This window comes from Desertivirga xinjiangensis (assembly GCF_024436435.1).
Lineage (GTDB): Bacteria > Bacteroidota > Bacteroidia > Sphingobacteriales > Sphingobacteriaceae > Desertivirga > Desertivirga xinjiangensis.
Genome location: NZ_JAFMZP010000006.1, coordinates 1 through 115,343, shown reverse-complemented (window position 1 = coordinate 115,343; position 115,343 = coordinate 1). Strand labels below are relative to the sequence as shown.

General features: G+C 43.0%; 88 protein-coding genes, 2 tRNA genes and 1 pseudogene (1 of these 91 running past the window's edge). 56 read left to right on the top strand and 35 right to left on the bottom strand.

The genetic code is table 11. The annotated features are described in order from the left end of the window. From J3P37_RS15835 to J3P37_RS15730, 22 genes are all read left to right on the top strand, one after another. Positions 1 to 1,395: the 3' end of a DUF6298 domain-containing protein gene (locus tag J3P37_RS15835; RefSeq protein ID WP_256012326.1), read on the top strand. The gene continues 1,758 nt to the left of window position 1, outside the view; only the last 1,395 of its 3,153 coding nucleotides appear in the window; its start codon lies off the left edge, out of view; the stop codon is at positions 1,393 to 1,395. A 25-nt stretch (positions 1,396 to 1,420) separates the two neighbouring features. After that, positions 1,421 to 2,821 carry a glycoside hydrolase family 140 protein gene (locus tag J3P37_RS15830; protein WP_256012325.1) on the top strand — a complete coding sequence of 467 codons (1,401 nt, stop codon included), beginning with the start codon at positions 1,421 to 1,423 and terminating at the stop codon, positions 2,819 to 2,821. Positions 2,822 to 2,897: 76 nt separating this feature from the next. Further along, a complete protein-coding gene (locus tag J3P37_RS15825) occupies positions 2,898 to 3,830 on the top strand; it encodes a glycoside hydrolase family 43 protein (RefSeq protein WP_256012324.1) in 933 nt (310 codons plus the stop codon). Then, on the top strand, positions 3,823 to 5,673 hold the full coding sequence (locus J3P37_RS15820) for a sialidase/neuraminidase family protein (RefSeq protein WP_256012323.1): 1,851 nt from the start codon (positions 3,823 to 3,825) through the stop codon (positions 5,671 to 5,673). The genes J3P37_RS15825 and J3P37_RS15820 overlap by 8 nt, the downstream gene beginning before the upstream one ends. Before the next feature lies 1 nt (position 5,674). Further along, positions 5,675 to 7,141: a sialate O-acetylesterase gene (locus tag J3P37_RS15815; protein WP_256012322.1), complete on the top strand. Its 1,467-nt coding sequence runs from the start codon at positions 5,675 to 5,677 to the stop codon at positions 7,139 to 7,141. A gap of 3 nt (positions 7,142 to 7,144) precedes the next feature. Then, positions 7,145 to 9,958, top strand: a complete 2,814-nt coding sequence (locus J3P37_RS15810) for a glycoside hydrolase family 2 protein (RefSeq protein ID WP_256012321.1) — start codon at positions 7,145 to 7,147, stop codon at positions 9,956 to 9,958. 1 nt (position 9,959) lies between these two features. Next, the gene (locus J3P37_RS15805) at positions 9,960 to 12,701 is read left to right on the top strand and encodes a glycoside hydrolase family 78 protein (RefSeq protein ID WP_256012320.1); all 2,742 of its coding nucleotides are present in this window, start codon (positions 9,960 to 9,962) and stop codon (positions 12,699 to 12,701) included. A gap of 10 nt (positions 12,702 to 12,711) precedes the next feature. Continuing rightward, on the top strand, positions 12,712 to 13,431 hold the full coding sequence (locus J3P37_RS15800) for a DUF3826 domain-containing protein (protein ID WP_256012319.1): 720 nt from the start codon (positions 12,712 to 12,714) through the stop codon (positions 13,429 to 13,431). Between the two features lie 11 nt (positions 13,432 to 13,442). Beyond that, positions 13,443 to 14,588, top strand: a complete 1,146-nt coding sequence (locus J3P37_RS15795) for a sialidase family protein (protein ID WP_256012318.1) — start codon at positions 13,443 to 13,445, stop codon at positions 14,586 to 14,588. Positions 14,589 to 14,590: 2 nt separating this feature from the next. Then, positions 14,591 to 15,739: an iron-containing alcohol dehydrogenase gene (locus J3P37_RS15790; RefSeq protein WP_256012317.1), complete on the top strand. Its 1,149-nt coding sequence runs from the start codon at positions 14,591 to 14,593 to the stop codon at positions 15,737 to 15,739. A gap of 1 nt (position 15,740) precedes the next feature. After that, positions 15,741 to 16,682, top strand: a complete 942-nt coding sequence (locus J3P37_RS15785) for a dihydrodipicolinate synthase family protein (protein ID WP_256012316.1) — start codon at positions 15,741 to 15,743, stop codon at positions 16,680 to 16,682. Further along, positions 16,675 to 17,706 (top strand): 4-hydroxythreonine-4-phosphate dehydrogenase PdxA, encoded by a 1,032-nt coding sequence (gene pdxA, locus J3P37_RS15780; RefSeq protein ID WP_256012315.1) that lies wholly within the window; start codon positions 16,675 to 16,677, stop codon positions 17,704 to 17,706. The genes J3P37_RS15785 and pdxA overlap by 8 nt, the downstream gene beginning before the upstream one ends. A 198-nt stretch (positions 17,707 to 17,904) precedes the next feature. After that, positions 17,905 to 19,077, top strand: a complete 1,173-nt coding sequence (locus J3P37_RS15775) for a four-carbon acid sugar kinase family protein (RefSeq protein ID WP_256012314.1) — start codon at positions 17,905 to 17,907, stop codon at positions 19,075 to 19,077. A 9-nt stretch (positions 19,078 to 19,086) separates the two neighbouring features. Further along, positions 19,087 to 20,676: a sodium:solute symporter family protein gene (locus J3P37_RS15770; protein ID WP_256012313.1), complete on the top strand. Its 1,590-nt coding sequence runs from the start codon at positions 19,087 to 19,089 to the stop codon at positions 20,674 to 20,676. A gap of 14 nt (positions 20,677 to 20,690) precedes the next feature. Continuing rightward, entirely contained in the window at positions 20,691 to 22,079 is a 1,389-nt protein-coding gene (locus J3P37_RS15765) for a DUF4974 domain-containing protein (protein WP_256012312.1), read from the top strand. 95 nt (positions 22,080 to 22,174) lie between these two features. Further along, positions 22,175 to 23,068 carry a sugar phosphate isomerase/epimerase family protein gene (locus tag J3P37_RS15760; RefSeq protein ID WP_256012311.1) on the top strand — a complete coding sequence of 298 codons (894 nt, stop codon included), beginning with the start codon at positions 22,175 to 22,177 and terminating at the stop codon, positions 23,066 to 23,068. A 489-nt stretch (positions 23,069 to 23,557) separates the two neighbouring features. Beyond that, positions 23,558 to 26,335: a family 78 glycoside hydrolase catalytic domain gene (locus J3P37_RS15755; protein WP_256012310.1), complete on the top strand. Its 2,778-nt coding sequence runs from the start codon at positions 23,558 to 23,560 to the stop codon at positions 26,333 to 26,335. Positions 26,336 to 26,381: 46 nt separating this feature from the next. Next, complete coding sequence (locus J3P37_RS15750) at positions 26,382 to 27,491, top strand: glycosylase (protein WP_256012309.1); 1,110 nt, start codon at positions 26,382 to 26,384, stop codon at positions 27,489 to 27,491. Between the two features lie 12 nt (positions 27,492 to 27,503). Continuing rightward, the gene (locus tag J3P37_RS15745; protein ID WP_256012308.1) at positions 27,504 to 30,029 is read left to right on the top strand and encodes an L-rhamnose mutarotase; all 2,526 of its coding nucleotides are present in this window, start codon (positions 27,504 to 27,506) and stop codon (positions 30,027 to 30,029) included. Between the two features lie 49 nt (positions 30,030 to 30,078). After that, positions 30,079 to 31,161: a Gfo/Idh/MocA family protein gene (locus J3P37_RS15740; RefSeq protein WP_256012307.1), complete on the top strand. Its 1,083-nt coding sequence runs from the start codon at positions 30,079 to 30,081 to the stop codon at positions 31,159 to 31,161. A 2-nt stretch (positions 31,162 to 31,163) separates the two neighbouring features. Further along, positions 31,164 to 32,747 carry a sodium:solute symporter family transporter gene (locus J3P37_RS15735; protein WP_256012306.1) on the top strand — a complete coding sequence of 528 codons (1,584 nt, stop codon included), beginning with the start codon at positions 31,164 to 31,166 and terminating at the stop codon, positions 32,745 to 32,747. A 35-nt stretch (positions 32,748 to 32,782) separates the two neighbouring features. Beyond that, entirely contained in the window at positions 32,783 to 34,972 is a 2,190-nt protein-coding gene (locus J3P37_RS15730; RefSeq protein ID WP_256012305.1) for an alpha-L-rhamnosidase-related protein, read from the top strand. A 295-nt stretch (positions 34,973 to 35,267) separates the two neighbouring features. Here J3P37_RS15730 and J3P37_RS15725 read toward each other — a convergent pair whose 3' ends face one another. Further along, positions 35,268 to 36,047: an IclR family transcriptional regulator gene (locus J3P37_RS15725; RefSeq protein WP_256012304.1), complete on the bottom strand. Its 780-nt coding sequence runs from the start codon at positions 36,045 to 36,047 to the stop codon at positions 35,268 to 35,270. Positions 36,048 to 36,422: 375 nt separating this feature from the next. Between J3P37_RS15725 and J3P37_RS15720 the strand changes: the two genes are divergently transcribed. The 19 genes from J3P37_RS15720 (at position 36,423) to J3P37_RS15630 (ending at position 68,781) form a co-directional block, all read left to right on the top strand. Next, entirely contained in the window at positions 36,423 to 39,569 is a 3,147-nt protein-coding gene (locus J3P37_RS15720; protein ID WP_256012303.1) for a SusC/RagA family TonB-linked outer membrane protein, read from the top strand. Between the two features lie 10 nt (positions 39,570 to 39,579). Further along, complete coding sequence (locus J3P37_RS15715) at positions 39,580 to 41,142, top strand: RagB/SusD family nutrient uptake outer membrane protein (RefSeq protein ID WP_256012302.1); 1,563 nt, start codon at positions 39,580 to 39,582, stop codon at positions 41,140 to 41,142. Positions 41,143 to 41,376: 234 nt separating this feature from the next. Beyond that, positions 41,377 to 44,667, top strand: a complete 3,291-nt coding sequence (locus tag J3P37_RS15710; RefSeq protein ID WP_256012301.1) for a glycoside hydrolase family 2 TIM barrel-domain containing protein — start codon at positions 41,377 to 41,379, stop codon at positions 44,665 to 44,667. Positions 44,668 to 44,995: 328 nt separating this feature from the next. Continuing rightward, complete coding sequence (locus J3P37_RS15705) at positions 44,996 to 46,156, top strand: ABC transporter substrate-binding protein (protein WP_256012300.1); 1,161 nt, start codon at positions 44,996 to 44,998, stop codon at positions 46,154 to 46,156. Next, complete coding sequence (locus J3P37_RS15700; RefSeq protein WP_256012299.1) at positions 46,153 to 47,301, top strand: CaiB/BaiF CoA transferase family protein; 1,149 nt, start codon at positions 46,153 to 46,155, stop codon at positions 47,299 to 47,301. Before J3P37_RS15705 ends, J3P37_RS15700 begins: the two co-directional genes overlap by 4 nt. A 24-nt stretch (positions 47,302 to 47,325) precedes the next feature. Continuing rightward, positions 47,326 to 48,501 (top strand): CaiB/BaiF CoA transferase family protein, encoded by a 1,176-nt coding sequence (locus J3P37_RS15695; RefSeq protein WP_256012298.1) that lies wholly within the window; start codon positions 47,326 to 47,328, stop codon positions 48,499 to 48,501. Positions 48,502 to 48,504: 3 nt separating this feature from the next. After that, positions 48,505 to 49,743, top strand: coding sequence for an extracellular solute-binding protein (locus tag J3P37_RS15690; RefSeq protein WP_256012297.1), 1,239 nt, complete (start codon positions 48,505 to 48,507; stop codon positions 49,741 to 49,743). Positions 49,744 to 49,746: 3 nt separating this feature from the next. After that, complete coding sequence (locus J3P37_RS15685) at positions 49,747 to 50,865, top strand: Gfo/Idh/MocA family protein (protein WP_256012296.1); 1,119 nt, start codon at positions 49,747 to 49,749, stop codon at positions 50,863 to 50,865. An 11-nt stretch (positions 50,866 to 50,876) separates the two neighbouring features. Then, the gene (locus tag J3P37_RS15680) at positions 50,877 to 51,320 is read left to right on the top strand and encodes a MaoC family dehydratase (protein ID WP_256012295.1); all 444 of its coding nucleotides are present in this window, start codon (positions 50,877 to 50,879) and stop codon (positions 51,318 to 51,320) included. 57 nt (positions 51,321 to 51,377) lie between these two features. Continuing rightward, a complete protein-coding gene (fucP, locus tag J3P37_RS15675) occupies positions 51,378 to 52,691 on the top strand; it encodes an L-fucose:H+ symporter permease (RefSeq protein WP_256012294.1) in 1,314 nt (437 codons plus the stop codon). Between the two features lies 1 nt (position 52,692). Continuing rightward, complete coding sequence (locus J3P37_RS15670) at positions 52,693 to 56,088, top strand: glycosyl hydrolase (RefSeq protein WP_256012293.1); 3,396 nt, start codon at positions 52,693 to 52,695, stop codon at positions 56,086 to 56,088. A 289-nt stretch (positions 56,089 to 56,377) separates the two neighbouring features. Continuing rightward, positions 56,378 to 58,414: an aceric acid hydrolase gene (locus tag J3P37_RS15665; RefSeq protein WP_256012292.1), complete on the top strand. Its 2,037-nt coding sequence runs from the start codon at positions 56,378 to 56,380 to the stop codon at positions 58,412 to 58,414. Between the two features lie 5 nt (positions 58,415 to 58,419). Then, a complete protein-coding gene (locus J3P37_RS15660) occupies positions 58,420 to 59,664 on the top strand; it encodes a ribulose-bisphosphate carboxylase large subunit family protein (protein WP_256012291.1) in 1,245 nt (414 codons plus the stop codon). 22 nt (positions 59,665 to 59,686) lie between these two features. Next, complete coding sequence (locus J3P37_RS15655) at positions 59,687 to 61,048, top strand: four-carbon acid sugar kinase family protein (RefSeq protein WP_256012290.1); 1,362 nt, start codon at positions 59,687 to 59,689, stop codon at positions 61,046 to 61,048. 596 nt (positions 61,049 to 61,644) lie between these two features. Beyond that, on the top strand, positions 61,645 to 62,310 hold the full coding sequence (locus J3P37_RS15650; RefSeq protein WP_256012289.1) for an aspartate/glutamate racemase family protein: 666 nt from the start codon (positions 61,645 to 61,647) through the stop codon (positions 62,308 to 62,310). A gap of 5 nt (positions 62,311 to 62,315) precedes the next feature. Beyond that, the gene (locus J3P37_RS15645; RefSeq protein ID WP_256012288.1) at positions 62,316 to 63,656 is read left to right on the top strand and encodes a bile acid:sodium symporter family protein; all 1,341 of its coding nucleotides are present in this window, start codon (positions 62,316 to 62,318) and stop codon (positions 63,654 to 63,656) included. 5 nt (positions 63,657 to 63,661) lie between these two features. Beyond that, a complete protein-coding gene (locus tag J3P37_RS15640) occupies positions 63,662 to 65,095 on the top strand; it encodes a sialate O-acetylesterase (protein ID WP_256012287.1) in 1,434 nt (477 codons plus the stop codon). A 188-nt stretch (positions 65,096 to 65,283) separates the two neighbouring features. Next, positions 65,284 to 67,605 (top strand): DUF5703 domain-containing protein, encoded by a 2,322-nt coding sequence (locus J3P37_RS15635; protein ID WP_256012286.1) that lies wholly within the window; start codon positions 65,284 to 65,286, stop codon positions 67,603 to 67,605. Between the two features lie 108 nt (positions 67,606 to 67,713). Further along, a complete protein-coding gene (locus J3P37_RS15630) occupies positions 67,714 to 68,781 on the top strand; it encodes a fatty acid desaturase family protein (RefSeq protein ID WP_256012285.1) in 1,068 nt (355 codons plus the stop codon). A gap of 3 nt (positions 68,782 to 68,784) precedes the next feature. On the opposite strand, the gene J3P37_RS15625 is transcribed toward J3P37_RS15630, so the two are convergent. Both J3P37_RS15625 and J3P37_RS15620 read right to left on the bottom strand, forming a co-directional pair. Next, positions 68,785 to 69,072 carry a hypothetical protein gene (locus tag J3P37_RS15625; protein ID WP_256012284.1) on the bottom strand — a complete coding sequence of 96 codons (288 nt, stop codon included), beginning with the start codon at positions 69,070 to 69,072 and terminating at the stop codon, positions 68,785 to 68,787. Next, positions 69,073 to 69,288, bottom strand: a complete 216-nt coding sequence (locus J3P37_RS15620; protein WP_256012283.1) for a hypothetical protein — start codon at positions 69,286 to 69,288, stop codon at positions 69,073 to 69,075. Positions 69,289 to 69,456: 168 nt separating this feature from the next. Here J3P37_RS15620 and J3P37_RS15615 point away from each other — a divergent pair, with 168 nt between their 5' ends. Next, positions 69,457 to 69,969, top strand: coding sequence for a DinB family protein (locus tag J3P37_RS15615; protein WP_256012282.1), 513 nt, complete (start codon positions 69,457 to 69,459; stop codon positions 69,967 to 69,969). A gap of 34 nt (positions 69,970 to 70,003) precedes the next feature. On the opposite strand, the gene J3P37_RS15610 is transcribed toward J3P37_RS15615, so the two are convergent. The 5 genes from J3P37_RS15610 to J3P37_RS15590 all read right to left on the bottom strand — a co-directional run bounded on the left by J3P37_RS15610 (position 70,004) and on the right by J3P37_RS15590 (position 74,945). Continuing rightward, complete coding sequence (locus tag J3P37_RS15610) at positions 70,004 to 70,387, bottom strand: DUF3037 domain-containing protein (protein WP_256012281.1); 384 nt, start codon at positions 70,385 to 70,387, stop codon at positions 70,004 to 70,006. Further along, entirely contained in the window at positions 70,365 to 71,180 is an 816-nt protein-coding gene (locus J3P37_RS15605; protein WP_256012280.1) for a HipA family kinase, read from the bottom strand. Before J3P37_RS15605 ends, J3P37_RS15610 begins: the two co-directional genes overlap by 23 nt. Positions 71,181 to 71,551: 371 nt before the next feature. Beyond that, complete coding sequence (locus tag J3P37_RS15600; protein ID WP_256012279.1) at positions 71,552 to 72,340, bottom strand: PhzF family phenazine biosynthesis protein; 789 nt, start codon at positions 72,338 to 72,340, stop codon at positions 71,552 to 71,554. A gap of 40 nt (positions 72,341 to 72,380) precedes the next feature. After that, the gene (locus J3P37_RS15595) at positions 72,381 to 74,300 is read right to left on the bottom strand and encodes an AAA domain-containing protein (protein WP_256012278.1); all 1,920 of its coding nucleotides are present in this window, start codon (positions 74,298 to 74,300) and stop codon (positions 72,381 to 72,383) included. A 51-nt stretch (positions 74,301 to 74,351) separates the two neighbouring features. After that, positions 74,352 to 74,945 carry a TetR/AcrR family transcriptional regulator gene (locus J3P37_RS15590; protein ID WP_256012277.1) on the bottom strand — a complete coding sequence of 198 codons (594 nt, stop codon included), beginning with the start codon at positions 74,943 to 74,945 and terminating at the stop codon, positions 74,352 to 74,354. 387 nt (positions 74,946 to 75,332) lie between these two features. On the opposite strand from J3P37_RS15590, the gene J3P37_RS15585 reads away from it, so the two are divergent. From J3P37_RS15585 to J3P37_RS15570, 4 genes are all read left to right on the top strand, one after another. Further along, positions 75,333 to 75,950, top strand: coding sequence for an outer membrane beta-barrel protein (locus J3P37_RS15585; RefSeq protein WP_256012276.1), 618 nt, complete (start codon positions 75,333 to 75,335; stop codon positions 75,948 to 75,950). A 173-nt stretch (positions 75,951 to 76,123) separates the two neighbouring features. Next, positions 76,124 to 76,915 (top strand): MlaE family ABC transporter permease, encoded by a 792-nt coding sequence (locus J3P37_RS15580; RefSeq protein ID WP_256012275.1) that lies wholly within the window; start codon positions 76,124 to 76,126, stop codon positions 76,913 to 76,915. After that, on the top strand, positions 76,915 to 77,682 hold the full coding sequence (locus J3P37_RS15575) for an ABC transporter ATP-binding protein (RefSeq protein ID WP_256012274.1): 768 nt from the start codon (positions 76,915 to 76,917) through the stop codon (positions 77,680 to 77,682). Before J3P37_RS15580 ends, J3P37_RS15575 begins: the two co-directional genes overlap by 1 nt. Before the next feature lie 2 nt (positions 77,683 to 77,684). After that, positions 77,685 to 78,656 carry an MlaD family protein gene (locus J3P37_RS15570; protein WP_256012273.1) on the top strand — a complete coding sequence of 324 codons (972 nt, stop codon included), beginning with the start codon at positions 77,685 to 77,687 and terminating at the stop codon, positions 78,654 to 78,656. 74 nt (positions 78,657 to 78,730) lie between these two features. On the opposite strand, the gene J3P37_RS15565 is transcribed toward J3P37_RS15570, so the two are convergent. Further along, a complete protein-coding gene (locus J3P37_RS15565) occupies positions 78,731 to 79,606 on the bottom strand; it encodes a glycoside hydrolase family 25 protein (RefSeq protein WP_256012272.1) in 876 nt (291 codons plus the stop codon). Positions 79,607 to 79,683: 77 nt separating this feature from the next. Here J3P37_RS15565 and J3P37_RS15560 point away from each other — a divergent pair, with 77 nt between their 5' ends. Further along, positions 79,684 to 80,673: a sugar phosphate isomerase/epimerase family protein gene (locus J3P37_RS15560; protein WP_256012271.1), complete on the top strand. Its 990-nt coding sequence runs from the start codon at positions 79,684 to 79,686 to the stop codon at positions 80,671 to 80,673. On the opposite strand, the gene J3P37_RS15555 is transcribed toward J3P37_RS15560, so the two are convergent. Together J3P37_RS15555 and J3P37_RS15550 are read right to left on the bottom strand one after the other, a co-directional pair. Further along, positions 80,674 to 80,877: a hypothetical protein gene (locus J3P37_RS15555; protein WP_256012270.1), complete on the bottom strand. Its 204-nt coding sequence runs from the start codon at positions 80,875 to 80,877 to the stop codon at positions 80,674 to 80,676. 34 nt (positions 80,878 to 80,911) lie between these two features. Then, entirely contained in the window at positions 80,912 to 81,187 is a 276-nt protein-coding gene (locus J3P37_RS15550) for a hypothetical protein (protein ID WP_256012269.1), read from the bottom strand. 306 nt (positions 81,188 to 81,493) lie between these two features. On the opposite strand from J3P37_RS15550, the gene J3P37_RS15545 reads away from it, so the two are divergent. After that, a complete protein-coding gene (locus J3P37_RS15545; RefSeq protein ID WP_256012268.1) occupies positions 81,494 to 83,890 on the top strand; it encodes a TonB-dependent receptor in 2,397 nt (798 codons plus the stop codon). Positions 83,891 to 84,010: 120 nt separating this feature from the next. Here J3P37_RS15545 and J3P37_RS15540 read toward each other — a convergent pair whose 3' ends face one another. After that, entirely contained in the window at positions 84,011 to 85,297 is a 1,287-nt protein-coding gene (locus J3P37_RS15540) for a hemolysin family protein (RefSeq protein WP_256012267.1), read from the bottom strand. Positions 85,298 to 85,591: 294 nt separating this feature from the next. On the opposite strand from J3P37_RS15540, the gene J3P37_RS15535 reads away from it, so the two are divergent. From J3P37_RS15535 to J3P37_RS15520, 4 genes are all read left to right on the top strand, one after another. Continuing rightward, positions 85,592 to 86,716, top strand: a complete 1,125-nt coding sequence (locus tag J3P37_RS15535; RefSeq protein ID WP_256012266.1) for a metallophosphoesterase family protein — start codon at positions 85,592 to 85,594, stop codon at positions 86,714 to 86,716. 435 nt (positions 86,717 to 87,151) lie between these two features. Continuing rightward, positions 87,152 to 87,862 (top strand): COG1470 family protein, encoded by a 711-nt coding sequence (locus J3P37_RS15530; RefSeq protein WP_256012265.1) that lies wholly within the window; start codon positions 87,152 to 87,154, stop codon positions 87,860 to 87,862. A 47-nt stretch (positions 87,863 to 87,909) separates the two neighbouring features. Continuing rightward, positions 87,910 to 88,929: an ABC transporter ATP-binding protein gene (locus tag J3P37_RS15525; RefSeq protein ID WP_256012264.1), complete on the top strand. Its 1,020-nt coding sequence runs from the start codon at positions 87,910 to 87,912 to the stop codon at positions 88,927 to 88,929. Further along, positions 88,871 to 89,899, top strand: coding sequence for an ABC transporter permease (locus J3P37_RS15520; RefSeq protein WP_256012263.1), 1,029 nt, complete (start codon positions 88,871 to 88,873; stop codon positions 89,897 to 89,899). The genes J3P37_RS15525 and J3P37_RS15520 overlap by 59 nt, the downstream gene beginning before the upstream one ends. Positions 89,900 to 89,963: 64 nt before the next feature. Here the strand turns inward: J3P37_RS15520 and J3P37_RS15515 are convergent, their stop codons facing one another. The 9 genes from J3P37_RS15515 to J3P37_RS15475 all read right to left on the bottom strand — a co-directional run bounded on the left by J3P37_RS15515 (position 89,964) and on the right by J3P37_RS15475 (position 101,266). Beyond that, a complete protein-coding gene (locus J3P37_RS15515) occupies positions 89,964 to 90,086 on the bottom strand; it encodes a hypothetical protein (RefSeq protein WP_256012262.1) in 123 nt (40 codons plus the stop codon). Between the two features lie 5 nt (positions 90,087 to 90,091). Next, a complete protein-coding gene (locus J3P37_RS15510; protein WP_256012261.1) occupies positions 90,092 to 91,300 on the bottom strand; it encodes an ATP-binding protein in 1,209 nt (402 codons plus the stop codon). Between the two features lie 296 nt (positions 91,301 to 91,596). Further along, complete coding sequence (locus J3P37_RS15505) at positions 91,597 to 92,856, bottom strand: T9SS type A sorting domain-containing protein (protein ID WP_256012260.1); 1,260 nt, start codon at positions 92,854 to 92,856, stop codon at positions 91,597 to 91,599. 42 nt (positions 92,857 to 92,898) lie between these two features. Then, positions 92,899 to 93,807 carry a glycerophosphodiester phosphodiesterase family protein gene (locus J3P37_RS15500; RefSeq protein WP_256012259.1) on the bottom strand — a complete coding sequence of 303 codons (909 nt, stop codon included), beginning with the start codon at positions 93,805 to 93,807 and terminating at the stop codon, positions 92,899 to 92,901. A 17-nt stretch (positions 93,808 to 93,824) separates the two neighbouring features. Next, a complete protein-coding gene (locus tag J3P37_RS15495) occupies positions 93,825 to 95,264 on the bottom strand; it encodes a RagB/SusD family nutrient uptake outer membrane protein (RefSeq protein WP_256012258.1) in 1,440 nt (479 codons plus the stop codon). Positions 95,265 to 95,268: 4 nt separating this feature from the next. Continuing rightward, a complete protein-coding gene (locus J3P37_RS15490) occupies positions 95,269 to 98,685 on the bottom strand; it encodes a SusC/RagA family TonB-linked outer membrane protein (protein ID WP_256012257.1) in 3,417 nt (1,138 codons plus the stop codon). Between the two features lie 157 nt (positions 98,686 to 98,842). Continuing rightward, positions 98,843 to 99,808 (bottom strand): FecR family protein, encoded by a 966-nt coding sequence (locus J3P37_RS15485; protein WP_256012256.1) that lies wholly within the window; start codon positions 99,806 to 99,808, stop codon positions 98,843 to 98,845. 87 nt (positions 99,809 to 99,895) lie between these two features. After that, positions 99,896 to 100,480 carry an RNA polymerase sigma factor gene (locus J3P37_RS15480; protein ID WP_256012255.1) on the bottom strand — a complete coding sequence of 195 codons (585 nt, stop codon included), beginning with the start codon at positions 100,478 to 100,480 and terminating at the stop codon, positions 99,896 to 99,898. A gap of 648 nt (positions 100,481 to 101,128) precedes the next feature. Continuing rightward, complete coding sequence (locus J3P37_RS15475; protein WP_256012254.1) at positions 101,129 to 101,266, bottom strand: hypothetical protein; 138 nt, start codon at positions 101,264 to 101,266, stop codon at positions 101,129 to 101,131. 75 nt (positions 101,267 to 101,341) lie between these two features. On the opposite strand from J3P37_RS15475, the gene J3P37_RS15470 reads away from it, so the two are divergent. Continuing rightward, the gene (locus tag J3P37_RS15470; RefSeq protein ID WP_256012253.1) at positions 101,342 to 102,871 is read left to right on the top strand and encodes a pectate lyase family protein; all 1,530 of its coding nucleotides are present in this window, start codon (positions 101,342 to 101,344) and stop codon (positions 102,869 to 102,871) included. 83 nt (positions 102,872 to 102,954) lie between these two features. Here J3P37_RS15470 and J3P37_RS15465 read toward each other — a convergent pair. Beyond that, positions 102,955 to 103,224: pseudogene (locus tag J3P37_RS15465) on the bottom strand (phosphodiester glycosidase family protein); the annotation flags it as partial. Positions 103,225 to 103,746: 522 nt separating this feature from the next. After that, positions 103,747 to 103,965, bottom strand: a complete 219-nt coding sequence (locus J3P37_RS15460; RefSeq protein WP_256012252.1) for a hypothetical protein — start codon at positions 103,963 to 103,965, stop codon at positions 103,747 to 103,749. 40 nt (positions 103,966 to 104,005) lie between these two features. Between J3P37_RS15460 and J3P37_RS15455 the strand changes: the two genes are divergently transcribed. After that, positions 104,006 to 105,952, top strand: a complete 1,947-nt coding sequence (locus J3P37_RS15455) for a T9SS type A sorting domain-containing protein (protein ID WP_256012251.1) — start codon at positions 104,006 to 104,008, stop codon at positions 105,950 to 105,952. Positions 105,953 to 106,073: 121 nt separating this feature from the next. Here J3P37_RS15455 and J3P37_RS15450 read toward each other — a convergent pair. From J3P37_RS15450 to J3P37_RS15400, 11 genes are all read right to left on the bottom strand, one after another. Continuing rightward, positions 106,074 to 106,148: transfer RNA gene (locus tag J3P37_RS15450), tRNA-Val, on the bottom strand. 304 nt (positions 106,149 to 106,452) lie between these two features. Then, a complete protein-coding gene (locus J3P37_RS15445) occupies positions 106,453 to 106,986 on the bottom strand; it encodes a hypothetical protein (protein ID WP_256012250.1) in 534 nt (177 codons plus the stop codon). Between the two features lie 98 nt (positions 106,987 to 107,084). Continuing rightward, positions 107,085 to 107,456, bottom strand: a complete 372-nt coding sequence (locus tag J3P37_RS15440; protein WP_256012249.1) for a VOC family protein — start codon at positions 107,454 to 107,456, stop codon at positions 107,085 to 107,087. Between the two features lie 914 nt (positions 107,457 to 108,370). Next, positions 108,371 to 108,445, bottom strand: a tRNA-Val gene (locus tag J3P37_RS15435). A gap of 291 nt (positions 108,446 to 108,736) precedes the next feature. Beyond that, complete coding sequence (locus J3P37_RS15430) at positions 108,737 to 109,198, bottom strand: JAB domain-containing protein (protein WP_256012248.1); 462 nt, start codon at positions 109,196 to 109,198, stop codon at positions 108,737 to 108,739. Between the two features lie 240 nt (positions 109,199 to 109,438). Further along, complete coding sequence (locus J3P37_RS15425; RefSeq protein WP_256012247.1) at positions 109,439 to 109,696, bottom strand: hypothetical protein; 258 nt, start codon at positions 109,694 to 109,696, stop codon at positions 109,439 to 109,441. Between the two features lie 216 nt (positions 109,697 to 109,912). Beyond that, a complete protein-coding gene (locus J3P37_RS15420; protein ID WP_256012246.1) occupies positions 109,913 to 110,560 on the bottom strand; it encodes a hypothetical protein in 648 nt (215 codons plus the stop codon). Between the two features lie 78 nt (positions 110,561 to 110,638). Beyond that, a complete protein-coding gene (locus J3P37_RS15415; protein ID WP_256012245.1) occupies positions 110,639 to 111,049 on the bottom strand; it encodes a DUF1493 family protein in 411 nt (136 codons plus the stop codon). Between the two features lie 245 nt (positions 111,050 to 111,294). After that, entirely contained in the window at positions 111,295 to 111,939 is a 645-nt protein-coding gene (locus J3P37_RS15410; RefSeq protein WP_256012244.1) for a DUF2711 family protein, read from the bottom strand. Beyond that, entirely contained in the window at positions 111,936 to 112,361 is a 426-nt protein-coding gene (locus J3P37_RS15405; RefSeq protein ID WP_256012243.1) for an energy transducer TonB, read from the bottom strand. Before J3P37_RS15405 ends, J3P37_RS15410 begins: the two co-directional genes overlap by 4 nt. An 89-nt stretch (positions 112,362 to 112,450) precedes the next feature. Next, positions 112,451 to 112,621: a hypothetical protein gene (locus tag J3P37_RS15400; protein ID WP_256012242.1), complete on the bottom strand. Its 171-nt coding sequence runs from the start codon at positions 112,619 to 112,621 to the stop codon at positions 112,451 to 112,453. Positions 112,622 to 113,427: 806 nt separating this feature from the next. Between J3P37_RS15400 and J3P37_RS15395 the strand changes: the two genes are divergently transcribed. Both J3P37_RS15395 and J3P37_RS15390 read left to right on the top strand, forming a co-directional pair. Beyond that, positions 113,428 to 113,892 carry a hypothetical protein gene (locus J3P37_RS15395; RefSeq protein WP_256012241.1) on the top strand — a complete coding sequence of 155 codons (465 nt, stop codon included), beginning with the start codon at positions 113,428 to 113,430 and terminating at the stop codon, positions 113,890 to 113,892. Next, entirely contained in the window at positions 113,861 to 114,088 is a 228-nt protein-coding gene (locus J3P37_RS15390; protein WP_256012240.1) for a helix-turn-helix transcriptional regulator, read from the top strand. The genes J3P37_RS15395 and J3P37_RS15390 overlap by 32 nt, the downstream gene beginning before the upstream one ends. A 522-nt stretch (positions 114,089 to 114,610) precedes the next feature. On the opposite strand, the gene J3P37_RS15385 is transcribed toward J3P37_RS15390, so the two are convergent. Then, entirely contained in the window at positions 114,611 to 115,120 is a 510-nt protein-coding gene (locus tag J3P37_RS15385; protein WP_256012239.1) for a hypothetical protein, read from the bottom strand. Positions 115,121 to 115,343: the final 223 nt, after the last annotated feature.

Genomic DNA, 115,343 nt, shown 5'->3' with positions numbered 1-115,343 from the left:
AATGGCGTTCTGCTTAGAGGGAATACTTTATTGAGCGGAAGGCGGGGTGATATACAATGGTGGAACGGAAGTTCACGCCCGTATGCACTGGCAAAAATGAAGCCTCATGTTACCAGGTATGTACCTGGTCAGACAGGAACTGGTTTAACCGATGATCTTGAAGCGGTAACAGATACCATGAAACTTAAAAATGTTGTAGCCCTTGATCATAATTATGGCTTATGGTATGAACGCCGCCGGGATGATCATGAACGTATCCGCCGTATGGACGGAGAAGTGTGGCCACCGTTTTATGAATTACCCTTTGCCCGCAGCGGTCAGGGAACTGCCTGGGACGGACTAAGTAAATACGATCTTACCAAATACAATAACTGGTACTGGAATCGCTTAAAACAATTTGCTACCCTTGCCGATCAGAAAGGCCTGGTGCTTATTCATGAAAATTACTTCCAGCATAATATCATTGAAGCCGGCGCACACTATGCTGATTTCCCATGGAGACCTGCTAATAACATCAATAACACAGGATTTCCAGAGCCGGTACCATATGCCGGCGACAAGCGGATCTTTATGGCCGATCAGTTTTATGATATCAACCACCCGGTTAGAAGGGAGCTGCATAAAGCTTATATCAGAAAATGCCTTGATAATTTTGTTTTGAATAACGGAGTCATTCAGATGATCAGTGCTGAATATACCGGACCCCTGCATTTTGTGCAATTCTGGCTGGATACTATTAAAGAATGGGAAAAAGAAACCGGTAAGAACGCCATTATTGGCCTCAGCACCACAAAAGACGTGCAGGATGCCATTCTCGCTGATGAGAAGCGTGCTTCGGTGGTTGATGTGATCGATATAAAGTACTGGCATTACCAAACAGATGGAACTGCTTATGAACCTAAAGGTGGTCAGAACCTCGCACCCCGTCAGCATGCCCGCTTGTTGAAACCAAAGGCGAGTTCTTTCGAGCAGATCTATCGCGCGGTGAGCGAATACCGCCTGAAATATCCCGGGAAAGCGGTGACTTATGCAGGGAGTAATTCTGAAGGGAATGGCTGGGCAGTTTTGATGGCAGGAGGTTCTTTACCTTCGATTCCTCTTGCCCCGTCAGAATTTTTAAGTGACGCTGCTTCCATGAGCATTAAAAGCTTGGCCGGGAAGCCGGAAAACCAGTGGGCGCTGGCTAAAGAAGGCAAGTCGTATATCGTTTACAATGCATCGTCAAATGCTGCTCAGCTGGATCTGAGCTCATCTAAAGGCAATTTTAAAGTTCAGCATATTAATCCAAAAGATGGATCACTTTTAAAGACCACCGAAGTGGTTAATGGGGGAAATATCATCAATTTGAAAAAAATATCTTCCGGTCCTGAAGTACTATGGATCACAAAAATTTAAACAGAAACACACGCACACACACATTATGAATAAATTTTTGATTTTAATAACATTCATCGCTGTCAGCTTTTTTGCTTGTAATACGCAAAAGGAAGGCAGCACTGGAATGCAGGCTTTGAAGGTTTCCGAAAACGGCAGGTACCTTGTTACAGCTGATGGTGAACCTTTTTTCTGGCTGGGAGATACCGGCTGGTTATTATTTAATAAATTAAAAAGGGAAGAGGCTGATACTTACCTGGAGGACAGAAAGAAAAAAGGTTTCAACGTTATCCAGGTAATGGTTTTGCATGATGTTCCAAACTCAGTGAACGTGTATGGCGATTCTGCCCTGGTGAATCTGGATGTTTCTAAACCTGATACCACAAAGGGAAGTTCCTATACTGATTCGGTTCAATATGATTTTTGGGACCATATTGATTACGTAATCGACAAAGCAGCTGAAAAAGGGATATATATGGCTTTAGTTCCTGTTTGGGGCACGAACGTAAAAAATGGTCATGTAACCCAGGCTCAGGGAAAAGCTTATTCTGAGTTTTTAGCGAACCGCTACAAAGACAGGGAGAATATTATCTGGTTAAATGGGGGCGATATACCTGGAAAGGACTCGATAGAGGTTTGGAAAACTATTGGCAGCACTATTAAAGAAATTGATTCTGTACACCTGATGACCTTCCACCCTCGCGGAAGAACAGCTTCTTCAGAATGGTTCCATAATGAAGCATGGCTTGATTTCAACATGGTGCAATCTGGACACCGAAGGTACGACCAGGATACTTCCGCCAAGGAAACTCGTCATTTCGGGGAAGACAACTGGAAGTTTATGGAGTATGACTATAAGCTAAGCCCGGTTAAACCTACGATTGACGGTGAACCATCCTACGAGGGAATTCCTCAGGGTTTGCATGATACCACTGAAATCCGCTGGACAGACAAGGATGTAAGAAGATATGGATACTGGTCGGTATTTGCTGGTGCCTTTGGATATACTTACGGGCAGAACTCTGTTATGCAAATGCATAGTGCTTATGATAAAGGCAGCGCATACGGTTCAAAAGAGTTATGGACATCGGCTATTAACGCTCCCGGAGCCAGCCAGATGGTTCATCTAAAGACTTTAATGCTTTCCCGTCCGTTTCTTGAAAGAGTACCTGATCAGTCGTTAATCGCAGATAACGGAGAAAAGTATGAGCGTTTGATAGCTACCCGCGGTAAAAATTATGCTTTTATCTACACCTATACCGGCAGAAACTTTACTGTAAACCTTGGAAAGATTGAAGGTGACAAAGTTAAAGCTTCATGGTTTAATCCCCGTGATGGAAAAACAACCGAAGCTGGTGAGTTTGATAATAAGGGGACTAAAGAGTTCAACCCTCCGGGAGAGAAGAAAGATGGGAATGACTGGGTGTTGATCTTAGATGGGAAGTAACTAATAATGAGTTATGAATGACGAATTGGCATCCTGCTATTCGTAAATCGTAATTCATAAATCGTAATTAAAAAAGATGCGGTTAATAACACTGATAGCGATAATACTTGGTTTGAGCTCCTGCTCAAAGGAAGTCTATATGTTCAGCTCTTTTCATGAGCCGGCAACGGACGGTCTGCGCTTTTTATATAGTAAAGACGGATACAAATGGAATGACCTCGATACTACCTTTCTTAAGCCTCAAGTAGGAACACAGAAGGTAATGCGTGATCCTTCGATAGTAAAAGGGCCGGATGGTACCTTCCACCTGGTATGGACAAGCAGCTGGAAGGGGGATAAGGGTTTTGGTTACGCCAGTTCGAAAGACCTGGTGCATTGGTCTGAACAAGAGTTTATTGATGTAATGAGTCATGAACCGACCACGGTTAATGTTTGGGCTCCCGAGCTCTACTATGATGAAGACAATGAGCAGTATATCATTATCTGGGCTTCAACAATTCCATTCCGTTTTAAAAAGGGTGTAGAGGATGAGGACAACAACCATAGGATGTACTATACCACGACTAAAGATTTCAAGACCTTTAGTCCGGCAAAGCTTTTTATCGATCCGGGCTTCAGTGTGATCGATGCGGTGATCGTTAAACGTAATCCGGGAGATTTTGTACTGGTACTTAAAGACAATACCCGTCCTAACCGGAACCTGAAAGTTGCGTTTGGCAAAACGGCTCTGGGCCCCTGGAGCGATGCTTCCGAGCCTTTTACCGGATCTTTTACTGAGGGACCTTCTGTTACTAAAGTAGGTGATGAATGGATCATCTACTTTGATTCCTACCGCGACAAACGCTATGGAAGCGTAAAGACATCAGATTTCAAAACTTTTAAAGACTCATTTTCCCTGACTGAGGTACCGCAAGGTCATAAGCATGGAACTATTTTTAAAGCGAAGAAATCCATTGTAAAAGGATTAAAGAAGGCGGCAAGTGATTCAACAAAGAAAAACAATGACTAAATTAAAAACATATACATCAGGATTAATAACACTGGCTTTACTGGGCAGCCTGTCTTTGCAGGCACAGGATACGGTGCATTACACCGGTACAACATTATCTAATGTAGATTACCACCATGGTCAGTTAAGTCCGGCTATTGGTGTTCATAATATCCAGGTTTTCAGGGCTAATCGTGAACACCCTGAACTGGCAGATGGTTTCAGCTGGACCTACAACCACGCACCAATGCTGGCTTACTGGAACAATACCTTTTTCCTTGAATATCTGAGTGATCCGGTGGGTGAACATATTCCACCTAGCCAGACGCTTTTACATACGTCGAAAGACGGGTACAACTGGTCCAAGCCGGTTATTCTTTTTCCTCAGTACAAAATTCCTGACGGTTGGAAAAAGGAGGGATATCCTGGTGTTGCGAAGGATCTGTATGCAACCATGCACCAGCGGGTAGGTTTTTATGTGTCTAAAAAGCAACGCTTATTAGCGCTAGCTTACTATGGTATCGCTATGGATGCTAAAGATGATCCGAATGATGGAAAAGGTATCGGACGAGTGGTTCGTGAAATCAAGAAAGATGGCAGTTTTGGTCAGATCTACTTTCTTCGTTATAATTCTACCTGGGATCCTAAAAAATCTCAATTCCCTTTTTACACCAAAAGTAAGGACAAGGGATTTGTACAGGCTTGCAATGAGATACTGGATAACCCGCTGATGATGCAGCAAATGGTTGAAGAAGCGGATCGGAATGATCCCTTGATCCCGTTTAAGCGTCCTGTTAAAGCGTTCAGTTATTATCATCTGCCCGACGGAAGGGTAGTGGGCTTGTGGAAACATGCACTTACCTCTGTAAGTGATAATGGCGGCAAAAGCTGGAAATACGATCCTTTACGGGCACCCGGTTTTGTTAACAGCAATGCCAAGATCTGGGGGCAGCGTATGTCCGACGGCCGTTATGCCACTGTTTACAATCCTTCTGAATTCCGCTGGCCGTTGGCCGTGTCAACCAGTGATAATGGTTTAGAGTATAAAGATCTTTTATTAGTTAATGGTGAGATTTCTCCGATGCGTTATGGGGGAAATTACAAATCCTATGGACCCCAATATATCCGAGGTATCCTGGAAGGTAACGGTACGCCGCCTGACAGAAATATGTGGCTTACATACAGTATGAATAAGGAGGATATCTGGGTAGCAAAAGTGCCGGTTCCCGTTATTTCAAAAGTAAGTGCTCCTGTTAACGAGGTCTTCAACCAGATGCCAGCAGGCAATGAGTTAAACTATTGGAATATATTCAGTCCGCTGTGGGCCTCTGCTAAAATAGAAAAAGCGCCTGATGGATCCAAGGCGCTGACCCTTCGCGATAAAGACAGATACGATTACGCGAAAGCTGAACGGGTAATTCCGGCAGCTAAGAAAGTAGCAGTAGAGTTTTCGATTATTCCAGCACAAAGCGATAAAGGTAGTCTTCAGATTGAGTTTGTTGACGCAAAGGGTATCCCTGCATCTCGTTTGATCTTTAATGCCGAAGGACAGTTTGAGGCTAAAGTTGGTTACCGGAATTCCGGCATTATGAAATATGAAGCTGGAAAACAATACAATATCAGGATAGAATTGGATCGTGATAAACGAATTTACAACGTTATTGTAAATGGCGAGACTAGAGGCGCTAAGCTACAGTTTGCTCCTGTTGCTGCTTTTGAAAGAGTAGTATTTAGGACAGGGGATGTTAGGCGTTTCCCTAATGCTGATACGCCGACCGATCAGAATTACGATTTGAAAGATCCCGGAACTCCGGTGTCAGAAGCGGTATACTACATTAAATCATTTAAAACATCTTCATACTAAAATGCTTAGGATATACTTCATATGCATTATTCTTTCCGTGTTTGTGTTAAATACACAGGCTGAGATTATTCTGCCCCGGATCCTGGGACATGGAATGGTTTTGCAGCGTAAGAAGCCTGTAACGATCTGGGGAACGGCGTCAGTTGGAGAACAGGTTAGCGTGACTTTTGGCAAACAAGTAAAGAAAACTGTTGCAGATGATTCAGGTAAGTGGGCCGTGATCCTGGACCCCTTGAAAGCATCTTCAGTGGGCGCTTCCCTGATCATTAAGGGATCCAATACTATTCAGTTAAATGATATCCTGGTTGGGGAAGTCTGGCTTTGCTCCGGACAGTCGAACATGGAGTTTACCATGCGCAAGAACAGCAAGATGAAAAGCAAAATCGCTGAAGATCAGGCTAAGATCAATGAGCTTGAACATGCAAAAAATCCGGAGATCCGCATCTTCCTGGTGAACAGAAAGGAGTTGATCAAACCCGATCCCCAGCATAACAAAGGTTGGAGTATCGCCCGTGATTCTGCTTTGCGCTCTTTTTCTGCACCAGGATATTTCTTCGCTAAAGAGCTGAATGAGAAGCTAAAGGTTCCTGTCGGGATGATATCATCTGCGATTCCAGGCAGTGCCATTGAGCCCTGGATTCCAGAGAATGGCTTTACGTCTGACTATTTCAAAGATAAGAAGATCAGCAGCGACCCCGGCAAGTTTTATAAGCCGATGATCGAACCTCTGTCTCCCTTTGCGCTGAAAGGATTTTTATGGTACCAGGGCGAAACGAATTGCTTTCAAAATGAGACTATAGAATATACTTATAAAATGGAAGCATTGATCAATAGCTGGCGAAAACTGTGGAACGATCGCTCGCTTCCTTTTTACTACACCCAGATAGCACCTTATTATTACTCAAAAAGCACAGATAAATATCCGCTGACGAAAGAAACTCTGCCAAAATTCTGGGAGGCTCAACAGGCGGCGTTGAAGATTCCTCATACAGGGATGATCGTCACTACCGACCTCATCGACAGTCCGGATGATCTGCATCCAGGCTATAAATGGGAGGTCGGGAGACGCCTCGCACAGTTACCACTGGCAAACGATTATGGGCTGAAGCTTACTCCGACCGGCCCATTGTTCAAAAAGATGAAGCTGTCGGGGAAGAAAGCAAAATTGAGTTTTTCTAATACGGGCGGAGGCTTAATGTGTAAGGATACGAAGGATGTTCGGGGTAGTAAAATTCTGACTCAGTTTGAAATAGCTGGTTCCGACGGTAAATATGTTCCCGCAATAGCGGAAATTAAAGGAAAAAAAATACTTGTTTCTTCAGCTGAAGTGCAGCGTCCCGAAAACGTGCGTTTTAGCTGGAACGAAGGAGGAAAGGCAAATTTATATAATAGGGCTGGTTTACCTGCAATGCCTTTCAGAACAGATAATCCATTGAAAAACCAGTTTCAACCAGAGAAGGCAAAATAATAAATGTATAATATTTTAAAATATATCGTAACTCCTGCGTTTTTGGGACAGCTTTCAGAGAAAGTAAATAGCTTGCTTTTGGCCTTTTGCTTTCTGCTCCTACCAGGCCTTTCTGCACAAGCTCAGAAAACGGAGAAGCTTTATCTTTCCGGAACCGGAAGCGACAATACCGTTCAATGGGATTTCATGGTTTCGGACGGTATGAATGCGGGTAAGTGGTCGAAAATAGCGGTTCCCTCAAATTGGGAACTTCAGGGTTTTGGCAAGTATGACTACGGTTTTACTAAAGACAGTATACGCGGAAAAGAAGTAGGCTATTATAAACATTCATTTAATGTTCCTGCTGGCTGGAAAGGTCGTAAAATAAATATTGTTTTTGAGGGCTCGATGACCGATACTGAAGTGAAAATCAACGGTAAATCGGCTGGAGCGATACATCAGGGAGCATTTTATGCTTTCAAATATGATATCAGTAAGTTGTTAAATTACGGCTCAGCTAACTCCTTAGAGGTAACCGTAGCCAAGCATTCTGCTAACCAAACGGTGAATGAAGCAGAGCGTAAAGCCGACTTCTGGATCTTCGGCGGGATATTCCGTCCGGTATTCCTGGAATCACTTCCCGAAACACATATTGAAAGAGTTGCCATCGATGCAAAGGCAAGCGGGGAATTTAACACCCAGGTCTTCACATCTGGTGCTGCTGATAAAATAAAAATACAGTTATACAACACGGATGGAAAAAAATTAGGCAAAGCGCTTAGCAGCGATATCAAGGCTGATACCACATTGGTTTCAGGAAGATTTTCTTCTCCTAAGCTATGGTCGCCTGAATTTCCGAACCTTTACAATGCAGTTTTTACCCTGTATAAGAATGGTAAACTGGTGCATTCGATCAGCAAGAAGTTCGGTTTTAGGACGGTGCAGGTAAAACAGCGGGATGGTGTTTATGTGAACGGTGTTAAGATAAAGTTCAAAGGTGTTAATCGCCATTCTTTTCATCCGGCATCCGGAAGAACAACCAGTAAGAAAATAAGCATCGCTGATGTCAATCTGATGAAGGATATGAACATGAATGCGGTTCGTATGTCGCATTATCCTCCCGATGATCACTTTCTGGATGTCTGCGATTCGCTGGGTTTGTTTGTAATGGACGAGCTGGCTGGCTGGCACGGACATTATGATACGGCTACCGGAACCAAACTGGTGAAGGAAATGCTTTCTCATGATGTCAATCATCCCTCTATTGTACTATGGGCCAATGGAAATGAAGGGGGACACAACCGTGAGCTTGACTTCTTGTTTGCTCAAGAGGATATTCAGAAGCGTCACCTGGTGCACCCATGGGAGGACTTTAATGGATTTGATACCCAGCACTACCGGGAATACAACTACGGCATCGGCAACTACAGACATGGACACAGTATCGTGATGCCTACTGAGTTTTTACACGGATTATTTGACGGTGGTCATGGCGCCAGCCTGGATGATTACTGGAATGATATGCTGCAAAACCCTCTGTCTGCAGGAGGATTTCTTTGGGACTTCCAGGATCAGGGCGTAGTCCGTACAGATAAAAATGGCAAAATAGATGCAGACGGAAACCGTGGTGCAGATGGAATTGTGGGACCATTTCATGAAAAAGAAGGAAGTTATTATACGATCAAAGAGGTCTGGTCACCGGTGTTTTTTGAACGCCGGGAAATAGCCTCCGACTTTAATGGGGTGTTTAATTTGGAGAACCGGTACTATTATACTAACCTGAATCAGTGCAAGTTTAGCTGGAAGCTTCTTAATCTGGATAGTAAGGCATCCATGGCAGGTACGGCTAAGGCTCCGGATATTAAACCTTTCGAAAAAGGAACACTGTCTGTCATTTTGCCTGGAGACTGGAGAACTTATGATGTGCTTTACATGACAGCTACGGATCCGCATGGCCGCGAGTTATTTACATGGAGCTTCCCCATAACACTTCCAGTGAAGCAGGCTGAAGAGCTGGTAATTAGAGAGGGTAATTCTGCCGTTTCTATCTCTGAAGCTGATTCTCTTTATAATGTGACGGTTAAAGATATCCAGCTTTCCTTCAGTAAGAAATCGGGTGTTTTAAGGAAAGTAAAAAATAAGAACGGCGAAGTCCCTTTTAATAACGGACCGGTGGTGCAGGAAGGAGCCAACAATTTCGCAGGGATAAAACACCGGAAAGAGGGTGACAAGCTGATCATCGAGTCTACATTCGACAGAAAATCTGCTTATAATACCTTGCAATGGGTTATTTACCCTTCAGGCTGGATAGAGCTCAATGTAAAATATTTCCCGGCCGAATACCTGACAAGCTTTGTCGGAGTCAATTTCTCCTTCCCTGAATCAAAGATCAAAGGGGTTGAATACATGGGGAATGGACCATACCGTGTCTGGAAGAACCGCTTAAAAGGAAACCAGTTCGGCGTCTGGAAAAAAGATTATAACAATACAGAAACTGGCGAGACCTGGGTCTATCCTGAATTTAAAGGCTATCATTCTAATATGTATTGGTGTAAATTCCTTACCACTGATCAACCTTTTACAGTGGTTACCGATAAAGAGGATGTATTTCTGCGCTTGTTTAGTCCTGCACCTAAGAACGACCAATGGGGTAACTATCATATAGAATTTCCGTCTGGCGATATCTCTTTTATGCAAGGCATACAGGGGATTGGGACCAAGACTCAGCGTGCAGACAGAAGCGGGCCAATGGCCATGAAAAACGTTTTCTACGACTATGAAAAGGAGCCTGCACGTGCACTTAAATTAACGTTATATTTTGATTTTTCAGGAAAATAAGATGAGGATGATTAGGGGTTTACTTGTTCTGCTTGCTATGCTGGGCTTCGCCCGGGCCGAGGCTGCTGTGTCGCTGCAGAACCTGCGCGTTGAAATGCTGGTAAATCCGGTTGGGATTGATATGGAGCAGCCTGCCTTAAGCTGGGAAATCAAAAGCTACGACCGGGGTGTTGAACAGCTGTCATATCAAGTTATTGTAAGTTCTACACCGGAAGGCCTGGCTTCAGGGAACGGGGATCTATGGAATTCGGCTAAGGTCAATTCTGACAAATCCATACATGTGAAATATGCAGGACGCCTGCTGAAAAGTGGTATGACTGCCTATTGGAAAGTTAAGGTTTGGACGAATAAAGGTGAGTCTGACTGGAGTGCGGTAGCCAGCTGGAGCAAGGGTCTTAGTCAATACAAAGACTGGACAGGGCGCTGGATTGGTTTCGACAAGTACTTCCCCTGGGATGAGGAGAAATCTGCAAAATTATCAGCCAGGTATTTCCGGAAAGAATTCGCCATCTCTAAACAGGTGAAATCGGCGACCGCTTCCATTATTGGCCTGGGCCTATATGAGCTGTATATCGACGGGAAAAAAATTGGTGATCAGGTTTTAGCACCTGCCCCTACAGATTACACTCAAAATGTTAAATACAATACTTTCAATGTCACAAGCCAGATGCAGGCCGGAAAACATGCGATAGGAGTGATTCTGGGTAACGGCCGCTTTTTTGAAATGCGCCAGACAAAAGCCTACAAGCAAAAGACCTTCGGTTTTCCAAAATTGCTGATGCAGATCAACATCAGTTACACTGACGGCAGCAGTGAAACCATCAAAACGGATCAAAGCTGGAAGGGTACCGCTGACGGACCGATACTGGCTAATAACGAATACGATGGTGAAGAATATGATGCCCGCAAGGAAATGCAGGGATGGAACAAAGCTGGCTTTGACGATAAAAATTGGCTAGTGCCGGAATACGTACAGGAGCCTGGGGGTGCTTATGAGGCGCAGATGAACCAGTTCATGAAAGTGATGCAGGATATCACGGCTCAGTCAATCACTAAACGCGGTGATAAATATATCATTGACTTTGGGCAAAACATGGCGGGATGGGTTAAGTTCAGAGTGAAAGGGACTAAGGGCAGAAAAGTTACCCTGAGGTTTGCAGAATCTTTGCAGCCGGACGGTTCTATTTTCGTTACTAACCTCCGGGATGCGAAATCCACAGATACTTACATACTAAGAGGTGAGGGTGTTGAAGAGTGGGAGCCAAGGTTTATTTATCATGGTTTCAGATATATAGAAGTAGATGGATATCCCGGCACACCGGTTAAAGCTGACTTTACAGCGCGCCTGGTGTACGACGATATGCAAACCGTGGGAACCTTCGAATCTTCGAATGCTTTGCTTAACCAGATCTATAGAAACTCATGGTGGGGCATCGCTTCCAACTATAAAGGGATGCCTGTCGACTGCCCTCAGCGTAATGAACGGCAGCCATGGCTTGGCGACCGGTCCACCGGCGCTTATGGCGAAAGCTTCTTATTTGATAATACCGCCCTTTATAAAAAATGGCTGGAAGATATCAGGTATGCTCAAAAGGCAGACGGTGCTATCCCTGATGTGGCTCCGGCATTCTGGCGTTATTATAGCGACAATATGACCTGGCCGGGGACATTACTTATGGTGGCAGACATGCTTCACAAGCAAACCGGCGATACTGAGGTCCTGAAGGAATATTATCCTGCAATGAAAAAATGGCTCGAATACATGGAATCGAGGTATTTGAATGAGCAAGGTATATTAACTAAAGATAGTTATGGCGATTGGTGCGCGCCGCCGGTAACTGCTGAAGCCGGGCGCGGAGTGAATGCCGACCAGAAACATCCTTCTGCTTTAATAGCTACTGCGTATTACTTCTATTATCTGAATATGCTGAACCGTTTTGCCAGCCAAACTGGCAATGTAGCCGATACCGCATCTTTTGCAAAAAGGTCAGCAGCAGCTAAAATAGCTTTTAATAAAAAGTACTATAACCAGGGAGGGTATTACGGTGAAAATACCTTGACGGACAATCTGCTGGCTCTTGCTTTTGGCCTGGTGCAGAATGAAGATCTCAAAAAAGTTCAAAACCAGATCGTCCAGATCATTGAAGTGAAAAATAATGGACACCTGAGTACAGGACTTATTGGAACCCAATGGCTGATGCGTACGCTCAGCGATATGGGAAGAGCTGATCTTGCCTACAGAATCGCGACGCAAAAAACATATCCCTCATGGGGATATATGATTGAAAATGGTGCTACAGCGATTTGGGAGCTTTGGAATGGTAACACCGCCAACCCGAAGATGAATTCTCAGAACCATGTGATGATGCTCGGCGACCTGATGATATGGTATTACGAGAACCTGTTGGGGATTAGGGCTGATGACGCAGATCCGGGCTTCAAAACTATTGTGATGAAGCCGGAAATGATCAATGGGCTGAGTTCCGCGAAGGGAAGCTATAGGTCTCCATACGGTATTGTTAAGAGTGACTGGAAGAAAAGCGGAAAGAGCTTTGACTGGAAAATAACAATTCCTGCAAATACAAAGGCTGTGGTATACGTGCCTGCAAGTTCTGTTGATCAGGTGAAGGAAAACAAAAAGAAAATATCTTCATCAGCCGGATTACGATTCATTAAAATGGAGAGGAACAGGGCGGTATTCGAAGCCGGTTCCGGTGAGTATTTATTTAGTTCAGGATATTAATTAGAAAAATATGAAGAATTTAAAATCAAACATTTTTGGAGCAGCCATTATGGGTGTCGCTTTGTCTTTTTCGTGCTCAGCTCCTGCATTCAGCCAGGAAAAGTCGGAAGTAAAGGTCGTAACTATGTCAGCGGAAGCGAGACAAAAATCAGACGAAGATCAGCAGAAAAAAGCTGCTGAATGGGTAGCCAGCTTAAATCTTAACGATCCTGCAAAAGAAGCAAGGCTAAAAGAGGTGATCGCGACACACCTGAAAACCATCCGCGACTGGCACAACGAACACCATTTTTCTACAGTACCTGCAGGGATCAATCCGGCAACGGGAAATAAATTAACTGACCTCGACAGGCAGGTAATAGCGAACTCAGCGATGCCCAAATCTGTACATGAAAATCTAATGAACGGTCTGCGTAAAGATCTTACCGAAGAGCAGGTTGAGCTGATCCTTGACAAATACACTATTGGGAAGGTAGCCTTCACGATGAACGGCTATAAGTCGATTGTTCCAAATCTTACTGCCGAGGAAGAAGCCACTATCCTCAAAAACTTAAAGCAGGCACGTGAGCAGGCTGTAGATTACAAAAATATGAACCAAATCTCAGCGATTTTCGAGATCTATAAAACAAAAAGCGAGCAGTATCTGAACGCCAACGGACGCAACTGGAAGCAGATGTATAAAGACTATACAAATGCTGTTAAAGCGAAAAAAGCGGCGGCTGCGAAGAAATAAATATAACAAGAATGATGAAGTACAGATATATCAAATTACTAACGATCCTGTTGTTCGCATCAACAGGTATACTTTCCGCTCAAACCAGGCCCTGGAAAAAAGGGATCCTTGTCGATGAGTTTATATATGATTCAGCTCCTTTTCCTCAGGCACATTCAGCAACGATAGCTGAAACACCTAAGGGTCTGGTTGCAGCTTTTTTTGGCGGCACGAAGGAGAGGAACCCTGATGTTTGTATTTATGTAAGCCGCCATGAAAATGGGAAATGGACCGCACCTCAAAACGTAGCTGACGGTGTGATGCCTGATAAACGGTATCCTACCTGGAATCCGGTTCTTTATCAGATCCCAAATGGCGAACTCATGTTATTCTACAAAATAGGAGCGAGCCCTGGTACCTGGAAAGGTTGGCTAAGAACATCAAAGGATAACGGTGTAACATGGTCTGAAGCCCGGGCTTTGCCTGAGGGTTTCATTGGACCTGTAAAGAACAAACCAATTCTTTTGAGCAATGGTAACCTTATTTGCCCAACGAGTACAGAAGGTAATCCGGGAAACAACAGCTGGCTGATACATTTTGAAATGACACCTGATTTCGGAAAGACCTGGCGTAAAGTTGGCCCTTTATCAGCAGCTAAAGATATTAATGCAATCCAGCCAAGTGTATTGGATCATGGTAACGGTAAGCTTCAGATACTGGCCCGCAGCCGTAATCGTGCGATATTGGAATCCTGGTCGTACGATAATGGCGAAACCTGGTGGCCGCTTGCTAAAACTTCCTTGCCGAACAATAACTCGGGGACAGACGCAGTGACTTTGAAAGACGGAAGACATGCACTGATCTATAATCATGTATTGCCTCCCGGTGATCTGGCAAAAGGGCCACGTACACCATTGAACCTGTCTATTTCAAAAAACGGAAAAACATGGTATGCGGCGGCAATCCTGGAAGATTCTCCAATCAGCCAGTATTCCTACCCTTCGATCATCCAAACTAATGACGGACTTATCCATGTCATTTATACCTGGAGAAGGCTAAAGATCAAACATGCGGTGATCGATCCGTCGAAATTGAAGCTTAAAAAAATTAAGAAAGGCGTATGGCCTAAAATGAAAGGTTATACCGCTCCGGCAGCAGGAGAGATTACACAAGATTAAATATGAGCCAGGAATTAAAAATTCACTTTCCGGGAAAATTAATATTTGGGAAAGGATCATTAGCATCTTTAACGGAGGAGCTTGTTGCATCGTCGCCGGCAAAAGTTCTGATCGTAACTATAGAACCCTTATTAACATCGCTGCAGTCTTTAATTGAAAAGCTGCAGAGCGAGGGCCTGGAGGTCTTGGTTGACACGAGTATTACGCAGGAGCCTTCTTTTGACGATTTCAAAGCGCTGATGACAAAGGTTTCGCCTTTTAATTCAGACATCGTTCTTGGAATTGGCGGGGGAAGCGTCCTTGATATAGCCAAGCTGGTAGCCGCACAATTGGAAAGCGAGCAAAGCCTGGAAGATATTGTAGGTATTGGTTTGCTAAAGGGAAGGAAGAAGAAACTGATCTGTGTGCCTGCTACCTCCGGAACCGGAAGTGAAGCATCGCCAAATGCAATCCTTGTAGATAATAAAGACAACCAGAAAAAGGGCATCATAAGTCCCTTTCTTGTGCCCGACTCTGTATATGTGGATCCTCTTTTGACAATGAGCGTTCCTCCGGCTATCACGGCAGCAACGGGCCTGGATGCATTGACGCATTGCCTGGAAGCCTATACCAATAAATTTGCTCAGCCCTTTATTGATATGTATGCTTTTGAAGGAATGCGCTTAATTGCTGCGAACATTGTTACCGCCGTGAAAAATGGTGCTGATGAAGAGGCCCGTACCCAGGTGGCGATGGGAAGCTTGCTTGGAGGTTTTTGTCTGGGACCCGTAAATACAGCAGGCGTGCATGCCTTGTCATATCCCCTGGGAAGCATGTTTCATCTGGCTCATGGCTTGTCGAATGCTCTTTTACTGCCTTATGTAATGGAGTTCAATATTGCTGCGGCTCCACGGCGTTATGCGGATGTAGCGCTTGCCTTGGGTTGTTCTCCGGAGGCAGATCCTACTGCAACGGCTTTTAAAGGAGTAGAGAAAATAAGAGAACTGATAAAGGAATGCGGCATTCCGGCGAGACTTTCAGAATTGGACATTCCCGAAAGCGCTATCCCATCTATGGCAGAAGATGCAATGAAAATAACACGTTTACTAAAAAATAATCCGCGCCTTATCACATTGGAAGACGCTATTGCAATTTATACAGCAGCCTACTAAAATGAACAAACAAAAAAAATATCAGGGAACCATAGTGCCGGTAGTAACTCCTGTTACAGCGGATTATAAACTTGACCACGGGGCAGTAGAGAAGATATTTTCACACCTGTATAAAAATGATGCTCTACCTTTTATCCTTGGAACCACGGGGGAGTCGGCATCTTTGTCCAACTCAATTAAAAAAGATTACCTAAAAGCAGCCGTTGCCAATAAAAAGCCCGGTACTGTTTTATATGCAGGTATTTCCTCGAACATCTTTAAAGAGTCGGTAGATTTTGCAAAGCGCTGCTTCGACGAAGGAATAGATGCTGTTGCCACGACTTTGCCGACTTATTACCGCCTGTCAAACGATCAGATAAAAAGGTATTTCGAAGATCTCGCCAATCAGCTGAATGGGCCATTGATCATTTATAACATTCCTGCTACGACACACATGTCTATACCTTTAAGCGTTATAGAGGAATTGAGTTATCATGAGAACATAGTAGGTACCAAAGATTCAGAACGTTGTGAAAACAGGCTGGATGAATCCTTGCGTTTATGGGCAGACAGGCCGGACTTTAGTCACTTTCTGGGATGGGCGGCAAAATCCGCATATGCGTTGATCAATGGTGGTGATGGCTTAATACCAAGCACGGGCAACCTGCATCCTGGATTATATTATGAAATGACTCAGGCTGTGCTGGATGGCGATCATGAAAAAGCCTACTACTATCAGACGCAATCTGACTTGCTGGGAAGCTTGTATCAGTCAGACAGAACATTAGGTGAATCGTTAGGGGCGCTTAAGGTTCTGATGAGCGACTATGGCTTGTGTAAACCGTGCATGATGCCTCCCTTACAGGAAGTAAGTGCCGAGGAACAATTGCTGCTTTTAGACGCACTGCACGAATTGATCAGAAAAGAAAATATTCAAATAAATATCTCTTTAACACATGTTTGATAAACCTATTATAGGAATTACTATGGGTGATCCGGCCAGTATTGGACCTGAGATTGCCATTAAAGCACTTTTACTAGATAAAATATATGACATTTGCCGTCCAATATTGGTTGGAGACGCAGGTGTTTTCAATGATATCATTAGCAAACTTAGTTTGCAGGCGACGATAAATCCGGTTCAACAAGTAGCGGATGCTAGATTTGTTCAGGGAACTGTGGATGTGCTGGATCTGAAAAACGTCGAGCTTTCAGATCTGAGGTTTGGTGAGATCTCAGCAATGGCAGGCGCAGCTTCTTTTGAAGCAGTTAAAAAGGTAATTGACTTAGCTTTGGCGGGGGAAGTTGATGCTACGGTTACAGGCCCGATCAATAAAAAGTCGATCAACGAGGCCGGGCATCACTTTGCCGGACATACTGAAATTTACGCGCAGTATACCGGAACAAAAAAATACGCCATGTTACTGGTTGAAAATAACATGAAGGTGATCCATGTATCTACACATGTATCGCTTCGCCAGGCTTGCGATCTGGTAAAAAAGGATCGTATCCTGGAAGTTACCGAACTTTTACACAATGGATTGATAAGCCTGGGTGAAACCAATCTTAAAATCGGAATTGCCGGATTAAATCCTCATGCGGGAGACTCTGGTTTGTTTGGTACAGAGGATGACCAGGAGATCCTGCCAGCGGTTGAGGAGGCTAAGCGGAGAGGTTTCGATGTGGAAGGACCAGTTCCGGCTGATACTATGTTTTCAAAAGCAGCTACCGGGTATTTTGGAGGTGTCGTAGCGATGTACCATGATCAGGGACATATTCCGTTTAAGCTCACGGGTTTTAAATGGAATGCCGACAAACAACAAATGGATAGCGTAAAAGGAGTTAATATCACTATGGGCTTGCCGATAATCCGTACTTCGGTTGATCACGGAACGGCTTTCGAAATTGCAGGTAAAGGTGTTGCCAGTCCTGATGCCATGGTATTGGCGATTGAATCGGCTGTGCAGCTTTCAAAAAATAAGAAATAAAGGGGCGTCCTGCAATTTTGTTTTGCTAGCACACGGCACGCTTGCGCTAATCATCAATTGCCCCTCAAGGTCTGTCTGTAGACTTAGCGAAGCGGAGTCACAGATTAACTAATAGATGAGGGTCTCTGACTCGATTAAGCCTGTTGCTGACGCGCGTGTACCTGAAGAAGAATAAAGAATAATAAGAAATAAAACCCAATGATTGCCGTTATTGCTGATGACTTAACAGGCGCCGCGGAACTCGGTGGAATAGCTTTGAGCTACGGACTGAGCGTGGAGATAACCACTGAAATAGCTGGTATTTCGCTACCTGTGGGTGTTGACCTGTTAGTGGTAGCTGCGGATACAAGGTCTAAACCCCTCGATGATGCACTAGCAGATATGATGCAAATAACCAGGCAAATCATTGGGCTGAGGCCTGAATTTATCTTCAAAAAGGTAGATTCAGTTCTGAGGGGATATGTGGCTGATGAGATCATGGCGCAACTACGAGTTCTGGGATATGAAAGGGCCCTACTTGTTCCTGCTAATCCCGACTTAGGCAGAACCATAGAAGAGGGGATATATTATATTCAGGGAAAACCGATTGCTGAAAGTGGCTTTTCGCAGGACCCAGAATTCCCGGCAAGATCTTCCGATGTACTAAGGCTAGTGGGCGCCAAGGGAACGGTCTCTGTAAAAAAACATACACAATCTCTGCCGGAAAAGGGCATTGTAATAGGAGAGGCAGCGCTGGCTTCAGATTTGGATGATTGGGCAAAAGTTCCCCACGAAGAAACTCTGCTAGCTGGTGCCTCAGGTTTTTTTAAGGCGCTACTGCGTCGTTCGGGTTTTTTCAGGAATGAGTCTTTGCAAAACCACGATCAACCAGGAAGTAACAAATTGTTTGTGTGCGGAAGTGCCTTTGCCAGCAGTAATGAAAATGTTAAACGAGTGTTTCAGTCGGGTGGCCCCGTAAGCTATATGCCTGCAAGTTTGATGTCCTATCCCGAAAGAGAAGATGAACTAGAAATTTGGACTACAGAAATTTCAAATTTGATTGCTGAACATGGTACTGCTGTCATTGCTATACAGCCAGGGCTGAAGGGATCTGCCAATGCAGTCCAGCTAAGGAAGATAATGAGTGATGTGGTGAAACAGGTTTTTAAAAGCGTGAGCATCAATGAATTGATAATTGAAGGTGGTTCAACTGCATCCAGTGTGCTGAACCAGCTTTCAATTACTGTTTTACGTCCGGTTTATGAATACAGTACCGGAGTTATTCGAACCAAAGTAAGTGGATTTGAAAATTTATATGTAACATTAAAGCCTGGCAGTTATAACTGGCCGGCGCAAGTTTGGGCGCTCTCAGGAGCTGAAGAACAAAACTAACCACAGATAATGGACAACCCAATATTGAGTATAATTGACTATGTTATCATAGTAGCTGTGTTATTGATTACGCTGTATTTCGGCTTTAGATTCTCACGTAATCAAAACACGACCAAAACCTATTTTGCTGCAAACGGAAGGGTGCCCGCATGGGCCATCGGTATGTCGCTTCTTGCAACGCTGATCAGCAGTGTTACCTTCCTGGGTTACCCGGGTGAGGGGTATTCGTCGAACTGGATATTACTGGTTCAGGGTTTAATGGTACCGATAGTTTTAATGTTTACTATCTGGTTTATTGTTCCCTTATACCGTAAGGTGATCGGACTAAGTACCTATGAGTACTTTGAAAAGCGATTCGGCTTATTTGCCCGGTATTACAGCTCTATTGCCTTTGTTCTCAGACAGTTTTCCGGCATGGGAACTGTATTCTTTCTGTTATCAATAGCCCTTACCAATATGACGGGAGGTAATACCTTTGCGATCATCGTGGTTGTGGGGATCATTATTATTATAGTCAATTTAATGGGCGGTATCGAAGCGGTAATATGGCTGGATGTATTCCAGGGTTTTATGTTATTTGCTTCGGGTATACTTTGTCTTTCGGTTATTCTTTTTTCTATTGACGGTGGAGCATCCGAAGTACTTAAGATTGCGGATCAACATGGAAGAGCCGGTTTTGGTCCTTATGATCTGGATTTTACCAGGCTTACCTTTATTGTTATGGTGATAAACGGCGCTTTTTATGCCATTCAAAAATACGGGACAGACCAAACTGTAGTTCAGCGGTATCTGACAGCGAAAACCGATAAAGCGGCTATCAGAGCTTCATTGATGGGTATCCTCTTGACAGTGCCGGTATGGACTCTGTTTATGTTTATAGGAACAGCATTATTTGTTTATTATAAGCAACAACCTTTACCTGAAGGGATACGCTCGGATGCAGTATTTCCTTATTTCATCATGACAAAGTTACCGACAGGAGTGATCGGCTTTATACTTTCTGCGATGATCTCCGCGGCAATTTGCAGTCTTAGTGCTGATTTAAACTCATTGGCAGCAGTAGGTGTTGAAGATTATTACAAAAAAATGCGTCCTAATCGTCCGGACAAAGAATATTTAAAAGTCAGTAAGATCTTTGTTGTTGTTGCCGGCCTAGTCTCGATACTCATCGGTGCGATTTATATAAATGCCGGAGATGAAGGGGTATTAGGTATTGTGTTTACTTTATATGCTATCTTCTCGGGTGGTATAGTCGGGATTTTTCTGTTAGGATTGCTGAGCTCGAGAGCCAACCGGCAGGGAATTAATATCGCGATAGCGGTTTGCGTTGTATTTACTTCTTATGCGTTTTTAACCTCCACAAAGATTGGATTGGGCGAAAATAAAAGCCTTCTGCTGGATATGGGCGAGTATAACTTTACTCATAATAAACTTATGCTGGGCGTATACAGTCACCTTGTCGTAATTATTGTAGGCTATGTTGCCAGTCTATTCTTCCCTAAACCAGTATTGGATAAAAATCTGCTTTTTAGTGGCTGGAGGGACGCAAGAAGAGAGCGGAAGGCAGAAGAGAAAAGTTTAATTAATGAGCCAGGCTAGACAGTTGTAACCTTATGAAAAAAATCTTTTTTTGTGTTCTTTTTTTAGCTTTAATAAGCTCTTCTTTTGCTCAAACTTCCGATGATGCCTTTAAGAAACCTCTGAAGGAGGTGATTTCACAGATCGAGAACCAGTACAAGGTTAAGATCCGTTATTCGGAAGACCTAGTAAAAGATCGCTTTGTAAGTTATGCAGGATGGAGGTTCCGTCCGGATCTGGAAAAGACATTGTCCAATGTGCTGTCGTCACAGGATATTACGTTTACAAAGGAAGGAGAAGGTAAGTATAAACTTGATAATTTCCGATATCATTTGAAGACTCCTGCGGAGGGGAGGGAGCAGTTGGAGTACCTTTCAACATTGTATGATGACGTTCCTTCCTGGGAAAAAAGGAAATCCGAATTAAAAAGCTGCATGCGCGAGGCACTACGCCTGACGGTGCTTCCTGCAAGGCCTAAGAGCAAGCCGATTATCACCAACAAAAGGACCTTTGAAGGGTATACAGTAGAAAACGTTGCTTTGGAAGTACTGCCCGGTGTATACGTGTGCGGATCTCTGTATCAACCCATTAAGCCGAAAGGAAAGATCCCTGTCATTTTAAATCCTGATGGGCACTTTGGAAACGGTCGGTACCGCGCAGATGCTCAATACCGTTGTGCGATGCAGGCAAAAATGGGAGCAATGGCTTTCAGTTACGACCTGTTTGCCTGGGGAGAATCATTGCTGCAATTTAAACCGCAAGACCATCGGCAGGCTCTTGCGCAAACCATACAGTTCTTAAACAGCGAACGTATCCTCGATTGGATGCTTTCCTTTAAGTATGCTGATCCAAAACGGGTTGCAATCTCAGGAGGTTCTGGGGGTGGAAGTCAGACAATGCTGGTTACTGCTTTAGACGACAGGATCACGCTTAGTGTTCCGGTAGTGATGCTTTCTTCATACCACAGTGGGGGCTGCCCATGTGAAAGCGGTATGGGTGTACATCTTTGTGGTGGAGGTACCAACAATGCAGAAATAGCAGCAATGGCGGCTCCAAGGCCACAACTGGCTATATCCGATGGCAAAGATTGGACTCAGCAGGTTCCGAAAGTAGAGTTCCCTTTTGTTCAGAAGATCTACGGGTTCTATGGAAAATCTGATCTGGTTGAAAATACTCATCTTCCTGCTGAAGGACACGACTATGGCGTTAATAAACGCTATGCTTTGTACGAATTTCTTGGCAAACATTTTAAGATGAATGCTAAGGCTGTACGGGATGCCGCCGGCAAGTTTGATGAATCTAAAGTAACGATTGAGGAGTTTCCAGCTATGTATGTGTTCGGAGAGAAAGGCGAAAAGCTACCGGCAAATGCAGTTAAGAGCTTTGAGGAATTAGAAAGGATTTTTGAAGATAGTATTAAATAAATTAAGCGATCCTGAGAGTTAGCCCAGCGCTCTCAGGATTCATAAATAAATAAGAGTCTCCGACTCGCTAAAGCGATATTTTTAACGCGTACAACATGCAAAACAGAAGAGAGTTTTTACGCAATGCAGCTTTACTAACAGCAGGATTTTGTCTGCCTGATAGTAAAGCCTGGGCTTTTGCTGCTAAAAAGCAGCCTTATAAAATTGCTGTGATCGATTTAATGATATTGAAACGGCAAAAACTTAGCGCCTTCCAACTCACAAAAGAGCTGGGAGCCGATGGTTTGGAACTCGACATGGGCGGCCTGGGCAACAGGGAAACTTTCGACAGCAAGCTTGCCGATCCGGAGCAGAGAAAACAATTCCTGGATAAAGCTAAAGAACTAGGCCTGGAGATTTGTTCATTAGCGATGACGGGCTTCTATGCACAATCTTTTGCAAAACGTCCAACCTATCAACGCATGGTGCAGGATTGCATAGATACTATGAAGGCAATGAATGTTAAGACTGCGTTTTTACCATTAGGAATCCAGGGCGATTTGGTGAAGAATCCGGAGTTGCGTCCTGCAATAGTGGAGCGTTTAAAAGTAGTAGGTAAAATGGCTAAAAAAGCCGGCGTAGTTATAGGAATAGAAACGTCGCTGGATGCAAAAGCTGAGGTTGCGTTGTTAAAAGAAATAGGATCATCTGCTATTAAAATCTATTTCAATTTCTCAAACCCGCTCAAAGAGGGCAGGGATCTGTATCAGGAATTGAGGATCCTTGGAAAGAAACGTATTTGCCAGATTCATTGCACCGATGAAGACGGTGTCTGGTTAGAAAATAACACCCGCTTAGATATGTACAAGGTAAAGCGAACCCTGGATGATATGGGCTGGAAAGGCTGGCTGGTTATTGAACGCTCCCGCGATCAGAAGGATCCGACTAACGTAAGGAAGAACTTTACCGCGAATGTAAAGTATATGAAGAAGGTTTTTCAGGGGGCATAAAGCCATCCTGAAGTATGTTTCGGACCTTAATTTATTACTTCGTCATCCTGAACTTGTTTCAGGACCTCTTGCATAAGCAGGCAGCATCATGTATGTCGAAGTCTTTTTTCAAACTTCTTCATATAGGTCTCTCATATCTGGGTCCATAGATCTTATTAACTGTATTTGTTCAAGAGGTGCCGAAATAAATTCGGCATGACGCTCTCAATAAAGTGCAGTAGAAATATTTGTTTTTCGCGCTTTAAATTATTTCTGTGTCGTCCTAAAGTTGATTCAGGATTGGCATAATGATTATGGAGATTCCGTATCTTGTACCAAATGACGGTAAGTCATTTGGATTCTCGCTCATGGTAAAATCCTACAATACATAGAGAACTTGATATAAAAAACAACTACTGCCTGCCTATATTTTTGTATTAAGCTGACCAACCTGACTAATTTCTTCACCGGGAAAATATTCCGGTTGCTAAGCTTTTTTTACTCAGGCACATGCATAAACTTACATCTATACTGTTTGCACTACTAATTTCTCTTCAGTGCTTTTCTCAAAGCCTTAAGCTTGATGATATAAGGTGTGAATACAGGGTGAACCCTCTGGGAATTGATATTACCAGCCCAAGGTTTAGCTGGAAGATCAAATCTTCCGAAAGAAATGTTACGCAATCTGCCTATAGGATCTTGGTTTCTGATGATCCGGCAAAACTGAGAGGCAATACCGGAAATATCTGGGATTCGAAAAAAGTTGCTTCTGCAGCCTCCATTCAGGTTCAGTTCTCAGGCAAGCCATTGAAGGCGGCCAGTACTTATTTCTGGAAAGTAATGATCTGGGATAATAAAGGTCATTCTACATCCTGGAGTACTGTAGAAAGTTTTCAAATGGGACTTCTTGAAGCAACCGACTGGAAAGGGGCAAAATGGATCGCTTACGAACGCCTTCCTGATTCCCTGGTCTATTCCCTGGTTACCGACAGGAAAAAAGACCAGATCAGTACTAACAATGTACTGCCCTTATTAAGGAAAAATTTCATCGTTAAAAAGAAAGTAAAAAAAGCCTCTGCCTTCATATCAGGTCTCGGGCATTTCGAATTAAGTTTAAACGGAAAAAAAGTAGGGGATCATTTTCTTGATGCTGGGTGGACAAAATATGACAAGGAAGCTTTATATGTAAGTTTTGATATCACGGATCAGATAAAAAATGGGGCCAATGCTATTGGCGTAATGTTAGGCAATGGCTTTTACTACGTACCTCCGGTAAAAGGCCGTTTCCGGAAGTTAAAAACTTCTTTCGGCTACCCAAAAATGATAAGCAGGGTACTTCTTGAATATACCGATGGTACCACCGAAAATATAGTTAGTGACAACACCTGGAAGACGTCAAAAAGCCCTGTGATCTTTTCCAGCATTTATGGCGGTGAAGATTATGACGCTACCCTGGAACAAAAAGGTTGGGATACCCCTTCTTTCAATGACAAATCGTGGAAGCCTGTACTTGTAGTGGAAGGGCCGCCGAAGCTTCACTCTCAAATGGCAGAGCCCCTGAAAGTGTTCGAAAACTTTGTGCCTGTAAACACCTCGACGCTTGAAAACGGAAATCTCGTTTTTGATCTCGGACAAAACGCTTCAGGAATCATCGAAATAAAGGTGAAAGGTAAGAAGGGAGATACAGTGAGGGTTGCTCCGGGAGAGTTGTTAACTAAAGATGGCTCTGTGACTCAACGTGCAACAGGAGGACCTTTTTATTTCACCTACATACTAAAAGGTGAGGGAGAAGAAACCTGGAGGCCGCGCTTTACCTATTACGGTTTCCGGTATCTGGAAGTGAAAAGGAGTGTTGCCGGTAACGAAACAAATGCAAAGAAAGAACTGCCTCAGCTTTTGGCTGTGAAAGGCTTACATACGCGTAATGCAGCGGAGAGAACCGGAACCTTCACTTCGTCCAATGAACTTTTTAACAAAACGGATAAACTTATTGACTGGGCAGTAAAAAGTAATATGGCCAGTGTGTTTACCGATTGTCCGCACCGCGAAAAGCTGGGATGGCTGGAGGAAGTTCACCTCGTAGGGCCTGGCATAAGATACAATTACGATATTGCTAATTTAGGTCGCAAAACTATCCAGGATATGAAAACCTCTCAGTTAGAGGACGGATTGATACCTGAAACTTCTCCTGAATATGTGAAGTTTGAATGGGGAGACGGAATGTTCCGGGACTCACCTGAATGGGGAAGTAACGCTATTATCCTGCCCTGGTATTTGTATCAATGGTATGGTGATAAACAAGCTCTTTCTTCGAGCTATCCCATGATGCAACGGTACATTGCTTATCTTCAGACAAAAGCAAAGGATGATATTTTGTACCAGGGCCTTGGCGATTGGTATGATCTGGGGCCGAAGCCACCGGGTGTGTCGCAGCTAACACCAATGGGCGTAACTGGTACGGCGATCTATTATTACGATCTGAATATCATGGACAGCATTGCTCAAATGATGGGGAGGAATAAAGAGGCCTTACAATATAGGAAACTGGCTGCTGCGGTTAAAGCGTCTTTCAATAGAACTTTTTTCAATAAAGGAACTAAACAATATGCTACAGGCAGTCAGGCCGCGAACGCGATGGCTCTTTACATGAACCTGGTTGAACCCGCTGACAGACCGGCGGTGCTTGCTAATCTGATAAAAGATATCCGGGACAGAAATAATGCTCTAACCGCAGGAGACATTGGACATCGTTATTTATTACGGGTACTCGAAAATGAGGGCCGGTCGGACGTGATCTTTGATATGAACAGCAGGTCTGATGTTCCGGGTTATGGCTATCAGATCGCAAAAGGAGCCACAGCATTAACTGAATCCTGGGCTGCTTTGCCTACCGTTTCGAATAACCATTTAATGTTGGGGCATTTGATGGAGTGGTTTTACAGCGGGCTTGGTGGTATCAGGGGGGCGGATGGTTCAGTGGCTTTCAATAAGATTGTAATCAAACCTGAAGTAGTTGGAGATGTAACCTTTGCTAAAACCAGTTACCAATCTCCATACGGACTGATCAGATGTGAATGGAAAAAATCTGCAAATGGTTTTGATTTGAACATAGAAATACCAGCAAACACAAAAGCCACTGTTTTTTTACCGGCGAAAGAAATCAGCCAGGTAAAAGAATCCGGAAAAGCAATTGTTAACCATCCTGATGTTAAACCGGCCGGGTACAAAGATGGTCGTACCCTGCTTGAGCTTGGATCGGGCGCTTACCGCTTTGTAGTAGATCTCTAGGAATCGGGATCTGTTGCAGGCGATTTAAAAATTTCAAATAACACACATGAGAAATACACTTATCCTATTATCCGCTTTATCGTTTTTTGGCCTCGCTTCCGTAGCGCAGCAAAAAAATGAAGTTTCACCTGCCCGGATGCAGGAAGTATACAACGAAATAAAAACGCCTCATAAATACGGACTGATCATAGTGCCGGATAGTGATTCAAAGAAAATGGATTGTCCTAGCGTTTTCCGAAAAGGAAAATACTGGTACATGACCTACGTGATCTTTGACGGCAGGGGGTACGAAACCTGGTTGTCAAAAAGTAAGGACTTGCTTAACTGGGAGACGCAGGGACGTATCATGTCCTTCGGAGATTCTACTGAATGGGACGGAAGCCAGAGAGCCGGATATATTGCTTTGCAGGATAACAAATGGGGCGGCAATTACAAACTGAAGAAATACAAGGGAAAATACTGGATGTCGTACTTTGGGGGGGCGGTAAAAGGATATGAGGCAGGAGATTTGAGCATTGGAATGGCTTATACTACAGGTGACCCCGCAAAGGCTCATGAATGGCAGCGTTTTGACAAGCCCTTATTCAGCTCAAAGGACGCTGATGTTCGCTGGTGGGAAAATCGTAAGCTTTTTAAGAGCAGTGTGGTCTGGGATAAAAACAAAACAACAGGACATCCCTTCGTAATGTACTACAATGCAAACGGTGACTCTGCAAAGAACAACATTAAAACCCGCTGGTTTGAACGTATCGGCATGGCGGTTTCTGATGATATGAAAAATTGGAAACGCTTTAATCCGGAGCCCGTTGTACATCACCCGGTTGGTATAACGGGAGACGCCGTTGTTCAGAAAATGGACGATGTATGGGTGATGTTTTATTTCGGTGCTTTCTGGCAGGATCGTAAAGGCGCGTTTAATCGTTTTGCAGTTTCTAAAGACATGGTGAACTGGACTGACTGGACAGGCGAGAACCTTGTGCAATCCTCAGAACCCTATGATGAATTGTATGCACATAAATCTTTTGTGGTAAAACACAAAGGTATTGTATATCATTACTACTGTGCAGTGAATAAAAAAGAGCAACGCGGAATAGCAGTAGCTACTTCAAAAGACCTTGGAAAGAGCAAGGTCAGTTTCAATATTAAAAGTAAGTAACGGCTAAATAAAATGTACAAAGCTTTTTCAAAATACCTTGTTGCTGCTGTTATATTTTTTGCGCTCTCGCTGGCGAGCACTGAAGCGGCTGAAATCTGGGTGGCTCCAAATGGAAATGATCAGAATCCGGGTACTAAAGGTAAACCGATGGCTGATATAGCCCAGGCTTTAAGAAAGGCAAGGGAGTTGAGACGTTTATCCGATCCTTCAGTAACAAAAGGAATTACAATCATATTAAGAGGAGGGGTTTATTCCCTTGAAGAACCAATTGTTATACGTCCTGAAGACTCAGGTACTGCTGACAGTCCTACAATCTTTCAGGCAGCACCCGGCGAATCTCCGGTTATAAGTGGCGGCATTAAAGTGGGAGGCTGGAAGAAAGCTTCATCAAATATCGCAGGTATACCTGTAAGCGCTCAGGGCAAAATTTGGGAGGTTGATGCACCCCTGATCGCGGATCAGGTTTTGGACTTCAGACAGCTATGGGTAAATAACGTAAAGGCTACCCGCGCGAAGGATACTCCCGAGGGCTTAATGAACCGGATCCTTTCATGGAATCACAAAGAGCAAACTTGCTGGATCCCAAAGCCGTCTGTTGATGTGACGAAGGCTAAAGGGCTCGAAATGCAGATCCACCAGTGGTGGGCAATCGCCAACTTAAGGATTAAATCTGTTGAGGTAAAAGGCGATAGTGCAAAACTATCATTTCATCAGCCAGAAAGCAGGATCCAGTCTGAACATCCCTGGCCTGCACCCTGGCTTTCAAAGCAAACTGGCAACTCCGCTTTTTTTCTTTCAAATGCTGCGGAGTTCTTAAATGAGCCGGGAGAGTGGTTTCTGGATAAAGAGAGGCGTAAGATCTATTACTGGCCAAGGAACAACGAGAATCTAACTTCTGCGAATGTTACTATTCCTTACCTGGAAACACTGGTAACTATGCAGGGGACTATCGATCGTCCGGTTTCTTTTGTTTTTTTCAAAAGTATCGGTTTTCAGCATTCCAGCTGGTTACGTCCATCAAAGGAAGGCCATGTTCCTCACCAGTCGGGAATGTATATGCTGGATGCCTATAAGCTAAAGATCCCGGGAACACCCGATAAAAAGGGCATGGAAAACCAGGCCTGGGTTGGTCGCCCCGCTGCGGCTGTAAAGGTGGCATTTGCTAGTAATACAGGCTTTGAGGCTTGCCGTTTTGAGCATCTGGCTTCGACCGGACTAGACTACCATCGCGGAACAAGGAACGACCTGATAAACGGAAACCTGTTTAAAGATATTGGAGGAACTGCTATTCATGTGGGGGTATATTCTGATGAGGCCCACGAAGTGCATGTTCCTTATAATCCTGAAGATGAAAGGGATGTATGCACCAATGTAACCGTGAGTAATAACCTGGTAACCGATGCTGCAAATGAGGATTGGGGCTGTATAGGTATCAGTGCAGGTTATGTAAAAGGAATTAAAATTGAACATAACGACATCAGCGAGGTGTCTTATATGGGCATTTCAATGGGCTGGGGATGGTCGCCTACGGTCAACACAATGCGTAATAACCGCATCGTGGCTAACAAGATCTACCGCTATGCGAAGCATATGTATGATGTTTCGTCCATTTACACGCTTTCGGCTCAGCCGGCTTCGGTTATAGCAGAAAATTATATTGACAGCATTTATAAAGCGCCCTATGCTCATGATCCTAATCACTGGTTTTATCTGTATACAGATGAAGGCTCCTCTTTCTTTACGGTAAAAAACAACTGGACTCCTTCTGATAAATACCTGCAGAATGCAAACGGTCCGGGTAACGTCTGGGAAAACAACGGTCCCCAGGTTGCCGACAGTATCAGGCTGAAAGCCGGATTACAGGATAAGTTCCGCTATCTTCTGAAAGAAAAAGCTCCGGCTTCTAAAAACTGGGAGATCAACCGTTCTGAGAGGACAAAAGTTATCGAATTGATTGGGAAGGAAGGCTCTGTCCATAATATTGAAAGAATTAAAGAGATCTGCAGGAAGAATGGAATTCAGGGTGACGCCGTTTATCAATGGAAGAATCATACCGTGATCTATGGTGCGATACAAAACCCGGACAAAATAAGTGCTGAACTCAAAGCAGGCTTTCCTGAAAGTTACACAAAGACTTACAATGCTCCTTTTTATGAATTTAACCGGCTGAAAAATTGCCCCGGAGCGCAGGGAGTTAAAGAATGGGATCATATCCTGCTGACGGCAAACCTGGTGAAAGATCAGACCCTGCAAAAGGAATACATGGATTATCATGCCACCCAGTTTAAAATGTGGCCGGAGGTATCAAAGGGTTTTTGTAATGCCAACTTCCAGCAGTTAATTATGTTCAGGAATGGAGACCAGCTGATGCTTATCATCAGTATCCCGAAAGGCGAAAGTCTCGATAAACTGAACCCAAAAACTACGGAGAACAATCCACGGGTTGATGAGTGGAATAACTTAATGAAAAAGTACCAGGAAGGTATTGAAGGAACCAAGCCGGGTGAAACCTGGGTGTTTTTAGAAAAGAAGTTGTAAGTAACTGAAATACTAACGTTAAACAGATTTGAATATCAACGAAAATAAAATGCTAAAATTAGGAATATTAGGTCTTGGCGAAGGCCGCAGTACTATCTCCGCTGCGCTCCAAAGCGAAAAATGGGAGTTAAAGAAAATTTGTGATATGAACGAAGAGATGTGCCGCCAGCGTGCAAAGGAGTTCGATTTTCACAATTATACTACATCTTACCAGGAGATGCTGGATGATAAAGAAATTGATGTGATTGCTATCTATACTCCAGATCATCTTCATGCTGAACACGTAAAGCAGGCTCTTCTGCATGATAAACATGTAGTTTGTACCAAGCCTTTTATCGACGATCTAGGCAAAGCCAACGAACTTCTGGAAGTGGCAGCCAAAACAGGCAAGAAAGTGTTTGTGGGACAAAGCTCACGTTTCTTCGAGCCTGTTAAACGCCAGAGAAAAGATTTTGAGGCCGGTCTAATTGGTGATCTGATCACCATCGAAGGATATTATCATGCTGATCACCGCTGGTTTTTAAAGAAAGGCTGGTCATTAAAACAATCGTTTAAATGGCTATATGGAGGCTTAAGTCACCCCACTGATTTTATTCGCTGGTATCTTCCGGATATAGAAGAAGTAATGGGTTACGGAATGCTTAGTGCTAACGGTGCCAAAGAAGGCTTAAAAAACCATGATACTATGCATTTTATTTTCAAAGCTAAGGACGGTAGGATTGCCCGTGTGAGTGGTGCTTATACCGGACCTGTGCAGCCTGTCATCCGCGACAGCGAGATGAGCTGTATTCTCCGCGGAACGGAGGGCTGTAGTCAGGCTGATTATATGGATCTGCGTTATGCGGTAACTACTAATACTGGTGAGGAACAAGTGATCACCTGGGAGCATAAACTGAAACATTATTTCCGCTTCGAAGGCAAAAGCCATCATGCCGGTGAGTACCAGAATTACCTCGAATACTTTGCCGATAGCATTAACGAGAACACAACCGCTTATCCGGATCTTAAAGAAGGTATCGGTACTATTGCCTTATTACAGGCAATGGACAAATCATTGGCAACCGGACTTCCCGTGAAAGTGGATGATATGTTGAAAGCTTATAATATTTCACGCGAATCTATCAGTCTCTAATTATGGGCAGTATCGTAGAACGCTTAACCATACTCGACTATGCTATAGTTGTTGCCTACCTGGTCATTTTATTTGTAATTGGTTACCGGGCAAGCTTTTCTGATAAAAAGAAAGAGGGTGAAACCCTCTTTCTTGCTAATAAGTCTTTAGGGTGGGCGAGTATCGGTTTCAACATGTGGGGCACTAATGTGGGGCCATCCATGCTACTTGCATTTGCCAGTATCGGATACAGCACAGGTATCGTTGCCCTGAACTTTGATTGGTACGCCTTCGTCTTTCTAATGCTGCTGGCATTGGTTTTTGCTCCGAAATATCTGGCTGCTAAAGTTTCTACGATGCCCGAGTTTATGGGTAACCGTTATGGTGATTCCACCCAGAATATTCTGGCCTGGTACGCTCTGATCAAGATCCTGATCTCCTGGTTATCTCTTGGCTTATTTGCCGGAGGTTTTCTCGTAAGGCAGATATTAGGTATACCCATGTGGGAATCCGTGATCGTTTTAGTGCTTTTTGCAGGGATTTTTGCTTATGCCGGAGGTCTGAAAGCTATTGCTCGGGTGAACGTCTTCCAGATGATCTTGCTGATAGGGGTTTCACTGACCTTAACAGTGCTTGGGATAATGAAGGTTGGAGGGATTTCCGAGGTTTATAACAGTGCTCCTGCTCACTATTGGGATCTGATCCGTCCAGCCAGTGATGAAAAATATCCCTGGCCTGCCATATTATTAGGTTATCCTGTTGCAGCAATAGCATTCTTTTGTACTGATCAGGCGATGGTACAATCCGTTTTGGGTGCAAAGAATCTGGAGCAGGGTCAATTAGGTGTGAATTTCATCGGCTGGTTGAAGATTCTTTCATTGCCTTTATTTATCCTTACGGGTGTATTATGTTTTATACTATTCCCCAATCTCAACGATCCGGCGGAAGCCTATATGACCATGGTGACTAACTTGTTTCCTCCGGGCATGAACGGTCTTGTGATAGTGGTTTTGATTGCAGTGCTGGTAGGAACCATAGGTTCCTCACTTAATTCGCTTAGCACTGTATTCACAATGGATGTTTATGCAAAGAAGATGAATCCTAACGCTACGAATGAACAGATCATCAAGGTGGGAAGGCTGACTGTAATTGCCGGATGTGTGTTCGCTGTAATGATGGCCTTAGCGATTGACAATATTAAAGGATTAAATTTATTTGATGTTTTTCAGTCAGTATTGGGTTTTATAGCACCTCCTCTGTCGGTTGTTTTCTTATTAACCGTATACTGGAAGCGTACTACCAGGAAGGCTGTAAATTTCACCCTTTCTGTGGGTTCGGCATTTAGTCTAGGTGTAGGAGCAACCTACCTTTGGATACTAACTCCGGATAAGTTTCCATTCTGGCCGCATTACTTGTTATTGTCGTTCTACATCTTTGCTTTCTTGTTCGCAGTAGCGATCCTCATCTCGCTGTTGGATAGATCACCTGAAATATATAAACCTGATGCCGAAGAAGCTAAAAATATTGCCAAGCCAACTTTTCGTGTAAAAATAGCCTGGACCCTCTTATGTATCGTAATGATAAGCCTGTATCTGTTTTTTAGTTAGCATGTACGTAAACATACCAATATAACTCTCTGATAATGAGCTCAAAAATTGTAAATTCAAAAAAAATCATACTTAGCTGTATACTGTTGCTAAGTGTTTTTCTTCCTCAATTGGCCCAGTCACAGTCAAAAGCAACCTGGATATGGTATCCTGGTGATTTTGAAGTGTGGCTTAGTAACAAAATGCAAAATCGCAGAACCGAAAGGGGATCATTTCTGCCTCCATTCTGGAAACTCGATAATCATTACGTACTTATTGATTTCCATAAGGTGTTTGATCTAAAAGAAGCTGAAGAGGCCGAACTCTATGTGGAAGGGCAGTATAACGTAAAGGTCGATGGGAAAGCCTTTTTTGGATATCCTAAAAAGATCACTATTCCAGCGGGAAAACATAAAGTGAGCCTGAAGGTATTTTGCCAGGACAGAGTCCCGGCGATCTATGTAAAAGGAAAAAATGTTGTGTCCGACTCGACATGGCTGGTTACTTTTGAAGATAAAGAATGGATTGACCAGTCGGGGAAAGCATCCGATCAATCGGGTACTACCTGGTTAAAAGCTGCATCCTGGAATTTTGACAGCCCATCTACACCTCCGTCGAAGTTTACTCTGGCAACAAAGCCGCAATCTGCCGTGAAAGTAGAAAGGAAATCTCAATCGCAGTTGCTTGATTTTGGAAGAGAAACTTTCGGCTATGTAAGACTTCATGGACTAAAGGGTACAGGAAAGGTTGAGATCTATTACGGAGAATCTAAAGAAGAAGCTTTATCCGAAGAACATGCCGAAACCCTGGACATGCTCGACGTGAACTTTCTCCAGAAGAGAGATTCAACGACTGAGTTGACGAAAGCATTCCGTTATGTAAACGTGAAACTCCCTCAGGGTATGTCGCTCGACTCTGTGTCGATGTTATACGAGTATTTGCCCGTAGCTGATAGGGGAGGATTCCGCTGTTCCGACCAGGAAATTAACCGGATCTATGATGTGGCTAAATATACTTTCCACTTAAGCACCCGGGAGTTTTTTATCGACGGAATTAAAAGAGATCGCTGGATCTGGTCGGGTGATGCTTATCAAAGCTACCTGATGAACTATTATCTGCTCTTTGATTCTCCTTCCGTAACGCGTACTACCCTTGCTTTAAGAGGAAAAGATCCGGTAACGAGCCATATTAACACCATTATGGATTATACCTTCTACTGGTTTATTGGTATCTATGATTACTATCTCTATACAGGTGATAAGAACTTCATTCAACAATTCTATCCGCGTATGCAGAGCCTGATGGAGTACTGCCTGTCGCGCAGGAACAAAAATGGAATGATGGAGGGCCTGGCGGGCGACTGGGTATTTATCGACTGGGCAGATGGTTTAAGTAAAAAAGGAGAAGTTAGCTTCGAACAATTACTCTTGGCTAGAAGCCTGGAAGCCATGGCCATTAGTGCAGATATTGCGAAGGATGCCGCCGGAGCAACGCGCTATAAGCAACTGGCAGAGGAGATGAAAACAAAGATCTTTGCTAACTACTGGAATGATGAAAAGCATGCTTTGGTGCATAGCAGGGTTGACGGTAAGCAAACGGACAATGTTACCCGGTATGCGAATATGTTTGGAATCTTTTTCAACTACTTTACAGAATCACAAAAGCAACAGGTTAAGCAGCATGTACTGTTAAACGACAAGATCCAAAAGATCATGACACCTTACATGCGTTTTTATGAGCTGGAAGCTTTATGTGCCATGGGAGAGCAGTCCTACGTGTTGAAAGAAATGAAAGATTACTGGGGTGGCATGCTTAAACTTGGTGCTACTTCTTTCTGGGAAGAATATAATCCTGCAAAAAAAGGTGCCGAGCACTATGAAATGTACGGGCGTAAATTCGGCAAAAGTCTTTGCCATGCCTGGGGGGCAAGTCCTTTGTATCTCCTTGGAAAATATTATCTGGGTGTTAAACCGCTTTCGCCAGCTTACCAGACATGGATAGCTGAACCAAATCTGGGTGGTTTAAAATGGATGGAAGGGAAGGTTCCAACGCCGGATGGGGAGATATCTGTTTATTGCAGTACTTCTGAGGTGAAGATTAAATCTCCTTCAGGTACCGGAACGCTTCGCTTAAAGAGTAAAACTAAACCCACTGTCGCAGGAGCGAATGTACAATCTAAAGGAAATGGTATTTATGAGGTCACTATTCCAAAAGGTAAGGAATTTGTGGTAAAGTATCGGTTGTAACCAGGTATCATTCCTGGTCTGCACACGCGGCGCGCGTGCGCACTGTCCGTAGTGTCGTGAGGGGGAATGTGCCGGTTGCTTACTACGGATTTATCCATTGAAGGAGAGTCTCCGACTCGATTAGGCATCAAGAATGGCGCTTAACGAGTCGGAGACTCTTTTTTATTCATGAATCCTGAGAGCGCTGCGCTAACTCCCAGGACAGTCTGGGGGATAATAGAGTCATCAATAGCCATGGCTAGTGCCCAGCCAGCGCGTGTGCTTAGAAAAACAGAACTTCTTCTTTAGTTAATTTTTAACCCTCCAGCATACCTATTTTTTTCTGAATTTTTTCCGCACATCTAATAACTTCAGGAAGGATCTCTTCATTCTCAACACCTTTGTTGATATTCAAAGTGGTTAACCTTGAAACCGTAATACAGGCTATAATACGAGAACCATTTAGTTTCACAGGGACAGCAATATCAACCACACCTTCCGCCAGATCACTCGTTCTAATATAATAACCATTGTCTGGGATCAAATCGATAGACTGGAGGAACTTTTCTTTCTGTTGTTTACTGTAACTTTTATAAATACTGTTGTTTTCAAGAGACGAAAAGCGGTCTTTATCTGTCATATAAGCAAGCAGGATCTTACCTGAAGCTGTCAGGGGCAAAGGAAAAAGGTTTCCTTCTTCTATAGAAAGTGCAATTGGTTCAGGGCTCTTCGCATGCAGAACCACCATTACCTGATTCATATATAAAACACTGAGATGGCATGATTGCCGTACCGTTTGCGCTAACTCTTCTAAAGGAAACTGCGCTGCTTTACAAAGTTCATCAATAGGTGAGTGCCGATGTGAGAGGTGATAGAGTTTTAACGAAAGACGATATTTCCCTGATATCTCATCTCTTAAAATATATCCACGGCTTTCCAGGCTCATCAGCATTCTGTAAATCTCGTTTGGGCTTTTATCAATTCCAACGGCAATTTCAGTTTGCGAAAGAGGAACAGATTTGGATGAGAGGTACTCCAGTATATCCAAACCCTTATCTAGTGCAGGAGCCTGGTATTTGTTGGCTTTTTCTTTCATTAATAATTGGACAGTTTAGGAAACATCCGGACAAACATACTAAATGGACATTCAAATATGTTCGTCTTTATGTACAATTAAAGAAATATAAATATAGTTTTCATATTTGAAAAATATATTTATATTTGAATAGTAAACCGAATCTACCAAATTCAGGAAAAGTAATTAAATCAGAAGCAGCATACCGTATAATTGGTAACCTACCTCGTATCTGAACTATTTTTTTGTTAACCAATGATAAATGAAAAACACATGGCCATGAAAAAAAATCCAGAATAAAAAGCAGGAATATTAAATATCCCTGCCCTAAGTGTTGATCTGCCAATCAATACTTACGAAGGCTAATTCTCGATCAATTAACCAATTAACAAAGTTATGAAAACTTTAAAACTAAATCCCTTTAGTTACATGGGGAACAGGGGAGCTCTGTGCGCCTTCTTTTCCCTGTTCTTTTCCATTCTCATATCTCAAAATCAAACAAGAGCCCAGGGCGCTATTTCGATCACAGGACAAGTAACATCAAGCGAAGGTGAATCACTTCCGGGCGTAAGCGTAACCGTTAAAGGCGGTGATGTCAGTACCTCAACGGATGTAAGCGGAAATTTCCGGATCGCTGTCCCTGCAGCTAATGCAACCCTTGTATTTACCTATGTCGGTTTTATTTCGCAGGAAGTGCCATTAGAAGGGCGAACCTCACTTAATGTCAGTCTTCGAACCGACAACAGAGCACTGGAAGAGGTGGTTGTTGTTGGATACGGCACGCAGAGACGGGTCAATTTAACCGGTTCAATATCTACCGTTTCCGGGACGACTTTAACTGAACGTCCGGCTCCAAACGCCGCCAACTTGTTGCAAGGCAGAGCCACCGGTTTGCAGGTAACCCAGCCTTCAGGAGAACCGGGAAGGGATAATCCCAGCTTTATCATCCGCGGCCGTGGCTCCTTTGGTTCTGGCACGAATATTCAACCTTTGGTACTGATAGACGGGGTTACCGGTTCGATCAATAACCTTTCGCCCCAGGATATAGAAAATATAACCGTTTTAAAAGATGCGGCTTCGGCGGCGATCTATGGGTCCAGGGGTGCTAATGGCGTAATTTTAGTCACAACAAAAAAGGGAAGAAAAGGTAAACCTGTATTTAATTACCGTTTAAACGTAGGTCGTCATGCTCCAACTGAACTTCCAGACCTGATAACCAATTCCGCGGAATATATGACGATGTTTAATACAGCAGCTACACGTCAGGGCATTGATCCTTTAACTGGTCAATACCAGCCAGAAGAGATTGAAAAGTATCGTAACGCGACCGACCGAAATCGATACCCTAATTTTGACAATGTCGATTATTATATAAACCCGGCCACCGTAAGTAGTCACAATCTTTCAGTGTCAGGCGGCACGGAAAAAAGTACTTACAATCTCTCTCTTGGATATCTTAACCAGGATGCAGTGATCAAAGGATATAAATTCAAGAGATATAACGGTCTGCTAAATTATTCCACTGAAATAAATAAGTATATTACTATAGGTACTACTGCCAACCTAACCTATAAAGACAGGCAGGAGCCTCCCTTCACAGGAGAAAGTATGACCCTTGCCATCTACGCAGCCGGGCCCTTATATGGACCATTTTTGCCTGATGGTAGTGGACGGGTGGCTTCAAAAGCTTATGCCTTTGAAGGCCGGAACCGTAATCCGCAGGAGTATTATGCCATGGGCGATCAGAATTTCAAGGAATATAATTTGAACGGTCAGGCTTACATAGATGTTAAACCGTTAAAGGGCTTAACCTGGTCGACAAAAGTGGCCGTGAATTATACCGACGAGTACTATAAGATGTATCAGCGTCCATACCAGGCATTTTTGTTTCAAAAAGCTGATTCTGATCCGGATCATGCATTTAACTCCTTCGGGCCTGATGTTCTTGGCGTTACTGACCAATATTCAAAGGTTATAAACCCTACGGTGTATTCAACGCTAACCTATGAAACCACATTTAGAAAAGATCATAATTTCCGGTTTCTGGCGGGGTATGAGCAGGTATCACATAAAAACCAGAACCTGCGCGGCAGAAGAACGAACTCTGCTGCTCCTGTTTTAGAAGACTTAACCGGCTACCTTCCCAGCGGGGAAACACTTTATTTTAATCACCCCCGTTTGCCCAGCTTGGCCGGGCCTTCAGAATGGGCCTTAAGATCATACTTTGGGCGGGTGAATTACAACTTTCAGGGCAAGTATCTGTTTGAAGCCAATCTACGCCACGATGGAACCTCCAAGGTATCACCGGAGTATCGATGGGGAACCTTTCCTTCCGTGTCAGCCGGGTGGTTAATAACAGAAGAAAAGTTTCTGAAAGACAAACTTAGCTGGTTAAGTAATTTAAAACTGCGTGCCTCTTATGGTGAACTCGGCAACCAGGATGTGGGTACTTATCTTTTCCAGGATAACCTGGCTATTAATAATGTCTTTTATTCTTTTGATAATAATACCCTGCAACAGGGCGCTGTAAATAATGCTTTTCGAGAACAATCTTTACGCTGGGAGTCGACACGTGTGCTTGATTTTGGATTGGACGCTGATATTCGTAACGGATTATTGGGTATAACATTCGATTGGTTCAATAAAACCACTTACAATATTCTCGCCCAGCAACCAATCCCTTCAAGCCTGGGTTTAGCTGCTCCAACTACAAATGATGGAAAATTACGCAATCGGGGAATTGAGTTAAATCTTAGCCATCAAAACAAAGTAGGTCAGATATCCTACGGAGCAAACGTTTTGCTTTCCACCGCAAAAAACGAAGTGTTAAGTATTCGCGTTCCAAATGAGGGATCCAGCATCCGCAGGGCCGGACTGCCCTGGGAGGCACATTATCTCTATATATGGGATGGCATTTTCCAGGAGGAAGACATTAATAACCCTAACGTCCCCGTTCATGCAGAGAATGTGAACCCTAAGCCGGGCGATCTAAAGATGAAGGACCTTGATGGCGATGGAGATGTTGATGCAAACGACCGGCAGGTGGTTGGCGGGGCGTATCCGGATCTTACTTATTCATTTGGACTGAACTTAGGATACAAAAGGTTTTCACTCAACGCATTTTTTCAGGGAGTAGAAGGGATTGCGAGCAGGGTTGTAGGCTGGGGTGTTGACCCTTTTCACCAGGGTGCCGCTCCAACAACCAAATGGAGAAATGCCTGGACACCAGAAAACAGGAGTAATACCATGCCTGCCATTTATTTACAGGGATATCCGGGCGTTCAGAGCTATGCGGCTTCAACATATTTCCTTCAGGATGCCTCCTACCTTCGTCTCAAGAACCTGATAGTTTCTTACGACCTGCCCTTGTTGCTTGCCAAAAAAGTAGGAGCAAGCGGGATTAACGTATATGTATCCGGGGATAATCTGTTCACTATTACCAAATATGAAGGTGGTGATCCGGAAAGAGCAAATCCTACAGGGAATTTTGCCCAATACCCCCAAACCCGTATTTATAATTTCGGAGTGAATGTTAAATTTTAAAACAGGAATCATGCTAACTCAATATAAAATGACCGTTCTCCTTTTGGCAGGTTTGCTTACAGGTACGGTATCATGTAAAAAAGACTTTCTTGAAAAAAATCCTTTAAACAGCGTTTCCAGTCAGATCTTCTGGGCTAATGAGAATGATGTAAAAACGGGCCTGGCAGGTGTATATTCCAGGCTCCAGCAAAACTTCTTAGGTTACGAAAGAATATACCTCGAGGGACTGACTGACAATGCCTACTTATTACCAGGTAACTCTAACCAGAATAATTTGCCTCAAATGGCAACAGGAAGTATCAGTGCAGGATTAGGAGGAGCTTTACCCAATATGTTCAGCAGTCCATACCGTTTAATATCATCTTGTAATTATTTTCTGGACAATGTCGACAAAGCGCCGATCAGCGATGCCGCTATGGATGTATATAAAGCAGAGGTTCGTTTTTTAAGGGCTTTTGGTTATTTCGAGCTGGTACAGGCCTTTGGAGGAGTACCTATTTACCGGAACTACTTCAAGCTTTTGGATGAATATAAAATTGAAAAAAGTACCAGGGAAGAAGTTTATGCCTTTATCCAGGAGGACCTTGATTTTGCGATAACAAATCTGCCTGATATTAAATACAATGGTCATGCGGTAAAAGGGTCTGCTCTCGGAATGAAGGCAAGGGTTTTGATCACACAGCAGAAATGGGGGGAGGCTGTTCCTGTTTTAGAACAGGTTATGGGTACGGCTTCAGGAAAGTTTAAGCTCTCGAATGATTATGCGGCCCTGTTTAAAACATCCGGCCAGGCAACAGCTGATGTAAACAGCGAAATTATGTTCGCTACACAGTATCTTGGGCCAAGTAATCCTCACCGGCTTTCGCCTGGTGCTTCGGGACTACATATTGAATTCATCAGAGATATACTGATCCAGCCCTACAAGGATCTTGCAGATGATTATGAGATGACTGATGGCAGGCCGGCCTCAGAATCGCCACTTTTTAATCCGCTGGCTCCATATGCCAACCGCGATCCCCGGCTGGATCTCACCGTAAAGTTGCCAGGGGAGGTATGGAGGAATGCTGCCGGTGTAGTTTATGACAGCCCATCCGCACCTGCAACCGGTTTCCTGGTAGAAAAATATGTAGATGTGGCCCGCGGACCCTTCGATCAGGCTTCAGCAGTTTCAACCGACCAGGACATTATACACCTGCGTTATGCCGACATACTATTAATGTACGCCGAGGCTAAAAATGAGGTACTCGCAGTACCCGATGCCTCCGTATACAATGCCATCAACGAGGTTAGGGCCCGGCCCGGTATTAACATGCCTCCGGTAGCTCAGCAAAAATATAATACAAAAGATTTATTGCGCGATTATATCAGGCATGAACGGAGGGTGGAATTTGCCTTCGAAGGGCAGCGTTATAATGATCTGAAACGCTGGAGAATCGCACATATTAAACTACCAACCTTAAAAGATCCTGCTAATACTCCGCTGGTTTTTGAAATGAGGAATTACATATTGCCATTCCCAACCACCGAATTGCTGAATAATCCGAGCCTTGTTCAAAATGAGGATTATAAGTAGTTTTCTGTTTTAAACGGGAAGGGAATAGTATTCTTTTCCCCGTTTTTTAGCTCTTCCAGCAAGGGCAAGATTGTACAATATATAGAGAACATGGTATAAAAATTCACGTGAAGCCAGTTCTATCTTTGTGAGTAACTAGCCGAATTTCGTTTTTAAAAATAGGTCTTTAAGGTAGTTTATAAACTAAAAGTCTTTTTTTGCGAATTCGATAATTAACATCCGCACACATAAAAGATGAAGATTTTTCTATCATTTGCATCCCTTTTTATATTACTTAGTCCTTCTTATGCCCAGTTGGTAGACAAAACTCCGGCAGCTGTACCGGTAGCTCCTTCAGTGTACAATCGTGAACCCTGGGAAGACCCGCTCGTGAGTGGAATCAACCGTGATCCTTCGAGGGCTACGGCATATTCCTTTTCTTCAGTAGATGAGGCACTTAAAGGGAACCGAGAGAAGTCGTCCAGGATGATTTCCTTGAATGGTGAATGGGATTTTTCATTTGCAATCAAACCGTCAGATGCCCCCAAAGATTTCTACAAAAACCGGGTCACCGGATGGAAAAAAATTGAGGTTCCCAGTAACTGGGAGATGAAAGGTTATGATAAGCCGATCTATAAAAGTGCGGTATATCCCTTCCGGCCAGTTAATCCTCCTTATGTGCCTCATGATTATAATGGTGTAGGAAGTTATCAAAGAACATTCAGTATTCCTCAAAACTGGAAAGATATGAATATCACCCTACATTTCGGTGGAGTAAGTTCAGCCTATAAAGTTTGGCTGAATGGTAAGTTTTTAGGCTATGCAGAAGATAGCTTTCTATCTTCAGAATTCAATGTAACACCTTACCTGCAATCGGGTGAAAATGTATTATCCGTTCAGGTAATCCGTTGGAGCGACGGGAGTTTCCTCGAAGATCAGGATCACTGGCGCTTGAGCGGAATCCATCGCGAAGTAATGCTATTAGCTGAGCCTAAATTACGTATTGCCGATTTCCACTGGCAGGCTAAGCTGGATAAAGATTATAAAGATGCGGTACTGAGTATTCGTCCCCGTATTGAGAACCTTACAGGTGCCGAAGTCCATGGCTACCAGGTAAAAGCTCAACTATATAGAGATGGCAAGCCTGTTTTCGAAAAACCACTGGAAAGATCTGCAGAAAGTATTATTAACGAAATCTATCCGAGGCTGGATAATGTAAAGTTCGGATTGCTGGAGGCTAATGTGAAAAACCCTGCAAAGTGGAGCGATGAGATTCCGAATCTTTACACCCTGGTAATTTCCCTTCAGGATAGTACCGGAAAAGTACTCGAGGCCAAAAGTTGCAAAGTAGGATTTCGTACCATTGAGTTCTCTCAAACGGACAGTAAACTTTTAATCAATGGAAAAGTGACCTATCTGTACGGAATGAACCGCCCGGATCATCATCCGACCAAGGGCAAAGCCTTAAGCCGGCAGGATATCCTGGAGGACGTTCAAACCATTAAACGCTTTAATTTTAATTGTATCCGTACCAGCCACTATCCTATGGATCCATATCTATACGATCTGTGTGATGAATACGGTATTCTCGTTATCGATGAAGCGAATCTGGAAACCCATGGATTGGGTGGAAAGTTAAGCAATGACCCGCAGTGGACGGGAGCCTACCTGGAAAGAAGCAACCGGATGGTCATGAGGGATAAGAATCATCCGAGCATCATCATCTGGAGTTTAGGTAACGAAGCAGGCCGTGGACCCAACCATGCGGCTATGGCCGAATGGATCCACGATTTTGATATCACCCGTCCTGTCCATTATGAACCGGCAATGGGAAATCCTCGTCTGGAAGGCTACATTGATCCAAGTGATCCGCGTTACCTTAAATCGAACGATCATTCGCATCGCATTCAAAACCCGCGTGACTCTTATTATATCGACATTGTAAGCCGCATGTACCCGAGTATTTACACCCCTGAGCTTCTTGCCAATCAGAACAACGGCGATACCCGGCCGATCTTTTTTGTGGAATATGCCCATGCTATGGGTAATTCAGTGGGTAACATGAAAGATTTTTGGGATAAGTTCAGAGCCACACCCCGTGTTATCGGTGGTGCCATCTGGGAGTTTAAAGACCAGGGCTTACTGAAAAGAGACAGCGCAGGGGTTGAATATTATGCCTACGGTGGTGACTTTGGCGAAAAGTACTTCGATAATTTCACGATCAAGGGCGTGGTTGCTTCAGATGGCAGGCCAAAAGCAGCTATGTTTGAGTGTAAAAGGGTTTATCAGGGTGCACAAACCGAATTGATAGACGCGTCAAAGGGACTAATTAAAATTGCTAATCGGCATGCCGTCAAATCCCTCGCTGACTATGCGGTGAACCTTATAATAAGAGAGGATGGGAAAGTAGTAGTAAATAAAACTTTACCATCTATCAATCTGCCGGCTGGAGAAAGTACCACACTAAACCTTAGCCAATATTTGCCTAAGATTAAACCAGGTTCCGAATACCTGGCTGATATTCACTTCACTCTTTCAAAGGATGAGCCCTGGGCGAAGAAAGGGCATGAGGTTGCTTCCAATCAGTTTGCTTTAACCGGATTGGCAGAGCCTCGTATGGTTAAGCGTAAGCCTTATCCTGCTATTAAAGTTAACGATACTGCTGCAGCATACCTCTTAAGCGGAAATGGTTTCAGCGCTGTATTTGACAAGCAGAACGGTGCCTTAAGTTCTTTCAAGCTTAATGGCAAAGAACAGGTGTTCGCTCCATTACTGCCTCATTTTACGCGTCCGCAAACTGATAATGACAAGCGTGGTTGGAAAACGCATCGCAAGCTGAAACCCTGGTTCTCAAAAGACCTGAAATTAAAAACTATGGTTTCTGAACAAATAGAGCCTGGCCGGGTTCAGATCAAAAGTTCTTACTCCATGATCAATGACAGCGCTGCAATAACGGTTTTATATACCCTTAACGGCGATGGTGTACTTAAAGTGGATTACTCTCTGGATGTAAAACCGGGATTACCAAATATTCCTAAAGTAGGCATGCAGGGTGGTATCGCAAGAGCCTACGATAACATCAGCTGGTATGGCAGAGGTTTGCTGGAAAACTATATCGACAGGAATTACGCTTTTGATGCTGCTGTTTATACTCAACCGATAGACCAATTTATGGAACCTTATGCGGTACCTCAGGAAAATGGTAACAGAACGGATGTTCGCTGGATGTATCTTTCTAACAAGAATCAAAATGAAGGTTTGCTGGTAGTAGCCGATAGCCTTTTAAGCATGAGTGCATGGCCGTATACTGAGGAGAATATCTCAAATGCGAAACATACTAACAAGTTGAAGGATGCAGGTTTCCTAACATTGAACATAGACTTGATTCAAATGGGAGTTGGGGGAAATGATAGCTGGAGCGATGTGGCTGCGCCGCTCGAAAAGTCTCAGATCCCGTCAAAGCCTTATAAATATAGCTTCTATTTGCGTCCTGTTCAGGGAAAAAAACAGGATATGACTGAAGTATTGAAAATGACGAAATTCTAAATGGATGAATTGTAAAACAGAGAGCGCATAAAAGGAGGACCAAAATTCGCAGTTCGTCATGCCGAATTTATTTCGGCAACTCTTGAACTATTTTTAGATCAAGAGATCCTGAAACAAGTTCAGGATGACGAAGAACTAATCTTCGGGTACTTTTGTGTAAACACTCTGTGCCCTCTGTGTTGAATTTATAAAAGATAAAAGCCGGGCGGTGTACACCACCCCAAACCATATAACCTAAGATGAAACCGGGTGGTACACTCACCCACTGAACAATATAATGCCCTAAATGAAAGCCGGGTGGTGGTACACCACCCAAACGATATAACCTATGTCTGAAAAAATAATATTAAAAGGAATAACCTGGAACCATAGCCGCGGACTAGTCCCTATGGTCGCTACAGGGCAAAGATTTACAGAGTTAAACCCTTCTGTAGAAGTTACCTGGGAAAAAAGAAGCCTTCAGCAATTTGCTGATTTCTCCATCGAGGAGCTGGCTAAGAAATTCGACCTGCTTGTGATTGATCACCCCTGGGCTGGCTTTGCGTCAAAAACAAAGTCGATCCTTCCCCTGGATGAATACCTTCCGGCAGAATATATCCAAGACCAGCAAGTAAATACAGTAGGTCAATCATGCGAAAGTTACTCTTACGATGGTCATCAATGGGCTTTAGCCATAGATGCTGCTACTCCGGTTGCCGCGAGTCGCCCTGACCTGTTTGAAAAATATGGTATGGAGCTTCCGCGCTCCTTTGAGGATTTATTAGACCTTGCTGATGAAGGACTGGTTGCTTTTGCTGGCATTCCAATTGATGTCCTCATGAATTTCTATACTTTCTGTTGTTCTTTGGGAGAAGATCCTTGCCAGTCAGAAGAAACTGTAGTTTCTAGAGAGACAGGAATCAAAGCCCTGCAGTTATTCAGGCAATTGGCTCAAAAGATCGATCCTGAAAACTTTAACAGGAATCCTATACAGGTGTATGAAGCAATGACCCGTATGGACTCGATAGCTTATTGTCCTTTTGCGTACGGTTACTCCAACTATTCCAGAAGAGGTTATGCCAGGAGGTTGCTTCATTTCCACGATATGATCTCGCTGGATGGCAAAACAAATTTACGCAGTACACTGGGAGGAACAGGACTTGCCATCTCATCGAGCTGCAGGAACATACAAGCGGCGGTTGACTACGCTTTTTATGTAGCTTCACCCGAATGCCAGAAAACGGTTTTTGCTGATAACGGTGGCCAGCCAGGTCATTTAAGCGCATGGACCGACGAAGAATTAAACAGGCAAACGCATAATTACTTCTCAAATACTTTACCATCCTTACAAAGAGCGTTCCTACGTCCGCGCTATCATGGAAGTATGTATTTTCAGGATCATGCCGGAGATGTCGTACGCGATTATCTGATGAAGGGTGGAAACGAAAAAGATGTGCTCTCCCGGATGAATCAAATATATTTGGAATCAAGAAACCTGCAAATGGCATGAATAAACCACTAGAAGGACTGTTAGTATTGGAATTCTGCCAGTTTTTGGCCGGGCCTTCCGCAGGGCTAAAGCTTGCCGACATGGGTGCGCGGGTCATAAAGATTGAGCGCCCCATAAAAGGCGATGCATGTAGGCAGCTGGCTATAAAAAATCTATTTGTAGACGAAAATAGCCTGCTCTTCCATACCATCAACCGGAATAAGGAATCTTATGCTGCCGATCTAAAAGATCCCGCAGACCTGAAAAGGGTAAAAGAGTTAATTGCGAAAGTAGATGTTATGACTCATAATTTCCGCCCGGGCGTAATGGAAAAGATCGGGCTTGATTTCCAGTCTGTGAAAACTATTAATCCACGTATAATTTACGGTGTAGTAACCGGATATGGGAACAAAGGTCCCTGGGCTGCAAAACCCGGACAAGACCTGCTGGTTCAGTCGGTTTCTGGATTAACCTATTTATCAGGTATGGCTGATGAGGGACCGGTTCCCTTCGGCCTTTCGGTTGCAGATATTCTTTGTGGGAACCATCTCACTCAGGGTATTCTCGCAGCTTTGATCAAGAGAGCGAAGACGGGCAAAGGAGTTCTGGTTGAAGCAAGTTTGCTTGAATCGACACTCGATATGCAGTTTGAGGTGTTAACCACTTATTTTAATGACGGAGGGAAATTACCCCGCCGCAGTGCTGTTAAAGGCCAGGGGCATTCTTATTTGAGTGCGCCCTACGGTATTTATCAAACAGCGGACGCTTACCTGGCACTCGCTATGGGTAATCTGCAGATAATAAGTACTTTGATCGGATGTGATCTGTCGGGCGTTTATACCGACAGCCGCTCATCCTTTGAAAAAAGGGATGAGATAATGTTGCTGATCGCTGAGCGTTTAAAAATGAAGACCAATGCTCAATGGCTTAGCATTCTGGAGGCTTCAGACATATGGTGTGCGCCGGTACTGAATTATCAGGAAGCAACGGCCCTCCCGGCGTTCAAACAATTGCAAATACAACAACCCTTAGATCTAGGGGATGGCGTGATAAACACAACAAGGAGCCCCCTTCAGTTAGATGGAGAAAAACTCTACAGTTCAAAAGCTGCTCCGGAAATAGGTTCAGGGAATGATATAATAAATCAGGAGTTCAATCTGGTTTGACCAGAGATATAGATAGAAAAGATTATGCTACCACTTGAAGGATATTTAGTGATCGATTTCAGCCAATTTCTGTCAGGGCCGTCAGCAAGCCTGCGACTGGCGGATATGGGTGCGAGGGTGATTAAGATTGAACGGCCGGAAACAGGTGATATCTGTCGTACCTTGTATACTTCTGATCTCGTAATGAACGGCGAATCATCGGTGTTTCATGCGATAAATCGTAATAAAGAAAGTTTTCAGGCGGATTTGAAAAATGAAGCAGATGCAAAGCTTATCCGCAACCTGCTTTCTCATGCAGATGTGGTGATACACAACTTCAGACCCGGTGTTATGGAAAGGCTTGGCTTCGATTATCAGTCGGTCAAGGCGATAAAAGAAGACATAATTTATGGAGAAATTTCAGGTTACGGTCCGGAAGGAGTTTATAAAGACAGGCCGGGCCAGGATCTGCTGTTGCAGTCGCTTACCGGCTTAACCTGGCTAACCGGTAATGCTGATGATGGTCCGATTGCGATGGGTTTATCTATTGTGGATATGCTCGCAGGAGCACACCTGGCGCAGGGCCTTCTGGCCTGTATGTATCGTAAAGCAATAAGCGGGCAAGGCGGTTCGGTGCAGGTAAGTATGATGGAATCGGCCTACGATTTTCAGTTTGAAACCATCACCACCTTTATGAACGACGGTGGACACAATCCGGTACGTTCAGCTGCCAGCAATGCAAATGCTTACCTGGGTGCCCCATATGGAATATACAAAACAGCAAACGGCTACCTTGCACTTGCCATGGGATCGATTCCATTCCTGTCGAAGTTGCTGGACTGTCAAAGTCTGAGGAACTTCAGCGATGGAGCCGAAGCTTTTGAAAAACGCGACGAAATCAAGGCACTTCTTGCAGCACATCTTCAAACTCAAACTACACAAAAGTGGCTGTCGGTGCTGGAACCGGCAGATATTTGGTGTGCTGATGTGCTGGATTGGAACCAGCTAATGGAACATGACGGATTTAAGGTGCTCGATATGGTTCAATCCGTAAGTATGAGCGACGGCTTCAGTTACAAAACTACCCGGTGTCCGGTACGCATTGATGGTGAATTGCTTTTCTCATCAAAAGGCTCTCCCAGGCTGGGCGAAGACAATGAACGGATCATAAGGGAGTTTGGTTTGGTACCAACGGTGCAGGAACATACATTGGATCTATAAGATATGTCGGAAGAAACTAATCTATTCCGGATCGCAGTCCGTAAGTTCGGCCCTTTTGAGTCGGCCATGGAAAAGCTTTGGCAAAAGTATTGTGATCAGACAGGTTGTACTTTAAAGGCAGAGATGGTTCCCATGGACCTGCATCCGCTCTATGAAGAAACGCTGAGTAACAAGGGGCTAGCCAGGGGCGACTGGGATGTAGCTCATATAAATACCGACTGTATCTATGAAGCTTATACAAGCGGAGCCCTGGAGGACCTAAAACCATATATTGATCAGAACCTTCCGGATGCTTTTCCGTTAGGTTGGAGTGATTCTTTGCTTGAAATGCAGCAGTTCGATGGTGCGATTGCCGGCCTGCCTTTCCATGATGGTCCCGAGTGCTTTATCTACCGTAAGGATCTTTTTGAAGACCCACAGGAACAGAAGGCCTACTTCGAACAATATGGTAAAGCATTGACGGTGCCGAAGACCTGGTCTGATTTTCAGCAGATTGCCCGGTTCTTTAATCGTCCGCAACAGAATCTTTACGGCAGCGTGTTTGCCTGCTATCCTGATGGTCATAATACCGTGTTTGATTTTTGTCTTCAGTTATGGACACGAGGAGGAACATTGATAAATGAGGTCGATAACGTCCATATAAATACAGATGAGGCAGTTGACGGCCTCAATTTTTACCGCCAGCTGGTTAATGACAAGACCGCTGTGCATCCTGAATCCGGTAAGTACGAGTCTGTACAGGCAGGAATGGCTTTTGCCCGTGGTGAGGTGGCTATGATGATCAACTGGTTTGGATTTGCTTCTTACTGTGAGGTGTCTGAGGAATCTGCAGTGAAGGGAAAAGTAGATATTTCCTCAATCCCTCATGCACCGGGATGCGAATCTGCCTCATTAAACGTTTATTGGTTATATACCATTGGCTCGGGAAGCAGGCATAAAATCACCGCTTACGATTTTATACGCTTTGCGGTAAGCCAGGAAAATGATAAGCTGTTAACGTTAGAAGGAGGGATTGGATGTCGCGTGTCAACCTGGAAAGATGAAGAGATCAATAAGGTAATTCCATATTATCATAAGCTTGAGATGCTTCATACTGAAGCCCGGTCGCTGCCTCTTTTAGGTAATTGGGCAAGCATTGCGGCGATCATTGATGAAGCAGTTCTCAAGGCGATGAACACGGATATTCCTTCCGAAGAAATATTATTACAAGCACAAAATAAGATTACACACACTAACTTATAAAAGATGCAAATACCTTATAAGCCAGATTTACCTGAAACCAATCAGCCAATTATCATTATTGGTGCAGGTGGGATAGTAAGTGATGCCCATCTTCCCGCATACAAAAAAGCGGGTTTTGATGTTTACGGCATTACCAACAGAACAAGAGCAAGAGCGGAGAAACTGGCTGCAGCATTTAACATTCCTAACGTATACGATTCAGTTGCTGAAGCGGTAGCGAAAGCACCGGCAAATGCAGTTTATGATCTGACCATCATGCCTGACCAGTATGTAGAGACGCTGGAACAGTTGCCTGACGGGAGTGCCGTGCTTATTCAGAAGCCTATGGGCGATTACTTCTGGCAGGCAAAAGAAATATTATCCGTTTGCCGGAGGAAGAACATGGTTGCGGCTATTAACTTCCAGCTACGCTACGCACCATTTGTGAGCGCAGCAAGATATATAATCGGGCAGGGAATGATAGGTGAATTATATGACATGGAAGTAAGGGTGACCTTAAAAACTCCATGGGAATTGTTTCCCCATGTAATGGTACATCCACGCCTGGAAATTCAATACCACAGTATACATTATGTAGACCTAATGCGTTCTTTCCTGGGTGATCCTAACAGTGTTTATGCAAAAACCCTGCGGCATCCTGCTAAAGAACTTTCTTCATCCCGCTCAACGATTATTCTTGATTATGGCGACACTATGCACTCCGTGATCAATACCAACCACGACCATGATTTTGGTCCGCATAACCAGGAGAGCTTTATTAAGTGGGAGGGAACCAAAGGGGTGATCAAAGCCAAAATGGGCTTGCTGATGAACTACCCTGATGGTGTGCCAGATAAGTTTGAGTTTTGCCTGGTTGAAGAAGGAAAAGCTCCGGAATGGCAGAGCCAGGAGCTGGAGGGTTCGTGGTTTCCTGAAGCCTTTATTGGGACCATGTCTAACCTGATGCGATTTAAGGAAGGCTCTGACAGAGTTCTTCATACCAGCGTAGACGATGTCATTAAGACTATGGCCGTTGTAGAAAGTGCTTATATTTCCAGCGACAGAGGAGGTATAGTTGTAGCTGAACAACTGGCTGAAGTCACTAATATCAGTAATCAGGAAATTAATCATTCAACCTTATAACCAACCTGACAATGTATTTTAGATCCACATTTTTTGAAGATTATATATTAAATGATAAAAGAGTAACGCTTGGCCGTACCATCACAGAAACTGATTTTGTGGTCCATGCAGGCCATACAGGAGATTTTTTTCCTCACCATATGGACGCAGAATGGTGTAAGACGCAACCCTTTAAACAGCGTATTGCTCATGGAACCATGATCTTCAGTATCGGCATTGGTTTGACTGCTTCGGAAATTAACCCTGAGGCTATGTCTAAAGGTTATGACCGTTTGCGCTTCATTAAGCCGGTGTTCATTGGCGATACCATCCATTCCGAAATCACCATCTCCGAAAAGGCAGATGCTAAAAGGCCGGAATATGGTACGGTTACCGAACATGTGGAGATCCTAAACCAGCATGGAGAAATAGTACTGGTCTGCGACCATCTGCTGATGGTTAAAAGAAGATCATAAGAAAGTTCTTAAGATAAATCAAAAAATAACCGACAATAATAAACCAACCAAATTATAATGGCATTTGCAAGTCAAGAAATTGTAAACGGAGCTACCACAACCGGAGCTTCTCAGAATAACAAGGGCGGTAACACTTACCTGCTGCCTTTCATACTGGTCACCTGTCTTTTCTTTTTGTGGGGAATGGCTCATAATCTCGACTCGATTTTGATCCCTCACCTGAAGAAGGCCTGCCAGTTAAATAACCGTCAATCTACCTTGGTTGACACGGCGGTTTTTCTGGCTTATTTCCTTATGGCTATACCGGCCGGTGCGATCCTGAAAAAATGGGGATATAAAAGCAGTATCATTCTCGGGCTGCTTGTTTTTGCTTTCGGTGCTTTCCTGTTCGTCCCGGCAGCCAATACCAGGGCTTATGAGCTGTTCCTGGTTGCCCTTTTTATCATCGGTTGCGGCCTGACTATTCTGGAAACTTCGGCCAACCCATACGCAGCAGTGCTGGGCGATCCTGCAGGAGCATCCACGCGCTTGAACCTGGCAGCTTCATTCAACGGACTGGCAGCGATGGTAGCTCCTTATGTAGGGGCAACTTTTATTCTTTCGGGCAAGGAATATACCGAAGAACAATTGAACGCCATGCCCGATGCTTCAAGGATGTCCTACCTTATGGAAGAAGCGGCATCCGTAAAAATGCCTTATATTATTTTAGGAAGCGTGCTTGTGCTGATTGCCATAATCTTCTACTTTATGCATATTCCGGAGGTTAAACCCGTAAGTGATAAAGAAAGCAGCAATAAAGGGGGCTTCTTCGAGGTATTAAAACACAAGCATCTAACCTGGGCAGTAGTGGCGCAATTCTTTTATGTTGGCGCTCAGGTTTGTGTAACCAGTTTCTTTATCCGGATGGCTCAGCAAGGAGCGGGAGTTGATGAGAAAACTGCAGGTTATTACCTGATGATCTATGGCTTCCTGTTTATGGCGGGTCGTTTTGTGGGAACCGCCTTCCTGAAATTCATCAGTTCTCAGAAACTCTTATCGATCTATTCTATCATCTCAGTAATCCTGTGTCTGGTATCCATCCTGGGTGATGGTGCTTACGTGATCTATGCACTTGGAGGCTTAGGGTTTTTCATGTCGATCATGTTCCCTACCATCTTTGCTCTTGGGATAAGCAACCTCGGCGAAGGAACTAAGGCTGGCTCTTCCTGGATTATTATGTCTATCGTAGGTGGTGCTATACTTCCTTATGTAATGGGAACGATAATAGACATGAACGGAGACAATATTCAGATTGGATATATAATACCATTACTGTGTTATGTGGTGATCTGGTTCTTTGGAGTCAGAGGATATAAACCAGCTCAAGCTTAATATGATATTCAAAAAGATAGATCTTTCTCAAATTACAGCGGTGGGAATCGCTTTCCTGCTCTGTTTTTGTTTTTCAACCCCGATTTATGCACAGAGCACCGGAACCACTAAACCCTGGGTTTTCTGGTACTGGATGCAGGCTGGCGTTTCAAAGGAAGGTATTACCGCGGATTTGGAAGCCATGAAAGAAGCAGGAATTGGCGGAGCCTACCTGATGCCCATCAAAGGTGCTGCAAATCCTCCTTTATATACACCGGTAGCAGAACAGTTGAGTCCCCGCTGGTGGGAGATGGTGAAACATTCGCTTAAAGAAGCGGATCGTTTAGGATTGAAAATAGGAATGCATGTAAGTGATGGATTCGCTCTTGCAGGTGGGCCATGGATCACCCCCGAGCTCTCCATGCAGAAAGTGGTTTCCACGCAAACGAATATCACCGGAGGTAACCCTAAACTTAAAATATCCCTGCCTCAACCGGAGACTATGGCTAATTATTATAAAGATATTGCCGTTTATGCCTACCCTTCGCCGGAAGGAACCGGAACAGACACCCGCTCTGTAATTCCGAAGATAAGCACAAGTACCGGTGCCGATGCGTCCTTTTTAGTTATAGCCGGGAATAAGGAGGCATTCAAAAGCAGTGAACGCTGCTGGATTCAGTATGAATTTGCGAAGCCTTTTACCACCAGGACCATCACCATCAGGACCAATGGTAATAACTACCAGGCACAACGCTTATTGGTGGAAGTATCGGGCAATGGAAAAGATTTTCGTTCACTCGGGCGTTTGGAGGCCCCAAGACATGGCTGGCAGGATACAGATGCCGATTATACACATGTGATTCCCGCAGCCACAGCCCGCTATTTCCGTTTTACGTACGATAAGTCGGGAACCGAACCCGGTGCGGAAGACCTTGATGCAGCCAAATGGAAGCCTTCTTTTAAAGTCGTCAACCTTGAGCTTTCTTCGGAACCCCGGATCGATCATTTTGAAGCTAAGAGTGCCGCCGTATGGAGAGTGGGTAAACGCACTTCAGAGCAGCAGGTACCTGCAAACTTATGTGTTCCGATCAATAAAATTCTAAATCTCTCTGACAAACTTAATCCCGATGGTTCTTTGAGCTGGAAAGCACCAAAGGGAAAATGGACAATTTTAAGAGTTGGTCATACTTCTACCGGGCATACCAATGCAACCGCTGGCGCCGGTAAAGGCCTGGAGTGCGATAAGTTTAATCCTGAAGCGATAAAACTTCAGTTCAACAGTTGGTATGGAGAAGCTTTAAAACAGGCAGGTCCGGAGCTTACACCGCGGGTTTTGAACTCCTTTCATGTGGATAGTTGGGAATGCGGCAGCCAGAACTGGTCCCCCGTTTTTAGAGAGGAGTTTAGCAAAAGACGTGGCTACGATCTTTTACCTTACCTGCCTGCCATGGCCGGTATACCTGTAGAAAGTGCAGAAGTATCTGAAAAATTCCTGTACGATGTACGGAAAACTATTTCGGAACTGGTTGTCGACAAGTTCTATACAACCCTTGCCGAAGCTGCAAAAGCAAAAGGAGTAACGTTTACCGCGGAAAGCGTGGCACCCACTATGACAAGTGATGGTTTGCTTCATTACAAAATGGTTGATATACCAATGGGCGAATTCTGGCTGAACAGCCCTACCCATGATAAGCCAAACGACATGCTTGATGCTATCTCAGGGGCTCACATCTATGGGAAGAACATCGTACAGGCTGAAGCATTTACTACAGTGCGCATGGCATGGAACGAACATCCGGGGATGCTAAAAACAATTCAGGATAGAAATTATGCCCTGGGTATAAATAAAATGGTATACCATGTATTTACGCACAACCCCTGGACAGACAGAAAACCAGGAATGACCCTGGATGGTGTTGGCTTATATTTTCAGCGGGATCAGACCTGGTGGAAGCCAGGAAAAGCCTGGGTAGACTATGCGGAGCGATGCCAGCACCTTTTGCAGCAGGGGAGACCAGTGGCGGATATCGCTGTTTTTACCGGTGAGGATATACCGCGACGTTCTGTCTTGCCGGATAGATTGGTGCCATTTCTTCCCGGTATATTTGGAAAGGAAGTCGTAGCCTCCGAAATTAAGCGTCTGGCTAACGAGGGACAGCCTACACGGCAGATTCCCGTTGGGGTTTCCAATTCAGCCAACATGGCTGATGCCGAGGACTGGGTAAATCCTTTACGCGGATATGCCTATGATTCTTTCAATCCGGACGTTTTACTATCTGCAAAGGTTGTGGATGGTGAAGTTGTCTTTGAAAGCGGGGTAAAATATAAATTGCTTGTTATTCCGGGAAAGAGTCGCTTAAACCCTAATAACGACTGGATGAGCCTTGCGGTGGTAAGTAAACTGTTTGAGCTTGCCCGCAATGGCGCAAGAATTATCTTAGCTGAAAAACCACAAAATCAGCCTGGCTTGCAACAAGGCAGTGCTTCTGAGTTTACCAAGCTTATTAATTTATTGTGGGATGGAGATTTCTCAGGGAGGGTATTGAAAGGTGTTTATCAAAATGAAACCTTTATAAACCTTGGAATTGAACGGGATCTGGATATTAAGGATAATGATGGTTCTTATGCCCGCAATATTGCTTTTACGCACCGGGAGGATGGAACTAACGACATTTACTTCATCTCCAACCAGGAAGAGCAGGAGAGAGTCCTTGATTTTTCTTTCAGAACTGAAACTAATAGTATAGATTTCTACGACGCTGTTACAAACCGCAGATGGCAGGCAAAAGACTGGAAGGTGCTGAATGGCCGTACACTGCTTCCAATTAAGTTGGCCGCAAATGGGTCTGTCTTTGTGATCTTTAATAAAACTAACAAGCTTGATAAAGTTAACAAGGGCGCTGAAGAAAAGAAAAACAGCAACTGGCAGGAGCTAAAAAAGGTGCAGACCATTGATGGTGGCTGGCAGGTAAAGTTTGATCCTGCTTTTGGCGGACCTGCTAAACCCATGGAATTTTCTGCTTTAACCGACTGGACGGCCCATCAGGACTCAACCATAAAGTACTATTCAGGAACAGCTGTTTATACCAATAGCTTTAAGTTGGATGTATCCGGCAAAAAGAACGTATTGCTCGACCTTGGTGCGGTAGCGAATATGGCGGAAGTGAAGGTGAATGGTATTTCCTGTGGAATAGTATGGACGCCTCCATACCGGGTAGATATCAGCAATGCGATCAAAAAAGGAAAAAATGAAATACAGGTTGAAGTAACAAATACCTGGGCAAACCGCCTGATGGGAGATCAGCGTTTGCCTGCAGATAAAAGGATCACGAACACCACAGCTCCTTATCGATTAGAGGGACAGCCCTTGCAAAAGGCAGGTCTTCTAGGCGCGGTGGTGCTCATGGAAGAAAAATAAATGAATAGTAGCAGATAAACCGCAGAGAACACAGAGAAAGCCACAGAGATACTGTATTCTGTCGTTAGAGTTAGCAAAGCGTCTCTAATGATTTATAAATAAAAAAAAGTCTCCGACTCGCCAAAGCGCTATACTTGACGCCTAATCGAGTCAGAGACTCTCATTTATATGAGAATCCGTAGTCCTCAACGCAGCAGACCGTACACAGACTACGGACAGTAAGGATCAGTTTTTTAGAACTTATACACAATACTCCGTGCCCTCTGTGGTTAACAAAAAATACACAACAATGAAAACGAATCAGATCATCACCAAAACAACCCTTGCCCTCCTCACAGGCATGATGGCTTTTAAATCTCATGCCCAGGATAAAAGCCTTGTCAATACATCAAAAAGCCCTTACGCTAAGCTCCAGAGTTTAAACATGACCGACGTAAGCTGGACTAAAGGCTTCTGGGCAGATCGCTTCAAAGTAGCCAAAGAAACGATGGTGCCCAACATGTGGCGCATCTATAACGATGCCGAAATCAGCCATGCATTTAAAAACTTTGAGATTGCCGCAGGCCTGGATACCGGTTCTCACAAAGGTCCATCCTTTCACGACGGTGACTATTACAAAACCCTTGAAGCTGTAGCTAGTATTTATGCTGTAACGCGCGATAAAAAACTCGATGAGATGATGGATAAAGCTATTTCTGTCATTGCTAAATCGCAGCGTTCAGACGGCTATATCTACACCAAGGCGATGATCGAGCAAAGAAAAACCGGCGACAAAAATCAATTCCAGGACAGGCTGAGCTTTGAAGCTTATAATATCGGGCATTTGATGACGGCTGCCTGCGTGCATTACAGGGCTACCGGGAAAACATCTTTGCTTAATGTAGCTAAAAAAGCAACAGACTATTTATATAACTTCTATAAGCAGGCATCCCCAACCTTAGCCCGTAATGCGATCTGTCCTTCCCATTATATGGGTACGATCGAGATGTACCGCACCACTAATGATCCCAGATACCTTGAACTGGCAAAACACCTGATCGATATCAAGGGGAAGATTGAAGACGGGACAGACGACAATCAGGACAGAATTCCTTTCCGCGATCAGAAAAAGGCCATGGGCCATGCAGTAAGAGCAAACTATCTATATGCAGGGGCAGCCGACGTCTATGCTGAAACCGGTGACAAAACCTTATTAAACACTCTCAATTTAATGTGGGATGATGTTACTTCTCACAAAATGTATATCACCGGTGGCTGCGGTTCCCTGTATGACGGAACTTCACCCGACGGAACTTCTTACAATCCTGCAGAAGTTCAGAAGATCCATCAGGCATTTGGACGTGATTTCCAATTACCTAACCATACAGCGCACAATGAAACCTGCGCCAATATCGGTAACGTATTATGGAACTGGCGTATGCTTCAATTAACTGGCGATGCCAAATATGCTGATGTCATGGAACTTGCCCTTCATAACAGCGTGCTTTCAGGCATCAGTCTGGATGGGACTAAATTCTTATATACCAACCCGTTAAGTTTCTCGGACGACCTGCCATTCAAGCAGCGCTGGTCAAAAGACAGGGTAGAATATATCGGTCTTTCTAACTGCTGTCCTCCAAACGTGGTACGTACTATTGCTGAAGTCGGCAATTACGCCTACAGTGTATCCGAGAAAGGTCTTTGGTTAAATCTCTATGGCGGAAACAACGTAAGTACTACCCTAAAAGACGGTTCTAAGCTCAGCCTTAGCCAGGAAACGAACTATCCATGGGATGGTAATATACTGTTAACAGTAAAAGAAACTTCGTCACAGCCTTTCTCTATGTTCCTTCGTATTCCGGCATGGGCGCAGGGAGCAAAGCTATCCGTCAATGGAAAAGCTTCCGGGCTGCAACTAAGTGCAGGTACCTATGCAGAACTTAACCGTAAATGGAAAAAAGGCGACAAGATAGAGTTGATCCTTCCTATGGAAGCAAAGCTGGTAGAAGCTAACCCTCTGGTAGAAGAAGCCCGTAACCAGGTCGCTGTTAAGCGTGGACCTGTTGTTTACTGCCTTGAATCTCCTGATTTTCAGGGTAAGGAAATCTACAATGTCATTCTTCCATCTTCCATAAGTCTGAAACCAGCACCGGTTAAAATTGCAGGTTCAGACATAATGAGCCTGGAAGGCGAAGCAAAGCTCCTCGAAAATAAGGACTGGAAGAACGTTTTATACAGGGAAGTTACCGATAAAAATACAACTACAAAGATACGCATGGTTCCATATTATGCCTGGGGCAACCGTGGGCATGCGGAAATGTCTGTTTGGCTACCAGTTTCAAAATAAGTTTAATGGAAAGAATCACAGCGAAATATTATATCGAAACACCGCTGAACCTTGAAAAGGCGGCGCAGGTATTAGCGGGAGAGCAGTCGTCAGGAACCTTTGTTGAAGTTCCGGGAGAGACTGAAGAATTAAAAAGCCGCTTTGCCGCCAGGGTAGAATCTATCACTCCACTGGATACAGTAAGCGAACCGGCCATTCCCGGAGTAATGACTACCACCGGTAAATATCAGCGGGCAATGATCGAAGTTTCATGGTCGATAGAGAACTTCGGGTACAATCTGCCCGTAATGATCTCTACGCTTCAGGGAAACCTTTATGAGTTAACACAGTTCACCGGTCTCAAATTAATGGACCTGGAAGTGCCCGCCTCATACGCTCAGGCTTTTAAAGGCCCCCGTTTCGGTATAGAAGGATGCCGTAAATTGACTAATGCGTATAACCGGCCGCTGATCGGCACTATCATCAAACCCAGTATTGGCATGAGTCCGGAACAAACGGCCACGCTTGTAAGAACGCTGGCCGAAGCAGGGATTGATTTTATCAAAGACGATGAGTTGCTTTCGTCATCTGCTAATTCGCCTTTCGATAAAAGGGTGGATGCGGTAATGCAGGTGATCAATAATTATGCAGATAAAACTGGCAAAAAAGTAATGTATGCCTTCAATATCAGCGATGATATAGACCGGATGCAATCGAATTATGAAAAAATACTGACTGCAGGAGGCACCTGCGCCATGATCAGTTTGAACAGTGTGGGAATGTCTGCAACGAAAAAGATCTGCGATATCGGAGCGCTTGCCATCCACGGGCATCGTAATGGCTGGGGAATGATGAACAGGCATCCCTTACTGGGGATTGAGTTTCCTGCTTACCAGAAGTTATGGCGGCTGGCAGGGGTAGATCAGATCCATGTTAACGGTATTCAGAATAAGTTCTGGGAATCAGATGACTCCGTTGTACGCTCTATAGAAGCCTGTCTGAAGCCAATGCTGGGAGGTTTTTCAGTGCTTCCGGTAGTATCTTCAGGTCAGTGGGGAGGTCAGGCTCCCGAAACTTATCGCCGCACACAAACGGTCGATCTGCTGTATATGGCTGGCGGCGGTATTATGGCTCATCCTAATGGCCCGACCGGCGGAGTGGTAGCTCTGCACCAGGCATGGGAAGCTGCGGTGGATGGCCTATCGATTGAGGAGGGCGCTGCAAAGTATCCTGAGTTTGCCAAATCAGTAGAGAAATTCGGTTCTAAATAGTCTTAAAAGTTAGATCAATCAGATGCCACTATTAATCACTTTTTATGGAGATGACTTTACAGGATCTACTGATGCATTAGACTTTTTGAGCAAAGCCGGGATCAAAACCGTACTTTTTATAGAACCTCCTTCAAAGGAGCAACTGAGCCGTTATAAGGATGTCGAAGCCATCGGTGTTGCCGGAAAAACAAGAGCGATGAAGCCGGATGATATGGAAGAGGAATTGAACACGGCCTTCTCTTCTTTAAAGAATCTGCAAGCCCGTCATGTGCACTACAAAGTATGCTCAACCTTTGATTCCTCACCTGACATTGGAAGTATCGGAAAAGCCATAGAAGTTGGTGCGAAGATCTTTGAAGCAGGTTTTATACCACTTTTGGTTGCCGCTCCAGTCCTCGGCCGGTATTGTGCCTTCGGCAATCTCTTTGCCCGGATGGGTATCGGGAGCAATGGTTCTATCTACAGGCTGGACAGGCATCCGTCGATGAGTAAACATCCAACAACTCCGGCAGATGAAAGCGATCTGCGTTTGCATTTGAGCAGGCAAACTGATAAAAAATCGGGATTGATCGACATCCTTCAGATTGAAGAAGAATTTTCTAAAACTAAAGCGGCTGTCGACAGATTGCTAAGCGAGGGTAATGAAATTATCCTTTTCGACGCGATGTATCAGCAGCAGATGGCCAGAATAGGAGAAGTTATTGATAGCTATTCATCTGCAGATAAGACAGTTTTTTCAGTAGGCTCTTCAGGAATAGAGATGGCTCTGGGTGCTTTTTGGAAGGAAAAGGGAATGATCAGCACTACTCCGGACTGGACGGATGCAGGAGCTGTCGGTCCTGTACTGGTGGTTTCTGGCAGTTGTTCACCCGTAACCTCTGGTCAGATAGCTTATGCCCTTGCAAATGGTTTTAAAGAAGTAGCAATTGATACAGAAGCGCTTGCCGCAGGAGGCAATAGCTCTGAGATTGCGAATGAACATGCACGCCAGGCCGCATTGCTATTATCTGCTGGTGAAAATGTGCTTGTACATACCAGCCGAGGGAACGACGACATCCGGGTAAGGAATACTGAACGTATTTTTACAGAAAAAGGAATGCCAAAAACAGAGACAGCTTTATTGTACGGCACTTTATTGGGAGAGATATCCCGCAAAACTGCAGAGCTGTATCCCTTAAAGAGAATCATCATAGCTGGAGGTGATACGTCCAGTTATGCTGCCCGGGCTATGGGCATTGAAGCGGTAGAAATGATTGCTCCCCTAAGTCCCGGAGCCCCGCTTTGTAAGGCTTACGCACCTGGATCTTCCATTGATGGGATGGAAGTGAACTTTAAAGGCGGGCAGGTAGGAAAGGAAGATTATTTTCTTTCTGCGGCAGGTTAAAAGAATGGAAGGAACCACAGAGTACACAGAGGGGGCGTCCCAAAAGTAGCAGCTCATCATGCCGATCTTGAAACAAGTTCAGGATGACGAAGAGTAACACGGTCGTCTCGCTATTTAACGCGGTCGTCTAGCTATTTAACGCGGTCGTCTAGCTATTTAACGCGGCCGTCTAGCTGTTAACACGGTCGTCTAGCTGTAACGCGGCCGTCTAGCTGTAACGCGGCCGTCATGCCGAATTTATTTCGGCACCTCTTGAACTACGCATAGCGCTCATGCTTAGGCAAGAGGTCCTGAAACAAGTTCAGGATGACGAAGAGTAACACAGTCGTCTAGCTGTTAACACGGTCGTCTAGCTATTTAATGCGGCCGTCTAGCTATTTAACGCGGCCGTCTAGCTGTTAACACGGTCGTCTTGCTGTAACGCGGTCGTCATGCCGAATTTATTTCGGCACCTCTTGAACTACGCATAGCGCTCATGCTTAGGCAAGAGGTCCTGAAACAAGTTCAGGATGACGAAGTAATTTACTTTTGCGCATCACTAGACGTCAACAATATGCCGTCTAACAAACAAAACAAAAAATTAAACAACCAATAACATGAAATTAAAAACCTTAGGACTAGTACACACATCTGCAACTTTAGTACCGGTGTTTCAAAAACTTTGCAACGATTACCTTCCCGGAGTAAGTGTATTCAATATAGTAGACGACAGTTTGATCAAAGATGTGATCTCTAAAAATGAGTTAACCAACCAGACCGCACGCCGGGTAGTAAACTATGTAGGTTCAGCAGAAGCAGCAGGAGCAGAGTTCATAATGGTTACCTGCTCATCCATCGGCTCTGCTGTGGAGGCTTCGGCGGAACTAACAGGAGTTCCCGTTTTGCGCGTAGACCAGCCTATGGCAGATCTTGCCGTGCAAACCGGCACAAAGATCGGTGTTATAGCCACTCTTCCCACTACTCTGGCCCCAACAAGCGATCTCGTAAAAAGAAGAGCGATCGTTGCAGGAAAAGATATAGAGCTTACGGCTCGTTTGTGCGAAGGTGCATTCGAAGCTTTGATGGGTGGTAATCCTGAAAAGCACGACGAAATGGTTTCCAAAGCGCTGATAGAGCTTTCTTCGCAGGTCGACGTAATCGTTTTGGCCCAGGCATCCATGGCAAGGGTAGTAGATACTTTGTCAGAAGACGAAAGAAAAGTTCCAATTCTTTCCAGTCCCGCATTAGCTGTACAACATATTGCTGAACTATGTAAAGATTAGTGGTCATGAAAAATATACGTAAGCTTTGTCTGGGTATAAGCGGGTTATCCTTAGTATTTCTGCTAGTCGGATTACTCGGTGATAATTCCTCCATCTGGCAGCCTGCTGCGGTAGCTTTTTCTGTAAGCGCTGCTATCGGTATCGGGGCTATCCCAGCTCTGGCAAATTACCAGTACACCGCATGGATCATTACGGCAGTAGTTGCCGGGATGATCTATCCCGCTGCCTTTCTAAAATGGGGCGACTTTGATCTGAGGAATAAATGGCTGATCCTCCTGGTGGTTCAGCTAGTTATGTTCGGCATGGGGATCCAAATGAGCCTTAAAGATTTCTCAGGGCTTGCCAGTACAGGTAAAGGAGTTGTGATCGGGCTGTTATGCCATTTCTCCATCATGCCTTTAATGGGCTTGCTGCTTACCAGAGTATTCCATTTTGAAACAGAGATCGCTGCAGGTATCATTCTTATCGGTTCCTGTTCAAGCGGATTGGCCTCAAACGTAATGGTTTATATAGCCAGGGCAAACCTGGTCTTATCCGTTACGGTAACGGCTATGGCAACATTGATCGCGCCTTTTATGACTCCAATGCTAATGAAACTACTTGCCGGAACTCTTATAGAAGTAAAGTTCCTAAACATGATGATGGAGATTATTAAAATAGTAATTGTACCCATCGGAGCCGCCTTGATCCATGATTATCTCAAAACCGCTTCAGCCAAAGGCTGGAAGACGATCAGGGTCATCTCCGCCCTGGCCGTCATCTGGCTTGTCGCTTTAGGCTTTGGTCTCTGGAATAGTTTAGCTGGCCTCTTATCTGAGGAAGCCATGCATTCCGTAGAGATCTTCAGTTTCTTCGCCGGTGCTGTATTAGTGGGATTGTTATACCATCTCGCTACATTGAAATTTGCGAAACTCGATCATATGATGCCTTACATATCCATGTTCGGTATTGTTTATTTTACCACTGTCACCACTGCCGCGGGTCGCGAGAACCTTTTGCAGGTAGGTTTCATCCTCTTTATTGCCTCAGTAATTCATAATGCTGCCGGATATTTCTTCGGATATTACCTGAGTCGCTGGTTTGGCCTTGATAAGCCTTCTTCACGTACGGTTGCCTTTGAAGTAGGTTTGCAGAACGGCGGAATGGCATCAGGATTGGCCGGTTCTATGGGTAAGTTGGGAACCGTAGGACTTGCTGCGGCAGTGTTTAGTCCCTGGATGAACATTTCAGGGTCTATCCTTGCCAATTACTGGCGGAAACTGGCTTTGAAAGAAGAAGCAGTACAAGAACAACAGAAAAACACTTTTGAAGGATCTTCTTCGCAGCCAAAGACAATTGAATCATAATACATATGAATAAACTTTCGATCACTTTTTATTTTTTAATAATCTCACTTTTTACCTTTACCTCTGTCGATGCCGAGGTAAAACTGGCGTCCATCTTTACTGATAATATGGTGTTGCAGCAGAAAAGTAATGCAGCCATCTGGGGATGGGCAAAAGCAGGAAGCAGGATAAGAGTAAGTACTTCATGGAACGGTAAGAGCTATTCGGCAAACGCCAATGCTTCAGGAAAATGGATTGTAAAGGTAGCTACGCCTTCAGCGGGAGGCCCTTATGAAGTAACAATAAGTGACGGAAATCCTATAAAACTAAAAAACGTTCTGATTGGCGAAGTTTGGATCTGTGGCGGACAATCCAATATGGAAATGCCTTTAAAGGGGTTCAAAGGACAACCCATTCTTGGGTCGAACGACGCTATCTTAAAATCGAAGAACGACAAGATTCGTTTATATACCGTTCCCCGTTCTTCACAAACAGAACTTCAAGCAAACAGTAAGACATCGGCATGGAAAACTGCCGGACCAGAATCTGTAGCAAACTTTAGTGCAACAGCCTATTTCTACGGAAGGCTGCTGAATGAGATGCTTGACGTTCCTGTCGGGCTGATAAACGTAAGCTTCAGTGGTTCTTTCGCAGAAGCATGGATGTCGCCTGATGCTTTAAAAGCTTTTCCGGAAATTAAAGTTCCGGCAAAAGGCGATACTATTAAAGCGGTAAGCCGGACACCTACAACTTTGTACAATGGAATGTTATATCCCATTACCGGTTATGGAATCAAAGGCGCGATCTTCTACCAGGGCGAATCAAATTATGAACGGCCTGACAGGTATGAAGAGCTGTTCCCTGCAATGGTTAGAGAATGGCGTTCTTTGTGGGGACAGGGGGATTTCCCTTTCTATTATGTGCAGATAGCTCCGTATAATTACCTGCAGCTTCCGCCACACAACTTTGGAGGAAAATTCAACTCGGCTTACCTGCGGGATGCGCAGCGTAAATCCCTCAGCAAGATCCCTAACTCTGCTATGGCAGTAGTTATGGATATCGGAGAGGAAAATATGATCCACCCTTCGAATAAAGAAGCCGGAGGAAAACGACTGGCGCTTTTAGCCCTGAGTAATATTTACGGCTTGAAAGGTTTCGGTGCAGCAAGTCCATTGTATAAATCTGTGAGCTTCAATGGTAGTGTGGCTACTGTGAGTTTTGATAATGCCGCAAATGGACTGACCTCTTTCAGTAAGGAACTTTCTACCTTTGAAGTAGCAGGTGCTAACAAGGTCTTTTACCCGGCAAAGGCTGTTATAAACGGAAGCTCTGTTTCTGTTTCGTCACCTATGGTAAAGGAACCTGCGGCTGTGAGGTATGCTTTTAAAGATTTTGTAACAGGCGATCTGTTTAATACGGAAGGACTACCTGCCAGTTCTTTCAGGACGGATGACTGGTAGTTTGTTTTTTAGCACAAGTGGCACCCGTGCGCTAGCAATGCGGGTCGTCATGCCGACCCTGAAGCAAGTTCAGGGTTCGGCATCTCTTGAACTATTCCAAACTCAAGAGGTCCTGAAACAAGTTCAGGATGACGAAGGAAGGACTACTTGTTCGGGATACAATTGAAATAAAAGAAATAAATTATTTAATGAAAAGATACTTAACCCTTTTTCTACTCCTTACTAACATAACTGCAAACGCCCAGTTTCAGCTGGCATCTTACAACCCTCTCTGGACCAGCCAGTCGAAAAACTCTGGCGAATCAATGCCCTGCGGCGGTGGCGATATCGGCTTAAACGTTTGGGTGGAGAAGGGCGAGGTTCTGTTTTATGTTTCCCGAAGCGGTACTTTCGACGAAAACAACACTTTACTTAAGCAGGGCCGCGTGCGGATAAAGCTTTCACCAAATCCCTTCGATGGTTCAGACAACTTCAGGCAAGAACTTATCCTAAAAGACGGCTATGTGAAGATAAATGGCAAAAAAGGTGATCTGGAATCGGAGATCAAGGTCTGGGTGGATGTATTTAATCCCGTGGTAAATGTTGAAGTTAACAGCACTAAGCCTGTCACAACAGCAGCAAGTTACGAAAGCTGGCGGTATAAGGATCGTGCAACCAGGGGAAGAGAGAACAATGCGAATTCTTATAAATGGGCGCCACAGGGCGAAGTTAAGACACTGAAGGATGAAATCGCGTTTCAGCAAAATGCGGTCATGTTTTATCATCAGAACCAGGCCTACACGGTATTTGATGTTACTGTAAAGCAGCAGGGGATGGACAATGTGAAAGATCAGCTGTTTAATCCCCTAAAGAACCTGGTCTTTGGTGGAATTCTCTCCGGAGAAAAGATGATCTCCGCTGGTACCGCTGAGGGGCGGTATATGGATACTGATTTCAGGAGCTGGACATTAAAAAGCGCAAAATCGGGCCGCTCACAGAGGCTTACTTTAGCACTTCATACAGAGTATACAGCCGCTGTTGACAATTGGAACACGGGATTAAATAAAACTCTTGCGACAGCAAAAAAGAATCCGGCACAAGCCTTCAAAAAAACCAGGAAATGGTGGAACGAGTACTGGAACAGAAGCTTTATTGCTATCGAAGGGAATAAGCCCGATAGTAATTCTGAAGACTGGCAGGTAGGCCGTAACTACCAGCTAATGCGCTATATGCTCGGCTGCAACGCCTATGGAGCCTATCCTACTAAGTTTAACGGAGGCCTTTTTACCTTTGATCCATCGTTAACCGACAGTGCGCATAAATTCACTCCTGATTTTCGAAACTGGGGAGGAGGGACACATACCGCTCAAAATCAGCGTTTGGTTTACTGGCCGATGCTGAGGAGCGGCGACTTCGATTTGATGAAGCCGCAGTTTAAATTTTATCAGCAAACACTCCGCAATGCAGAGTTGCGTAGTGAAACCTACTGGGATCATAAGGGAGCCTCTTTCACTGAACAACTGGAGAACTTTGGGCTTCCTAATCCTGCAGAATACAACTGGAAACGTCCCGCCGGTTACGATAAAGGCATGGAACACAATGCCTGGCTGGAATACCAGTGGGATACGGTTTTAGAATTCTGCCTGATGATGCTCGAAACCGAGCGGTATACCGGCAAAGATATCAGGGAGTATGTTCCCTTTATTGAAAGTTGCCTGACCTTCTTTAATGAGCATTACCAATATCTTGCAAAACAGAGAGGAAGTAAGACATTTGATGCGAACGGACATCTCGTCTTTTACCCGGGATCGGCTGCGGAAACCTATAAGATGGCATATAATGCAAACTCAACCCTCGCTGCGTTAAGAACAGTGCTCTCCCGTTTACTCGAATTGCCTTCATCGGTCCTTGCTGAAGAGAAAAAAGAAGCCTGGCGACAAATGTTAAAAAGGATTCCTCCAATTACTTTCCGCGAATTTAACGGCAAGCCAACCATCGCTCCTGCCAAACTATGGGAGAGAATAAACAATACCGAAAGCCCCCAATTATACCCCGTGTTCCCGTGGGGAATTTACGGTATTGGAAGGCCAGGGCTTGATACGGCGATTAATACCTTCAAATACGATACCGATGTTCTGAAATTCAGAAGCCATGTTGGATGGAAACAGGATAATATCTTTGCAGCCCGCCTGGGATTGACCAAAGAAGCTGCGGAACTTACCACGCTGAAACTTAAAGACTCTGGCCGACGTTTCCCGGCGTTCTACGGCCCCGGTTTCGACTGGACACCTGATCACAACTGGGGAGGTTCCGGAATGATCGGACTGCAGGAAATGCTCATGCAAAGCCACGGCAGGAAGATTTATTTGTTCCCCGCCTGGCCAAAAGATAAGGACGTTCATTTCAAGTTACATGCCGCCTATCAAACTACCGTAGAAGCGAAACTGGAGAATGGTAAAATGCAAGTAATCAAGGTTATCCCCGAAAACAGGCGTGCAGATATTATTATGAGACCTGTATTACATAACTGAAACCCTTGGAAATAATTAGAGTATAAGAACAAACGGTATAATGGATCTGAATAATTTAATACTCCTTTCACAAATTAAATCGTAATATTATACTTTTTCAGATTTCTTATGTCCAGAGTTTCCTTTAATAACAATCCTAATCCTTTTCATACCTCTTTAAAGGAAAAAGTCGACAACTATTTCCGCGAAACTAAACTTAAAAGCAGTGGCGGAAATCAGCTCGTTATTAAGGGATTCCTGATAGTGTTCACCACGTTTTTTTGCTTCACCACCCTGGTGTTTTTCACTCCCGGGGTTCTAATTTCCATAATTCTTTGCTGTATCCTGGGGCTTACTCTCGCTGCAATAGGGTTCAATATTATGCATGAAGGCGGACATGGTAGCTTTTCTGAAAGGAAATGGCTAAATTCTATCTCCGCTTATTCATTGAACATCATGGGTGGCACCATTCATTTCTGGAAGCAAAAACACAACATCAATCACCATACTTATACTAATATTGAAGGTATGGATCATGATATCAATATTAAGTATATGCGAATGCACGAAGAGCAGCCGAGGTTTTGGTACCATAGATTTCAGCATGTATACTGGGTTGTGCTTTACGGAATCTCCTACATGGCCTGGATTCTGATTCAGGACTTTCAAAAGTACTTCAGTGGAAAAATGGGGATACATGATACCGCCAAAAAACTTAATACCAGGGAGCATTTCATTTTCTGGTTTACTAAACTGTGTTACATTTGTATATACCTCGTTTTACCAATAGTGATGGTAGGTGTGATTAAGACCCTGATTGGCTTTATGATCGTGGGGTTTTCTTGTGGGTATTGTATTAGTATTGTTTTCCAGTTGGCACATGTGGTTGAAGGAACTAATTTTCCTGAGCCTGACGAAGAAACAAATAAGATTGAACAGGAGTGGGCTGTGCATCAGATACGTACTACCGCTAATTTTGCCACCAATTGCAAAATGACTTCATGGTTTTTAGGTGGTCTGAATTTCCAGGTGGAACACCACTTATTTCCAAGGATCAGTCATGTTCATTATCCGCACATTAACAAACTCGTGAAACAAACTTGTTCAGAGTTTAATGTGCCCTACACCGAGTTTCCAACGGTATTAAAGGCATTCGGATCGCATCTGTCACATATCAGGAAGCTTGGAAACTCTTAATCCTTAGAACGCCAGGTTCTCTTTAAGCCAGGTTAGCACCTCTTCCTGTGTCTTAACAGTTGCGGGCATTTTCTCACGGATCATCTTTTCCATTTTATTTCCAGTATTTGAAAAGCGGTAGGACCACAGGTTCATAAGCTTATTAATAAGATATACAACTTCATTGCCCTCCATGGCGTTAAATTGTGTTACGTCTGGTTTCCCCGAAACCTTTGGATCAGTTTTAGGAAATTCAGACCAGAGGTAATCATTATAAAAAAGATTACGCTTAGAAAACAAGATAGTGTTCATTTAACTAAACGTGTTAGGATGTTTGAAAGAAAAAAGAACCTTCAGATTATTTAATGCCTTCTCTCCCTCTCTCGTAATAGAGCTGAATCCATTGCCACTTCTTGCATAACCGCAGGCTACAAATTCTTCTACCAGGGCTCTGTTAAGCAATTTTCGGTTCGATGTTACTGAGATGAGCTGACTTAACTGCTCTATTTGTGATTGAATATCGTTCATGATCTCTTGGGACAGGAATTGTGGAATAAAACAAAGACTTATCGTGCTGGTCTAAGTATTTGTCTAAAGGTAAACTAATTAATCGGCATATATACTATTTAAAATCCTGCTGACATAGGGTTGTCATCAGATAGTTGTTACTTTGGAGTATAAACTTAAAATATACTTATGTCACGTATTGAATTGCTATTGAAAGAACTGGATCAGGAATCCAAAACAACCCGTAGAATGCTTGAGCGCGTACCTGTTGACAAAGCTGACTGGCAGCCGCACCCAAAGAGCATGAAATTGATCAGCCTGGCCACACATGTTGCTGAATTACCAGCGTGGGTTACTATGGTTTTAACAACCGATGAACTTGATTTTGCAAGCAACCCATACAAGCAGGAGCCGATAAGCAGCAACGAAGATCTGCTTGCATACTTTGAGCGCTCTTTACAAAGCGGTAGAGAACACCTGGCAAATGCCGATGAAGCAGAGTTTGCTAAATTATGGACGCTTCGCGAGGGAGATACGATCTACGATACTTCGAGCAAATATGACGTCATGCGTATGAGCTTTTCACAGATCATTCATCACAGAGCACAGCTGGGAGTGTATCTGCGCTTACTGGATATTCCAATCCCCGGAAGCTATGGTCCAAGCGCTGATGAAGTGAGCTTTGCAGCAGAAACGGCTTAATAAAGTACCTGGGAGTCGAAGACTCCCAGGTACTTTACAACACCAGCTGCTCAAATAACTTTTCAAGGGTTTCCTGTGCATCTTTGCACAAACCCGGGTGTACCTTAGAACACTGCACCACACTACTTCGTGTTGCGGTTAGCCACCTAAACCGCTCCGCATGAGTCAGTTTTCCTATTGGTCCACTATCACTTCCCGCTTTGCAGATCCTTTCAAAAGACCAGAGATTTTCTTTCAGTTGTTCAATATCAACTTCTTTATGAAGGCTTAATACTCGTTCTTCCTTAAGCACAAACCTCGTTTGGAGGAACTTCTGTTTGGAGCAGAACAAAATCACCCCTACATTTATAAACTCCTCGCGTTCAACCCTTGGTACCACGCGAATCACTGCATACTCAAATAAAAGATCTTCTTGCATCTTGTGCTGCTTTTACAAAAGTTTGCGAACTACTTATCCTGGCCTCTAAAAACTGCGAATATACCTGCCTGTATTGTTCCGGTGACTCGAGGGAAGGCTCAAAACCCAACCATTCATCCGGGATCATTGCTACAATAGAACGGATTCTTTCAACGTCTAAAATGGAGCGAAATTCAGCATCAACCTCGTCCAATTGAGTGGCAAGCGTCAAAAGTACATGATCCTTCACCAGTAAAAAAGGTTTCGTTGCCTGTTCTTCCCAGTTGTTCCATGAATGATGAAAGTACAGCGATGCCCCATGATCGATCAGCCACAACTCTTTATGCCAGATCAGCATATTGGTATTTCTGGCAGTGCGGTCAACATTAGTCAGGAGACAATCCAGCCATACGATCTTTGATGCGAGCTGCGGATCTATCTTACTAACGGTTGGGTCGAAAGTTATAGCTCCCGAAAGGTAATGCAGCGCAAGGTTAAGTCCGGAACTGAATTTTAGCAGATCCTGGATCTCTTCGTCAGCCTCAGTACGGCCAAAAGCAGGATCAAGATTAGCAAACACAATTTCAGGGATCTTTAAACCTAGTAATCGTGCAATCTCACCGCCGATGAGCTCAGCAATCAGAGCTTTAACACCCTGGCCGGCACCTCTAAATTTGAGAACATATAAAAACTCATCATCCGCTTCTGCGATTGCAGGTAAAGACCCGCCTTCACGAAGGGGAGTCACATACCGGATAACATTTACGGTCCTGAGGGGGGTTCCAGTATTATGATAATTATTAATATTACTCATATGCAAATGGTCTTATCTAAAATTAAACCGACGGGAAAATTAATGAAAATTGTGAGATTAGTCGTGCTATAGATCAATGAGAGATCTTTCCGGAACCAATTCTGTTTGCACACTTTTTACACATACTGATGTGTTAAATTTGTGATTATCAAAAACGTATGTATATTTAGACGCTCAACTAACCAAATACAACCCAAAACCCCTGCCATTTAGCAGGGGTTTTTTTATTTCAATACAGTTTGGTGCACTACTTTGAAAAAGTGTTAAAAAATGTTAATATTCTTTGAATAGATGCTAATGTGCTTATATTTGTATCGGTTTATAATTGGTTAGTTAAAAGGTCTTCATCCTCCCCGTTTGAAGACCTTTTTTTATAGCAGCAGATTTCCTTCAATAACGGTTAGCGCTTCTCCCGAAAATAAAACCCGGTCTCCGGCATACTTAACCTTAAGTTCTCCTCCTCTTAATGAAGCCTGATATGCAAACATTTCCTCTTTTCCAAGTTTCGTTGCCCAATAAGGAACAAGTGCACAATGCGAAGAACCAGTCACAGGATCTTCATCTATTCCATGGGAGGGCGCAAATGTCCGGGAAATAAAATCGTAGGGAGAACCAGCTTTAGTTGCGCTGGTTATGATCACAGCGTCGAAGTCCTTCAAGATTTTAAAATCGGGGCTGCAGGCCTTCACCTCCTCCTCAGTCGCTAGTTCAATAATATACCTGTCGCCGGTATGTGCAAGCTGTTTCGGTTCAATATTAAGGGCTTTTTTCAGCTCCACGGGTAGGGTGGTATCTGTATTTGATGCCGCAGGGAAATCAAGCTCAATCCAGTTGCCCAGCTTTTTAGCTGTAAGCAGGCCGCTTTTGGTATGAAACCTGGCTTCCTCATCATTTTTTAACAGACCTTCCTCGTATAAGATATGCGCACTGGCAAGGGTAGCATGTCCGCACAGTGCAATTTCTACTGTCGGCGTAAACCACCTGAGCTTATAGCCATTCTCAGCTTTTACCAGGAATGCCGTTTCCGCAAGGTTATTTTCAGCGGCGATGGATTGCATTAAAGGTTCAGGCAATTCTTGTTCTAGTAAACAAACAGCAGCCGGGTTGCCTTTAAAAGGCTTATCTGTAAAAGCATCGACCTGAAATAATCTGATTTTCATTGTTTAAAGTGTAATTATGATTTAAGCAAAATCGGCATTATTAAACATATTCCCAAGCGCTCTGATAAGCATCGCAGTTTTCAGCATAGCGTATAAAATCGCTGTAGAAGGGCAGACGTGAAAGTGTCGCACTGTCTCCAATTACAACCAGTTTTTTTCTGGCCCTTGTCATCGCCACATTCATCCGGCGAATGTCGGAAAGAAAACCTATGGTCCCTTCGGGATTACTTCTTGTCATGCTTATATAAACAATGTCGCGCTCTTGTCCCTGGAAACTGTCTATAGTATTTACTGAAATCTTCCCGGCAAACGACTGAAGTTCCGGGCTGTTCAAAAACGTTTCCCTGAGTACAGCAATTTGTTGCTTATAAGGAGATACGACGGCTATCGAAGGGAATTCATCCTCTGTGTAACGCAGTTTAAGCGCTTCAGTAAGTTGCGTAAGATGCTTGCATAAAAAGGTCGCTTCCTCCGGATTAGTTGTACTGGTTCCTTCCTGGGTTTCATTGAACCCACAGCCGGCAGTATCCACAAAGCTTAGCGGTACATCCTCAGGAAATAACAACTGGCCCGCGACCGAAGGATGAGCTTTCAACCGGTTGTTATAAAATACACCGGAGGAGTACTCCATAATTCTCTCATGCATACGGTATTGCTCCTCTAGTAGAGCAACAGCTTCAGGATGGAGTGCTGCGCATTTTTCTAATAAGGTGGTACCCAGGCCCTGTCTGGCCGCTTCATCTGATTTGATGGTAGGAGATAACTGGAAGTGATCACCAGCCAAAATTACCTTTTGCGCCTTCATCACCGGTATCCAGCAGGCGGGTTCCAAGGCCTGGCCGGCTTCATCAATTACTAAGGTGTCGTACTTTAAGTTTCTAACGGTGTAATGATTCGCACCAACTAAGGTTGCTGTGATCACATGAGCTTTAGCAATCAAGTCATCTGCTATGAACTTTTCTGTGTGATCCACCTCCCGCATAATTTTATAAGCCTCATTAAACAGGGCTTTTCGTTGCTCCTGTTCAGCACGGCCAAAGTTGCGCTTGTACTTATGAGCCATGTTCCTGTACTCTGCAGCCTGCTTCTTTAACTTTTTAGCGTCTTTCATTCTGCTATGTCCAGCCATTTTGCTGTCGAGCGTTAATGACATCAGGCTTTCAGAAACCCTGGCAGGGTTGCCCACCCTTAAGACATTCATTCCTTCACCTGCCAGTTTCTCGCTTAATAAATCAACTGCGGTGTTACTTGGCGCAACCACCAGGATCTGTTTTTTGTCTCTTTGATAAAGTGCTTTTATGGCTTGTACCAGGGTAGTAGTTTTTCCGGTTCCCGGGGGACCATGAACAATAGCCAGATCCCCTGCGGATAAAATTTTATTAATTGCTGCCTGCTGAGAAGGATTTAAGAGTGTAATATTGAAGCCAGGGAAAGCTTCCTTAAAAGCCGGTGTTTCTTCTCCGGTTAAAACTTTGATCAGCCGGACATTGCTCCCCTTGCCAGAGGCACTTTCGAAACTGCTTTCTGCTTCTTTCAGAGCTTTCTGCATCTCGTCATAGCTATTATCATCAAAGAGCAGATCAATTCCCAGCTTACCGTTGCGCGACCAATCGGGCAGTTCTTCTGTTCTGAAACTTATTTTAACAATGTTGCCGACTGCATGTGTAACAGTTCCGTTTATTCTGTCTTCTTTAGCATCGTGATTTGAGAAGAGGGCGCAGGAAGCGCCAAACCGAAGCTGGTGAGGAATATCCTGGTGACTGGTTCGCTCAATTTCAACGGTAATATAATCACCTCTGCTCATCTCTGTACCCCTTATCGCAATGGGATACCAGGTAAGTCCGGCTGCCCGGCGCTCGGCGGCTGATGAAGATTCAGTCTGCTGTTGATAGTTTCGTTGATCTTCTTCGCGCTCAATTTTCAGGAGATCGAGCAACTTTTTAAAATATAGTGCGGACATCTGTTCTTGTTAAATGAAGGGGAAAAGGAATAATTCAGAGAGGTACCCGAATTATTTTCCAATTCCATATAACATTAGTTGTATGACTTTTTCGGCAGCCTCGTCCGATTCGATGAGACATTCAGAAGTGGTCGGGAGGAGAAGTCCGTTAAACCCGGCGATAACCCAATTAGAAAAGAAGGTAATTTCTTCCGCAGTCATTGCCTTGAATTCGCCTGACTGAACGCCGCCCAAAATTATCTCTCTAATAAATTCAACCTGAGTTTGCTCAAACTGCCTTTTAAGATTACATATCTTCTCAAAATTGTCGAAGATATCCTGCTTGATTACCTGGCCAAGGTTATGCATATGTTTACTAAGTTCAAGCCGTTTCAATAGAAGAGCCTTCAACTTCGCCCTGGAGGTATTTGCCGAATTCATGGCAAGCCTGGTGATCCTGATAAGTTTTTGAAGCTCATCGGCAACAACAGCTTCAAAAAGCTCGTTTTTGCCCGGATAGTAATAATATAAAGTGCTCTTTCCTTTACCTATAGCCTTAGCTACATCATCCATCGTCGATTTTTTCAAACCATAATGAGAGAAGATAATACGTGCTGCTTCTAATATCTCTTTTACTGTTTTTTCGTCCCTTTGAGTTTGTTGCATTCGACTAATATTGTAAAATGTTCTACATTCATTACCGCTGAATGTTTTAGCTGCTAATAAAAATAAACAGTGAATTATACTTTTTATTTTAAATAATGTGATCCGGAATGCCGGAATATTTTCTACGCTAATATAGGTAAATAGTTTAGAGTATTTTAAAAAAGTCAGTAGAAAGTAAAGCTTATGTCAGCAATAAATAATACCGCTGATAGATCAATTACTTATAGTCTGCCCCTCGTTACCACCTGAAAAATAATATTTGATTTTAGATTTTTGGACTATATTTGTCATGTAGTCGAAAGAAAGATTACTGAAGTGCTAAGCCGGAAGAGGCGATAGAGAGCCGAAGGCGACTTAGTGTATTTAAAATTTAAAACAAATCACACAATGAAAAAATTAGTATTATCAATCGCATTACTATCAGCATTTGCATTTGCAGGTCAGGCACAAACAGAAAAAGGAAAAATTATTGTAGGAGGTACCGCATCTTACACTTCTTCAAAGTCGGATGCTGACGGAGCAAAAGCAGCAGAGAACCTTTCCCTGGTTCCGAACATCGGTTATTTCGTAGCCAACAATATTGCGGTTGGTACCGGAGTTGGTTATAACTACTCAAAATTAGACCACGCTAGTTCCTTTGGCCAGAATGAAGCTTTCGTGGTAAGTCCTTTCGGTAGGTATTATGTTGATCTTGGCGAAAAATTCAAGTTTTTCGGACAAGCTTCTGTGCCAATGGCATTCGGAACAGTAAAAGCAACTGACGCTAGTGGAGATACAGGAGCTAAAACCGGAACTTCTACCTCCATAGGTGTAGCAGTTTCCCCCGGTTTTGCGTATTTCCCTACAAAGAAAATTGGAATCGAATTCGCATTTCAGGGAGCTTCTTATGAAAGCTATAAAGTTAAAGACGGTAATGACAATGATTTAGAAGGTGAAGGAAGAGAAACTTTCGCTATTGGTACAAGCTTCTTCACCCCAAAAATTGGTGTGCAATTCCACTTCTAATTAAATAGTCATACACAACACACACACACACACAAAGAGGAGCTATAGGGGATAAAAACCCCTATGGCTTTTTAGGCTTATAAAGAAATAAAAATAAAGTAGTTGAAAAACTTATTGAATTGACGACTTTTGCGAAAATAAAAAATAGGCTTCCGTGGGTGGCATTATAATTTATGGATACAGACAGTAAGGCAAAAAAATACCTTATAGGCAGAAAAGTAGACAGGTTCTTTATTAAAGTACATAAAGCTTCCTCCTTTACCATCAGGTATTTTAAAGAACTGGTTACCTCTCCCCATGAAGTAGGTGAATTTGTGCAGCAGTGCTACAATATCGGATACCGTTCCTTATCTCTTATAACACTCACCAGTTTTATCACTGGTTACGTGTTTACCAAACAGTCCCGCCCGTCTTTATCTGAATTCGGAGCAACCTCATGGATTCCTTCTCTCGTAGGAATCGCTATGATCAGGGCTCTGGCTCCGCTGGTGACAGCATTAATATGCGCAGGTAAAGTTGGATCAAGTATCGGGGCCGAGATAGGCTCGATGAAAGTGACCGAACAGATCGATGCCATGGAGGTTTCAGCTGTGAACCCTTATAAATACCTTATTGTAACCCGTGTAACAGCAAGTACGCTGATGATTCCGGTGCTGATGATGTATGCCGGTTTTGTAGGTTTAATGGGCTCTTTTTTGAATGTCAGTCAGAATGAGCTAACCACCTTGACTGCTTTTTTTCACAATGCGTTTGAAAAGATCACCATGCTGGATATCGTATCGTCGGTAATACGTTCGCTGGCTTATGGATTTACAATAGGAATTGTGGGTTGTTATAAGGGATATAACACCTCGCAAGGTACGCAGGGGGTAGGTAAAGCCGCCAATGCTGCGGTAGTAGCCTCCATGTTCCTTATTTTCATTGAAGAAGTTATTTTGGTACAGGTTATTAACTGGTTTAGATAATGGCAGAACAGAAGATAAATAACCTGAGTCGGGTCATTGAAGTTAAGGATCTGTACAAATCGTTCAATGAAAATCACGTATTGAGGGGAGTAGAACTGGAGCTGAGTAAAGGTGAAAACCTGGTTGTATTAGGACGCTCAGGAACAGGAAAATCGGTTTTGATCAAAATACTTTCCGGATTGTTAAAGCAGGACAGGGGTACCGCTATAGTTTTGGGGCAGGAGGTAAGCCAACTGAATGAACTTAGCTTACGCGCCTTGCGCCAAAAGATCGGCTTCTCTTTTCAGAACAGTGCTTTATACGATAGTATGACTGTAAAGCAGAACCTCGAATTTCCATTGATCCGGAATGTGAGACATTTGAGCCGCAAAGAAATTAACTCCCGGATCGAAGGGGTACTGGATGCAGTAGGTCTTTTGCAGTCTTTAAATCAGCTGCCAGCGGAATTGTCTGGCGGACAAAGAAAACGAATTGGTATTGCCCGGACATTGATCCTTCAGCCGGAAATAATGCTTTACGACGAACCTACAGCTGGGTTAGATCCCATCACTAGTATCGAAATAAACAATTTGATAAATGAGGTAAGAGCCCGGTTCCATACCAGTTCTATCATTATTACACACGACTTGACCTGTGCTAAAACCACTGGCGATCGTATTGCCATGTTGCTGGATGGCCAGTTTGTCAAGACAGGCACCTTCGACGAGGTATTTGCCACAAAGGATCCAAGAATACAAAGCTTTTACGACTATAATTTTATAAATTAATAATGGATATCGAAAAAAATAAAAACTCTGCCATAGTTGGAATATTCATCTTTCTTGGGATAGTTATATTTATTGGAGGCCTGTTGATAGTGGGCGGAAAGGGAAGTCTATTTTCAAAGACTATTGCGATAAGTGCAAACTTTGAAAATGTTAATGGTTTGGTGAAAGGGAATAACGTATGGTTCTCGGGCGTTAAAGTGGGTACTGTTAAAAAGGTCACTTTTAACTCTAATGAGGCCGTTACGGTTGAAATGGTAATAGAGGAGAATTCAGTTCCCTATATTCACAAAGATGCTAAGGCTAAAATGAGCACCGATGGCTTAGTTGGAAACAAGATCGTTGTACTGGAAGGTGGTTCGGCAGAGGCACCTGTAATTTCGAGTGGAGATGTGCTTGCTGTTGCAAAGCCAGTAGACACAGAGGAGCTGATGGCTACCCTGCAGGAAAATAATAAAAACCTCGTAGACATCACTAAAAACTTTAAAGTGATCAGCAAAAACATGGCAGAGGGACAGGGAACGATTGGTAAGTTGCTTACAGATGATAAGTTGTTCAATGACCTTGGAGCCACACTTGCCGTGTTAAAAAATGCTTCAGACAATACCAATCGCTTAACTGCAAATCTATCTGCCTATTCAGCTGGTTTTAACAGGAAAGGCACCTTCGCGAACGATCTGATCACAGATACTGCTATATTCAGTAATATCAGGTCGGCGGTTAAACAAATTCAAATGGTATCGGTAAACGCAAACAGTGTTGCTGAAAATCTGAAAGAAGCCAGTGCCGGATTGAACACTGAAGGTTCTGCTGCGAATGTATTACTGCACGATGCTCCTACAGCTGAAAGTGTAAAAACAATGATCAGCAACCTTGAAACAAGCTCTGCAAAGCTTAACGAAACTATGGATGCCCTGCAGCATAGCTTTTTGCTGAGAGGATATTTCCGCAAAAAAGAAAAAGAAGCAAAGAAATAGCTAATACTGAAGTATTATAAGTGGTATCGATACTACTTACTGGCGCACGCGTGCCGCGTGTGCCATTTGCCCACCTACTTAATCAGCATCTGTCTAAACTCAATACTGTCTCCATTAAAAACATTCATATCTACCACATGATTTATCCCATCGATGGTAGCTTTGTCTGAATGTTGCCAGAACTTCCAGTTCGTTTCCTTATCAACCTTTAACTCCGCCTTATAATAATGTGCTATCCACAAGGGATATTCATCCGCATAGCCTTTTAAGTAGTCCTTGTAAAAGCTTAAATTAGTATAGATGATAGGTTTCACCAGGGTTTTGTCCTCTATATGTTTGATAAAAGCCATTAGCTCTTTCCTCATAGCGGAAGCCGGCACACCATTTAACTCCTCAATATCCACCACCATTGGAAGGTCTCCCTTTTCTGGCTTTACATTCTGAAGAAAGAATCGCGCCTGCCATTTACCACTTTTAGAAGGTTTAAAGTAATGGTAAGCACCGCAAACTATTCCTGCCTTTGGAGCTTCACGCCAGTTGCGCTGGAAATATGGATCTACCCGGGTAACACCTTCTGTAGCTTTAATGAACGCAAATCCGACCTTCACTTCATCCTCCTTCATCTCCTTCACTTTTTCCCAGTTGATCTTGCCCTGGTAGTACGACACATCAATTCCATGGATACTGTATTTTTTTGAAGGGATCTGGATGTTGTAACCGTCGTAATTACGATAGTTCGGGTCCTGGCCAATATCTTTAACCCAGCGCCAGGTGGAAGAAAAAACCTGCAGAACGTATCCGTAGTAAAAAGGAGAAAGCAGGATCAGGGCGATACCAGCAAGCAGAACCTTCCATTTTGTCGCTAAGCCTGGTTGTTGCTTCTTTTTAGCGACTCTCTTCTTTTTTATTGCCGCCTTTCTTTGTACAGGAACATGTTTGTTGGTAGTCACAGCGGTAAAAGTACAAAATCAGTTTTTCTCCTTTTACGGAAATAAAAAAATCATACTTTAGTTTTCAAATAACCGCTATGCCAAACTATTCACGACGGAGCTTTCTGAATTCATCGCTGCTTGCTGCAGCTGCTTTATCCTTAAAATCAAACGCTTTTGGCAGCGTTATAAACGGCGGGGATGAGGCGCCACAAGAGGGCTATCGGAATCCAGTTGTCAAGCCTCAAATATGCATCTTCTCCAAACATCTTCATTGGATTTCAGACTATTACGAGATGGCTTCCTTTGCGGCAGATCTTGGTTTTGATGGAATAGATCTTACGGTGAGAAAGAACGGGCATGTTTCGCCCGAAAGGGTCAAAGAGGATCTGCCCCGCGCCAAAACTTCAATTGAAAAAGCAGGACTTAAGGTTCATATGCTTACAACCGATATAGTGGCTACTTCCAGTTTTACGGAAGACATTTTAAAGACAGCTGCCGGTCTCGGTATTCCCAGTTACCGCATGGGCTGGATTCCTTACAAGCCCGACGCTGCTATTCCGGAGCAGATAAAATCTGTCAGCTCTCAGCTTGCGACCCTGGCCGCTATGAATAAGAAGTATGGTATACGGGGAGAGTATCAAAATCATTCGGGAACAAATTTCGGAGCTTCTGTATGGGATATCTGGTTAGCGATTAAAGATATCGATCCTCGATATCTGGGCTGCCAGTTTGATATTCTGCATGCTACCGTAGAAGGAGCCAACTCCTGGAAAAATGATCTAAAGCTATTGAAAGACTACATTCAAACCATCGATATCAAGGATTTTCACTGGGAAAACAATGAGGGAAAATGGGGAATCAAAAAAGTACCATTGGGCTCGGGAATGGTGAACTTCAAGAATTATTTTAGCTTGATAAAACAATATGGTATCACCGGACCTCTTTCCATGCATTTTGAATATCCTCTTGGCGGCGCAGAATCCGGAAGCAGGAAACTTAGCATTTCCCGCCAGGAAGCAGCGGACGCCATGAAAAAGGACCTTAATAAGCTTAAAGAAATATTGAAAGAGGCAGGGTTGATATAATTATAGTTCCAGAGATGCCGAACTAAATTCGGCATGACGATCGCCCTGTTTTTCGGCATCCTGAAGTTGATTCAGGAACCGGCATGACGATTGCCCTGTTTCTTCGTCATCCTGAAGTTGATTCAGGAACCGGCATGACGATTGCCCTGTTTCTTCGTCATCCTGAACTTGATTCAGGACCTCTTGCCTAAGCTTGTCGATCAAGCATGTTCGTTTGTACTAGCCAGGAAGCTGAATTCTACTTATCATCAAACATCAAAAGAACACGCTCCTCATTAGACTTCCATTCATTTTCTTCTGTCTTCCTCCAGGGTTTGATGAGAATGGCAGGTGAAGCCTCTAATTTTCTGTTACATATTTCTTCAGCCGTATGCCATGTAATCATTTCTACAGCTTCCTTAGCCTCGCCGAAATACAAATACTCTTTTTCTCCTAGAATTTCGCTCCAAGCAAGATCTTCGCCTTGCTGAGTGCCCTGCTGGATCGTTATTTTTCCTTGATTCTTTTGTTCCATAATGTGTGTTTACCTAAACGAAAACAAGCAAGAACGCTTAAGGTTTTTTTGTAAAATTATGATATTCGCAATTTTGATGCGGATAAAGCGATCTTATTTGTGAATTTAAAAAAAATACCTACCTTTAAGTATTCAACTAACCAAATGTAACCCAAAAACCCTCACCATCCCGGTGAGGGTTTTTATCTTATCGGTTTCCCGGCAATAGTAATGTCATAGTATTGTCTTGTTTAAAATCATTATAAATAATGTCTTGAAAAGTCTGGAAATGATGTAAGTTTGCGTTGTTTAAATTAATTCTAAATAATGAAGAAAACAATTACTTATTTCATAGCTTTCATAATGACCTTACATTGCGCAATGTCTTTTGCGCAAACCCGTACGGGAGCGATTAAGGGGACAATCAGAACTTCCGAAGGTATGTCGGCAGAGGCCGTTGAAGTTTCAATTAAGGGCATTGCCAGTACGATGGCAGACGCCAATGGGAACTACATTTTGAAAAATATTCCGGCAGGCAGCTATACAGTTGTCGCCAGGCTGGTTGGCTTAGCGCCGAGTACCAATCAGGTCACCGTTACTGGCGGATCGACCGTTACGCTCAATATTACTTTGGAAGCATCTAATCAACAATTAAAAGAAGTGGTTATAAGGGGGGGCAAGACGAATAAGTTTTCCGTTAAAGAGAGCGAATATGTATCTAAAATGCCACTGGCAAATATCGAAAATCCGCAGGTCTATGCAGTTATCTCTAAAGAATTGATGGCAGATCAGATCGTGACGAACTTCGACGATGCGCTTAAAAATGCTCCCGGCATTGATAAATTATGGTCTTCAACTGGTCGCGCTGGCGATGGTGCTGGATATTTTTCCCTTAGGGGATTTGCAGTGCAGCCCACACTCGTAAATGGCTTGCCTGGTTTAACAAACGGAAGTCTTGACGTTTCAAACGTAGAACGTATAGAAGTGATCAAGGGCCCTTCAGGTACTTTATTTGGAAGCAGCCTGGTTTCCTACGGAGGTTTGATCAATACGGTAACCAAACAACCGTTCAGCACTACTGCTGTAGATGTGAACTACACGGCAGGTAGCTACGGACTGAATCGTATTACAGCCGATGTGAATACTCCTCTGGATGCAGATCGCAAGGTGCTGTTCCGTATGAATGCTGCCTTTCATGAGGAAAGCAGCTTTCAGGATGCAGGCTTTAGAAAGTCACTGTTTTTTGCTCCTTCATTATCCTACCATGTGAACGACAGGTTATCCCTGTTGTTAAATGCGCAGTTTCTAAGTTCGGAAGGTACTAATCCAACCATGTTGTTCTTTAATAGAAGCGCACCATTACGATCAAGCACTCTGGATGCCCTGGGTTATAACAACAGAAGATCGTATACAAGCGATAACCTTACCATGAGAAACCCGGTGACGACTATGCAGGCTCAGATGAAGTATAAATTATCAGATCAATGGACTTCACAGACGCTCGTTTCAAGAGGAAGCGCAAGATCAAAAGGATATTATACTTATTTGTTTGAAGGGGCAGCGTCGGGCGTAGGTACAGGTGTGTTTGCCAGATACATTACTGATCAGAACTCGAATACTGAAACCACAGATATTCAGCAGAACTTTATCGGGGATTTTAATGTCGGAACCATTCGTAACCGCGTAGTTGTGGGACTAGACTACTATAACAATACCGCGCTCAGCAATAATTCAAATTACGCAGGTTTTGGAACAGTTAACCCTCAGGAAGAACCGGAGATTCCGGAAAATTTAACTACTCAGGCGGCGGATGCTGCAATAACCGCTGCCGGCTATGGTGGAAGTATGAGAGCTACTCAGAACGTTTACAGTGCTTATATTTCGGATGTGGTTAACATCACGCCGGCATTATCTGCAATGGCAAGCCTAAGGATCGATCATTTCCGTAACGGGGGATTAAGCGCATCTGAAGACGAGAAATATGACCAAACGGCTTTATCTCCAAAATTTGGCCTGGTATACCAGGTGCTGCAAGATAAGCTGTCGCTTTTTGGTAATTATATGAACGGGTTCACAAACGTGGCGCCTAGGACACAAGTGATTGACGGAACTTCAGTACTGACAACTTTCGAGCCTGAACACGCCAATCAATTTGAGGCAGGAATCAAAGGCGATCTTTTTAACGGGAAGTTGTCAGGATCTCTGAGCTATTATGATATTAAGGTTTCAAATGTTATCTCTTCCAGCACCGACGTTAACGTAAGTATCCAGGGAGGCGAGCAGTACAGCAAAGGCTTTGAAGCTCAGTTTACCGCAAATCCGGTTTCCGGGCTGAACATTATTGCCGGCTATTCTTATAATAAAAGCAAATTAACAAATGTTTCTGACGAAACTGAAGGCAGGCGTCCCGTAGGTGCAGGCCCCAAAGACCTGGTAAACTTCTGGGCAAGCTACAAATTTCAGGCTGGACCTGTAAAAGGGCTGGGACTAGGTTTTGGAGGAAACTACGCCGGTAAGAATAATATTACTGATAATTCCATAGTCGGCGTATTCACTTTACCTGCGTACACCATTTTAAATGCTTCAGCCTCATATGGCTCAGGACCATTTACTTTCGGACTGAAATTAAACAACCTTACCAATAAGGAATACTACAAGGGATGGACTACTTTGGAACCTATGGCTCCGCGTACCTTTGTGGGTAGTATTGGTTATAAATTTTAGAGTTTAATGTTCAAATCACAAGCGATTTTATGAAAAATTGATTGAGAGAGAATAGTTCAAGCACACGCGGCATGCGTGCCGCGTGTGCTAACCAACGAATAGTTCGAAGCCGCCTCAACTCTACAATTCATCACTCTCCAGCCTCGTGATCAATACCTTATCAATTCTCCTGTCGTCCATATCCACAATCTCAAGCTCGAAATCTTTCCATCTGATCCTTTCCCCTGTCACCGGGTAATGATTAACATTTTTCAGGATCAAACCAGCAATGGTGGTAAAACCTTCGGGTTCTTCTACATCATCTAAGCCAAAGAAGTTAACAAACTCATAAAAGGGATACTGCCCGTCTGCAAGCCAGGAATTATCATCGCGTTTAATGATATTGAAATCATCAGGGTCCTGTATGGATACATCGCCGATCAATTCATCCACTACATCTGTAATCGATAAAACCCCTTCGATGGATCCATACTCATCTAATACGATCACCAAATGAGTGCGGTTCTCCTTAAACTTTTCCAGTACTTTGTACGCGGCCAGGTTCTCCTGTACAAAAAATGCCTTTTGGACTATCGACTTCAGGTCGAACTTGGCTGAGGCCAGATCATTTGTGAAGATTTTATTCACAGCCACAGTGCCCAATAGTTTATCCGGCGATTTGTCGATCACGGGGTAAACCGAATGAGGATCTGCTTCTATTTTTCTCCTGATGGTTTCAATGCTGTCATTTATATCAATACAGGTAAGGTCAGACCGGTGCGTCATCAATTCTCCCGCTTTCCGGTCGCCCAAAGCGAAAACCCGTTTTACGATATCCTGCTCAATCTCCTGGATCTCCCCAAGGCTCGTACTTTCAGCAATAATTGATTTTATTTCCTCCTCGCTAACTATCCCGTCTTTCTTTTCATTAATCCCGAACAGGCGCAAGAACAGATCGTTTGTTTTTGCCAGCAGCCAGATAAAAGGTTTGGTTCCCTTTGAAATGGCGTTCATGGGCCGCGCGACCAAAGAGGCAATCGTTTCCGGAAACGTTAAGCCAATTCTTTTGGGAATAAGCTCACCAAATACTATGGAAAAATAAGTGATAATAACGACCACGGAAATTACGGCAATGGTTTCTGAGTAAGGTGCAAGTATGGCAATTGAGTTAAATAAAGCGATAAAGTCGGAGGTGAGTTTTTCGCCACTGAAGATACCGGTTAATATGCCGATAAGGGTGATGCCTATCTGAACTGTGGAAAGAAAGGTATTGGGATTGTTAGAAAGGTCAAGAGCCTTTTGGGCGTTCTTGTTCCCTTTTTTTGCAGCACTTTCCAGTTTAAACTTTCGGGAAGACACAAGAGCTATTTCGCTCATCGAGAAAACCCCGTTAAGCAGAATCAGCAGGGCAATAATAAGTATTTCCATTTATTCCAAATCTATCTAAAATTCAACAACAAACACAATGAAGCATAAGTGTGATTAAACAGGGAAATTTAGAGGCAGATTTTTTTCTCATCATTTTGATGTATGATAAATGTTTTTATTTTTAACCTATGGTTAATTGGTGACTGGAGTGCTAAAAGCAAAGTGGCCGGAAAGAGACTGCAAACAACCCCTATCAAGCGCCTACCATAATTGCCAGTTAGCGCCAGGCTACTATCGTGAGCCATTTTTATTTTAATGTGACACCTCTTTAATATTAGGATGTTACCTTTGCTGATGAGTGCAGTAACAAACGAGAGACACGATACGCCGGTGATCAAACTTAATCAGCCGGATGATAGTCATAAATTCAGACCATTGCCTAAGCCATCCGGCAGGTATCCATACCATTTACCCCTTGAAGATATACAAGCAGCAAGCGATCAGAAGCTGGTTTTTCATATGGTAGGGGATACCGGCGGAATACTAAATCCCGACTTTCAAAGTAAGGTTGCAGCTGAAATGAGCCGGCAGTTTAATATCGCAAATGTCGCACACGATAGTCCTCAGTTTCTTTATCATCTCGGGGACATTGTATACCACCATGGTGAGGCGGAGCATTATTACCAGCAATTCTTCGCGCCGTACAGGCAATACCCTGCCCCGGTATTTGCCATTGCAGGAAATCACGACAGTGATATTAATCCCGATAATAAAATTCCGTATCAAAGCCTGGATGCCTTTATTGCGGTCTTTTGCGACACGGCTTCCCGGAAAATCAACTTTTGCGGGGACACCGGTTGGAAGAGCATGGTCCAGCCAAACGTTTACTGGACGCTGCAAACGCCTTTGGCAAACATCATCGGGTTGTATAGCAATACGCCTAAGTATGGCGTGATCGAAAACGAGCAACGGAACTGGTTTATAGAAGAGCTTAAAGCTGCAGGCGCAGAGCGTCCCGGCAAGGCTATTCTTGTTTGCCTTCACCATGCGCCTTATACTGCCGATATAAATCACGGCTCAAGCTTGCCGATGATCAGTTTCCTGGAAGAAGCATTTGAAGAAAGTGGTGTTCGGGCTGATATTGTATTCAGTGGGCATGTTCATAATTATCAGCGTTTTCATAAACAGTACCCTGATGGTAAGATACTTCCTTTTATTGTAGCCGGGGCAGGTGGATTTGATCAGCTTCATTCGATAGCCACGATTGATAATCCCGCATTTAGCGCGCAGCATCCCTTATTGCAGGATGTTAAACTGGAAAATTACTGTGAGAATAAGCATGGCTTTCTTAAGATATCATTAAGTCGTGTCGAGGCAGGTATAAATCTTACAGGGGAGTATTACACTATTCCGCACCAGCTAACCGTTGAAGGGCATGCCGAGCTGGCTGACAGGTTTAATTTCTGTTTTGACGTTTAAGCAAGGAACTGTTGATCATTGGCATTCGATATCCCGCCAGTTTATGACCCGGTAATTCGTTTTTCCAGACTGCCTAGGTCCGATTAAAGCCAAAACAGGAAGCTTCGATTGTTGAGCCTTGATTAATTGCTCGCTTAACCTGGCACCCATCAACAATGTTTTCGATTTGTTAAAATATGTTAAAGACGTTTGAAAAATTTATTTAGTTTTTTTGATTTGAACCGTCATTTATTCAGACAATAAATATTGAACCGACATCTTTTGAAGCTATTATATAATTTTAGTTATTGAATCATGTTAATTAAATTTTTATTTACACGTATCTGCGTATCGCACAAATTTTTACTTTTTTTCCTGGTCTTTTTTTCGTTCAACTTAGCATTACAAGCCCAACAAGCACCAGCAGCTGCTAAATCCAGCTTTACAGCACGGCTTATGAACATTGAAGCAGCTGCTAATGAAACATTCCGTTACAACACCACCTTGCTTAATGCTTCCAGCAAAGCCGCTATCTATGAACTGAAAGCCGAGCTACCGGCAGGCTGGATGATCACCTACCGGGTAGACGGCAGCCAGGTTACCTCGCTTAACATGGATGCAGGTAAAACGCAGGATATCACGCTTGAAATTAGTGCCACAGAAAATGCTGATCCTAAAAAATACAAGATACCGGTAAAAGCAGTATCACCGAATGATACTCTGTTGCTGAACCTGGAGGCTGTAGTAAAGGGTTCTTACAGTTTAGAGCTAACTACACCTTCAGGCAGGTTGAGCGAGGAAGTGACCTCTGGCAGTCAGAAGGATGTTCATCTGGTAGTAAAAAATTCAGGAACCCTGCCTTTAAATGATCTGGAGCTTTCATCCCAATTACCCACTAATTGGGAATCTTCGTTTGACCCCTCAAAAATAGAAAACCTGCAGCCAGGAAAAACTATGGATATAACTGTCAGGTTAAAAGTTCCCGACAAAACCATCGCTGGTGATTACGCCGCCACTTTTTCTGTAAAGAATAACAATGACAATGCAGACGCTGCCTTCCGGATGGTTGTGAAAACTTCAGTGCTTTCTGGTTGGATCGGCATTCTGGTGATCTTACTGGCTGTAGGCATTGTATATTATCTCATCCGAAAATACGGTAGAAGATAGTGTGAACCTCGTCCGCTAAGCGATATCAAACACAATAACGATTAAACATGAAGGATCCTATCATACAACTGAAGGGTTTAACCAAATGCTATGGTTCCCTGAAAGCAGTCGATGATCTGAACCTGGAAATTTATAAGGGGGAGATCTTCGGATTGCTGGGACCAAACGGGGCAGGTAAAACTACTACCATATTAATGATGCTGGGGCTCACCGATCCAACAAGCGGTACGGCTTATGTTTGTGGACAGAACGCCACCAGCAGTCCTATTGCTGTTAAGAGAAAAGTGGGATATATGCCCGATAGCGTAGGTTTTTATGATGATATGTCGGCGCTCGATAACCTGATATATATAGGCCGGTTGAATGGGTTGCCCGAAGAGCAGCTTAAAGCACGTGCTACTGAGGTACTGGAAATAGTGGGTCTTGCTAAAGACATGAATAAGAAGACGGCGACCTTTTCCCGCGGTATGAAACAGCGTCTGGGGCTGGCCGATGTTTTGATCAAACATCCGGACGTGATCATCTTAGATGAGCCTACGCTCGGTATTGATCCCAGTGGGGTAAAAGATTTCCTGGCTCTAATAAAAGAGTTAAGCAGGCAACAGGGACTTACCGTACTGCTTTCCTCGCATCATCTCCATCATGTACAGCAGGTATGCGACAGGGTGGGCATTTTTGTGAACGGCAAATTAATGGCAGAGGGGAACATTGATACCTTGTCTGGCAACTTATTCGGCAGGGAAGGGTATGTCACGTCAGTTACAGTCGAGCAGCCAGTTGCCGAACCCTTGCCATTTGAACAGGATCTTATGCAGTGGGAAGCGGTTACCCGGATCAGTGTAAACGAAAAGTCGCTGGAATTTACATGCAGTCGTGACATCACACCCGCAATAGTCCGCTTTTTAGTAGAAAAGGGATATGACATCCAGGGTGTGCATAGGAAAGATTACGGTCTGGATGATATTTACGAAAAATGTTTTGAGAACAATTTAACTGAGAATACTAGTAATGAAAAGTCAGTCGGTTTCTTTCAAAGGTCTTTCTTTACAAAATATAAAAAATATTAAGGCGTCGAATAGATCTTCCGGTTCGCGGCCTTTTAACGTAATCGTACATAAGGAAATAGCTGACCATATACGCAGTTGGCGCCTCATCGTACTTATGGGCTTAGTGGTACTTACATTTATGGCCTCAATGTACGTTTCTCTGGGTAATATCAGATCATCGGTCGGTAATACAAACGACCCGGATCACCTTTTTTTATATCTAAAACTATTAACGATCACTGATAATTCGATCCCTCCCTTTCATGTATTTCTCAGCTTTCTGGGCCCTTTACTAGGGATCAGTTTAGGATTTGATGCGATCAATGCAGAGCAGAATGGTGGGACGCTTACCAGGTTAATGGCACAACCCGTTTACCGGGATAATCTGCTGCTTTCCAAATTTGTAAGTTCCTTAATTGTTGTAAGTTCCTTGTTCTTAGCATTGGCTTTACTGATGATAGGAGCAGGCTTGCTGTTAACGGGAGTGCGAATGGAGCCTCAGGAATTGCTGCGCATACTGGGTTTTGTTATAATAAGTATAGCCTATGTAGCTTTTTGGTTAAGCTTATCTATCTTTTTGTCCATCAAGTTCAAACAAGCAGCAACCTCTGCGCTTATGGCAATTGGTATCTGGCTATTCTTTACAGTGTTCTACCAAATTGTTATCAACCTTGTCGTAAGATCTGTTTTGCCTGATCCTGCTTTGCTTTCACAGGGTGAGATCCTGGCTTATAACGAAATTATTTTAGGTCTGCTGCGCATAGCGCCGAATCAGCTTTATACAGATGCTACCACCACATTGCTGATGCCATCAGTTCGCAGTCTCGGACCAATAACCATGGAGCAAATGGCAGGCGCCATTCCATCGCCACTGCCTTTCAAAGAAAGCCTGATGATTGTGTGGCCCCAGGTTAGCGGTTTAATCGCTGCAACAGTAGCTTGTTTCGCACTTTCTTATTATGTTTTTATGCGCAGGGAAATAAGGAGTTAATATATGATTGATCCCAGGTGAAGCTTGCTGGCGCCTAATTATTCTGTTTCCCAAATTTGGAGATTTAACGCTCTTCGGAAATTACAGTTGTAACACCAGCAGCTTCCAGCATCAGTTGATGCAGCTCAATGTTTTTGACAAAAGGTTTTAACAGTTCACTGCCAGGGCCAAGCATTGCAAGTTCCATAGTCATTACTTTGATAAATATTTATACGCCGGTACTACATATACAACCTTACCGTCTTTTTCTAACCGGTCGGTTTGATCAAGCGTAATTATAAAACCTTCACTGGCGTTAAAAAAGATAAGCGCTTCGATTATACCGTCTAACTCTCTGGTCATATTATCAGCGTTCAACTCAAAACAGACTTGAACGGCCTCAACTAATTTACCGTTATTGACTATAATGAAATCGCATTCATTTTTCTCAGCAAAATAATATATTTCCCTATATTTTTGACGTAAGTACAGATAAACTAAATTCTCGAACTTTCGCCCGTTGTCCTCGGAGAAAGACCCCGAATTAACATTGATCAGGCCGGTATCTATGGCATACACCTTCCTCGGATTAACGATCTGCTTTCTTAACGAGTAGCTAAACTTAGGCACGAATTGTAACAGATACGAATATTCCAGATGAGACAGATACTCCATTACCGTACTTGTAGAGCCAATCTCAAAAAGAGTCTTAAGCCTGTTACCTGTGATAGGCTTTGAAACATTAGAAAGAAGATATAATGCCAGCCGCTGCAACGTTTTAACATCCCTGATGCTGTAGCGCACTGCGATGTCTCTGATCAGTATATCCTCGAATAATTGATTTAATATTTCAGGTATCCCTTGCTTCAAATACTCCGGAAAGCCGCCTAGTTCTAAATAGCTCAATAAAGAGGACTTATCAAACGATAATTTTTTAAATGAGCAAAATTCATGATAAGAAAAAGGGAAGAGCTCTTTTGTGATGTGCCGACCGGTTAACCTGGTACTTAATTCTCTGCTTAATAGCGAAGCATTAGAGCCAGTGATAACTAACTTGTAATTTTCATCCAGCTTTTGCCTCGCATACCTTTCCCATTCCGGTATAATTTGAATTTCGTCAAAGAAAAGCACATCACTTCGGCTGGCCCTTATAGATTCATCCAGCCTTGCAAAGTCGGTAGGACCGAATTCGTAAAACCTGGGATCTTCAAAATTGAGATATAGTGCATCAGGATATCTTTCTTTCAGTAGCTGGAAAAGCAGCGTGCTCTTTCCGCATCTTCTTATGCCAGAAACAATCAATGCAAAGGCCGATAGATCTGGGAAAGTTGCCAGCGCATCTCTTTTCAAGCCTGGGTCTTTTTTAGCGAGGTTCGCTTTTTGGGTTTCTATGATTTGGTTGATATCTGACTGAAGCATCATAGAGATAATTTATCGATGCAAATATACAAAGTGTTCGTTAGTAAAATACAACTTTATTGGTTAGTAAAATACACTATTAGGAATACCCGCGTTTTAGGTTACATATATTTCATTTAGTGATATTAAAAACTTCAAGGCCTGTTTATTTAATTATTATAACTTAACGGCAAAAAGAATCTGGTCCTGCCCATCAGCGTAATTAAACAAGTGCCTTCAGCTCTAAATCTTAATTCTTTAATTAAAAGCGCCGGTGAAACACCGGCGCTTTTAATTAAAGAATTAAGTTGTCGCAAAAATTATTTCACAAACTTCTTTCGCGTTGAATCAACCCCCTGAGCCAGGCTTACCACATAAATGCCATTATTAAGAGCAACAGGCAGCGTTTGATAGTTTTGCCCTTGCTCCATGCTCGCTATACTCTCATAAATTTTTTGTCCTAACAGGTTAAATAACTGAAGCTTTGCAATTTGTTTTTTTGCAGAATAAACCTGCACCTTCACTTCATTATCTGTCGCATAAACCATTATGCTCTTCTCTGGATCCAGTTTCCCATCAACCGCTCTAATCTCCGATTTCTCGATAGTTCCATTAATGTCCGTTTGCTGAAGCTGATAATAGGATGTGCCAGGTAATGGGGAAAAGTCAGTGAACGAATAATTCAGACCATATGCAGAATTTCCATCCGCAGCATGACTTTTTACCCAGCCAATAGATATAAAGTCCGTTCCGTTGCCCGATCTTAAAATCTCGAAACCCTTATTGTTTTGTTCTGACACCGTTGTCCAGCCTAGTCTGCTTGTATTGGCAACAAACTCAGCGCTAAAGCCAGCAAGCTTAACCGGTAGCGTTGAATTTGCAGTTACCCTGATGTCATCTATGCCAAGAGCTTGTGCATCATACGTGTCAGTTCCGCTTGTTACCGAATAGTTCCAAGCCAGGTAAAAATTTTCATTTCCAGCAACAGCTGCAGGCAAATTAAACACCGCGTTTAAAGGTATAGATATGCCGGGAGCGGTGGAATAGCCATTACTATCGTCATCTTTTGAAAATGTTGTTTTGAAATTATCGCCCATACTTGTCCAGTTATTACCATCGGTAGAATAATATAATTGTACGGTATAACCCTTAGGATTGCTTCCATTCCGGTATTTTTCAATATTATACTGAATACTAAGAGACTTAATAGGTGTTGATCCGTTATTCTTGAAATAGATATACAGGTTGCCTGATTTTGTATTGGTGCTGGATGAAAGAAAGCCAACTGCTTTGTCGCTAGCCGTAGCCGGATCTCCTGCGCTGAACAGGTAATTTCCATTTCCGGCGTCTGATAACATTCCATTTCCACCGGCACGGTTCATCTGAGTAAAAGCAGCCGAGTATGCCCCGACTGTTCTTACCGCTGCAGGCTTATCTATTTTTGTGTCTGCAGGCATGGTTCTGGTTGTTATGGATATATTATCAAACGTTTCATGGTAAAAAGAGGAAGTACTGATATTTATTTGCCCATAGGCAGTAAGGCTGAACAGAACCAATAATGTAAAGATTGTATGTTTCATAATGTGTTTCAATTTAAATGCGTGAACTGGACGCTATAAGATTTACTGATGAAGGTTTTTCTTTCTTAGGTAGTTGATCAATAATGCCGGTCGATCTGTACAGATAATGCCAGCTCCATTTTTTACAGCCCATCCCCATGATCCATCCGGATCAGTAATAGCAAGATCATCGTCATGGCCCGCGCAGGTCTCCGGCCATAAAGTGTTAACCATTAAACGGTAACTGTTTTTGTTAGCTGCGGCCAGTTGTTGCAAGACGGAGTTTTGTTCTTTTTGGAAAGCCAGGATGATAGCTTCAGGCTTTTGTGGACTGGTAAGTAATTCGGTAACCTGGTCATCATTATTCACCCGTGGCATGTACTTAATGCCTAATCTTTTCAGGTCAGGATAAGTGCTGAGTGTTTCAGAAAGCGTTTTTTTTCCCTCCAGTAAAACCTGGTGTTCTGTACCTGTTTTTATCAGATCAGCAATGATCTCAGGGATGTTTTCATAACCCTTATCAATAAAGAGAATGATCTTTCCTTTCGCTAACAATAGTGCATCCCGGAGCGTCGGTATTTTAAAACGGGTAGGCATTCCATAGGCGTTCTTCAGAAAGAGAGATTGAAGTTGCTCTAAGGTGAAGTCCTTTATTTCTCCTTTTCCATTAGTCATACGGTCTACAGATTTATCATGCATTAGCACCAGGTGCCCGTCTTTAGTTGGGCGCACGTCGATCTCTGCAATGTCGACACCCATTTCAATACAAAAGCTAATGGCTTGTAGCGAATTTTCCGGTGCATTTCTCCAGTCGCCGCGATGCGCAGCTACAAGCACCTGCTTATCCGCAGGATTGTTGTAAATTGCCATTAGTGTGTCGGCTTTAGAATATTGGGCGACACATACAGAGCTTTGCAAAGCCGCCAGACTGATCGATGCAACAGTTATCAGTATTTCTTTATAGATATTCATAAGATTATCTTTAAGCATTAATTATAATACTGGTTCTGATAAATTATGCCCGGATTGGTATTGATCTGGCTTTGTGGAACAGGAAACAATACCTGGTGAGATTGAACCGTAAAGCCTCCAGAGGAAGCATTTAAAACATCAATTGCTTTGCCTGATCTAAGCAAGTCAAACCAACGATGATTTTCAAAAGCAAGTTCAAGGCGGCGTTCAGCAAATATCGCATCTCTGAATGTGTTCTGATCTGGTAATGACATAGCATCCAGTTTAGTAAGCCCCGCCCTAAACTTTACTACATTTAAGTAAAAAAGGGCGTCGCCATTGGCAATGTATTTAAGCTCATTCAAAGCCTCTGCATACATTAAAAGAACATCGGCATAGCGCAATACAATGAAGTTACTGCTTGCATCATTCGCCTGAAAAGGGATGTCCATGTATTTTTTTACATAGTAGCGGCCATCATTTAGCCGGTCTATACTTGCAGATTTTCTCGAATCTAAAGCAGTATAGGCATCCACCAGATTCTGCGTAGGCATATTGTTTCCCATGGTTGGTCCGATACCACCTGTTAAAACCGTACTGCCGGCCGGGGCAAAGATGTTGGCAAAACTGCTGCCTTCGTTTAAGCCGCCCTTTAAAAACTGGATCTCAAAAATGGATTCTTTATTGTTTTTATTAGCTACTTTAAATACATCGGCGTAATTGCCCAGCAATCCGTAGGTTTTCGAATCTATTACCGTCTTCAGAACTATAGCAGCAGCATCATAATCTTTGGTGGTCAATAATACCTTGCCTAATAAAGCCTGGGCAGCACCTTTGGTTACCCGTCCAACGTCTTTTGCAGCCGTGTATGATGGTGGTAAAACGTCAGCCGACTCCCGCAAATCTTTGATGATCTGTGTGTAGACCTCTGAAGTTGGATTTCTTCCAAATTTAAATGCGTCAAATGGATTGCTCACTTCTTCGGTTACTAAAGATACAGGCCCCCAGATCCGAACCAAATTGAAATAAGTAAGAGCCCTGATGAATTTAACCTCTGCCCTACGGTTCTCTTTTGTTTTTTCATCCATCTCGATTTTATCGATCCGGTTCAACACGATATTACACCGCTGTATACCGTTGTAGCAGGATTGCCAGGTATCACTGAGTATAATATTAGATGCTGCGGTACGAAAAAGATCAAAGTCGCCATATATACCGCCACTATTTGTAATACTCTCCGTTTTAGAATTATCAGAGCTTACTTCCATAAAGTACATAAAGTACTGTCCGTATTGGGTATGAGATTGCAGGGCGTCGTAAGCCCCGCTAACAGCCTGGTCAATATCTGCAGCATTCTGGTAAAAGCCTTCTAAACTGCTGCCCGAAATAGGTTTCAGATCAAGAAAATCTTTTCCGCAAGATGCTAATAGGGTTCCAGTGACCAGGAGTGCTAAAAATGATAAATTATATGCTTTCATAATTTTAAAAAGTAGCGGTTAATCCAAATACCAGCGATTTGTTTATCGGATAGGCGCCGTAATCAACGCCGGGAGTGATCGGACTGTCGTAAGTAGATGAGCTGACTTCCGGGTTATAACCCGAATAGCGTGTAATGGTAAAGGGATTTTCTGCCGATGCATAAACCCGGATCTTCTTAATGCCTGCCTTACCACTTATTTTTACAGGCAGCGTGTAGCCGGCAGTAATGTTCCTGAACCGTATAAATGAGCCATCTTCAACCATATGGCTCGATTTTTCATAAAGTTTATCTTTGGTTTTAGCCGTAGGTCTGGCATATCCGTTTCCGGGATTATCAGCATCTACAAAATAACCTTCCGACAATTCTTTCAAACCGTTACCCCAGCCTTCACCATTAAGGGTAAAAACCTTTGAATTGTTGAATATTTCAAAGCCCTGTACCGCCTGTATCAGGAAACTGAAATCAAGGTTACGATACTTAAGAAAGCTGTTAAAGCCAAAGGTGTAGTCAGGAGAATATTTACCCAGGATCTTGCGGTCGGCATCGGTGATCTTATTATCACCGCTTATATCCTCATATTTGTACGTCCCGATAGCGGCGGTACTTAAATGAGGATACGAATCCAGGTCCTGCTGATCTTTAAATACACCGATGATATGGTATCCATAATAAGCCCCGATAGGATTGCCCACTTTGGTTATATGAATATCGCTAATGATTTCAGTTTGCGAAGGACCGAGTTCAATAACTTCGTTGATGTTTTTAGAAACATTGAATGATGGGTTCCATTTCAGTTTGCCCGCTTTTACATTAGCCTTCAGGGACACTTCCCAGCCTTTATTACTTACACTTCCAAGGTTTTGCAGGGATGATGCAAATCCTGATGATGTGGGCACCGGGACATCCAGCAATAACCCATTGGTCTTGGAATCATAATATTCTGCGCTTAGCGTTAGGCGAGCTTTCAAGAATCCGGCATCAAGCCCGATGTTAAGTTGCCGTGTTTTCTCCCATGAAAGGTCAGAATTTGGCGATGTAGAAGGTGCCTGTCCATTGCTTAATGAGTTCCCGAAAATATAGTTACTGGTAATTAATAGAGATTGAGAGCCGTAATTAGGAATCTGAAAATTACCGGTTTTGCCATAACTGGCCCTTAGTTTCAAGTCGGTTAATACATTGTGATCAGTAAAAAACGGTTCATTACTGATGACCCATCCCACAGATGCGGCCGGGAAATAACCCCATTTAGAATCTTTTCCAAAGCGGGATGACCCATCCTTGCGAAGCGAAATATTCAGCAGATAGCGACTATCATAATCATAGTTCAACCTGGCAAGGTAGGATAGGAGTGACCATTGTTCCTGTTCGGATAAGCCACCGGTGACAATGCCTGCATTCAATGTTTTTACATTATCGTTAGGGAAGTTACTTGCCGATAACTGGTTGAGGTTCGTATCTTCTTTTTGTGCAGTGTTTGCCAGAAGTATCTTAAACGTGTTTTTTTTGCCCGCAGTAAATGAATAGTCCAGCGAGTTTTCAATGATCCAGTTTAATCTGGTATAAGTTTCAGAGCGTCCGGTGGCCTGAGAGGGTGCCTGAATGTTATATCCGCCCAAAACAGAGGGCCTGAAATAATCATCACTGGTGCTGCTTACTTCGGCGCCAAAATAGGTCTTAAGCTGTAAGTTTTTAACAATATTGTATTGTAAAGAAGTATTGCCTAAAAAACGGAATCTTGAATAGTCATCTGATATGGCCTGAGCCAGAGCCAAGGGACTTTCGATAATTGCAGTGCCCCACTCCAAACCTTTAGCAATCTGCTCACCATAGGCCACAGTTCCATCAGAGTGGTAAGCTGGAACGGCAGGGTTAGATAAGGCCGTTAACAACACCAGGCCATCCTTTTTATGAGTATCTTCAGAAATAAGCCTGTATTTTGTGTAAGAGGGAGCCAGGCTCATACCCAATTTCAGTTTTTTTGACAGGCGCGATTCTATATTAGCCCTAACGTTTAGTCGTGTAAATCCCGAGTGCCTGATCACTCCCTGTTGATCCAGATAGTTGGCCGACAAAAAGTAGGAGAGTGGTTCTTTTCCCCCAGACGCTGATAATGAATATTGTTGTATGGGAGCATCTCTGAAGAGCTCATTTTGCCAGTTTGTATTAGTTAAGCCGGGTACATTATCAAGGTAGGGTTTTAGGTAATCAGGAATTCTTGCCGCTTTTGCCCGTATGGCATTAGCATCGCTCGCTTTATTTACTGCGGGGTTCAGTTCTATCCAATAGTTATTTCGCGCTACAGCCACGAAACGCGCGTATTCATAGGCATCCATCAGATCTAAGGTTTTACTTACATTCTGAGTGCCATAAAAGGAAGAAAACTGTATGTCGGCTTTTCCCGCTACTGGTTTTTTTGTGGTGATAAGGATAACCCCATTCGAGCCTCTTGATCCATAGATGGCCGCTGCTGAAGCGTCTTTCAGCACATCAATAGATTCAATATCGGCTGGATTAAGTAAAGATGAGGTATTGGCATCTGTAAGTGGAAAACCGTCAATAACAATAAGCGGATTAGTGCCGGCTGTAATAGAGGCCGAGCCTCTGATCTTGATCGTATTTGCGCTACCCGGAGCGCCCGAACTTTGTATAACCTGAACGCCGGCCATTTGCCCGGCAAGCGCCTGCTCCATACTGGTTACCTGCTGTCCTTCAAATGTTTCGCGTCTAAGCTGGGCTACTGAACCTGTTACCTTTGATTTTCTCTGAGTACCATAGCCAATAACCGCCACGTCGTTTAGCATTCTGCTGATGGCTAACAGCGTTGCATTGACTGTAGTTCTGCCCGTGATGGGTTCAATCTTGTTTTCGTAACCCAAAAATGAGAATACCAGTGTATCTGCTGCAGAACCTGTAGTATTGACCTTGTAAAAGCCATTATTGTCGGCCAGCACAAGCGTTTTTGAATTCTTCAGAGATACGATAGCTCCGGGAATGGGTTCCGAAGTACGGGAATCCAAAACCTGGCCCTTTACCTGTTTTCCAGCCTTAAGTACATCTTGTTCATTTTTGCTGAATAATACCAATGTATTCCCCATCTCCTGAAATCCGACAGGAGTATTCTCGAATAGTTTGTTGAGTATGGTACCTAATTTAACAGCCTCAAATACCATAGCGGGAGTGGTGTGCTGGCTTAATTTGAGATATTTGGAGTCGTAGGAAATGTTTAGTTTTCCTTGAATACGGATTTGCCTGATGGCATCTTCTAAGGTTCCTTTTTTAATTTTAACAGATATAAGCTGATCTGTAATCGGGATACCAGTAATTTTAACCGCGGAATAGGTACTTAAGGGATGAGCTGTAAGCAAACATAATGCAGCAAAGAGTAATAAGTGGCTTGATACCACCTTGATTGATTTCATCTTAATTGTCTTGATTTCAAAATTTTCATCCGCATTAATTATGGGTAAGTATAATTGATGCAGGATTCTTAACTTTGATTAGTGATTTAACGGATCATTATAAAACACACGCCCCTGGCGCATGTTATCCGGTGGTGTTAGCGCACCACCGGTTTGTTTAGTACAGCGTTATCTCATGGGCTGTCCTCCTGTAATTAAGATTGTGCATTTTACAAAGTATGTTGATGTTATGTTCAATGGGTTGTTTGAAATCCATCTGTACGGTATAGCTATATTCCGGTGATCTTTGACGTTGATACCTCAGTTTCACGCCATAGTTGTTCTGTAGTGCAAGGGCAATCTCATCGAAGCTTGCATTTTCAAACTCCCGGTCGCCGCTTATCCAACCATTAAATGAAGAAATAGTACTGGTTGTGGTTGAAAAATTCCCGGTAGTTTTATTTACATGCATTACCTGGTGCGGTGTTAAAAAAGATAAATGTTTACCCTTCATGCTTACGCCAACCTTACCCGTTTGAACAGATATACTGCTGTTCTGCAAGTCCCTGTAATATTTGATATTGAATGAAGTTCCTAATACGGTAGTTGTTAGTTGCCCTGAATGGACAATAAAGGGCTTCTTTTTATTATGCTTCACCTCGAAAAAAACTTCTCCTTCCTCTATATAAACATCGCGAGTAGTAGTGCTGAATTGCTGCGGAAACTTTATACTTCCTTTGGAATTGATCCATACCAGGGAACCGTCGGGAAGCCGCACTTTTTTTACCTTGCCTTGTGCGGCATAGGCGGTGATCATAGCAGAGTTAAACCCAGAATTGCCGGCAGGTTTATAGTAGCGGTAAAGCTGCCATCCGAATATCATCACGAGAAAGAGCGAAGCAGCAACTTTCAGAATATAGCGGTATTTGAAAGGAATTACTTTAGCATCAGGTCTTCCAACGGATCTGTCTACAGCTTCCCATATTCTCGCCTTGAGTTCTTCCTTTTTTGAGGTATCCTGTAAAGAGGGAGCCCGGTATTCATTCTCCAGAGATTTAAACCAAGCATTCAAAACAGCATGCTCTTTCTCTGTAATAGCCTTACGCAGGTAGCGTTCAAAAAGGTCTTTTATTTTGTCGTCCACTTCTGTACTCTTTATACTATATAGCTTGAGAGTAGCAGAAGTACTTTAAAATAATGTTAAGAAATGATTGCTTTTTTGTGTGCCGGTTTATCGCTGTTCGGAGATAATCAAAACGAGGGCAAGATATTCAATAGAATGGTTCTTTAGTTGGATTCTTAGCCTGCGCAAAGATTCGCTGATGTAGTTTTTTACTGTTTGCTCAGAAAGAGATAATTGCGCGGCAATTTCGCTGATGGATTTGCCTTCCTTGCGACTTAGCTGAAAGCACTGTTTAACAAACAAGGGCATTTTTTCAAGCTCTGAATCGATAAGGCTATTCAGCTCTTTTTCCAGAAGATGATCGTCTGTTTCATCCAGACGCGAAAGACGTTCGATCAATTCATCTTCCTTATTCAGCTTAACCTGCTTTTTCCTGTAGAGTGAAATCACCTGGTTTCGTGCGCTTTTAAATAAGAATGGTTCAAAGGAGTTTTCCAGGTAGATAGTATCCCTGCTATTCCAAACCTGGATAAAAATATCCTGAACAATATCTTTCGCTTCATCTTCATCCTGCAAACTCGAATACACACTTGCAAAGAGTTTCTCCCAATACTTGTCGAAAAATACCCGGAACGCACGGTGATCGCCCTCTCTCATGAGAGTCAATAAGCCAATGTCCGAATATTGTTTCATATCAGGTTCAAAGGTATCATTGAGAGGTTAAGTTTAAGTTAATTGTTAATGTTAAATATTAGGATAATATATCTTAAATCGGATGTTAGGAGTTAAATCTCCTCACTAACGCATCTGCTGACTGTCTTATCCTGACGACGTCAGAAACATTTTCAGACTTGGTTGATCAGTTGAAGGTTTTGTTTTTTATAACAATAGGGTATTCAATGCTATGAATGTGTTAAAATTTGTTGAAGATATTTGAAATTATAGCAAAATAAATGTATGTTTGTATCGGTTTATAATTGGTTAGTTAAAAGTCTTCATCCTCCCCGTTTGAAGACTTTTTTTTGTTTAGTAGAGTTCGTTGAGCTCTTTTTCCAAAACATCAAAGTCCACCGAAGTAGAAATAGATTGGGTGGAGTTAATCAAAAGTTTTACCTTTTCTTCAATATATAAAGCTTAACCGAAGCTTAAATTTCTCCTAAACCGCTCCCAGACAGCGTTCGTAATTCCATAGACCTCCCATTGATCTCCCTCTGACTCTCATGCTAGCTTCTTGCGGATTTTCGCAACGAGGACGCAGGGATCTCGGAAACAGATCCCTGTATGGTGCGAGTGGGGGTGGGAGATGTCTAGTCCTGCTATAGCTTTACACCAGCCCTGGATTTAGATTTCCAGGAAGCAACTGGCATCATTCACACCTGTGGCAAAACCACGAAATATGTCACGATCAACCAACGCAACAATATTCAACAACAATATATCCCTCTTCATGCCGAAAAAATCCTGATTGGGAGATTTCATCTATTTTAGAATTACCTTATTTTCTATATTGAAGCGCTAAACAGAATTAGAACCAAAATTGAAGTACTAATCAAAATGAAAAAATCCCATCAAATGGTTGCCGCAAGTTTGCTTTCACTTGCTTTTTTATCTCCAGGTATGGACGCAAAAGCACAGAACAGCAACTCTGCCGCCCGACAGCCTGAAGCTGGCCAAATACCTCCACATCCGCCACGACTGCCTGAAGCAGTTATTCCTGCATTTCCCGGAGCATGGGGAGGCGGTATGTTTACTACCGGAGGCCGTGGAGGCAAGGTTATCGCCGTTACCAATCTTAACGATAGTGGTCCAGGCAGCCTTCGTGCTGCGTTGGAAGCGAAAGGACCACGTATTGTTGTGTTCCGTGTCGCAGGCACGCTCAAGGTGCAGGATGACTTAAATATCTCGAATCCTGATATTACTATTGCAGGCCAATCTGCACCTGGCGATGGTATTTGTATCGCCGGTACGCTTAATATCAACACCCATAATGTAATCATTCGCCACCTGCGTGTACGCCGCGGAGTTCCTACCGGCGGACAAGGGGATGATAATATTGGTGGATATCCAACGCATCACATCATCATTGACCATTGTTCTACAAGCTGGGGCATGGACGAAAATATTTCGGCCTACCGGACCATGAGACCATCACTGGACGGCAAAACTCAAATAAAAGATCCGGCAGAACATATTAGTATTCAGTGGACTATTTCCAGCGAAGCTCTTGACGCCAGAGGGCATGCTTTTGGTGGCACCTGGGGAGGAAACCCATCTACATTCCATCACAACCTCTTCGCAAGTAACACCGCGCGAAACCCGTCGATAGGTATGTCGGGCCCCTTTGATTTCCGTTACAATGTGATATTCAACTGGCGCCACCGTTCCATAGATGGTGGGGACGAAACTTCTGAGATCAATCTTATCAACAACTATTTCAAACCAGGGCCTGCTACTAATGAAAACATGCGCGCAGTGTTTGCCCGCATCGAACAACGTAGTATGTATTCTCCTGGCAGCGCCTGGAAAGAAGGTGACTGGTACCCTAAAGCAAGCAACCGTCCTGGTAAATGGTATGTTGCCGGCAATATCATGCACGACAATAACGAGGTAACTAACAATAACTGGGCAGGTATGCGCGGACCTGAAAACCTGGCCCGTGTAAATACTCCTTTCGTAGGATGGCCGGTGGCACCTCACCAGACAGCCAATGCTGCTTTTGAGTCGGTATTAGCGAAAGCTGGGGCGACTCTACCAAAACGTGACGCTGTTGACAAACGTGTTACAGAAATGGTACGCTCAGGCAAGCCGATGACGGCAACCGGTATCATTAAAGATGTATCCGAAGTGGGTGGTTATCCTACCTTGAAATACGACGCTGCCCAGGTTCCTGCTGACAGCGACGGTGATGGTATGCCTGATAAATGGGAAACACAAAACAAGCTTGATCCTAAAAATTCTAAAGATGGCGCTTTAGATTCTGACGGCGATGGTTATACCAATGTTGAAGAATTCCTTAACGGTACTAATCCACAAGAAAAAGTCAATTACCGGAATTTGGGTAATAACGTTGATACGATTAGTTAAGCAAATAGCTTAGAAGGATCATAGACAAAAATCTTCAGCCCCAATCTTTCAAAAGATTGGGGCTGAAGATTTTTAAAAGGGGCTTAATCTATATACAAGAAATTTGGTCTCTTTCTCTCCAGGGTTCCTTTTTCATCGATCTTCCTGGTGATTAACTTTCCTTTTAGAATTACTGTTGTACTTCCGCCCCCATCCAGCATAAAAGCAAATCGCACCTTTAGCCCCTGGAGAATTCTTATCAGATCTTCTGCTGTCATTCCCTCACCGTCAAATCCTCTATCACCGCAGCTTAGGAATACAATATCGAGGTTCTCATACTGTGCAATAATTTGCCTTGGATGCTTTACGCTAAAATTATCCTGATTTTCAGTACGTCGTCAGATACTTGTTTATAATTCTCAATCAATGGTACAAATGCGGTAAGGGCGTTGTTTGTACCATCTTTCAGTATGTCTTCAGCTTTAATACCTGGTTTATAAGCCAAAAGCTCATTATTATCTTTAATACCTAAGGTATATGCGGTGGTGCTTTCATTGAAAATAGTTTTTCCATTGACAATCTGAATGCCAGAGGGTATCCTTATGGGAGACCCTGCTTTACGCTGTGTGGGTAGGAGGGTACGGTTTTTATTGCTAAGATTGCACGGACTGCTATTTAAAAGGCCAGGTGTGATGAGGTAAGTTCCTTAAAAAACACATTGCCATCAGCCAGAGCTTCCTATACTTTTTAACAATGATGGTTTGTAACCCACCCCAGATTCCCTGCAATTCTGTTGTAAATGTTTGATGGTTGCCAGGTCCTTTTCGTTCCTAATCTCATTCGTTTAGCCGTCTTAAATTCTTTGAAACTATTATAGCTGGATTCTCTTATTGATTTTATTCAATTGCATCTACGCATACCGGTATAGCAGGTGACAGGGCCATTTCGCTACTTCCTGGTATTAAGCAGGAGCCGTTCCTCGCATAGCCGTACTTTTCAACTAATATTACTCGGGCAGAGGTCTTATCCATTCCCTTAGTTAACAATCCCTTACGGTAATTCTCATAACAGAGTGCAGTAGCTTTGCTCTTCAATAGTTTGGAAAAACCTTTCAAAATAGGCACTTTTAACGAATTAAATATTTACATAAGTTCAATGAAAGAATTTCTACTCTGCTCGGCACTGCTTATTTTAAGCGTTAAATTATATGCGCAAACGCCCAATTCAAACGGGGTTTTGTTTGTTAATATCAGCAAAACTAATGGTACAGGAAACAGCTGGAATAGCCCTGTAAAAGAGCTGGCCGATGCCTTGAAAGCCGCCTCAGGCAGTTCTCAGATCAAAGAAATATGGGTAGCCGGGGGAACTTACAAACCGTTGTATACCCCCGAGGACGGGCAAAATTTTACGGCGAGCCCGGCTAATTCCAGAGACAAAGCCTTCCTACTGGTGAATAATGTTAAAGTATACGGTGGATTTGCCGGTACAGAAGCTACGTTGAGTGATAGAGATTTAAGTCTGACTGAGAATAAGAGTATTCTATCCGGAGATATAGAAGCGCAAGGAGACAAATCTGATAACACTTATCATATAGTTGTAAGCGCCGGCGACGTTGGACTAGCGGAACTCAATGGATTTACGATTACGGCGGCCAATGGTGATGATTCAGGAAGCTCTATATTTGTAAATGGCAAACCATGCGCCCGAAATTACGGTGGAGGTATGTTGAATTTTGATTCCTCTCCCATAATAGATCATATCATTTTTTCTGCTAATAATTCTGGTGGAGGCGGTGGGCTAAATAACACGGCCGGATCTTCGCCTCTTGTTAGTAATACGAAATTTTTAAGAAATACGGCTACAAACGGTGGGGGAATTGAGAACTCCGCTAGTTCTTCGCCGGTTCTTAACAACATCGTTTTTTTAGAAAACACTGCGAACAGCGGTGGAGGTATCCATAACGAGTCAAATGCATCTCCATTCATTACTAATACTGTTTTTTCAGGAAACGCTGCTGTTGATGGCGGAGGAATAAATAACATTAGTGGTTGTTCTCCAATTATTATTAATACAGTTTTCTCGGGAAATATTGCTACTAAGAATGGAGGAGCATTGTTTAATGATTTTTTCTGCTCTCCAATAATTACCAATAGCGTACTTTCGGGAAACGAAGCAATTAATGCTGGAGGGATTTTCAATAACAGTTCAACCTGCACAATAAGGAATAGCATCATTTTGGGTAATAGCAGCGGGGTAAATAGAAGTGATACACAGAGTATTTACTGCAGCTTGATACAAGGATTAACAAGTACTGCCGATGGCAATCTTGACGCTACAGGAATTACAGCCGCACAGGTTTTTACCAGTGCACCCGACTATAGTACAGCGCCATTTACTGGTGGCGATTATACCTTGCTTGTAAATAGCCCGGTAATAAATAAAGGTGATAAAACTTTTTTCAATACTGGTTTAAGTCCGGATCTTTCTGCCATCACAATAGATCTGGCTGGTAATCCGCGGGTTTTCGGGTCACAAATAGATATGGGTGCTTTTGAACTGCAAAACGATCCGGTAATGCCGGTTACCTTAACAAAGTTAAATGCCAGAAAACAGCTTAATGAAGCTTTGATCGAGTGGAGTACCGCTTTAGAAAGTAATAACAAAGGTTTTATTGTTAGTCGCAGTGCCGATGGACGAAACTTTACAGAACTAGGAGTAGTGAACGCCAAAGGAAATTATAGCAGTTATGTTTTTTCTGACAACAATCCCCTCAATGGAATGAATTATTACTCTTTACAACAGCAAGATCTGGATGGCAAAATAAGCAGCTTAGGTATTAAAAATTTAAGCTTTGACCCGCCCGGCGGTTCCGTAACGATATATCCCAATCCAACTCATGAGAAAATTACTGTAAGATATGCTGCAAAGGTTTATCAGACTTTGCATATAAATGATATAAATGGTAGAAAACTACTGAGTAAAAAAATAACTCCGGAGAGTACCAGTGAGGTTTTATCACTGGCTAATTTAAATGCAGGTACTTATATGGTAATGCTAAGCGGCACAGCAAATACTGAGGTGCTGAAAGTTGTGAAACTATAATATAAATATTGAAATGCAAAGCCCTGTTTAAGGACCTCGAGGACGTTTTAAACGGGGCTTTTTAATTTTGAAAAAGCCCATCAAATTCCTCGGCGGGTCTTAAATGGGGCTTTTCAATACGTGGGAATTACTGGGCTCGGACCAGTGACCCCTACCTTGTCGAGGTAGTGCTCTAAACCAACTGAGCTAAACTCCCTTAGTTAAAAAGCCCTTCAGTGTGCTGAAAGGCTTTGTTTTCGGTAGAGAATATCGAAAAATGTGCATAATAATGGTTGTGTAAAGTGATTGGGGTTAACAATATTATACATCCCTTACTTAATTAAAAGGTACCATCTACTCATTGACCTGCTGATTTTTTTATGCCTGAGTCAGCTCCATATTGATTCAAGCTATTATTCCGAAGGTAATTCTAAGTAGCTTTTGTTGTTCATAGAGCTTTCTATAAAACATGAAGGGCTTTGAGAAATCAAAGCCCTTCATTGCATGCATAAAACTGTATATTAACGGTAAATATGCTCACCTCTGCTATTTCGCCATTCTGTTTCAAAGTGTTCGGCGTCTTCATCTGTGCGCGGATTTACACCCATCACAATTCCACCGTCTTTGATCCCGGATTCGTAATGTTTGGCTCTTTCTTCAGGAATACCTGATCCGATTAATGCTCCAACAATACCACCTGTTAAACCTCCTGCACCTGCACCTGCAAGACCGGCAGCTAAGGGGCCAGCAACTACTAAGCCTAATCCTGGAATCGCTACAGCAGTTCCAATTGCTGCAATAGCTCCTATTATAGCACCCGCGGTTCCTCCAATAGCAGATCCTGTTCCTGCGCCTTCAAGGGCTTTGTTTCCTAATTCTGTGTCATTGTCAGAATTTTGAAAATGCTTTTTCCTTGTTTCGTCTGACATCATTAAGTTGATTTCATCCTGGCTGTAACCTCTTTCATGGAGAGAATTGTAAGCACGTTCGGCACTCTCTCTGTCACGAAACATTCCGGTTAGCATTCTGCTACTACTGTTAGTTGTGTTTTCCATAGTGTTGTAAGTTTATCGCTTTTATAGCTGCTCTCTCTTATCAAAAAGCTAGCCACAACGTAAGTATATAGGAAAATTAACACTATAGTCTGATTTGTTTAACGATGCTGATCAATCAGTATAACATTCCCGTCTGGGTCAGCTACCATAAGACTTGCAGGCCCAGATATATCTCCATCAGCCTCGCTCATTAAATCAATGCCCTTGGTTTTTAGGTGTAGCTGAATTTCTCTGATATCATTAAAATCTTCAACATTGGTAGCATTTTCATCCCAGCCTGGATTAAAAGTCAATATGTTTCCTTCAAACATTCCTTGAAATAGTCCGATAAGAGCGTTGTTATTTTTCATAATGAGATAGTTCTGAGCCATGCTGCCTGCAAACTCTTTGAATCCTAGGTTTTCATAAAATTGCTTTGAAGTCTCGAGATCTTTGACACTGAGACTAATTGAAAATGCACCTAATTTCATACTGTTTCTTTTTTTGCTTCTGGATATGATTGATTAGCAGTTGCTTCGTATTGATTATATTCAGAGCGAACACCAAGTGCTATGTTGAGCCAATTAAAAGCACTTAAGTCCTAAGCTGCACTAATGTAGCAAAAAAGCAGAAAGTTTAGACAAGACATACTGGACGAATTCGAGAAAGGAACTATAAGTGAACTGGTGAGTAAAATCTTTGACTTTTAACGTTCGAGCTCATCGGCGGAGCACCATTGTTCCACTGTTTTATAGGATCAAGCTTAAAAGTTGGGGGCCTTCCTTGCTTCGTCATCCTGAACTTGTTTCAGGACCTCCTGCTTAAGCATTTCCTTTATAGTCCAAGAGATGCCGAAATGAGTTCACTGTTGTCCGGTAAAATTTTAAGTAGCATTTAAAAACCCTTATTCTGGCCTCCAATGAGGCCTTTTTTGTTCATACTAGATTCCAAGCCCCCGAAATCTTAAAAATTACAATTGTATTTAAAAGTCGGCTGTCCGGTAAACATTTAACCAAATCAAACCTTTTTTCTGCGTTTGACCGCTTATGGTTGCCATACAGCACTTTCAAAGGTTTTTATCGCAGAATATCGCAGCCATTTTGATTCCGGCTGTCCGGTAAACATTTTACGAAAATCTTTTACCGGACAACAGTGAAATTAGTTCGGCATGACGACCGTTTTAAAAAGTTGGCATTAATGCGCTTAGCTGCCCCCCCCAACCTTTCCACTTGATCCGTTTTATATCTTTGGTTCCTTATGGATCATTTCATTGTAAACCCAGACTCATCAGGTTACGCTTAGTCCACAGCTCTTGGCACTGATCCGTAAACAACTCCTACCATTCCCCCAAACAAAAAAGCCCATCAAATCCCCCAACGGGTCTCCAAATGGGCTTTACATTCTGTGGGAATTACTGGGCTCGAACCAGTGACCCCTACCTTGTCGAGGTAGTGCTCTAAACCAACTGAGCTAAACTCCCTTAGTTAAAAAGCCCCTCAGAGTGCTGAAAGGCTTTTTTCGGTGGAGAATATCGGAGTCGAACCGATGACCTCTTGCATGCCATGAAGACGTAGCCCTGCCGTCTATTTTATATAATCTGTTAATTATCAATTGTATTGTCGCTTGTGTTAATGATTCTCGGAACACCAGAAGGTACACCGCCTTTACCCAAGCTCACACAAACTAGGTAAATATATGAACCTTTTCATTCTAGAACAATATTTATCATCTCATGTCTTTTTGACGATTGGAAAATCATGTTCCAATCATTTTATAAGATCCCTTCATCTGCAAAGCTATAATATGATTCTGAAGTAACAATCAAATGATCTAGTACCGCAATATCCAATAGTGCTCCACCATCTTTCAGCTTCTTCGTTAAGTTTATATCAGCCTGACTCGGCTTCAATTGTCCACTGGGGTGATTATGTGAGAGAATAATACCGGATGCAGTAGCTTTTAAAGTAGTTGCAAAGATTAACTTCGGGTCTGCTATTGTACCACTTACTCCACCAGTTGACACATTCATTATTCCTAAAACTTTGTTACCTCTGTTTAGAAGCATGATTTTAAATTGTTCCTGGAGCTCTAACTTATTATGATCCCATTGTTGTAATAAGATCTGGTAACAATCCTTCGAACATGTGATCCTTGGTCTTTCTGACGCTTTAAACTTTGGCTTGTAGCTTACTTCAATCTCTGCTACCTGAGATAGTCTGATTTGTGTATCCATAATGTTTTGAATTAATATGGAACCTATCCAGGTAAAGAGCAATCAAGTCCAAAAGGAAACGATATAAATGGGGTGTGTAATGGTTTGTGGGTTTATGCTCGGCAATCTTTTGGACGCTTCAGCAGCTCTTTGCCTAACTTTGTGTAAGACATTAATGATAACCAACCTACCTCTTAGTCCTCCACATTTTTTTTACAAGTTACTATAACAGGTTTGCTTTTAAATAAATAATGTGGAGTCTTATATACGTTTTTGAATGAACATTGAGATCCACCATGCAAATCCACCTAGAAGTGCAGCACATCCAAGGTCAATTAAAAGGTTTAATGGTCTAAGTATGTATGACTGGCATTCATTAATAGTTGAATCTGTACCCCGATACTTAAGAAACCATTTTGGATAACCGTATAGCTGGACATAATCTGTCGTATGTATCTGTGTGGAAACTACCGTTAACAGGATAAACACACCGACCGTATAAAGTAGAAACCTTTTCATCCTGATAGTTACTTAATTGATTTCTATCACCTTATAAAATAATAAGAACAGCCCCACTAGTGGTAGGATAAGAGATGATGTCAGAAAGAACCAATCTTCAGTCTTATGGGAACGGAATCTCATGTGTCCATGAGAACCAGCTCCCCAGAATGCTATTACAAAGATTCCAGCTAAGATCAGGATAACCCCAAAAAATACTCTCATTAAATTATATTATTAAATGTTGATATAGACCTTGTATAACACACCAACACCGACAGCCAGAATTCCAAGAATAAAAAGATTTCTACCCTGTTTCCTATCTTGATCAGAATATGAGTAAATTCTCTCTCCATTGGGCAAAGTTTTTTTCTGATTCATTAAAAAATAACCCACCAATAGAGTAATAAGAGGAACAATAACCACAAATATGTACCCTATAATGATCCAGGTCTTTTGTGAAACCTCTGGTTTTAATAGCTCCGCAATACGCTCTTGTCTGATAGAATTAAGGTCTACTTCTACACCTCTTTCCTTTAAAAGCTTCAGAGCCAGCTCATAGTCTAACGAGTTCCATTCATCAGGCTTTTTAACGATATCAATTAATTCATCATCGGTGAAAGTATACAAATAGTGGTCCTGATCTATCCCTTTAATCTCCTTCTCTGCAATTTTCTTTAATAATTCATTAGCTCGATCAAAGTCTTCACTTTTGAGCTTAATGATGTATTCCTGCGTTAATGCATTATTTGAGAAGGTTAAATCGAACGATGAAGTGTTGTTTTCAGTAATAAATGAAATATTATTTGAATTCAAGGTCTCTGTTAGCTCCTCTGCAAGGGCTGGATCGTTGAAGCATCTGTATTGAATATACTTACTTGTCATAGCAACGAGAAAGATACTGCATTCAGATTATATTTCATATCGCCTTATCGAGTTTGCTTTTAAAAAGTATGCTCAAGATTAAAACACCAATGAGTAAATCACATACAGCACCAAAGCTACTATCAAAAGCTGATTGAAAAGAATATCATACCTTCTCTTTGGCAATGTGTGTTCTGGATATTCAATACTCCATTTACCACTATTAGCAAAGTCTAGCAGCATGGTTGGAGTAACAGGAATACGCTTAACCCGTTTGTAGGGTGGATCGACCAACTGGATTGCTAAGAAGTTGTTTCCTTCTTCATCTCCATGAAAGTACCAGAGGTAATCTGACATATCAACCTTAAAGGTTGTTGCATAGTCTCCTATCAATTCATCGAAATCATCACCGACACAACCAAAGTCATCAAAGATGTCTGAATCAGGTTTTACAGGTTCATCATAGATGTGTTTCTCTAGAAACTGGTATATATCTTCAATCTGGTGCATAAGCTACTATCCAAAATACTTTCAAAAAACACTTTATAACAGGGTGGACAATTCTTGGATATAAAATCGATTTACGAATGTTAGTTCACTCACCTCCTTTAAATGGCTTGGCTTCTAATGATCCCGCTTGGCGCTTTTGTTTAAACGTGTTCAGATCACAAGTTTAAGTTTGTGAAGTCATTAGTGATAACCATCAGTGAATCCCACACGTTTCTCATTTTCATAATAACCACTGTAATAGAATATTACCTAATGTCGCCTAAACTCCAATAGATCGTTGTTTTATCATCGCAATAAAAACCTTCAAATCGATGATTCTCGAGTATGCTGTCAACTGTTTGCCTATTAGAACAAAGTAATGTATAGAAACTATCCCAATGGGTGGTATACAATATCTCATGTTTAGTAGTATACCAGTTCTCGTGACCAGCATATTCGAGTTCAACTGTTGCTGTTCCATCAATCATATCTTGTATAAATACAGCTTTTCTCTCAAGCCCATGTTCGTCTCCCACGAACATATAATGGTGACCCTGCTCCTGTAAACTCAAAAGCATCTCATCCTTTATGGAGTCCTGAAAATATCCTTCTCCTGGTATGAGGAGATTATTTGCATCACAGACTGCCTTCAAATGATTAGCATCATAATCATTTTTACGAGTATCGTTTAATCCGTAAATAGCACTTCTGAGGGCCACATCTAGTTGATTGATATCCGAGAATCCTGTTAATCGAATGACTTCTTCCCATGAAACATACTTAAGATGAGTCTGTCCTGTTGTAACTTGTTGGAAAGGACTTAATGCAATATAAACGGTATCGAAATAACCTCTATAAAACTCAAGGATAGCATGATCTGGATGAGCGCAGATGCAATTGTGATTGGTCACGACGGTTGTAAATTCAATGATAACGGAAAGGTGAATCTTGTATTATCTTTCTGATTGTTTTTCACTCCTGGAAGCCAGTCTCCTTTAATTGCTTTGAAGGTCCGCATAACCTTTTGATCAATTGCAGGGTTTAAACCCTTTTTTATAGAGACCTCTACAAGTTTTCCTTCAGAAGATATTGTGAGATGTATCAGAACTTTTCCTTGTACTCCATACTTTAATGCTTCTGCTGGATATCGGAAGGTCTTTGCAACTTGTTTATAAAGATCCTGTGTCCCTTTGGCTAGTTCTGGCTTTTTATCGACATCTGTTTCAAAATAAACGGTGTCACTTACGGTAAATGAATTTTTAATGGCTGATTTAACCTCTGAATTGGTTGTAATCAGTAAGATAGCAAGTAGAAATAGCGATAAGGATTTCATTATTATTTTTAAGCAATGTAAAGTAAATCCAGAATATTATCAAAAAAGCCTTTTTAAAGGGTTAATTATTTTTTGGATTGATAACAGATTCATTTCATTGCTTTTAAAAGGTAAACACCTCCTATAATAAATAAAGCAAATCCACCCAAGAACAATATATTATTCATAGGATAAGGTGCTTCTGCAAAACCCCAGCCAAGGGAGAAGTACCCTAAAATCATAGTTGCAACTGAAATAAGAAGTTTTGAAGCCCTAATCATTAAGTCGAAATTAAATATGAGTGTTTTCTGCAGTGTAGATTAAACTTTCCCCAAAGTAACCATATTATTCCAAAGAATGCATAGCGAGCCGTCCTGCGAGTGGAGCAAAACATCCAATGAGAGGAGTCCGTAGGACGTTCATTGGTATGTTCACACAAGAAACTGGCGCTGCTTTTGATTTACCTGAGGATTGAGCATCAGCCTAAAAGCTGTGACAGTTGTGATGTGTTTTGCGACCAGCAGGCGAGCCTAACAAGAAAAGCGTGAGGATCGACAGATACTGAACGAACGTGAAGTTCCTGGAGAGACTTGAGAGCTTTTATGTAGAATGACGCTGGTTAAAGCATACTGTATGACAGATTGCGAAGCGCAGGTTTTTATGTCTGGTGCCATTCTTATTATATGTTGTGTCCGTAATTCTCTGCGTGCGTTGGAGCAAGTGGAGTTAATGTGCTGAAAGCTTATTAACGAAACGTTATCTGGCGAACTGTATGCAAACCCACAGTCATTCGGAATGCCGATGGACCTGCATAGGGTTGTGCGGTTGGGGATTGCGGCTAATGTGTTGAATGGACAAAGATTGAAGATAGCAGAGAACTTAAGACCAAACCGAGGCTTATCCCTCTCTAAGCCGCGATCAGAGGGTAAGGTGAGTGTTTGGGATTGAATCAGTAAGCATATTAAATCTACCTCATGATAGGTGTGCTTTTTAAACTACGCCCGCCTCACACACGTAGCTGTAAAGATCAAAAAATGATTTGGATAAATGTAAAGTATACTTTACATTTGACAAAAAAACGAATGTTATGAATCTCCTTCTCCCTTACTACTTTAAGAAAATAGGAGCTACGGTTGCACCACTCGGTTTCGCAGTATGGCTACTGATGCAATTCGGCTTCATTACAAAAGTGCTCACCGTTATTTTTGGTACAGCCACTACATCTTCCATGGCCTCATTATTCCACACAGTAAATGTTATATTAGCTACTGTTGGATTTCTGTCTTTCCTTGCTGGCATGTACTTCGTCTCTTTTTCAAGAGAGAAAGTGGAGGATGAAATGATTAATAAGTTAAGGTTAGACAGCTTTCAATTTGCAGCCTTTGTCCAACTGGTGTTCACTATCGTGGGGTTCCTAAGTATGGTCATATTGGGGTCACCGAATGAGGGATTACTAATGCTGTTTTTTATTGTGGCTCTTTTCCTTTTTTGGTTGACTTACGTTGCCCGGTTTAATTATTTTGTTCACTCGAATTACCGTATTGAAGAATAACATACGAGAAGAGCGTCAAAAAAAGCAACTGACACAAGCGCAGTTAGCTGATGTGGTCGGTGTATCTCGACAGACGATCATTTCGATAGAAGTAAGTAAGTATGTTCCATCCGTTTTACTATCTCTTAAGCTGGCTAATGCTTTAGATATTAAAGTTGAGGCACTCTTTTTATTAGAGGAGACAGACTGGAGCTAATAGATATTTGGAATTTATTAACGAAGAACCATCAACGGCACCCTGCGGTAATTGTAAACTTTGTTGACTGTGCATTTAATTATATCTTAGTGAAAAGTTAGACTATGACTACTCAGAAGATCTCTTTTATCGTTGGAGCAGAGCTATTAATAATGCTGGTGGCTTTTTTTGTAGCTAAAGACGTAACTCAATTCAAAGAGATAGCATTTATGTTAACCTGTACAGTCTTGGTTAGTGCAGCTTCGATATATCTCTTTCGCAAAGCGTAAATGTAGCAGATCACGAACTCAAGTAGTTTTCGGACATAAGGGTTTCAGTTAGTGAGAAGGATACACTGGTTCTTATTAAAAGGTATACTTTAACCCTTTGAGATAAATAATTATCTGAGCATAGGCTTAACCCTATTTTCCATTAAATTGAAATTTTTTGTAAGTCTCCTTATAAAGGTAAGTTTTGAAAAGTTTATGGAAATCAAGGGATGACTTTAATCGACACTTATACCTTTTAATAAATCACGCGATTCTATGAACTAAGTTTGGTTAAGAACACCTTGATCCATCTTAATACCGACTGTTTAATATAGCTAGATGCTACTATCCAGATAATTCCTACAAAGATTATTATAGAACAAACTACCCATTTAGTACGAAACTCTGAATGATTCAAGATGACTCTACCATTCTTTTCGATCTGATAAACCTCCAGGGAGGTGTCCTGGTGATTGGAATAATAAACGGTTACAATGTCACCAACCTGAACGTTATCGATAATATCTGAATAGTTGCCAGAAGCGCGGTAACACCTAAGCCTAGTGTCGAGTCCGTCTAATTTCAGAAAGAAATTTGATTTACCCTTTGGTGAAAGGACTCTACTATCTTCGACCCTACCAGTGTAAGTTATCGCTTGATCTAGATCATTAGCAGCTCCGGCTATACTGCCAAACAGGCCCAATGATAACGCAATCAAAGCAATTGAGGTTCCGACCCAATCGAGGACTTTCTTAATTTGTGCTCGTCTTCGTCGATTTATCACCTCGTGGCTGTTTATAATTTTATCAATTATTTTTAATCAATTTTAAGTGTAAAACTGAGATTGAGTACCCAGCTCTAAAATAATTAAAAGATCTGTTTTTACGTCAAAACAGGTGAAAACATTGATTTTAAACCAAAGAGGCCGTCTCATAAGCAATTATGGGACGTTTTTTTTTATACTCAGATTGAAAGATTCGGCTCCATAACTTTTACTTTTAGCGTCC

Bases quoted from the DNA above. Each gene is read 5' to 3' on its own strand.
- J3P37_RS15545 (WP_256012268.1), top strand. From the start codon at position 81,494: ATGAAGAAAACAATTACTTATTTCATAGCTTTCATAATGACCTTACAT.
- J3P37_RS15610 (WP_256012281.1), bottom strand. From the start codon at position 70,387: ATGCAAGAAGATCTTTTATTTGAGTATGCAGTGATTCGCGTGGTACCA.
- J3P37_RS15705 (WP_256012300.1), top strand. From the start codon at position 44,996: ATGTCTGAAAAAATAATATTAAAAGGAATAACCTGGAACCATAGCCGC.
- J3P37_RS15695 (WP_256012298.1), top strand. From the start codon at position 47,326: ATGCTACCACTTGAAGGATATTTAGTGATCGATTTCAGCCAATTTCTG.
- J3P37_RS15770 (WP_256012313.1), top strand. From the start codon at position 19,087: ATGGACAACCCAATATTGAGTATAATTGACTATGTTATCATAGTAGCT.
- J3P37_RS15685 (WP_256012296.1), top strand. From the start codon at position 49,747: ATGCAAATACCTTATAAGCCAGATTTACCTGAAACCAATCAGCCAATT.
- J3P37_RS15400 (WP_256012242.1), bottom strand. From the start codon at position 112,621: ATGATTAGGGCTTCAAAACTTCTTATTTCAGTTGCAACTATGATTTTA.
- fucP (WP_256012294.1), top strand. From the start codon at position 51,378: ATGGCATTTGCAAGTCAAGAAATTGTAAACGGAGCTACCACAACCGGA.
- J3P37_RS15490 (WP_256012257.1), bottom strand. From the start codon at position 98,685: ATGAAATCAATCAAGGTGGTATCAAGCCACTTATTACTCTTTGCTGCA.
- J3P37_RS15415 (WP_256012245.1), bottom strand. From the start codon at position 111,049: ATGCACCAGATTGAAGATATATACCAGTTTCTAGAGAAACACATCTAT.
- J3P37_RS15585 (WP_256012276.1), top strand. From the start codon at position 75,333: ATGAAAAAATTAGTATTATCAATCGCATTACTATCAGCATTTGCATTT.
- J3P37_RS15530 (WP_256012265.1), top strand. From the start codon at position 87,152: ATGAACATTGAAGCAGCTGCTAATGAAACATTCCGTTACAACACCACC.
- J3P37_RS15785 (WP_256012316.1), top strand. From the start codon at position 15,741: ATGAACAAACAAAAAAAATATCAGGGAACCATAGTGCCGGTAGTAACT.
- J3P37_RS15790 (WP_256012317.1), top strand. From the start codon at position 14,591: ATGAGCCAGGAATTAAAAATTCACTTTCCGGGAAAATTAATATTTGGG.
- J3P37_RS15480 (WP_256012255.1), bottom strand. From the start codon at position 100,480: ATGAAACAATATTCGGACATTGGCTTATTGACTCTCATGAGAGAGGGC.
- J3P37_RS15710 (WP_256012301.1), top strand. From the start codon at position 41,377: ATGAAGATTTTTCTATCATTTGCATCCCTTTTTATATTACTTAGTCCT.
- J3P37_RS15650 (WP_256012289.1), top strand. From the start codon at position 61,645: ATGAAATTAAAAACCTTAGGACTAGTACACACATCTGCAACTTTAGTA.
- J3P37_RS15635 (WP_256012286.1), top strand. From the start codon at position 65,284: ATGAAAAGATACTTAACCCTTTTTCTACTCCTTACTAACATAACTGCA.
- J3P37_RS15760 (WP_256012311.1), top strand. From the start codon at position 22,175: ATGCAAAACAGAAGAGAGTTTTTACGCAATGCAGCTTTACTAACAGCA.
- J3P37_RS15810 (WP_256012321.1), top strand. From the start codon at position 7,145: ATGTATAATATTTTAAAATATATCGTAACTCCTGCGTTTTTGGGACAG.
- J3P37_RS15730 (WP_256012305.1), top strand. From the start codon at position 32,783: ATGAGCTCAAAAATTGTAAATTCAAAAAAAATCATACTTAGCTGTATA.
- J3P37_RS15625 (WP_256012284.1), bottom strand. From the start codon at position 69,072: ATGAACACTATCTTGTTTTCTAAGCGTAATCTTTTTTATAATGATTAC.
- J3P37_RS15620 (WP_256012283.1), bottom strand. From the start codon at position 69,288: ATGAACGATATTCAATCACAAATAGAGCAGTTAAGTCAGCTCATCTCA.
- J3P37_RS15520 (WP_256012263.1), top strand. From the start codon at position 88,871: ATGAAAAGTCAGTCGGTTTCTTTCAAAGGTCTTTCTTTACAAAATATA.
- J3P37_RS15690 (WP_256012297.1), top strand. From the start codon at position 48,505: ATGTCGGAAGAAACTAATCTATTCCGGATCGCAGTCCGTAAGTTCGGC.
- J3P37_RS15550 (WP_256012269.1), bottom strand. From the start codon at position 81,187: ATGGAACAAAAGAATCAAGGAAAAATAACGATCCAGCAGGGCACTCAG.
- J3P37_RS15595 (WP_256012278.1), bottom strand. From the start codon at position 74,300: ATGTCCGCACTATATTTTAAAAAGTTGCTCGATCTCCTGAAAATTGAG.
- J3P37_RS15395 (WP_256012241.1), top strand. From the start codon at position 113,428: ATGAATCTCCTTCTCCCTTACTACTTTAAGAAAATAGGAGCTACGGTT.
- J3P37_RS15700 (WP_256012299.1), top strand. From the start codon at position 46,153: ATGAATAAACCACTAGAAGGACTGTTAGTATTGGAATTCTGCCAGTTT.
- J3P37_RS15725 (WP_256012304.1), bottom strand. From the start codon at position 36,047: ATGAAAGAAAAAGCCAACAAATACCAGGCTCCTGCACTAGATAAGGGT.
- J3P37_RS15515 (WP_256012262.1), bottom strand. From the start codon at position 90,086: ATGGAACTTGCAATGCTTGGCCCTGGCAGTGAACTGTTAAAACCTTTT.
- J3P37_RS15445 (WP_256012250.1), bottom strand. From the start codon at position 106,986: ATGGAAAACACAACTAACAGTAGTAGCAGAATGCTAACCGGAATGTTT.
- J3P37_RS15440 (WP_256012249.1), bottom strand. From the start codon at position 107,456: ATGAAATTAGGTGCATTTTCAATTAGTCTCAGTGTCAAAGATCTCGAG.
- J3P37_RS15655 (WP_256012290.1), top strand. From the start codon at position 59,687: ATGCCACTATTAATCACTTTTTATGGAGATGACTTTACAGGATCTACT.
- J3P37_RS15540 (WP_256012267.1), bottom strand. From the start codon at position 85,297: ATGGAAATACTTATTATTGCCCTGCTGATTCTGCTTAACGGGGTTTTC.
- J3P37_RS15475 (WP_256012254.1), bottom strand. From the start codon at position 101,266: ATGAAATCTCCCAATCAGGATTTTTTCGGCATGAAGAGGGATATATTG.
- J3P37_RS15755 (WP_256012310.1), top strand. From the start codon at position 23,558: ATGCATAAACTTACATCTATACTGTTTGCACTACTAATTTCTCTTCAG.
- J3P37_RS15765 (WP_256012312.1), top strand. From the start codon at position 20,691: ATGAAAAAAATCTTTTTTTGTGTTCTTTTTTTAGCTTTAATAAGCTCT.
- J3P37_RS15470 (WP_256012253.1), top strand. From the start codon at position 101,342: ATGAAAAAATCCCATCAAATGGTTGCCGCAAGTTTGCTTTCACTTGCT.
- J3P37_RS15830 (WP_256012325.1), top strand. From the start codon at position 1,421: ATGAATAAATTTTTGATTTTAATAACATTCATCGCTGTCAGCTTTTTT.
- J3P37_RS15665 (WP_256012292.1), top strand. From the start codon at position 56,378: ATGAAAACGAATCAGATCATCACCAAAACAACCCTTGCCCTCCTCACA.
- J3P37_RS15825 (WP_256012324.1), top strand. From the start codon at position 2,898: ATGCGGTTAATAACACTGATAGCGATAATACTTGGTTTGAGCTCCTGC.
- J3P37_RS15500 (WP_256012259.1), bottom strand. From the start codon at position 93,807: ATGAATATCTATAAAGAAATACTGATAACTGTTGCATCGATCAGTCTG.
- pdxA (WP_256012315.1), top strand. From the start codon at position 16,675: ATGTTTGATAAACCTATTATAGGAATTACTATGGGTGATCCGGCCAGT.
- J3P37_RS15420 (WP_256012246.1), bottom strand. From the start codon at position 110,560: ATGACAAGTAAGTATATTCAATACAGATGCTTCAACGATCCAGCCCTT.
- J3P37_RS15570 (WP_256012273.1), top strand. From the start codon at position 77,685: ATGGATATCGAAAAAAATAAAAACTCTGCCATAGTTGGAATATTCATC.
- J3P37_RS15495 (WP_256012258.1), bottom strand. From the start codon at position 95,264: ATGAAAGCATATAATTTATCATTTTTAGCACTCCTGGTCACTGGAACC.
- J3P37_RS15670 (WP_256012293.1), top strand. From the start codon at position 52,693: ATGATATTCAAAAAGATAGATCTTTCTCAAATTACAGCGGTGGGAATC.
- J3P37_RS15660 (WP_256012291.1), top strand. From the start codon at position 58,420: ATGGAAAGAATCACAGCGAAATATTATATCGAAACACCGCTGAACCTT.
- J3P37_RS15800 (WP_256012319.1), top strand. From the start codon at position 12,712: ATGAAGAATTTAAAATCAAACATTTTTGGAGCAGCCATTATGGGTGTC.
- J3P37_RS15600 (WP_256012279.1), bottom strand. From the start codon at position 72,340: ATGAAAATCAGATTATTTCAGGTCGATGCTTTTACAGATAAGCCTTTT.
- J3P37_RS15805 (WP_256012320.1), top strand. From the start codon at position 9,960: ATGAGGATGATTAGGGGTTTACTTGTTCTGCTTGCTATGCTGGGCTTC.
- J3P37_RS15680 (WP_256012295.1), top strand. From the start codon at position 50,877: ATGTATTTTAGATCCACATTTTTTGAAGATTATATATTAAATGATAAA.
- J3P37_RS15560 (WP_256012271.1), top strand. From the start codon at position 79,684: ATGCCAAACTATTCACGACGGAGCTTTCTGAATTCATCGCTGCTTGCT.
- J3P37_RS15505 (WP_256012260.1), bottom strand. From the start codon at position 92,856: ATGAAACATACAATCTTTACATTATTGGTTCTGTTCAGCCTTACTGCC.
- J3P37_RS15425 (WP_256012247.1), bottom strand. From the start codon at position 109,696: ATGAAAAGGTTTCTACTTTATACGGTCGGTGTGTTTATCCTGTTAACG.
- J3P37_RS15590 (WP_256012277.1), bottom strand. From the start codon at position 74,945: ATGCAACAAACTCAAAGGGACGAAAAAACAGTAAAAGAGATATTAGAA.
- J3P37_RS15510 (WP_256012261.1), bottom strand. From the start codon at position 91,300: ATGATGCTTCAGTCAGATATCAACCAAATCATAGAAACCCAAAAAGCG.
- J3P37_RS15645 (WP_256012288.1), top strand. From the start codon at position 62,316: ATGAAAAATATACGTAAGCTTTGTCTGGGTATAAGCGGGTTATCCTTA.
- J3P37_RS15525 (WP_256012264.1), top strand. From the start codon at position 87,910: ATGAAGGATCCTATCATACAACTGAAGGGTTTAACCAAATGCTATGGT.
- J3P37_RS15575 (WP_256012274.1), top strand. From the start codon at position 76,915: ATGGCAGAACAGAAGATAAATAACCTGAGTCGGGTCATTGAAGTTAAG.
- J3P37_RS15735 (WP_256012306.1), top strand. From the start codon at position 31,164: ATGGGCAGTATCGTAGAACGCTTAACCATACTCGACTATGCTATAGTT.
- J3P37_RS15820 (WP_256012323.1), top strand. From the start codon at position 3,823: ATGACTAAATTAAAAACATATACATCAGGATTAATAACACTGGCTTTA.
- J3P37_RS15615 (WP_256012282.1), top strand. From the start codon at position 69,457: ATGTCACGTATTGAATTGCTATTGAAAGAACTGGATCAGGAATCCAAA.
- J3P37_RS15750 (WP_256012309.1), top strand. From the start codon at position 26,382: ATGAGAAATACACTTATCCTATTATCCGCTTTATCGTTTTTTGGCCTC.
- J3P37_RS15720 (WP_256012303.1), top strand. From the start codon at position 36,423: ATGAAAACTTTAAAACTAAATCCCTTTAGTTACATGGGGAACAGGGGA.
- J3P37_RS15430 (WP_256012248.1), bottom strand. From the start codon at position 109,198: ATGGATACACAAATCAGACTATCTCAGGTAGCAGAGATTGAAGTAAGC.
- J3P37_RS15795 (WP_256012318.1), top strand. From the start codon at position 13,443: ATGATGAAGTACAGATATATCAAATTACTAACGATCCTGTTGTTCGCA.
- J3P37_RS15640 (WP_256012287.1), top strand. From the start codon at position 63,662: ATGAATAAACTTTCGATCACTTTTTATTTTTTAATAATCTCACTTTTT.
- J3P37_RS15740 (WP_256012307.1), top strand. From the start codon at position 30,079: ATGCTAAAATTAGGAATATTAGGTCTTGGCGAAGGCCGCAGTACTATC.
- J3P37_RS15715 (WP_256012302.1), top strand. From the start codon at position 39,580: ATGCTAACTCAATATAAAATGACCGTTCTCCTTTTGGCAGGTTTGCTT.
- J3P37_RS15745 (WP_256012308.1), top strand. From the start codon at position 27,504: ATGTACAAAGCTTTTTCAAAATACCTTGTTGCTGCTGTTATATTTTTT.
- J3P37_RS15405 (WP_256012243.1), bottom strand. From the start codon at position 112,361: ATGAAATCCTTATCGCTATTTCTACTTGCTATCTTACTGATTACAACC.
- J3P37_RS15580 (WP_256012275.1), top strand. From the start codon at position 76,124: ATGGATACAGACAGTAAGGCAAAAAAATACCTTATAGGCAGAAAAGTA.
- J3P37_RS15535 (WP_256012266.1), top strand. From the start codon at position 85,592: ATGAGTGCAGTAACAAACGAGAGACACGATACGCCGGTGATCAAACTT.
- J3P37_RS15775 (WP_256012314.1), top strand. From the start codon at position 17,905: ATGATTGCCGTTATTGCTGATGACTTAACAGGCGCCGCGGAACTCGGT.
- J3P37_RS15605 (WP_256012280.1), bottom strand. From the start codon at position 71,180: ATGAGTAATATTAATAATTATCATAATACTGGAACCCCCCTCAGGACC.
- J3P37_RS15630 (WP_256012285.1), top strand. From the start codon at position 67,714: ATGTCCAGAGTTTCCTTTAATAACAATCCTAATCCTTTTCATACCTCT.
- J3P37_RS15815 (WP_256012322.1), top strand. From the start codon at position 5,675: ATGCTTAGGATATACTTCATATGCATTATTCTTTCCGTGTTTGTGTTA.
- J3P37_RS15455 (WP_256012251.1), top strand. From the start codon at position 104,006: ATGAAAGAATTTCTACTCTGCTCGGCACTGCTTATTTTAAGCGTTAAA.